106 protein-coding genes and 2 pseudogenes (2 of these 108 only partly in view) are annotated in these 112,493 nt (G+C 67.5%); 51 read left to right on the top strand and 57 right to left on the bottom strand.

Features of this window, described 5'->3' with window-relative positions; all coding sequences use genetic code 11:
* The 4 genes from ACCD11_RS01650 to ACCD11_RS01635 all read right to left on the bottom strand — a co-directional run.
* Positions 1-1,660 carry the 5' portion of a DUF2169 domain-containing protein gene (locus ACCD11_RS01650; protein WP_413311959.1) on the bottom strand. It extends 980 nt beyond the left edge of the window, so only the first 1,660 of its 2,640 coding nucleotides appear in the window; it begins with the start codon at positions 1,658-1,660; its stop codon lies off the left edge, out of view.
* 24 nt (positions 1,661-1,684) lie between these two features.
* Positions 1,685-2,122, bottom strand: a complete 438-nt coding sequence (locus ACCD11_RS01645) for a hypothetical protein (protein ID WP_413311957.1) — start codon at positions 2,120-2,122, stop codon at positions 1,685-1,687.
* 8 nt (positions 2,123-2,130) lie between these two features.
* A complete protein-coding gene (locus tag ACCD11_RS01640) occupies positions 2,131-4,473 on the bottom strand; it encodes a type VI secretion system Vgr family protein (protein WP_413311955.1) in 2,343 nt (780 codons plus the stop codon).
* A gap of 140 nt (positions 4,474-4,613) precedes the next feature.
* Positions 4,614-5,750, bottom strand: a complete 1,137-nt coding sequence (locus ACCD11_RS01635; RefSeq protein ID WP_413311953.1) for an iron-containing alcohol dehydrogenase — start codon at positions 5,748-5,750, stop codon at positions 4,614-4,616.
* Positions 5,751-5,884: 134 nt separating this feature from the next.
* Here ACCD11_RS01635 and ACCD11_RS01630 point away from each other — a divergent pair, with 134 nt between their 5' ends.
* Together ACCD11_RS01630 and ACCD11_RS01625 are read left to right on the top strand one after the other, a co-directional pair.
* Positions 5,885-6,799: an alpha/beta hydrolase gene (locus ACCD11_RS01630; protein ID WP_413312006.1), complete on the top strand. Its 915-nt coding sequence runs from the start codon at positions 5,885-5,887 to the stop codon at positions 6,797-6,799.
* Positions 6,796-7,686 (top strand): YbgC/FadM family acyl-CoA thioesterase, encoded by an 891-nt coding sequence (locus ACCD11_RS01625; RefSeq protein WP_413311952.1) that lies wholly within the window; start codon positions 6,796-6,798, stop codon positions 7,684-7,686. Before ACCD11_RS01630 ends, ACCD11_RS01625 begins: the two co-directional genes overlap by 4 nt.
* Here ACCD11_RS01625 and ACCD11_RS01620 read toward each other — a convergent pair.
* Both ACCD11_RS01620 and ACCD11_RS01615 read right to left on the bottom strand, forming a co-directional pair.
* On the bottom strand, positions 7,680-8,588 hold the full coding sequence (locus ACCD11_RS01620; RefSeq protein WP_413311950.1) for a hypothetical protein: 909 nt from the start codon (positions 8,586-8,588) through the stop codon (positions 7,680-7,682). The genes ACCD11_RS01625 and ACCD11_RS01620 overlap by 7 nt on opposite strands.
* 147 nt (positions 8,589-8,735) lie before the next feature.
* Complete coding sequence (locus tag ACCD11_RS01615; protein ID WP_413311948.1) at positions 8,736-9,662, bottom strand: YgfZ/GcvT domain-containing protein; 927 nt, start codon at positions 9,660-9,662, stop codon at positions 8,736-8,738.
* Between the two features lie 113 nt (positions 9,663-9,775).
* On the opposite strand from ACCD11_RS01615, the gene mltG reads away from it, so the two are divergent.
* The 7 genes from mltG to ACCD11_RS01580 all read left to right on the top strand — a co-directional run bounded on the left by mltG (position 9,776) and on the right by ACCD11_RS01580 (position 14,615).
* Entirely contained in the window at positions 9,776-10,801 is a 1,026-nt protein-coding gene (gene mltG, locus ACCD11_RS01610) for an endolytic transglycosylase MltG (RefSeq protein ID WP_007827703.1), read from the top strand.
* Positions 10,798-11,454: a dTMP kinase gene (tmk, locus tag ACCD11_RS01605; protein WP_413311946.1), complete on the top strand. Its 657-nt coding sequence runs from the start codon at positions 10,798-10,800 to the stop codon at positions 11,452-11,454. Before mltG ends, tmk begins: the two co-directional genes overlap by 4 nt.
* Positions 11,451-12,464, top strand: coding sequence for a DNA polymerase III subunit delta' (locus ACCD11_RS01600; RefSeq protein ID WP_413311944.1), 1,014 nt, complete (start codon positions 11,451-11,453; stop codon positions 12,462-12,464). The genes tmk and ACCD11_RS01600 overlap by 4 nt, the downstream gene beginning before the upstream one ends.
* The gene (locus ACCD11_RS01595; protein WP_007827708.1) at positions 12,461-12,841 is read left to right on the top strand and encodes a PilZ domain-containing protein; all 381 of its coding nucleotides are present in this window, start codon (positions 12,461-12,463) and stop codon (positions 12,839-12,841) included. The genes ACCD11_RS01600 and ACCD11_RS01595 overlap by 4 nt, the downstream gene beginning before the upstream one ends.
* Before the next feature lie 84 nt (positions 12,842-12,925).
* Entirely contained in the window at positions 12,926-13,732 is an 807-nt protein-coding gene (locus tag ACCD11_RS01590; RefSeq protein WP_007827710.1) for a TatD family hydrolase, read from the top strand.
* Positions 13,729-14,409, top strand: a complete 681-nt coding sequence (locus ACCD11_RS01585) for an ankyrin repeat domain-containing protein (protein ID WP_007827713.1) — start codon at positions 13,729-13,731, stop codon at positions 14,407-14,409. The genes ACCD11_RS01590 and ACCD11_RS01585 overlap by 4 nt, the downstream gene beginning before the upstream one ends.
* The gene (locus tag ACCD11_RS01580; protein WP_007827714.1) at positions 14,403-14,615 is read left to right on the top strand and encodes a DUF4124 domain-containing protein; all 213 of its coding nucleotides are present in this window, start codon (positions 14,403-14,405) and stop codon (positions 14,613-14,615) included. The genes ACCD11_RS01585 and ACCD11_RS01580 overlap by 7 nt, the downstream gene beginning before the upstream one ends.
* 243 nt (positions 14,616-14,858) lie before the next feature.
* Here ACCD11_RS01580 and ACCD11_RS01575 read toward each other — a convergent pair whose 3' ends face one another.
* Genes ACCD11_RS01575 through ACCD11_RS01565 form a run of 3 tightly spaced genes read right to left on the bottom strand, consistent with a single transcriptional unit; the run spans position 14,859 to position 17,250 of the window.
* A complete protein-coding gene (locus ACCD11_RS01575) occupies positions 14,859-15,374 on the bottom strand; it encodes an NUDIX hydrolase (RefSeq protein WP_413311943.1) in 516 nt (171 codons plus the stop codon).
* Positions 15,375-15,384: 10 nt separating this feature from the next.
* Entirely contained in the window at positions 15,385-16,827 is a 1,443-nt protein-coding gene (locus ACCD11_RS01570) for a trypsin-like peptidase domain-containing protein (protein WP_413311941.1), read from the bottom strand.
* The gene (locus tag ACCD11_RS01565) at positions 16,828-17,250 is read right to left on the bottom strand and encodes a universal stress protein (protein WP_007827722.1); all 423 of its coding nucleotides are present in this window, start codon (positions 17,248-17,250) and stop codon (positions 16,828-16,830) included.
* A gap of 194 nt (positions 17,251-17,444) precedes the next feature.
* Between ACCD11_RS01565 and ACCD11_RS01560 the strand changes: the two genes are divergently transcribed.
* The 3 genes from ACCD11_RS01560 (at position 17,445) to ACCD11_RS01550 (ending at position 19,917) form a co-directional block, all read left to right on the top strand.
* Complete coding sequence (locus tag ACCD11_RS01560; protein ID WP_007827724.1) at positions 17,445-17,972, top strand: flavodoxin family protein; 528 nt, start codon at positions 17,445-17,447, stop codon at positions 17,970-17,972.
* 229 nt (positions 17,973-18,201) lie between these two features.
* A complete protein-coding gene (locus ACCD11_RS01555) occupies positions 18,202-19,491 on the top strand; it encodes a trypsin-like peptidase domain-containing protein (RefSeq protein WP_413311939.1) in 1,290 nt (429 codons plus the stop codon).
* A gap of 51 nt (positions 19,492-19,542) precedes the next feature.
* Positions 19,543-19,917, top strand: a complete 375-nt coding sequence (locus ACCD11_RS01550) for a TraR/DksA family transcriptional regulator (RefSeq protein ID WP_007827728.1) — start codon at positions 19,543-19,545, stop codon at positions 19,915-19,917.
* Positions 19,918-20,158: 241 nt separating this feature from the next.
* On the opposite strand, the gene ACCD11_RS01545 is transcribed toward ACCD11_RS01550, so the two are convergent.
* Entirely contained in the window at positions 20,159-20,743 is a 585-nt protein-coding gene (locus ACCD11_RS01545) for a hemerythrin domain-containing protein (protein WP_413311937.1), read from the bottom strand.
* A gap of 166 nt (positions 20,744-20,909) precedes the next feature.
* Between ACCD11_RS01545 and ACCD11_RS01540 the strand changes: the two genes are divergently transcribed.
* Complete coding sequence (locus tag ACCD11_RS01540; protein ID WP_413311936.1) at positions 20,910-21,416, top strand: universal stress protein; 507 nt, start codon at positions 20,910-20,912, stop codon at positions 21,414-21,416.
* Positions 21,417-21,420: 4 nt separating this feature from the next.
* Here ACCD11_RS01540 and ACCD11_RS01535 read toward each other — a convergent pair whose 3' ends face one another.
* The 5 genes from ACCD11_RS01535 to ACCD11_RS01515 all read right to left on the bottom strand — a co-directional run bounded on the left by ACCD11_RS01535 (position 21,421) and on the right by ACCD11_RS01515 (position 26,783).
* Positions 21,421-22,959, bottom strand: coding sequence for an AAA family ATPase (locus tag ACCD11_RS01535; protein ID WP_413311934.1), 1,539 nt, complete (start codon positions 22,957-22,959; stop codon positions 21,421-21,423).
* A gap of 64 nt (positions 22,960-23,023) precedes the next feature.
* Complete coding sequence (locus ACCD11_RS01530; RefSeq protein WP_413311933.1) at positions 23,024-23,866, bottom strand: universal stress protein; 843 nt, start codon at positions 23,864-23,866, stop codon at positions 23,024-23,026.
* Positions 23,867-23,976: 110 nt separating this feature from the next.
* Positions 23,977-25,338, bottom strand: coding sequence for an FAD-binding oxidoreductase (locus ACCD11_RS01525; RefSeq protein ID WP_413311931.1), 1,362 nt, complete (start codon positions 25,336-25,338; stop codon positions 23,977-23,979).
* Positions 25,322-26,545, bottom strand: coding sequence for a class I SAM-dependent methyltransferase (locus ACCD11_RS01520; RefSeq protein WP_413311929.1), 1,224 nt, complete (start codon positions 26,543-26,545; stop codon positions 25,322-25,324). The genes ACCD11_RS01525 and ACCD11_RS01520 overlap by 17 nt, the downstream gene beginning before the upstream one ends.
* A gap of 7 nt (positions 26,546-26,552) precedes the next feature.
* Complete coding sequence (locus ACCD11_RS01515) at positions 26,553-26,783, bottom strand: hypothetical protein (RefSeq protein WP_413311927.1); 231 nt, start codon at positions 26,781-26,783, stop codon at positions 26,553-26,555.
* Positions 26,784-26,788: 5 nt separating this feature from the next.
* On the opposite strand from ACCD11_RS01515, the gene ACCD11_RS01510 reads away from it, so the two are divergent.
* The gene (locus ACCD11_RS01510) at positions 26,789-26,956 is read left to right on the top strand and encodes a hypothetical protein (protein WP_413311926.1); all 168 of its coding nucleotides are present in this window, start codon (positions 26,789-26,791) and stop codon (positions 26,954-26,956) included.
* A 60-nt stretch (positions 26,957-27,016) separates the two neighbouring features.
* Here the strand turns inward: ACCD11_RS01510 and ACCD11_RS01505 are convergent, their stop codons facing one another.
* Positions 27,017-28,054 carry a zinc-dependent alcohol dehydrogenase family protein gene (locus tag ACCD11_RS01505; RefSeq protein ID WP_413311924.1) on the bottom strand — a complete coding sequence of 346 codons (1,038 nt, stop codon included), beginning with the start codon at positions 28,052-28,054 and terminating at the stop codon, positions 27,017-27,019.
* Positions 28,055-28,163: 109 nt separating this feature from the next.
* Between ACCD11_RS01505 and ACCD11_RS01500 the strand changes: the two genes are divergently transcribed.
* The gene (locus ACCD11_RS01500) at positions 28,164-29,420 is read left to right on the top strand and encodes an MgtC/SapB family protein (RefSeq protein WP_413311922.1); all 1,257 of its coding nucleotides are present in this window, start codon (positions 28,164-28,166) and stop codon (positions 29,418-29,420) included.
* Between the two features lie 42 nt (positions 29,421-29,462).
* Here ACCD11_RS01500 and ACCD11_RS01495 read toward each other — a convergent pair.
* Positions 29,463-29,645 (bottom strand): annotated as a pseudogene (locus ACCD11_RS01495) (hypothetical protein); the annotation flags it as partial.
* A 90-nt stretch (positions 29,646-29,735) separates the two neighbouring features.
* Between ACCD11_RS01495 and ACCD11_RS01490 the strand changes: the two are divergent.
* Complete coding sequence (locus ACCD11_RS01490; RefSeq protein ID WP_413311920.1) at positions 29,736-30,569, top strand: universal stress protein; 834 nt, start codon at positions 29,736-29,738, stop codon at positions 30,567-30,569.
* Between the two features lie 288 nt (positions 30,570-30,857).
* On the opposite strand, the gene ACCD11_RS01485 is transcribed toward ACCD11_RS01490, so the two are convergent.
* The 3 genes from ACCD11_RS01485 to ACCD11_RS01475 all read right to left on the bottom strand — a co-directional run bounded on the left by ACCD11_RS01485 (position 30,858) and on the right by ACCD11_RS01475 (position 32,941).
* Positions 30,858-31,244: an RT0821/Lpp0805 family surface protein gene (locus ACCD11_RS01485; RefSeq protein ID WP_413311918.1), complete on the bottom strand. Its 387-nt coding sequence runs from the start codon at positions 31,242-31,244 to the stop codon at positions 30,858-30,860.
* Between the two features lie 26 nt (positions 31,245-31,270).
* Positions 31,271-32,455 (bottom strand): fatty acid desaturase, encoded by a 1,185-nt coding sequence (locus tag ACCD11_RS01480; RefSeq protein ID WP_413311916.1) that lies wholly within the window; start codon positions 32,453-32,455, stop codon positions 31,271-31,273.
* A gap of 63 nt (positions 32,456-32,518) precedes the next feature.
* The gene (locus ACCD11_RS01475; RefSeq protein WP_413311914.1) at positions 32,519-32,941 is read right to left on the bottom strand and encodes a hypothetical protein; all 423 of its coding nucleotides are present in this window, start codon (positions 32,939-32,941) and stop codon (positions 32,519-32,521) included.
* Positions 32,942-33,132: 191 nt separating this feature from the next.
* Between ACCD11_RS01475 and ACCD11_RS01470 the strand changes: the two genes are divergently transcribed.
* The 3 genes from ACCD11_RS01470 to ACCD11_RS01460 all read left to right on the top strand — a co-directional run bounded on the left by ACCD11_RS01470 (position 33,133) and on the right by ACCD11_RS01460 (position 38,444).
* Positions 33,133-35,505 (top strand): phosphoketolase, encoded by a 2,373-nt coding sequence (locus tag ACCD11_RS01470; protein WP_413311912.1) that lies wholly within the window; start codon positions 33,133-33,135, stop codon positions 35,503-35,505.
* Positions 35,506-35,608: 103 nt separating this feature from the next.
* On the top strand, positions 35,609-36,337 hold the full coding sequence (locus ACCD11_RS01465; RefSeq protein WP_007831983.1) for a winged helix-turn-helix domain-containing protein: 729 nt from the start codon (positions 35,609-35,611) through the stop codon (positions 36,335-36,337).
* On the top strand, positions 36,330-38,444 hold the full coding sequence (locus tag ACCD11_RS01460) for a PAS domain S-box protein (RefSeq protein ID WP_413311911.1): 2,115 nt from the start codon (positions 36,330-36,332) through the stop codon (positions 38,442-38,444). The genes ACCD11_RS01465 and ACCD11_RS01460 overlap by 8 nt, the downstream gene beginning before the upstream one ends.
* A gap of 33 nt (positions 38,445-38,477) precedes the next feature.
* On the opposite strand, the gene ACCD11_RS01455 is transcribed toward ACCD11_RS01460, so the two are convergent.
* A complete protein-coding gene (locus ACCD11_RS01455) occupies positions 38,478-39,245 on the bottom strand; it encodes a Crp/Fnr family transcriptional regulator (protein ID WP_413311909.1) in 768 nt (255 codons plus the stop codon).
* 236 nt (positions 39,246-39,481) lie between these two features.
* Here ACCD11_RS01455 and ACCD11_RS01450 point away from each other — a divergent pair, with 236 nt between their 5' ends.
* From ACCD11_RS01450 to ACCD11_RS01435, 4 genes are all read left to right on the top strand, one after another.
* Positions 39,482-39,985: an ornithine carbamoyltransferase gene (locus ACCD11_RS01450; protein WP_413311908.1), complete on the top strand. Its 504-nt coding sequence runs from the start codon at positions 39,482-39,484 to the stop codon at positions 39,983-39,985.
* Between the two features lie 137 nt (positions 39,986-40,122).
* Complete coding sequence (locus tag ACCD11_RS01445; RefSeq protein WP_413311906.1) at positions 40,123-40,776, top strand: BON domain-containing protein; 654 nt, start codon at positions 40,123-40,125, stop codon at positions 40,774-40,776.
* 2 nt (positions 40,777-40,778) lie between these two features.
* Complete coding sequence (locus tag ACCD11_RS01440) at positions 40,779-40,952, top strand: hypothetical protein (RefSeq protein WP_413311904.1); 174 nt, start codon at positions 40,779-40,781, stop codon at positions 40,950-40,952.
* Positions 40,953-41,051: 99 nt separating this feature from the next.
* On the top strand, positions 41,052-42,041 hold the full coding sequence (locus ACCD11_RS01435; RefSeq protein WP_413312004.1) for a zinc-dependent alcohol dehydrogenase family protein: 990 nt from the start codon (positions 41,052-41,054) through the stop codon (positions 42,039-42,041).
* Between the two features lie 24 nt (positions 42,042-42,065).
* Here the strand turns inward: ACCD11_RS01435 and ACCD11_RS01430 are convergent, their stop codons facing one another.
* The gene (locus ACCD11_RS01430; RefSeq protein WP_007831997.1) at positions 42,066-43,418 is read right to left on the bottom strand and encodes an MBL fold metallo-hydrolase RNA specificity domain-containing protein; all 1,353 of its coding nucleotides are present in this window, start codon (positions 43,416-43,418) and stop codon (positions 42,066-42,068) included.
* An 8-nt stretch (positions 43,419-43,426) separates the two neighbouring features.
* Positions 43,427-44,251 (bottom strand): universal stress protein, encoded by an 825-nt coding sequence (locus ACCD11_RS01425; protein ID WP_413311903.1) that lies wholly within the window; start codon positions 44,249-44,251, stop codon positions 43,427-43,429.
* A 187-nt stretch (positions 44,252-44,438) separates the two neighbouring features.
* Here ACCD11_RS01425 and ACCD11_RS01420 point away from each other — a divergent pair, with 187 nt between their 5' ends.
* From ACCD11_RS01420 to ACCD11_RS01400, 5 genes and pseudogenes are all read left to right on the top strand, one after another.
* Positions 44,439-44,945, top strand: a complete 507-nt coding sequence (locus tag ACCD11_RS01420; protein ID WP_413311901.1) for a cation-transporting P-type ATPase — start codon at positions 44,439-44,441, stop codon at positions 44,943-44,945.
* The gene (gene mgtA / locus ACCD11_RS01415; protein WP_413311900.1) at positions 44,903-47,044 is read left to right on the top strand and encodes a magnesium-translocating P-type ATPase; all 2,142 of its coding nucleotides are present in this window, start codon (positions 44,903-44,905) and stop codon (positions 47,042-47,044) included. Before ACCD11_RS01420 ends, mgtA begins: the two co-directional genes overlap by 43 nt.
* Positions 47,041-47,142 (top strand): annotated as a pseudogene (locus ACCD11_RS01410) (hypothetical protein); the annotation flags it as partial. The gene mgtA and the pseudogene ACCD11_RS01410, both read left to right, overlap by 4 nt.
* Before the next feature lie 254 nt (positions 47,143-47,396).
* Positions 47,397-47,600, top strand: a complete 204-nt coding sequence (locus tag ACCD11_RS01405) for a DUF2892 domain-containing protein (protein WP_413311898.1) — start codon at positions 47,397-47,399, stop codon at positions 47,598-47,600.
* A gap of 159 nt (positions 47,601-47,759) precedes the next feature.
* Positions 47,760-48,026 carry a hypothetical protein gene (locus ACCD11_RS01400; RefSeq protein ID WP_413311896.1) on the top strand — a complete coding sequence of 89 codons (267 nt, stop codon included), beginning with the start codon at positions 47,760-47,762 and terminating at the stop codon, positions 48,024-48,026.
* A gap of 231 nt (positions 48,027-48,257) precedes the next feature.
* Here the strand turns inward: ACCD11_RS01400 and ACCD11_RS01395 are convergent, their stop codons facing one another.
* Both ACCD11_RS01395 and ACCD11_RS01390 read right to left on the bottom strand, forming a co-directional pair.
* On the bottom strand, positions 48,258-48,566 hold the full coding sequence (locus ACCD11_RS01395; RefSeq protein WP_413311894.1) for a high-potential iron-sulfur protein: 309 nt from the start codon (positions 48,564-48,566) through the stop codon (positions 48,258-48,260).
* The gene (locus ACCD11_RS01390; RefSeq protein ID WP_413311893.1) at positions 48,563-48,718 is read right to left on the bottom strand and encodes a hypothetical protein; all 156 of its coding nucleotides are present in this window, start codon (positions 48,716-48,718) and stop codon (positions 48,563-48,565) included. Before ACCD11_RS01390 ends, ACCD11_RS01395 begins: the two co-directional genes overlap by 4 nt.
* A gap of 14 nt (positions 48,719-48,732) precedes the next feature.
* On the opposite strand from ACCD11_RS01390, the gene ACCD11_RS01385 reads away from it, so the two are divergent.
* Together ACCD11_RS01385 and ACCD11_RS01380 are read left to right on the top strand one after the other, a co-directional pair.
* Positions 48,733-49,269, top strand: coding sequence for a BON domain-containing protein (locus tag ACCD11_RS01385; protein WP_413311891.1), 537 nt, complete (start codon positions 48,733-48,735; stop codon positions 49,267-49,269).
* A gap of 110 nt (positions 49,270-49,379) precedes the next feature.
* Positions 49,380-50,960 carry an oleate hydratase gene (locus ACCD11_RS01380; RefSeq protein WP_413311889.1) on the top strand — a complete coding sequence of 527 codons (1,581 nt, stop codon included), beginning with the start codon at positions 49,380-49,382 and terminating at the stop codon, positions 50,958-50,960.
* Positions 50,961-50,988: 28 nt separating this feature from the next.
* On the opposite strand, the gene ACCD11_RS01375 is transcribed toward ACCD11_RS01380, so the two are convergent.
* From ACCD11_RS01375 to ACCD11_RS01325, 11 genes are all read right to left on the bottom strand, one after another.
* The gene (locus ACCD11_RS01375; protein WP_413311888.1) at positions 50,989-51,675 is read right to left on the bottom strand and encodes a sulfite exporter TauE/SafE family protein; all 687 of its coding nucleotides are present in this window, start codon (positions 51,673-51,675) and stop codon (positions 50,989-50,991) included.
* Positions 51,676-51,677: 2 nt separating this feature from the next.
* A complete protein-coding gene (gene hemN, locus ACCD11_RS01370; protein ID WP_413312002.1) occupies positions 51,678-53,051 on the bottom strand; it encodes an oxygen-independent coproporphyrinogen III oxidase in 1,374 nt (457 codons plus the stop codon).
* A 40-nt stretch (positions 53,052-53,091) separates the two neighbouring features.
* Complete coding sequence (locus tag ACCD11_RS01365; RefSeq protein ID WP_413311886.1) at positions 53,092-53,343, bottom strand: hypothetical protein; 252 nt, start codon at positions 53,341-53,343, stop codon at positions 53,092-53,094.
* The gene (locus ACCD11_RS01360; protein ID WP_413311885.1) at positions 53,340-53,624 is read right to left on the bottom strand and encodes a FixH family protein; all 285 of its coding nucleotides are present in this window, start codon (positions 53,622-53,624) and stop codon (positions 53,340-53,342) included. Before ACCD11_RS01360 ends, ACCD11_RS01365 begins: the two co-directional genes overlap by 4 nt.
* An 11-nt stretch (positions 53,625-53,635) precedes the next feature.
* Positions 53,636-55,075 (bottom strand): cytochrome c oxidase accessory protein CcoG, encoded by a 1,440-nt coding sequence (gene ccoG, locus ACCD11_RS01355; protein ID WP_413311883.1) that lies wholly within the window; start codon positions 55,073-55,075, stop codon positions 53,636-53,638.
* A 22-nt stretch (positions 55,076-55,097) separates the two neighbouring features.
* Positions 55,098-56,012 (bottom strand): cytochrome-c oxidase, cbb3-type subunit III, encoded by a 915-nt coding sequence (ccoP, locus tag ACCD11_RS01350; protein ID WP_413311882.1) that lies wholly within the window; start codon positions 56,010-56,012, stop codon positions 55,098-55,100.
* Positions 56,013-56,025: 13 nt separating this feature from the next.
* Positions 56,026-56,166, bottom strand: coding sequence for a cbb3-type cytochrome oxidase subunit 3 (locus ACCD11_RS01345; RefSeq protein ID WP_007832039.1), 141 nt, complete (start codon positions 56,164-56,166; stop codon positions 56,026-56,028).
* Between the two features lie 14 nt (positions 56,167-56,180).
* Positions 56,181-56,819, bottom strand: coding sequence for a cytochrome-c oxidase, cbb3-type subunit II (gene ccoO, locus ACCD11_RS01340; protein WP_413311881.1), 639 nt, complete (start codon positions 56,817-56,819; stop codon positions 56,181-56,183).
* A gap of 9 nt (positions 56,820-56,828) precedes the next feature.
* On the bottom strand, positions 56,829-58,268 hold the full coding sequence (ccoN, locus tag ACCD11_RS01335; RefSeq protein ID WP_007832041.1) for a cytochrome-c oxidase, cbb3-type subunit I: 1,440 nt from the start codon (positions 58,266-58,268) through the stop codon (positions 56,829-56,831).
* Positions 58,269-58,333: 65 nt separating this feature from the next.
* Positions 58,334-58,471, bottom strand: coding sequence for a cbb3-type cytochrome oxidase assembly protein CcoS (gene ccoS, locus ACCD11_RS01330; protein ID WP_007832042.1), 138 nt, complete (start codon positions 58,469-58,471; stop codon positions 58,334-58,336).
* The gene (locus ACCD11_RS01325) at positions 58,471-60,798 is read right to left on the bottom strand and encodes a heavy metal translocating P-type ATPase (RefSeq protein WP_413311879.1); all 2,328 of its coding nucleotides are present in this window, start codon (positions 60,796-60,798) and stop codon (positions 58,471-58,473) included. The genes ccoS and ACCD11_RS01325 overlap by 1 nt, the downstream gene beginning before the upstream one ends.
* 101 nt (positions 60,799-60,899) lie before the next feature.
* Between ACCD11_RS01325 and ACCD11_RS01320 the strand changes: the two genes are divergently transcribed.
* Positions 60,900-61,343 carry a universal stress protein gene (locus ACCD11_RS01320; protein ID WP_007832046.1) on the top strand — a complete coding sequence of 148 codons (444 nt, stop codon included), beginning with the start codon at positions 60,900-60,902 and terminating at the stop codon, positions 61,341-61,343.
* A gap of 244 nt (positions 61,344-61,587) precedes the next feature.
* On the opposite strand, the gene ACCD11_RS01315 is transcribed toward ACCD11_RS01320, so the two are convergent.
* Positions 61,588-62,280 (bottom strand): GntR family transcriptional regulator, encoded by a 693-nt coding sequence (locus tag ACCD11_RS01315; RefSeq protein WP_413311877.1) that lies wholly within the window; start codon positions 62,278-62,280, stop codon positions 61,588-61,590.
* A 94-nt stretch (positions 62,281-62,374) separates the two neighbouring features.
* On the opposite strand from ACCD11_RS01315, the gene araD reads away from it, so the two are divergent.
* From araD to ACCD11_RS01275, 8 genes are all read left to right on the top strand, one after another.
* Entirely contained in the window at positions 62,375-64,102 is a 1,728-nt protein-coding gene (araD, locus tag ACCD11_RS01310) for an L-arabinonate dehydratase (protein WP_413311875.1), read from the top strand.
* A 45-nt stretch (positions 64,103-64,147) separates the two neighbouring features.
* A complete protein-coding gene (locus ACCD11_RS01305) occupies positions 64,148-64,858 on the top strand; it encodes a ribonuclease activity regulator RraA (protein WP_413311873.1) in 711 nt (236 codons plus the stop codon).
* A 39-nt stretch (positions 64,859-64,897) separates the two neighbouring features.
* Entirely contained in the window at positions 64,898-65,878 is a 981-nt protein-coding gene (locus tag ACCD11_RS01300; RefSeq protein WP_413311871.1) for a Bug family tripartite tricarboxylate transporter substrate binding protein, read from the top strand.
* A 172-nt stretch (positions 65,879-66,050) separates the two neighbouring features.
* Positions 66,051-66,884, top strand: a complete 834-nt coding sequence (locus tag ACCD11_RS01295; protein WP_007832065.1) for a DUF6502 family protein — start codon at positions 66,051-66,053, stop codon at positions 66,882-66,884.
* Complete coding sequence (locus ACCD11_RS01290) at positions 66,881-68,254, top strand: DUF5666 domain-containing protein (protein ID WP_413311869.1); 1,374 nt, start codon at positions 66,881-66,883, stop codon at positions 68,252-68,254. The genes ACCD11_RS01295 and ACCD11_RS01290 overlap by 4 nt, the downstream gene beginning before the upstream one ends.
* A 308-nt stretch (positions 68,255-68,562) precedes the next feature.
* Positions 68,563-69,039 carry a hypothetical protein gene (locus ACCD11_RS01285; protein WP_007832069.1) on the top strand — a complete coding sequence of 159 codons (477 nt, stop codon included), beginning with the start codon at positions 68,563-68,565 and terminating at the stop codon, positions 69,037-69,039.
* A 238-nt stretch (positions 69,040-69,277) separates the two neighbouring features.
* Complete coding sequence (locus tag ACCD11_RS01280; RefSeq protein ID WP_413311867.1) at positions 69,278-70,960, top strand: sensor histidine kinase; 1,683 nt, start codon at positions 69,278-69,280, stop codon at positions 70,958-70,960.
* 25 nt (positions 70,961-70,985) lie between these two features.
* Entirely contained in the window at positions 70,986-71,678 is a 693-nt protein-coding gene (locus ACCD11_RS01275; RefSeq protein WP_413311865.1) for a response regulator, read from the top strand.
* Between the two features lie 29 nt (positions 71,679-71,707).
* On the opposite strand, the gene ACCD11_RS01270 is transcribed toward ACCD11_RS01275, so the two are convergent.
* From ACCD11_RS01270 to ACCD11_RS01175, 20 genes are all read right to left on the bottom strand, one after another.
* Positions 71,708-72,619, bottom strand: a complete 912-nt coding sequence (locus tag ACCD11_RS01270; protein WP_413311864.1) for a type II secretion system F family protein — start codon at positions 72,617-72,619, stop codon at positions 71,708-71,710.
* A gap of 12 nt (positions 72,620-72,631) precedes the next feature.
* Positions 72,632-73,624: a type II secretion system F family protein gene (locus ACCD11_RS01265; RefSeq protein ID WP_413311862.1), complete on the bottom strand. Its 993-nt coding sequence runs from the start codon at positions 73,622-73,624 to the stop codon at positions 72,632-72,634.
* Positions 73,625-73,633: 9 nt separating this feature from the next.
* Positions 73,634-75,004, bottom strand: coding sequence for a CpaF family protein (locus ACCD11_RS01260; protein WP_413311860.1), 1,371 nt, complete (start codon positions 75,002-75,004; stop codon positions 73,634-73,636).
* A gap of 36 nt (positions 75,005-75,040) precedes the next feature.
* Positions 75,041-76,192 carry an AAA family ATPase gene (locus tag ACCD11_RS01255; protein ID WP_413311858.1) on the bottom strand — a complete coding sequence of 384 codons (1,152 nt, stop codon included), beginning with the start codon at positions 76,190-76,192 and terminating at the stop codon, positions 75,041-75,043.
* A 19-nt stretch (positions 76,193-76,211) separates the two neighbouring features.
* Positions 76,212-76,640 (bottom strand): TadE family protein, encoded by a 429-nt coding sequence (locus ACCD11_RS01250; RefSeq protein ID WP_413311857.1) that lies wholly within the window; start codon positions 76,638-76,640, stop codon positions 76,212-76,214.
* Entirely contained in the window at positions 76,637-77,095 is a 459-nt protein-coding gene (locus tag ACCD11_RS01245) for a TadE/TadG family type IV pilus assembly protein (RefSeq protein ID WP_413311856.1), read from the bottom strand. Before ACCD11_RS01245 ends, ACCD11_RS01250 begins: the two co-directional genes overlap by 4 nt.
* 10 nt (positions 77,096-77,105) lie before the next feature.
* Positions 77,106-78,374 (bottom strand): pilus assembly protein TadG-related protein, encoded by a 1,269-nt coding sequence (locus tag ACCD11_RS01240; RefSeq protein WP_413311854.1) that lies wholly within the window; start codon positions 78,372-78,374, stop codon positions 77,106-77,108.
* 42 nt (positions 78,375-78,416) lie between these two features.
* A complete protein-coding gene (locus ACCD11_RS01235) occupies positions 78,417-78,593 on the bottom strand; it encodes a Flp family type IVb pilin (RefSeq protein ID WP_413311853.1) in 177 nt (58 codons plus the stop codon).
* Positions 78,594-78,697: 104 nt separating this feature from the next.
* The gene (locus ACCD11_RS01230) at positions 78,698-78,874 is read right to left on the bottom strand and encodes a Flp family type IVb pilin (protein WP_413311851.1); all 177 of its coding nucleotides are present in this window, start codon (positions 78,872-78,874) and stop codon (positions 78,698-78,700) included.
* A gap of 92 nt (positions 78,875-78,966) precedes the next feature.
* The gene (locus ACCD11_RS01225; protein ID WP_413311850.1) at positions 78,967-79,173 is read right to left on the bottom strand and encodes a Flp family type IVb pilin; all 207 of its coding nucleotides are present in this window, start codon (positions 79,171-79,173) and stop codon (positions 78,967-78,969) included.
* A gap of 137 nt (positions 79,174-79,310) precedes the next feature.
* A complete protein-coding gene (locus tag ACCD11_RS01220) occupies positions 79,311-79,604 on the bottom strand; it encodes a hypothetical protein (RefSeq protein WP_413311848.1) in 294 nt (97 codons plus the stop codon).
* 11 nt (positions 79,605-79,615) lie between these two features.
* Positions 79,616-81,082, bottom strand: a complete 1,467-nt coding sequence (locus tag ACCD11_RS01215; RefSeq protein ID WP_413312000.1) for a type II and III secretion system protein family protein — start codon at positions 81,080-81,082, stop codon at positions 79,616-79,618.
* A 73-nt stretch (positions 81,083-81,155) separates the two neighbouring features.
* Complete coding sequence (gene cpaB, locus ACCD11_RS01210; protein ID WP_413311846.1) at positions 81,156-82,001, bottom strand: Flp pilus assembly protein CpaB; 846 nt, start codon at positions 81,999-82,001, stop codon at positions 81,156-81,158.
* 44 nt (positions 82,002-82,045) lie between these two features.
* Positions 82,046-82,630: a prepilin peptidase gene (locus tag ACCD11_RS01205; protein ID WP_413311844.1), complete on the bottom strand. Its 585-nt coding sequence runs from the start codon at positions 82,628-82,630 to the stop codon at positions 82,046-82,048.
* 16 nt (positions 82,631-82,646) lie between these two features.
* A complete protein-coding gene (locus ACCD11_RS01200; RefSeq protein ID WP_200955468.1) occupies positions 82,647-82,793 on the bottom strand; it encodes a hypothetical protein in 147 nt (48 codons plus the stop codon).
* Between the two features lie 213 nt (positions 82,794-83,006).
* A complete protein-coding gene (locus tag ACCD11_RS01195; protein WP_413311842.1) occupies positions 83,007-85,643 on the bottom strand; it encodes an AAA family ATPase in 2,637 nt (878 codons plus the stop codon).
* Positions 85,640-86,767, bottom strand: a complete 1,128-nt coding sequence (locus ACCD11_RS01190) for a metallophosphoesterase family protein (protein WP_413311840.1) — start codon at positions 86,765-86,767, stop codon at positions 85,640-85,642. The genes ACCD11_RS01195 and ACCD11_RS01190 overlap by 4 nt, the downstream gene beginning before the upstream one ends.
* A 111-nt stretch (positions 86,768-86,878) precedes the next feature.
* Positions 86,879-87,061, bottom strand: coding sequence for a hypothetical protein (locus ACCD11_RS01185; RefSeq protein ID WP_413311839.1), 183 nt, complete (start codon positions 87,059-87,061; stop codon positions 86,879-86,881).
* Between the two features lie 104 nt (positions 87,062-87,165).
* Positions 87,166-87,894 carry a peptidoglycan DD-metalloendopeptidase family protein gene (locus tag ACCD11_RS01180; protein WP_413311837.1) on the bottom strand — a complete coding sequence of 243 codons (729 nt, stop codon included), beginning with the start codon at positions 87,892-87,894 and terminating at the stop codon, positions 87,166-87,168.
* A gap of 99 nt (positions 87,895-87,993) precedes the next feature.
* Positions 87,994-88,791 carry a class I SAM-dependent methyltransferase gene (locus ACCD11_RS01175; RefSeq protein ID WP_413311836.1) on the bottom strand — a complete coding sequence of 266 codons (798 nt, stop codon included), beginning with the start codon at positions 88,789-88,791 and terminating at the stop codon, positions 87,994-87,996.
* A gap of 638 nt (positions 88,792-89,429) precedes the next feature.
* On the opposite strand from ACCD11_RS01175, the gene ACCD11_RS01170 reads away from it, so the two are divergent.
* The 12 genes from ACCD11_RS01170 to ACCD11_RS01115 form a co-directional block, all read left to right on the top strand.
* The gene (locus ACCD11_RS01170) at positions 89,430-96,752 is read left to right on the top strand and encodes an amino acid adenylation domain-containing protein (RefSeq protein WP_413311835.1); all 7,323 of its coding nucleotides are present in this window, start codon (positions 89,430-89,432) and stop codon (positions 96,750-96,752) included.
* Positions 96,749-101,746, top strand: coding sequence for an amino acid adenylation domain-containing protein (locus tag ACCD11_RS01165; RefSeq protein ID WP_413311833.1), 4,998 nt, complete (start codon positions 96,749-96,751; stop codon positions 101,744-101,746). Before ACCD11_RS01170 ends, ACCD11_RS01165 begins: the two co-directional genes overlap by 4 nt.
* 2 nt (positions 101,747-101,748) lie before the next feature.
* Positions 101,749-102,462 (top strand): 4'-phosphopantetheinyl transferase family protein, encoded by a 714-nt coding sequence (locus ACCD11_RS01160; RefSeq protein WP_007832121.1) that lies wholly within the window; start codon positions 101,749-101,751, stop codon positions 102,460-102,462.
* Between the two features lie 55 nt (positions 102,463-102,517).
* Positions 102,518-103,339: a serine aminopeptidase domain-containing protein gene (locus ACCD11_RS01155; protein WP_007832123.1), complete on the top strand. Its 822-nt coding sequence runs from the start codon at positions 102,518-102,520 to the stop codon at positions 103,337-103,339.
* Positions 103,332-104,261, top strand: a complete 930-nt coding sequence (locus tag ACCD11_RS01150; protein WP_007832124.1) for a hypothetical protein — start codon at positions 103,332-103,334, stop codon at positions 104,259-104,261. Before ACCD11_RS01155 ends, ACCD11_RS01150 begins: the two co-directional genes overlap by 8 nt.
* 72 nt (positions 104,262-104,333) lie before the next feature.
* Complete coding sequence (locus tag ACCD11_RS01145) at positions 104,334-105,557, top strand: polysaccharide biosynthesis/export family protein (protein WP_007832127.1); 1,224 nt, start codon at positions 104,334-104,336, stop codon at positions 105,555-105,557.
* A gap of 39 nt (positions 105,558-105,596) precedes the next feature.
* On the top strand, positions 105,597-107,921 hold the full coding sequence (locus tag ACCD11_RS01140) for a polysaccharide biosynthesis tyrosine autokinase (RefSeq protein ID WP_413311830.1): 2,325 nt from the start codon (positions 105,597-105,599) through the stop codon (positions 107,919-107,921).
* Entirely contained in the window at positions 107,918-108,622 is a 705-nt protein-coding gene (locus ACCD11_RS01135; RefSeq protein ID WP_413311828.1) for a sugar transferase, read from the top strand. The genes ACCD11_RS01140 and ACCD11_RS01135 overlap by 4 nt, the downstream gene beginning before the upstream one ends.
* A gap of 54 nt (positions 108,623-108,676) precedes the next feature.
* Complete coding sequence (locus tag ACCD11_RS01130; protein ID WP_042673190.1) at positions 108,677-109,672, top strand: GDP-L-fucose synthase family protein; 996 nt, start codon at positions 108,677-108,679, stop codon at positions 109,670-109,672.
* A gap of 42 nt (positions 109,673-109,714) precedes the next feature.
* Entirely contained in the window at positions 109,715-111,040 is a 1,326-nt protein-coding gene (locus ACCD11_RS01125) for a hypothetical protein (RefSeq protein WP_413311827.1), read from the top strand.
* A gap of 14 nt (positions 111,041-111,054) precedes the next feature.
* Entirely contained in the window at positions 111,055-112,131 is a 1,077-nt protein-coding gene (locus tag ACCD11_RS01120) for a glycosyltransferase (RefSeq protein ID WP_413311826.1), read from the top strand.
* Positions 112,132-112,151: 20 nt separating this feature from the next.
* A protein-coding gene (locus ACCD11_RS01115) for a hypothetical protein (protein ID WP_413311825.1) crosses the window boundary here: on the top strand, positions 112,152-112,493 show its 5' portion. 588 nt of this gene lie beyond the right edge of the window; the window shows 342 of its 930 coding nt (coding positions 1-342); it begins with the start codon at positions 112,152-112,154; the stop codon falls past the right edge of the window.

The raw sequence follows: 112,493 nt of genomic DNA, 5'->3' as shown, positions 1-112,493 counted from the left end.
GCACCGACGCCACATGGGCACGCAGTGCCGCAAGCCGCTCGGGGGGCAAGGGATCGACGCTGGACTGGTGCTGGGCAGTGCCGCGGTACAGCGCGAGCAGGCCGCGCTCGCCGTCCTCTGTCATTTTTCGCATCGATTCCACCTGGTCCGGCGGCATGGGCGTGGTGCCCGTGGCCGCTGCGATGCCCGTGAAGCCGCGCAGCACCGACGCGCCATCCACGCTCGGCGGCCCCTTGATCTCGGCGCGGTCATGCTCGCGCACCAGCTTGCCGGTGTCGAAGCCGACCTTCCTCGACTCGCTGGCGTTGGCGTCAGCTTTGCGCTGGAGGCGTTCGCGCTCGACAGCGCCTTGCGCGCGCTGCGCGCGGGCATAGGCATCTGCCTGCTCGACGAACCCGGGCAACTCGTGCAGGGTGGGTGTGCGCTGGAAGGGCGCGGGAAGAGCGCGCTCCCTGAAATGGCGCGCCTTGTGCCCGGCGTCGAGCGCCATCTGCTTGAGTTCGTCGCGGGCTTGCCGGCCGCGTTCGCGCATGTTGCGCACCAGCGCTGATTCGGTGGTTTCGGGCTGTTCGAGCCATGGACCAATGGCCTCTGGCGGCACCAGTTCATCGTCTCGGAACATGTAGAGCGCGCCCTTTTCCGGGTCGCAGCGCTGGCGCAGCACGGTCTCGTAGTGCGCGAGGCCGCGTGGTGCGTCGATCGTTTCGAGCGCGGGCATCACGTGGGTGACGTCGCTGGCGTCGTCTTCTTCGATGAGGGTCTCGCCATGGAAGACCAGCGCCACGCGCTCCAGGTGCGGGAAGAACCACGCGGTGGTCAGCCGCTGCGCGATGTCCTCGATCTGCCCCGGCGACCGGCGCCGCGCGATGAAGGCGAGGGCGCGCCAGCTGGGCAGTCGGCCCCGCTGGATCGGCACGCCGGGGTGCATGTTCCACACCGCATAGGGGGTGCCCGGAGCGATCTCCAGGGCACCGGCCAGGCGCTGGTCGGGCGGCGCGGCATTGAAGAGCTGCCAGTCCATGTCCTCGGCAAAACCCGGAAACAGGTGGGCGCGCCAGTGCTCGTCGTACTGCCTGCCGATCATGCGCATGCGCCGGGGCCAGGCGATGTCGAGCGGGCCGAAGCCGGCGGGTTCGGGCTGGTCGCCGGGCCGGTGCACGCGGCGGGAGGGGTCTTCGATGTTGGGCAGGCGCTGCACCTCGCGGCCATCGACTTGTTCGAGGCCGTGGCCGCGGCCCAGCGGGTTGTCCGCGAAGGCGGGGCCGCCATAGGCGCGCGTCCAGTCCACGCGCATGGACTCGAAGGGCTGCGGCTGCGTGGCACGGCCGCCAATCCAATAGCGGTCACCAAAGACGGCCAGGTCCTTGGCAAGGCCGCCGAGTTGCAGCCGTGCGGCGCACATCGTCTTTTCCGCCTGGTGCGCGGTGTAGGCGAAACCGGTGGCAAGCACCTCGGCGCGGATCTTCGGCAGGCCCAGGTCGATGGCGGTGGCCGGACCGAGTTCGTCGGACAGCGCTTTCCAGAACTCGGGTTCGGGCGTCAGCACGGGCTGCTCGCCCATCGATGCCATGCACAGCGTGGTCACGGCCAGGCGCTGCTCGCCGCCGCGCAGGAACGGCCGCGTGGTGACGCTCAGCCGCAATGGCTTGACGGTCTTCATCGGCGGCGCATCCGCGGCATCCGCTCAGGACGCACGCGGGATCTCCAGCGGCGTGCGCTCGCGGTCGATCGCGACCGAGGCGACGTTTCGCGGGTCGTAGCGCAGATGAACGATCTTCAGCGGTTCCTGGAACCGGGGCACCAGCGCGTCTTCGACGAATGTGCGGATCGACGCCGTGTGCAGCGTGCCGGCGGTGTCGGCGTAGTCCACGTCGAGCACCACGGCGCAAACGGTCTGCCCGCGCGAGCCGCCGCGGGTCATGTTTCCCGGGTGCATGCGCAGGCTGCGAAGCACGCCGTCGGCCGGCTGGCCCGTTTGCGCGAGCGACAGCCACAGCTTCTGTTCAGCCGAATACAGCCGGCTCTCGCGGCGCACGTAGCCCACTGCGCCGATCGAGAACACGACGACCGCCGTCATGACGACGGCGAAGACAACCCAGAGAAGAATTTCCCAGACAGGCATCGTGTCCTTCACATGACGATGTGCATGGCCTGCGCATAGGTCGCGAGACCGTCCATCAGGAAGCGCAGCGCGGCGTTGCCGACCTGTATGGCTTCCTTGGTGATGTCGGTGCCCTTGTTCGCGATCTTGAAGGTGAGGAAGTCCACCTTGAGCACGGCGTATTGCGAATTGATGCCGTAGAACTGTTGCCGCACGCCCCAGAAGTCCAGCGAGGCGCCCACGGCTCCGACGCGAAAGCCCACGCCGCCCGAACGCGCCAGCCGCCAGTCGCTGCTCTTGGCGTAGTTGTTGGTGTAGCTGACGGAGTTGTTGGTGTAGTTGTTCGTCAGGTTGTTGTAGGTGTTCGACGTCGTGTTGTAGACGCTGGTGTTGATGATGTGCTGCGTCGTGTTGTGGATGTGGTTCGTCGTGTTGAAGGTCACGTCCGGCGAGGTGTGCACCGTGGGGCCGGTGACGGTGGTGGTCGAGGGGCCGTTGACCTGCACCGTGTTCGAGGCGTTGATGGTGTCCTGGCGGCCCGCGCTCACGAAGCGGATTTCCTGTCCGTCGATGGTGCCGTTGAAGCCGCCGCTGATCGCCAGCTTGACGCCGCCCGTGATGGTGTCGTTCAGCCCGCCGCCGATCGAACGCGTCTTGCCGCCGGAGATGGTCTGCGTCACGCCGCCGGTCACTGTTTCGGTGAAGCCACCGGTCACGCTGCGGGTGTCGCCACCGCTGATGGTTTCCTTGGCGCCCGCGGTGATGTCGCGCGTCTCGCCGCTCTGGTAGGTGGCCGACTCGTGGCCCTTGATCAGGGTGGTGCGGGTGCCGCCGGTGGTGTGCGTCTCGTCGGCCTCCACCTCCACGTCGAGGTTGCGCTCGGCGTGCAGCAGGATCTGCTCGGCGCCCGAGCGGTCCTCGAAGCGCAGCATGTTGGCCTGGTTGGCCGCACCGCCCGCACTGGAGCGCGTGAGGATGCCGCTGGCCGTGGCGTTGGCGGGCAGCTCCCATGGCGGCATCTGGTCGCTGTTGTAGACGCGGCCGGTGATGATGGGACGGTCGGGCTCGCCACCGATGAAATCGACGATCACTTCCTGGCCCACGCGCGGCATGTGCATGGTGCCGTAGTTGGCGCCGGCCCAGTTGCTGGACACGCGCACCCAGCACGAGCTGTTCTCGTCCGACTGGCCATATCGGTCCCAGCGGAACTGCAGCTTCACGCGGCCGAAGCGGTCGGTCCAGATCTCCTCGGGACCGACTACAGTGGCGGTCTGCGGGCCGTTGGTGCGCGGGCGCGGCGTGGTGCGGGCGGGGCGGTAGGCCACGGAGGAGGGCAGCACGGTGAAGTCCAACTCGCACACCGATTCGCTGCTGCCGCCGGTGGAGTACTCGGGCTCCTGCAGGTTGTAGCGGGTCTCGGTGACGAGGTATTCGCGGTTGTCCGATTCGCGCGGGCAGTGCGTCATCTCGAACAGATAGCCCGGCGCCATGCCCACGACGTTGGTGTGGCCCGAAGCCAGCTCGTGCGCGCACTGCAGCTCCTGCAGGCGGACCTTGGCGTAGGCATCGCCCTGCTGGTGCTCGCTGTAGCCGCCCAGCCATTCGTAGACCTCGTAGGTCGAATGCTCGTGGGCTTTGGGGTCTTGCTGCACGCTCTGCAGCGAGGCGCGCGACTTCTTGAAGTCGAAGTCGTCGAGCATCACACGGCCCGAGGTGATCTGCTCGGCCACGCGCCACTGGTCGATGCAGGGCTCCAGCGCATTGAGCACGCGGTCGCGCGGGCGATAGGCGATGCTGGCGTGGCCGGGCAGCGGCTTGTAGCTGCCGGTGTCGTCGGCCAGCACCAGCAGGTGCGCGCCGTTGCCGTGCTCGAAGTGATAAGCGATGCCTTCATGCTCCATGAGGCGGCTCACGAAGGCGAAGTCGCTTTCCTGGTACTGCACGCAGTACTCCATGGCGGGGTAGCTGCCCGTGAGGCGCTTGTCGAACTGGAAGCCGTACTTGCCCAGCACTTCGTCGAGCACCTCGGGCACGCTCTTGTTCTGGAAGATGCGGCAGTCGGTGGTGCGCGTGAGGTACCACAGCCACGGCTGCACCAGCGCACGGTAGATGTAGTGGCGGCCGGTTTCGTTGGCGCGGCCTACAAGCTCGAAGCGCACCACCGTGCCGTTGAGAAAGCGCGGCGCGCCTTCGTCGGCCAGCTCCAGCGTGAGCGAGGTGCCGAGCAGTTGCTTCAGGTCGAGGCTGAAGCTGGTGCTGACCATGTCCACCTCGAACTCGAAGAGTTGCGAGAGCCCCTCCCGCCCCCGCATGGCGCGGAACTTGAGCTGCTCGGCGCTCAGGACGGTGTGGACTTGGACGGTACGCGGCATTCGGAATTTCCCTGACCCATGGGGCTTCTGCGGATGCGAAACCTTCGATGGGCAGTCTAGAAATTCCTTATGTCATATACATGACGCGCAGGGGCGGCACGGGCCGCTTTCCCCTCTGAAAACAGGCGTAGAAGAAGCCCTTACATCGAGGCTTCGAGCATGGTCTTGTAGTCGTCGCGTGTGGCCAGGCGCGGGTTGGTCTTGTGGCAGTGGTCGGCCATGGCGCCGTCGATGATCTGCTCGAACATCGCGGGTGTCACGCCCACCTCGGCCAGGCCCTTGGGCAGCCCGAGGCGCGCGTTCATGTCGCGGATGGCGTCGCCGAGATCGCCGGCCGAATCGAGGTGCATGGCCTGCGCCATGCGCTGAAGGCGCTGCTCCTTCTGCACCGATTCGGCGCCCGAGTTGAAGTGGATCACCGCGGGCAAGAAGAGGGCGTTGAGCGTGCCGTGGTGCAGGCGTGGATCGACGCCGCCCAGGCTGTGGCTCAGCGAATGCACGCAGCCCAGGCCCTTCTGGAAGGCCATGGCGCCCTGCATCGATGCGCTCATCAGGTTCAGGCGCGCCTCGCGGTCGCTGCCGTCCTTTGTTGCGCGTTCGATGTGGCCCCAGGCGCGCTCCAGCCCGTCGAGGCCGATGCCATCTGCGGGCGGGTTGAACGCGGCCGACATGAAGGTCTCCATGCAATGCGCGATGGCGTCCATGCCGGTGGCGGCCGTGAGCCTGGGCGGCAGGCCGAGCGTGAGCTCGGGGTCGCAGATGGCGGCCTTGGGCATCAGGAACCAGCTGTGGAAGCCGAGCTTGCGGTGGTCGTCGACAATGACGATGGCGCCGCGTGCCACCTCGCTGCCCGTGCCGCTGGTGGTGGGCACCGCAATCAGCGGCACTGCGCGCTCGGTGATCTTGGGCGAGCCGCCTTCGATGGTGGCGTAGGTCTTGAGCGGTCCTTCGTGCGTAGCCGCGATGGCCACGCCCTTGGCACAGTCGATGGCTGAGCCGCCGCCCACGGCGATGAGCCCGTCGCAGCGGCCGCTGCGGTACAGCTCGACGGCTGCGCGCACCGCGGCTTCGGTGGGGTTGGAGGGCGTCTGGTCGAACACCGAGACCTCGAGGTCGGAAATGGCATCGAGCGCCTTCTGCAACACGCCAGCCGCGCGCACGCCGGCGTCGGTCACGATCAGCGGGCGGTTGATGCCGATGCGCGCGCATTCGCTGGACAGCAGCTTGATTGCGCCGAATTCGAACTGGATCTGGGTGAGGTATTGGATGAGTGCCATGAATGTGGATATGCCCTGGGGCAGTACGATTGCCGACCAGCCAAATCTAACAAGAGCGATCAGTCTTGCACACGAAAGAAACCCTTGCCGTTGTCGCGACCGGAACACCGCCGGCCACGCGGCTTACCCCGAAGATGGCCAGCGTGGTGGAGCGCATGGCCCGTGCCGGCCACCCCCCGCTCGACCGGCTCACGCCCGAGGAGGCCAAGGCCTCCTACGAAAAGGGCGCCGGCGTGCTCGAAGTACCCAAGCCCGAACTGGCGCGGGTCGAAGACTTCAGCATCGAGGCCCGCGACGGGCATGCGATTCCGGCGCGGCTGTATGCGCCGTCCGTCGACGCGCTGCCCGCGCTGATGTACTTTCACGGTGGCGGCTTCACCGTCGGCAACATCCGCACGCACGACACGCTGTGCCGCGTGCTGAGCCTCAGGAGCGGCTGCGCCGTGGTGTCGGTCGACTATCGCCTGGCGCCGGCGTACAAGTTTCCCACCGCGTCCAACGACGCATGGGACGCCTTCGCCTTCCTGGCCCGCGAAGGCGGGCGCGTCGGTGTCGATCCGCGGCGCCTGGCGGTGGGCGGCGACAGTGCCGGTGGCACGCTGGCGGCCGTCTGCGCGATCCTTGCGCGTGACGCGGGCCTGCCGCTTGCGCTGCAGATGCTGATCTACCCCGGAACCACCGCGCACCAGGACACGGCCTCGCATCTGCGTCACGTCGACGGTCCGCTTTTGACCAAGTCGATGATCGATTTCTTCTTCGCGCAATACGTCCGCACGCCGGCCGACCGCGACGACTGGCGCTTTGCGCCGCTGCTGGCCGACGACGTCGAGGGCGTGGCGCCGGCCTGGATCGGCCTGGCCGAATGCGATCCGGTGGTCGATGAAGGTATCGCCTACGCCGACAAGCTGCGCGCCGCGGGCGTGCCGGTCGACCTGGAGATCTACCGCGGCGTGATCCACGAATTCGTCAAGATGGGACGGGCGATTCCCGAGGCGCTGCAGGCGCAGGAGGACGCGGCCCGCGCACTCAAGGAAGCACTGGCACCATGAGCGAAGCAGCCACCCAACGCAGCAATTTCCGCTTCTTCCACCGCCTGCGCGTACGCTGGGCCGAAGTCGACATGCAGAAGATCGTCTTCAACGCGCACTACCTGATGTATTTCGACACCGCCATCTCGGACTACTGGCGCGCCTTGGCGCTGCCGTACGAAGAGGCGATGCATGCGCTGGGCGGCGACCTCTACGTGCGCAAGGCCACCATCGACTTCCGCGCCTCGGCGCGCATGGACGACATGCTTGACATGGGCGTGCGCTGCGCGCGCATCGGCAATTCGTCGATGGTGTTCGAGGGCGGGCTGTTCCGGCAGGACCAGTTCCTGGTCGGCTGCGAGCTGGTCTATGTGTTCGCCGACCCGGCGACGCAGACTTCGAAGCCGGTGCCTGCTGTACTGCGAGAAGTGCTGACCGGCTACGAGGCCGGCGAGACGATGAGCACCGTCGAGACCGGCGACTGGGCCACCCTGGGCGAAGGCGCTGGCGCCCTGCGGCGCGCGGTGTTCATCGAGGAGCAGAACATTCCCGAAGCGATGGAATGGGACGCGCAGGACGCCGTGGTGCTGCACGCGGTGGCGCGCAACCGCATCGGGCAGGTCATCGCCACAGGGCGGTTGCTGGCGGCCGAGAACGGCGTCTCGCACATCGGCCGCATGGCGGTGCACCGCAACCTGCGCAGCGGCGGGCACGGCGCTGCGGTGATGCAGGTGCTCGAAGACGCCGCCAGGGCGCGCGGCGACAGCGTGGTGGCGCTGAATGCGCAGCGCAGCGCCGAGCGTTTCTATGCGCGGCTGGGCTATGTGCCGCACGGCGACGGCTTCGAGGAGGCCGGCATCCCGCACATCGAGATGCGCCGCTCCCTTCTTCCTTCTTCTTCTCAATAGCGCGCGGGCGGGTCCGGCACGTAGCCCGGGTCGGAACCCGGGAATGGCGACGGACCGGCCGGACGCGGCCAGCGCGGCGCGGGCGGCACCGGGATCACGCCCGCGGCAACGAGGTTCTCGCGGCTGTCGTAGCGGATGCGGACCACTTCGTCGGGCGACGGCTGTGCGCGCTCGAAGGTGGTCTTGCCGACATACGAGGTTTCGCGGCGGCCGTGCGCGGTGCCCAGGCTCGGGCTGGGCGCGGGCTGGCGCAGGCTGCCCGCGGGGGACTCCGCTGCTGCAGCGGCACCGTCGGCCGAACCGGCCTTCGCGCGCGCATCGCCCAGGGACGACGAGTCGCTTCGGCGCTCGCGCTCGCCGCGTTCGTCGCGGTACGGAAAAGGCGTGACCGGCGGCGGGGGCGGCTCGGGCATGCGCTCGCGGAACATCGCGACGCCGATCACGCCAACATCTTCCGGGCGGCCCGTGCGGCTCGCATAGGAGTTGCCGGCCGCGGCGAACTCGAAGGCCGCGATCTGCGAATCGCTCTTGCGCCAGCCGGTGATGTCGCTGCGCTCGCTGCCGCTGAACACATAGCCGTTCTGCCCGACGCCGGCCGTTTCGCCGGTGACGATGTTGACGCCGTCCACTGACATCACGGCCATGATGCGTTCGCCCGTCGCGTTGCGCGCCCGGATGGCGTAGCGCGCTCCGGGGCGGCCGGCCACCCAGTATTCGCCGCGGTGGCGGTAGATCGGCAGTTCGGTGCCGGTGCCGCGGTCGACCACGCTGATCTGCATCAGCGAGCCGATGCGGCTGGGCGGCGTGGGCGGGGCGTAAGGCCGCTCCGGGCTCTGCGCGCAGGCCGAGAAGGAGGCCGCGGCGCTCAGGGCCAGGGCGGTGGAAAAGAGTCTGCGCTTCATGGTGTCTTCCTTGCCGGGAGTTGATCGGTGCAGGCTTCTACGGCGCAGCATCGGCGGCAGGGTTAAACGACGCGCAAAAAAATGGCGCCATCTGTTCGATAGCGCCGAACGCCCCTTTTCTTCAAGGGCGTTGGGGGAATGGGAGACTCAGATGTCCTCGAGCAGGGGGTAGGGCAGCGGATCGACCGTGAGTGCCGGGCCGTCGGCCGCGCCCGCGTGCAGGCCACCGGCCTCGAGCGCCGCGATCTGCATCGAGACCAGCGCGGACCAGCCGCCGCCGGGCGCCGGCGCGGCCTGCGCCACGATGCCCACGGGCTGCTCGGGCTCGGCGGCCGCGAACACCTCCTGTCCGGCGGAGACGGGCGCATCGGCCTGAACGAGGTAGGTGCGCCGCTTCAGCGTGCCGCGGAACTGGCTGCGCGCGACCACTTCCTGGCCGGGGTAGCAGCCTTTCTTGAAGTTCACACCGCCGACCGATTCGTAGTTGATCATCTGCGGCACGAAGGCGTCGACGATCGGCGTGGTCAGCGTCACGATGCCGCTGCGCACCTCGCTCCACTGCCACAGGGCGGCATCTAGCGCGGGGCCCGTGGGTGCGGCGTGGCCGGCCGGCGCGATCCAGAGCGCACGCGGCACGCCGTCGGCCGGATACAGCGACACGGCGCTGGCGTCTTCGCCGACGGCCGTGCGCTTGCCGGGCGAAGCGGCGGCGTCGAGGCCGTTGCCGGCCAGGGCGGTGCCAGCCAGGCCATACAGCGCAAACTGCTCGGTGGCGTCGGTCAACTTGGCCTTGGCGCGCAGCACGAACATCGACAGGCGCTTGAGCGTCGCGGCCAGGATGTCGCGGCTGCACACCAGCAGGATCAGCTCCGGTTGCGGCTTGATGCCGATGAAACTCGCGATCACACGGCCCTTGGCGGTGCACAGCGCAGCCAGCCGGGCGTCGGAGGCCCCGAGCAGCGAGAAGTCCTGGGTGAGCTGGCCGTGCAGGAAGCTGGCGGCGTCCGGGCCCTCGGCACGGATCACACCGAGGTGGGAGAGGGCGGTCACGCCATTGAGAACGACTGTGGTCATCGCTGAATTATCATGGCCGGGCCTGTTCCTTCGGGGCGGCAGGGGCTCCTTCCCTGCAGCCTGCGAATCCATCGGTTTTCTCCGGCTTTTTCCGTCTTCCCCATATCGGATCCGTGCGCAGCTTCTTCCTTACGCTTTTCCTGCTCGCTGCCCTGATCGCGCTCGCGCTCGGCGGCGCCGGTCTCTGGTGGGTGCACCAGCCGCTCAAGCTGCCGGCGCCCAGCGTCGACCTGTCTGTCGAGCCCGGCACCACGCCGCGCGGCATCGCACAAGCCGTGGCCGACACGGGCGTCGACGTGCAGCCGCAGCTGCTCTACCTGTGGTTCCGCATCTCGGGACAAGACCGCCAGATGCGCGCCGGCAGCTACGAGCTGGAACGCGGCGTCTCGCCCAAGCTGCTGCTCAACATTCTGGTGCGCGGCGAGGAAGCCACGCGCAGCCTGGTGCTGGTCGAGGGCTGGAACATCCGCCAGGTGCGCGCCGCGCTCGCCAAGGCCGACCAGCTCAAGCCAGACAGCGTGGGACTGAGCGACGAGGCGCTGATGGCCAGGCTGGGCAAGCCGGGCCTGCATCCGGAAGGGCGTTTCTTTCCGGACACCTACACCTACTCGAAAGGCTCGACCGACATCGCCCTGATGCAGCGCGCGATGCGGGCCATGGACAAGAAGCTCGAAGCCGCCTGGGCCGCCCGCGCTTCCGATCTGCCGTTGAAATCGGCCGATGAGGCTCTTATTTTGGCCAGCATTGTCGAAAAGGAGACAGGCAAGGCCAAAGACCGCTCGGAAATCGCGGCTGTCTTCACCAATCGCCTGCGCATCGGCATGCCGCTGCAGACCGACCCGACGGTGATCTACGGCATGGGCACCGCCTTCGACGGCAACCTGCGCAAGAAAGACCTGCTGACCGACACGCCCTGGAACACGTATACGCGCGGCGGGTTGCCGCCGACGCCGATTTCCATGCCCGGCAAGGCAGCGCTGCTGGCTGCGGTGCAGCCGGCGCAGAGCAAGTCGCTGTACTTCGTCTCGCGCGGCGACGGCACAAGCCAATTCAGCAGTTCGCTCGACGACCACAACCGCGCGGTCAACCGCTATCAGCGCGGCGGCGGCAGCGATTCCAAACCGAAGGCGACCCAATGAGTGACAACGGTCTGTTTCTGACGCTCGAAGGCATCGACGGGGCGGGCAAGTCGAGCCACCTCGATGCGCTGGAAGCCCTGTTCAGGGCGCAGGGCCGCGAGGTCGTGCGCACGCGCGAGCCCGGTGGTACGCCGCTGGCCGAGACGCTGCGCGAGTTGATCCTCGATCAGCCGATGGACCCGCTGACCGAATCGCTGCTGGTGTTCGCGGCACGGCGCGACCACATCGCGCAGGTCATCGAGCCGGCGCTGGCGCGCGGCGACGTGGTGCTGTGCGACCGGTTCACCGACGCGACCTTTGCCTACCAGGGCGCGGGGCGGGGCTTCGATGAAGCCGTGCTGTCGACGCTCGAACAATGGGTGCAGGCGGAGGCGGGCAGGGCGGCGCCACTTCAGCCGCACATCACGCTGTGGTTCGACCTGGCGCCCGGGATCGCGGCGCAGCGATTGGCCGGCGCCCGCGTGCCCGACAAGTTCGAAGCCCAGCCCGTCGAATTCTTCAGCCGCGTCGCCCAGGGCTACGCGGCCCGCGCGGCCGCTGATGCGAACCGCTTCGTGCGCATCGATGCCAGCCAGGCCCGCGACCAGGTGTGGCAGCAGGTCGAAACGGCATTGGTGGCGCGTGGCGTGCTGAACCGAGGATCCGCCCGATGAGCGTGCCGGCCCTGTCCCCCTGGCTGCGCCAGCCGCTCACGGAGTTGCTGCGCCAGCGCGGCCATGCCTGGCTGCTTCAAGGTCCCTCCGGCATCGGCCAGTACGAACTGGCGCTGGCGCTCGCGTCCGCATGGCTGTGCGAGCAGCCGACGCCGGGGGGCACGGCCTGCGGCCACTGCGCCAGCTGCCATGCCATCGAGGTTCGCACCCATGCCGACCTGTGCGTGCTGATGCCCGAAATCGCCATGCAGGAACTGAACTGGCCGCTCGACGAGAAGGCGCAGGCCGACATCGACGACAAGAAACGCAAGGCCAGCCGCGAGATCCGCGTCGAGGCAATGCGCGATGCGGTCGGTTTCGCGCAGCGAACCAGCGCGCGCGGCCGTGGCAAGGTGGTGCTGGTGTATCCGGCCGAGCGCATGAACACCATCACCGCCAATGCGCTGCTCAAGACGCTCGAAGAGCCCGTTGGCGACGTGCGCTTCGTGCTCGCCAGCGAGGCCGCGTGGCAACTGCTGCCGACCATCCGCAGCCGCTGCCTGGGCTTCACGCTGCCCTGGCCTGAAACCGCCGAGGCCGAAGCCTGGCTGGCCGCGCAGGACGTGCCCGCCGCCGATGCGGCCGCATTGCTGCGCGCCGCCGGCGGCCGGCCGAGCGACGCCTTGCGGCTCGCGCGCTCGGGTCAGTCGCCCAAGGCCTGGTCCTTGCTTCCCAAGGCCATGACGCGTGGCGACGTGGGTGCGCTGGCCGATCACGCACCGGCGCAGGCCGTCGGTGCGCTGCAGAAGCTTTGCCACGACCTGATGGCTGTCGGCAACGGCGCCGCATCCCGGTTCTTCGATGCTGCCGACCTGCCCGCCGCGCCGTCGCGGTTGGCGCTGGCGCGCTGGTCGAAGTCGTTGGCAAGTGCCGCGAGAACCGCGGAACACCCGTTCAATGCGGGTCTCATGCTGGAAGCGCTTGTGAGCGAAGCGCGAACCACCCTAAACTCTGCCGCTCGTCGCCCATGAACCAACCTGTCGCCTCCGCCGTTCCCAACGCCACGCCCGCCCGGCCGAGCGTCATCCAACTCGCCATCAAGGAAAAGGGCGCGTTGTACGCGGCTTACATCCCTTTGTTCGCAGAAGGCGGCATCTTCATTCCGACCACGCGCGAATACCGGCTCGGCGACGATGTCTATGTGCTGCTGACGCTGCCCGAAGACCCGCAGCGCTATCCGGTGGCAGGCAAGGTCGCCTGGATCACGCCATCGCGTGCGGCAGGCAACCGGGCACCGGGCGTGGGCATCCGGTTTCCGTCCGACGAAAAATCGCGCCAGCTCAAGGCACGCATCGAGGCTGCGCTGGGCGGTTCGATGGCCTCCGACCGTCCCACGCAAACCATCTGAGTTTTCCGCCGTCCCCGTGACGCGGAACTCCGTCGACGGCGCCACCTCCCACCAGGGAGTGCGCCGCGCACTTCACCATTTCCGATGTTCACCGATTCCCACTGCCACCTCACGTTCCCCGAGTTCGCGGACCAGATGCCGCAGATCCGCGCCGCCATGGCCGCCGCGCAGGTCGACCGGGCGCTTTGCATCTGCACCAAGCTTGAAGAGTTCGACGACGTGCAGGCGCTGGCCGCCAGCTACGACAACTTCTGGGCCAGCGTCGGCGTGCACCCCGACAACGAGGACATCGCCGAGCCCAGCGTGGAAGACCTGGTGCGGCTGTCGGCCCGGCCCCGCGTGGTCGCCATCGGCGAGACCGGCCTCGACTACTACCAGATGGAGGAACGCAAGGGCGGACGCAGCATCTCCGACATGGAATGGCAGCGCGACCGCTTTCGGGTGCACATCCGCGCCGCTCAACAGACCCGCAAGCCGCTGATCATCCACACCCGCGAGGCCTCGTCCGACACGCTGGCGATCCTCAAGGAGGAGGGCGAGGACGGCGCCGGCAATGCGGCCGGCGGCGTGTTCCATTGCTTCACCGAAACCGCCGAGGTGGCACGCGCGGCGCTCGATCTGGGTTTCTACATCTCGTTCTCCGGCATCCTGACCTTCAAGAAGGCCCAGGATCTGCGCGACGTAGCCGCTTTCGTGCCGCTGGACCGCATGCTGATCGAGACCGACAGCCCTTACCTCGCGCCCGTGCCGTACCGCGGCAAGACCAACAATCCGTCGTACGTGCCATTCGTGGCACGGCAGATCGCCGAACTGCGAAAAGTGCCCGTGGAGGCCATCGCCAAGGCCACGAGCGACAACTTCGAAACGTTGTTCAGGGACGTTAAATCATGAAGAACTACATCAAAAAATCTCTTTATCTCATTGTTTTTGCTGCATCTTTTTCAGTGCATGCTGGTTCGTTCGAAGACTTCTTCCGGGCCGTGCGTGGCGACAACGCCAGCGGCGTGCGCACGCTGCTGCAGCGCGGTTTTGATCCGAACACGCGCGACGAACACGGCCAGACGGGTTTGCTGATCGCATTGCGTGAGCCTTCGCCGAAAGTCATCCAGGTGCTGATCGAGTCGCCTCAGACCAATGTGGACCTGGCCAACGCCAAGGACGAAACCCCGCTGATGCTGGCCGCGATCAAGGGCCAGCAGGACCTGGTCACGCAACTGCTGAAGCGCGACGCTGCGGTCAACAAGACGGGCTGGACGCCGCTGCATTACGCCGCGACCAGCGGCCAGTTGACCATCATGAAGGTGCTGCTCGACAACTACGCATTCATCGACGCGCAATCGCCCAATGGCACCACGCCGCTGATGATGGCTGCGATGTACGGCTCGAGCGAGGCGGTGAAGCTGCTGCTGGCCGAGGGTGCGGACACCACGATGAAGAACCAGCTGGGCATGACGGCCGTCGACTTTGCCAACAAGGCGAACCGTCCGGAAGCGGCGTCGTTGATCACTGCGGCGGCGGCAGCCAAAGCCAATGCGCCCAAGGCGATTCCGAAGGACGGCAAATGGTGAAGCCGGCGGGCGCCATGTTGCTGGCGTTTGGACTGATGGGTTTCGCGTCCGGCGCGATGGCGCAGCACTCGATCTACAAGTGCGTACATGGCGGCAAGGTCGCCTATTCGAACGAGCCGTGCCCGGACGCGAAGAAGGTCGAGGTCAAGCAGACGAAGGGCGTGAACTACGAGGGCCGGGGTTCGGGGAGCGCGCTGAAGCGTTGATACCGGCTGGGGGCCTCGTTGTGTTCATCTGAAATAAACACAATGTGCATTATGTTAAATCATAACGGCCGATCGCCATGAGTTCGGCGAACCGCAACTGCAGGTCAAGGTAAGCCTCCAACGGACTGATCGTCATGACGCGATTATTGGCTCGACCGTTGGATTGGACTGCGGGGGGACAAAGTAGTTGGCCGGCACCCAACCAGCTTGCGCACCGCTCGTCAACACGGGATTGCTGCTTGCTTACGGGCTCCGTTCAAAGTGATCAATCCCGAGCCCCCCGCGCGGCGCAAGCACTGCATCGACCGGCCTCACTTCGTAGAGCAGTTGCCCATGGATTCCGGCCAAAGAAAGCTCTTGCGTCAGCACTGTGACAAGACTGGGTGCGCAAAACTGGGGCAACTGCTCGAATGCGGCCCAGCGGAACCCGTCCATCTCGGGGCGACGTCGTCCACGGCGGTCCATGTAGAAGCTGGAACACACGCAGGATTTCGCCTCGAAATGCCTCACCAGCACCGCAAAGAGCCGAAGCTCTTTGTCCCGGCGGTAGGGAAAAAGTCCAATCTCCCTCAGCTGAGCAGGCAGCAACCGGAGGCCGCATTCCTCGAACGCCTCACGCACGGCGGTCTGCGCGCCCTGCTCCTGCCCATCGCTTGCTCCCTTGGGGATGTCCCAATACCGGCTGCCGGTCGCATGGCAAAGCAGCAGTTGCCCTGCTGCATCGAACACCAGAACGCCATAGCTGGTCGACTTTTCCATTGCACAAGCCTCACGGCATCCGTACGGTGGCATCGCTCGCGCCTCGCGCCACGGGGGCACGTTGCGGACCGCGCGGAAGAATCGGCACGTAGCTGCGGGCCGAGCCGCGCATGACCAGCAAAGCGACGGTGTCGCTCTCTCTGATGGACTGGATCGCCGCATCGAAATCCGCCAGGCCGGCCACTTGCACATCGTTGACCGCGATCAGCATGTCGCCGTAGCGCAATCCCGCCCGCTGAGCCGAACCCGAGGCCGATTGCACAACGAGACCGGGATCCAGAAGGCTGATGCCCAGCACACCCTTTCGCTCCGAGAGTTCGAGCCCGAAGCGCGTCTCTTGCGGCAAGGCACGTGCGGCCAGCCGAGGCGCGAGGTCCGGTGGGATTTCGGCCACGCCTACCTGCATCGTCAACGGCGTTTTGTGGCGCCAGACTTTCAGTGCGAGCAGGCTGCCCTTGCGGGCTCCGGCTACACGATCCTGTATGTCGGCATAGGGCATTGTGGCAGCGCCATCGACGGCCAGCACCACGTCGCCGCTGCGAAGCCCTGCCAGCTCGGCGGGGCTGTCCGGGTCGACGCGCACCACCAGCGCCCCCAATGCGGTATCGAGCCCGAAGGCCGGCGCGAGTTCGACGGTCAGGGGCTGGATGCGGGCACCGATATGCCCCCGCATCACCCGCCCGGTGATACGAAGCTCGTCCGCAATGTGCATCGCCGTGTCGATCGGCAGGCTGAACGACATGCCGGAGTACCCCCCGCCGGGCGAGTAGGCCATCGAGTTCATGCCGACCACCCTGCCCCGTTCGTCGAACAACGGCCCGCCCGAGTTGCCCGGGTTGAGCGCGACGTCGGTCTGTATCAGCGGCACCCCGCTCCCACCTGACACGTAACGCGGATTGGCGCTCACCACGCCGGCGGTCACGCTGCGCTCGAAGCCGAAGGGGGCGCCCATCGCGGCGACCCATTCGCCCGGGCAGAGCTCGCTGCTGCGGCCCACGGTGACGACCGGCAAGTCGGACGCCGCGACCCGCAGCAGCGCCACGTCGGTGCGGCGGTCGATGCCAACCACCTCGGCATCGAAGCGGCGCTGGTCCTCGGTGACGATGGAGATAGCCTGGGCACCGGTCACCGCGTGCGCACTGGTCAGGATGTAGCCGTCGCGGCGGAAGATGAACCCCGATGCGAAACCGCGCTCCACGCCGCGGCCCCATTGCGTCGGTGCGCGCTGATCGCTGGCGGCAACCCAGTCGTTGCCCGTGCCCGCGACTGTCACGCTCACCACCGCAGGCGACTGACGCGCCGCGGCCGCGACGAAATCAGAGCCTTGCAGTCCCGACGACGTGCGCTCAAGGCACGACGATCGCGTCTGCGACCAGGTGCTCGTTCCGCCCGCCAGCGCGAATGCACCGAAGGCGGCCACGATCACGCCCCGTGCCAGGGTTGCGGCACTCATTCAACGCACCAGCAAGACCGGCACCGTGCACGCAGCCAGCACCTTGGTGGCAACCGACCCCAGCACCAGGTTGGTCAAGGTGCCATGGCCCCGCGAACCCATCATCACGAGATCGAACTGCCCCTTCTGCGCGAACGAAGCTATCTCCTCGGCGGGGTGGCCGATGCGGTGCTCGAAGCGGGCTTCGATGCCGTTCCTGGCCAGCAACGCGCGCACAGGCTCGAGCACCACCCGCGCATCGTCTTCGTAGTACCCGTGCACGATGTCCGGCCCTGCGAAGGCCGCGGCACGGTGCGGCACCGGCAGCACCGCATGGAAGACCGTGAAGGTGTGGCCCGCATTCGCCCAATCCTTGTGCGTGGTCAGGTAGGACAGCATGCGATTCGTGTAGTCGCTGCCATCGACGGCAAGCAGGATTTTCATGATGGTTCCTTCGGCGGAGACGTTCCCCGGTGCAAGGATGGTCCTCGCGCACCCGGCGCCTCGCCTTGCGCCAAATCAAGAAATCCGATGGCTCGCAGCACCTCGGCGCGACACCGCCGGTACTTGATGCAGCGCAAGGTCGCGGCTTCCGACGCTGCCTACATTGACTGTCCATGAACGCAGCAGAGGCAAGCATGAACAACGTCCTGGTGATCGTCTATTCCTACACGGGCACTTCCCGCCGGGTCGCGGAGCTCCTGTGCAGCCAGCAGAACTGGCACATCGCGAACGTCACCGAGGTGCGCCCTCGCAGCGGCGCCCTCGGCAGCTTGCGTTGCGTGCTCGACTCGTTCTTCCGGCGACAGCCCGCCATTCGCTACGACGGTCCGCCGCCCAGCGACTTCGATGCCGTCGTGCTGGTGTCGCCGATCTGGATGCTGCAACTCGCCGGCCCCATGCGCAGTTTCGTCGCGCGCCAACGCCAGCGGCTGCCCGATGTCGCCGTGCTCTCGGTCATGGGTGGACAGGGAGCACCGAACGCTGCAGCCGAGATCGGCAAGCTCCTGGGCCGCGCGCCGATCCTGAGCTCCTCGCTCACGATGCGCGAGGTCGACGACGGCAGTTGTGCGGCCCGCCTGCAGGCCTTCGGCAGCGCTGTGAGCAGTGCCGAAGATTCGCAGGCAGTGGTGCGCCCCGTGACGCTGTCGCCGCAATCGATCTGAAGGCCGAGTCCGGATCGACGTGGCCAACTTTCTCTTTCAGACAGGTGTGATACATCGCACCGCCCACCTCGCGTGGACGCTTGCCGCCGGCACTTCGCTGCTCTGTGCCTGCGCCGCGCCCAGACCTGTGCCTCCTTCGGCCCCTCGCGGACAGATAGCGGCCGCGACCGAGCCTGTTGCGGCGGGCACGAGTGGCTTCTCGTCCCTGGTTGCAAGTCGCAGCAAGTCGGTGGTCGATATCAGCACCCTGCGCATCGGACGCGACGAGACCCCGGAAGACATCGAACTGGAAATCGCCCCGGAGCACGACTTCGCCGACCGGCTGGCCTGGCCCCTGCCGGCGAGCGCGCGGATCAGCCAGATCCGCGACCTCGCCTCGGGCGTGATCATCCGCAGCGACGGCCTGATCCTCACGAGCGCCCACGTGGTCACGAACATCGACGAGGCCCAGGTCCAGCTGGACGACGGGCGCCGCTTCACGGCGCGCGTGGTCGGCGTCGACAAGCGCACCGACGTCGGCCTCCTGAAGATCGATGCGAGCGCCCTGCCCGTGGCCGTCATCGGCGACTCCTCGACGCTCAGCCCCGGCGACTGGGTGGCTGCGATCAGCTCGCCTTTCGGATTTCACGGCAGCGTGACGGCTGGCGTCGTCAGCGCTGTCGGGCGCGTCATGGGCGGCGCGGGCGAAATTCCCTTCATCCAGACCGACGTCGCCATCAATCCGGGCAGCTCGGGCAGCCCGCTGTTCAACAGCCGCGGCGAGGTCGTGGGCGTCAACTCGATGATCTACAGCGGCAGCGGCGGCTACATGGGCCTGTCTTTCGCGGTGCCGATCAACCTGTCGATGCGCATCGCCAACCAGCTGCAGGAACACGGAGCGGTGCTGCGGGCCTACCTGGGCGCCGAATTCCAGGAGATGACGCCTGCGCTGGCCCAGTCCTTCGGCCTGCCTGCTTCAACAACGGCCGGCGCCCTAGTGGTCCGCGTCGAGGCGGGCAGCCCCGCGGAAGCTGCGGGCCTGGCGCAGGGAGACGCGGTGCTGGCCCTCGACGGCAAGCCTCTATTGCACTTCATCGATCTTCCGCAGCAGATTGCGCAACGCGCGCCCGGCAGTCGGCTGCAGCTCGAGGTGTGGCGACGCGGCGCTGCCCGCGTGCTCCAGGTCGCGCTGGTCGTCCAACCCGCCGTCGCCGGCACCTCTTTCGCGGCCGCGGCGCCCGAATGGAACGACGGCCTGGGCTTGAGCGTGGGCGATCTCTCCCCCGCGCAGCGGCTGCAGTTGCGCATCGACAGCGGCCTGATGGTGCGTGAGGCCGGCGGCCTCGCGCGCAGCGAAGGCATCCGTGCCGGAGACGTGGTCGTGGCCATGAACACAACGAAGCTCTATCGCCCGGAGGACTTCAAGCAAAGCCTTGCGCGGGTGCCTCCCGGAGACACGGTCGCGCTGCTGGTGATGCGCGACCGCCGGCTCGCCTATGTGGCGATCCGCCTTCCGGCCTCGCGCCGTGGCCGCCTCTGACCGCGGCGCAACACCTCCATCGCAGCCATCGCATCTCAAGGACGACACACCATGAAACACCTCGACGCAGCCGACCGCCGCTCGCTTCATCTGCAGCTCGACATGCTGAAGCGGCAGGTTCTCGACGAACTCCGCGCCTCGGTGCCCACGGCCCAGCTCCTGGAATCCGGAGGCGGTCGCGAAGTGACGACCCATGCCGACGAAGCCGAAGCGGAGCGCGCAGCCGACGTGCATCTGGCCGAGATCGAGATCGATCGCACCAGGCTCGAAGCGATCGAGCTGGCGCTCGCGCGCCTGGCGGACGGACGCTACGGCGTCTGCGAAGACTGCGGTGCGGAGATTCCGCGTGCGCGGCTGTTCGCGCAGCCCACCGCCGTCCGGTGCGCGGCCTGCCAGACGAGCGTGGAAACAGGCCACAGGCACTGAAGGGGCGAAGATCCATCACTCGCCGTCGTTCTGGCGGCGGGTTCTGGCCTTCATTCCTTCTTTGACTTCTTTGCTTTCGGCCAGGTAACAGCTTTCCTTCCTTGGCCTGCTGGCGGTGTACACCGTGGAGCAGCGACTTCTTGACACCCCCGGTCCCGGCTGGGTGCGCCGCAGCGCGGCATGCCGCCGTTGTGCGACGCGCCGGGCACCTACGTGCTGGTGCGTTGAGCCGGCAACCGGCTCAGAGGGCCGGTCCCAGGCCGATGGGCGCGGGAACGATATTCACGATGCGCGTGAAGAGCGCGTTGTATTCGAGATCGGGCACGTGTCCGGTCATCGGGTCGCGGTTCTGGGCGAAGGCTTCGTCCAGGTCGCGCCAGTCGTTCTCGGTCAGCACGCGCTCGGCCAGCGGCAGGATCTCGCGCTCCTCCAGCGCCATGTGGCTCAGGTAGAAGTCGACATACTCGCCGACCGTTTTCTCGAATTCTTCGCGCCGCGACTCACCCAGCATCTCGAACGCGAGCAGCGCGTGCTCGACGTTGCGGATCCTGCGCTCACCCTTGGCATGGTCGCCGTCGAGCTTGTCGAGCAGATCCCGCGAGATCGGCGTCCTGGCGCGCAGCTTGGGAAACAGCAATTCGGTTTCCTTGCGGTGGTGGCGCTTCTCCGGAAACTCGTCCACGTAGAAGAGCATGGCTCGCAGCGTCGCGAAATCGGGCAAAGTGCCCTGCTTGCGGTGTTGCTCGAGCAGCATGACGATGGAGCGGAGCATGGCGGCGAGCGCGGCGTGCTCCTGGCGAATGATGCGAACGGTGGCGTGGGTCATGAGGGTTGTCCTGTGCATGCCTCAAGGGTGGCGCTTTCGTTCGCGCGCAGGCTTGTTCCAGATCAAGCCCTGGCCGTCGGCAGGCCCCGCGCTTGATCAATGTCAAGCCGCGCGGAGCGCCCGTGCGGATACTGGACCGATCCACACCACAAACCGGAGTCGTGCCATGTACCAGCGAATTCTTGTTCCCATTGACGGCAGTTCCACATCCAGCCATGGCCTGGCCGAAGCCATCAAGCTGGCAAAGCTCACGGGCGGGCGCCTGCGCCTGGCGCACGTCATCGACGAGTTGTCCTTCGCGCTGGCCATGGATGCCTACGCGGGCCATGCCGGCAATTGGCTCGAAGAACTGCGCGGCAACGCCACGAAGCTGCTCGAGGCCGCGCGGGCCAAGGCAGTCGAGGAAGGCGTCGAAGCCGACACCGTATTGCTCGACAGCTTCAAGGGCACCGTGTACGACCAGGTGATCGCCGAGGCGGAAGCATCGAAGGCCGAGCTGATCGTGATCGGCACTCACGGCCGTCGAGGACTCGGCCGCTGGGTCATGGGCAGCAGCGCGGAGCACATCCTGCGCCTGTCGCCAGTGCCGGTGCTGCTGGTGCGTGCGCCCGAAAGCGCGAAGACCGAACACGAGCGTTTCACGCTGCCGAGCGGAACGCTCGCCAGCCAGTGAGGGTTCAGCGGTTCGCGGTCGCGGCGCGCCAGCGCGCTGCGACCCGCGCGATGTCTACGGTGTCTTCGGTGGAGACCTCGATGGCCAGCGCGCGCTCGTCGGCTGCCAGCGGGTCTTGCCATTCGAACTGACGCTCCAGCACTGCAAGGCCGGCTTCCGAGGCGTCCGTGCCTGCCGTGTCGCGCTCGGCCACGCGGCGGCGCAGCGTGGCCGGGCTTGCGCGGCAATCCAGGATCGTGAAAGGCACGCGGAGCTCGGTTGCCAGGGCTTCGAAGCCGCGTCGCTCGGCGCCGCGCAGGAATGCCGCGTCCACGATCACCGGATAGCCCGCAAGCAGTGCATCGCGGGCGCAGGCGCGCAGCCTTTCGAAAGTCTGCCGCGTTGCCTGCGCGCCGTAGATGTCGAGCCCAAGGGCGGCGGAGCGCGCCAGCGGATCGAGGTCATACAGCCGCTTGCGCTCCACGTCCGATCGCACGCGGACAGCGCCCGCGGCGCCCAACAGTTGCAAGGCGACGCTGGATTTTCCTGAGCCCGACAAGCCGTGCGTGATCATCAGGCGGGCGCCCTCCTCCGGCTGCACCGTCATCCGCGTTGCGCAGGCCAGGTAGTCGGGCCGGGCCTCGCCATCCGGGGGCCTTGGACCCAGTCCCGTGGCCATGGCCCGCACCAGCGCCCGATAAACCTCGTAGAAGCGCCACACCTGCAGGCCCGGGTAGTCACCGCTGTGCTGCATCCAGGCGTCCAGGAAGCGGAGTGCGAGATCGTCGCGGCCGTGGGCCTTCAGGTCCATGGTGAGGAATGCAAGGTCGCTCATCACGTCGATCCAGCGCAGCGCCGGGTCGAACTCGATGCAGTCGAAAGGCATGAGCGCACCGTCGACCAGGACCACGTTGGCCATGTGCAGATCGCCGTGGCATTCGCGTATCGAGCCGCCCTGCTGGCGGGCGATCCATGCCATGCGCAGCACCTGGCCCTGCTCCCGAACCCACGTCTCCAGTGCTGCAAGGGGGGCGAGGCGGCTTTCGTCGCCCTGCGTCTGCAACGCGGCCAGCGCATCCGTAGCTGCTCGAACGATCGAGTCGGGACTGCCGAAGCCTGACACCGGCGTCGCTCGCTCCGCTGCCGCGTGCAGGGCCGCCAGCCGCTGCGCGAAGCCGTCGAGCAGCGCGGGCTGCAGCCGGTCTTCCACCAGCAGGTCGCGCAGCAGCGACGCCCCCGGAAATCGCAGCATGCGCACCACGTGGTCGATCACCGTGCCGGCGCCGCCGATGCGCGGCGACTCGCGCGTGCCGCAGACCGGTGCCACGTCGACGTAGAGCGAAGGAGCAAAGCGTCGGTTGAGGCGCAGCTCCTCCTCGCAGAAGTGCTTTCGGGCCTCGACGCTGCCGAAGTCCAGGAACGGCAGGCGTACCGGCTTCTTGAGCTTGAAGGCCTGCGTCTGCGTCAGCAGCACCCAGGAAATGTGCGTCTCGACCAAGGCCACGGGTTGCCCGGTCTCCCGCTGGAGTTGCTCTCGCAGTGCGTTGACCAGTATGGTGTCCATATGGCTTGTTTGCGACTCAGCGACATTCAAAAATGGCGAGAAAGCTCCAAGGCACCCTGACGCCTCAGTGCGCCATCAAGACCGGCACCGTCATCTGCTCGAGTATCTGCCGCGTCACGCCGCCCAGAATGCGCTCGCGCAGGCGCGAATGGCTGTAGCCGCCCATCACCAGCAGGTCGGCGCTCAGGTCCGAAACCCGCGACAGCAACGCGTCTGCGACGTCGATTTCGGTCACCTCGGACTCGGCACGCGCCTGCACGCCGTGCCTCAGCAGGAACTGGATCATGTCCGATACCAGCAGCTGCTGCGTGTTGTCTTCGTCGCGCGGGTGGCGCAGCGACAGGAGCGTGACGCGTGTCCCGCGCCTCATCGCCGGCAATGCCGCCTGAAGGGCCATGGCGGCTTCACGCGAGCCGTCCCAGGCCGCAACGATGTTCTTCGGGATCCCCCCGAACGCACCGGCCGAAGGCACGACCAGCACCGGTCGGCCCACTTCCATCAGCACCTGCTCGGCAAGCCCGCGCACCGTGGTGTCCTTCCTGTTCGAGTCGTCTTCCTGTCCGAGCACCACGAGATCGCTCGCGCGCCCGTACCGCACAACGGCGTTCACCGTAGCGCCATCGACCAGCCGCACCTCGTACGACAAGGGCCCCGATCCGGCGATGCCTTCCCTGAACTCGCGCGCGATAGCCTCGGCTCGCCGATGCAGATAGTCGGCCGACTCGACGATGTAGTCGGTCATGCCGGTGGCGATGGCGTCGGCGGGAATCACGCCGTCGTACAGGCCCGTGGGCACCAGCCCGACCAGGTGGCTCTCGTGCGCCCGGGACCACTGGGCCGCCATCGCGGCGCACACGGAACTGCGGACCGAATGGTCCAGGTGAACGAGGATGGTTTTGAAGTTCATGGATGCCCCGCAAGATGGTGCGCCGCGTCCTGGCGCAGGAAATGGACGTCAGACAGATGTTCGTGCCCCGGGAGCGCGCGGGGGTTGACGGCGATCAAACCAACGCCGGGTCAGTGCTTCAGCACGCACTTGTCGTACAGATGCGGTGCGCGGCCTTCGGGGTCGTAGCGGCGCTTGAGCATGGTGTAGGTGCCCATGCCGTAGGCGCTGTCGAATTCCTCGCGGGTGAAGAAGCTGTCCGAGTAGAGCGACTTGATGCCCCCCAGGCGCAGCACTTCCTGTTCGACCAGGCGGTTGAAGTGCCCCGCTTCATGCGCTTCGCGGCGCTCGACCACGTCCCAGAAGCCGAAATTGACGTGCAGTGTGCCCGCATCGAGCGGGTACAGCGCAAAGCAGGCGCCAGGGTCCGGCACATGCAACGGGCAGATCCAGATCGGCAGGATGCCGATCTCGCGCTGCAGGAAGTCGAGGAAGGCCGGCGCCGAGCGGATCGGGACGTCGACGTCCTGGATCACGGATTCGGTGTGCAGCCCGTGACATGCTGCCAGGCGCCTTGTCACACCCCAGCGGGCATTCAGGCGCATGAGCCGCGTGTAGGTACGGGAGTTGAGGTGCTCACGGCCGAACAGGCGACGCACCAGCGGGTTCTGCGCGCCGAAGTTGCGCGAACACCAGAACCAGTCCGTATCCCAGCGCCACAGGTAGTCGTGCACGCTGAGGTAGTCGACCGGCATCTCCAGCAGCGAGCGGTAGTAGATGCGCTCGAACTCGTAGTTGCTCAGCCAGGGGGCGGTGTTCTCGAAGCGAGCGATGTTCAGCACCATCGACCGGGGGCCGAACACGACGCCGTCGACAAAGTCGGCATCGCCCTCGCAGGCCTCGGCCAGCGCCGCGAAGAATTCCTCGGGATGCTCGTATGCGATGTGCTCCACGCGCACATAGGGCTGCACGGGCAGCGTGCGCAGCACCAGCCGCAGTGCGTAGCCGAGCGAACCGTAGGAATTCGGAAAGCCGAAGAACAGGTCGCGATGCGCGTTGTCGGGGGTGCAGTGGACGATGCGGCCGTCCGGCAGCAGCACGTCGAGTTCCAGCACCGAGTGGTGGACCAGCCCCTGGCGCATCGATGTCGCCTCGATGCCCACGCCCGCTACCGCCCCGCCCACGGTGATGGTCTTGAGCTGGGGCACCACCGCCGGCATCATGCCGTGCCGCAGCGTTGCAGCTACCAGGGCCTCGTAGGTGGCCATGCCTTCGACCTCGACCGTGCTGCATGCGGTATCGATGCCGATGACATGGTTGAAATCGCCGAGGTCGATGAGGCGCCTCGGACCGGCCTGGCGGTCGCGAAACAGGTTCGACGTTCGCTTGGCCAGCGCGATCGGCGGCGCCGGCCCCACGCCGTCTTCGCGCATGGCCGCCATGAGGTGGCTCCTGCGTTCCGCGTGAGCCGGCGCCTCAGTGCTGCGGTTCATACAGGTGCTCCCTGCCCATCGGGTAGCTCTGCGGTGTCACATTGCCCTTGCTGAAGACGATCTGGAACAGGTGCGTGTAGCCCGCCTGCGAGCGGAACATCTCGGCGCAGCCGATCAGGTAGGTGCGCCAGATGCGCCGGAAGCGTTCGTCGAAGCGCTGCGGGTCGAGGATCTGTATGGCTGGCCAATGCTTCTCGAAGCGCTCGGCCCAGGCATCGAGCGTGGGTGCGTAATGCCGGCGCAGGTTCTCGATGTCGAGTACCTCCAGGCCGCTGCGCTCCATTTCCACGATCACGTCGGCCAGACTGGGAATCCAGCCGCCGGGAAATACGTGCTTGCGTATGAAGAGCTCCGTCTCGAAGCGCCCGACGTGGCCGATGAAGTGCAGGATACCGAGCCCGCCGGGCTTGAGGAACTGCGCGTGCGCCCGGATCACCTCGGGCAGCTGGTCGCGGCCCGCGTGCTCCAGCGTGCCGATGGATACGACCTTGTCGTACTGCTCGTCGACGTCGCGGAAGTCGGCTTCACGCACCTGCAGCGAGGCTTCCAGTCCGCGCCGCTCGATCTCGTCGCGCAGCCATTCGACCTGCTCGGTGGTGGTGTTGAGGCCGACGCCGGTGGTGCCGATCTTTTCCCGCGCGCGGAACATGAAACCGCCGAAGCCGCAGCCGATGTCGATGAAGCGGTCTTCGGGCTTCAGCATGATCTTGCGGCACACGTGGTCGATCTTGCGGCGTTGCGCTTCCTCCAGGCTGCGGGTGCCCTCGGGCCAGTAGCCGCAGGTGTACATCATCAGTGGATCGTCGAGCCACGGCCGGTAGAAGCCCGTGCCGAGGCCATAGTGCGCGCGTGCGTTGGCCTTGGCATGGGCCGGGTCCCGGTTGGAGTGGCGCAGCTCGTGCAGGCTGTTCTCGATGCCGTTGAGCGCACCGGCCTGCTGGTCGAAGCCGGCGGCCATGCCGGTCGCCAGGGCGGCGCCGAAATCGCCCTCGACGTCCACTTCCTGGTCGAAGTAGGCGTCCATCAAACCGATGTGGCCGCGCGTCGCCGTGGCCAACAGCGCGGCCTCGGTATGGAAGGTGATGGTGAAGACCGGTGGGCCCTCGCCCACGCCATGGCGACTGCCATCGGGCATCACAACGGCGAAGCGCGTCGCGGCGCGCTGGCCGATGCCGTCGAGCATGTTGCGCAGTGGAAGGGACAGCATCGCGCGCCTAGCCGTCCAGCGGTACGCCGCCGCCGAAGCGGCAGATCCACTGGTCCATGAGTTCGCGCTGCACTGCACTCATCGAGCGCTGCCAGGCCGCCAGCATTTCCCATTGCTCGCGCTGTGCCAGCAACATGCTCTTGCCGACGGCCATCTGCCAATTCATCACGGATTGAAGGTAGCCGGCTCCGAATTCAGTCGGGATCGTCGGGGTTATGGAAAAGGCGTCGTTGGGCATGAGAAATGTCTCCCGTCGAAGAACTCGTGCTCGCTGCGCACGTTGCTGCCATGCTGCCGCGTGCAGTGGAAATGCTCCCTGACCTGCTGCGCAAGAACCTGCGAAGCGCCGAACCGAAGGACTTGCGCTGCGTGGTGATCGACCCAGGCGACGGCATGAAAAAGCGACATTGAAGACCCCGTTGGAAAGAGGAAATGGAAGAGGCGGAAGAAAAGTCCGGCAGGCGCAAGGGCCTACGCTTCGATGATCACTTTGAGCGCATGCGTCTCGGCGGCGCGCCCGAAGGTGTCGTAGGCATCCAGCACCTGGTCCAGCGTGAAGCGGTGCGTGATCAGCCGGGCCGGGTCCACCTTGTGGGACTGCACCGTCTTCAGCAGCATCGGCGTGGACACGGTGTCGACCAGCCGCGTGGTGATCGCGATGTTCTGCGACCACAGCCGCTCCAGGTGAAGCTCGGCCGGGTGCCCGTGAACGCCGATGTTCGCGATGGTGCCGCCGGGCGCCACGATGTCCTGGCACAGCACGAAGGTGGCCGGTATGCCGACCGCCTCGATCGACACGTCGACGCCGCGCCCGCCGGTCAGCGCGAGCACCGCCTCGGCCGCCTTGCCGTCGGTGCTGTTGATCGTGTGCGTCGCGCCGAAGCGGCGCGCAACCTCCAGCCGGCCGTCGTCCAGATCGATCAGGATGATCTGCGACGGCGAATAGAACTGGGCCGTGAGCAGCGTGGCCAGGCCGATCGGCCCGGCGCCCACGATGGCCACCGTGCTGCCGGGCGCGACCTTGCCGTTGAGCACGCCGCACTCGAAACCGGTCGGCAGGATGTCGCTGAGCATCACCAGCGCCTCTTCGTCCGCGCCGGGCGGAACGGGATACAGGCTGGTGTCCGCATGCGGAATGCGCACGTACTCGGCCTGCGTGCCGTCGATGGTGTTGCCGAGAATCCAGCCACCGGTGGCGCAATGCGAATACATGCCGCGGCGGCAGTTCTCGCACTTGCCGCACGAAGAGATGCACGAGATCAGCACATGGTCGCCAGCCCTGAAGGCCGTGACGCCGGCGCCGACGCTCTCGATCACGGCCACACCCTCGTGCCCGAGGATGCGGCCCGGCGTGCAGGTCGGCACATCGCCCTTGAGGATGTGCAGGTCGGTGCCGCAGATGGTCGTCTTGAGTATCTTGACGATGGCGTCGCCCGGCGCCTGGATCTCCGGCTTGGGATGGTCTTCGAGCGATTTGAGGCCGGGGCCCCTGTATACGAGTGCTTTCATGCCACCACGTTATGCCTCCCCGTTCGCGCGCCCTTGAGATAGCGCAAGGAATGCCTGCGTCGCCGTGCAGATGCCTTGACGCGCCGCCACGCCGGAGGACACTGAATGCATGAACACCTTCAGCCCATCGGCTGCGATCGTCGGACTGGCCGTGGCGCTGGGCATCGGCATGATGGTCGGCATCGAACGCGAACGCCGAAAGGGCGACGGCGACCGGCGCGCGGCCGCGGGGCTGCGCACCTTCGCCGTCGTGGCGCTGGCGGGTGCTGTCGCGCAGATTCTTCCCGTCCCGGCGCTCGTTCCCATCGGGGGAGCGCTCGTCGCCACGCTGGCGGCTGTGTCGCACTGGAAGAGCCGCTCGCAAGATCCGGGCATGACCACCGAGATCGCCCTGTTCGCTACTTACCTGGTCGGCGTGCTGTGCATCATCGAGCCATCGCTTGGCGCGGCCTGCGGCACCGGCCTGGCACTGCTGCTGGCGGCGCGCCGCAGGCTGCATCGCTTTGCAACCGAGTTGCTCAGCGAGCAGGAACTGCACGACGGCATCCTGCTGGCAGCGCTCGCCCTCATCGCGCTGCCGCTCATTTCTTCCAGGCCCATCGAGATGCTCGGCGGCATCAATCCCCGGCCGCTGGCCTCCATGGTGCTTCTGATCATGGCGATACAGGCCGCGGGACAGGCGGCGGTGCGATGGCTCGGCGTGCGCGGCGGCCTGCTGGGCGCGGGCTTTGCATCAGGGTTCGTGTCGAGCACGGCCACCGTGGCCTCGTTCGGCAACCGTGCGCGCGAACAGCCACTGCACACCGGCCTGCTGGCCGGCGCTGCGGCCTTGTCTGCGGTGGCCACCTGGGTGCTTGCGCTGGCGATGACCGCCGCCTTGTCGCCGCCGGCCGGGCTCGCGCTGTTGCCGGTGGCACTTGCCGGCGCGGCAGGCGCGGCGGCCGTGGGCCTGCTGCCGCTTCTGTCTTCCCGGCCATCAGCGGCGATCGAGGCGCCCGCCAGCACGCGCACCGCGCTGCGCCCGCGCGAAGCGTTCACCGTCGCGCTCGCACTGGCGCTGGTTGCGCTGCTGGTGGGCACGGCGCAGCGGCACTTCGGCGACACCGGCCTGCAGGTCGGCATCGCGCTCGCGGCGCTGGTCGACGCGCACGCGCCCGTGGCCTCGCTCGCCTCGCTGCACGCGGCCGGCACCTTGTCTGTGGATCAGTTCGTCCGCGGCGTGCTCGTGGCGGTCGGAACCAACACGCTCACACGCTGCATGGTGGCCCTGGCTGCCGGCGGCAGGGCTTATGCGCTGCGCGTGGCGGCGGCACTGGTGGCAAGCCTGGCCTGCGCATGCGCCGTCGCGGTCTGGCTCAAGGGGTGAGCCGCTTCATACGAACGCGAGCCCGGGCGCCGCCTGCGGGCCGCGGTACAGCCTGAGCGCAGGGTCCTCGACCACGTACTCCTCCACCTCGCCCTCCGGCAGTGGCTTGCGTCGCGTGAAAGTCCAGGCGTAGGCCGGCTCGGTGCCGTTGCTCGCGTTGTCCGAAAAGGCAAGGCTGATGGTTCCGGCAGGCGCAATCGACAGCAGGTGCGAGTTGCGTATGCCGGGATGCCCTCGCTGCACCTTGATCCAGCGCAAGACGCCGGGCCCGGCGGACTTCTAGAGTTCTCCTCATTCACCACATCCGTTCTTGAAATGAACACGCTGCGCTCAATCCTCGTCCACCTGGATGGCACCGAACGTGCCGAGGTGCGGCTGCGGCTCGCGCACCGGCTCGCGGCCATGCACGATTCGGCATTGACCGCGCTCTTCGCGGTGTCCCCGTCCGTGCTGGCGGTGCTACCGCTGATGGGTGGAATTCCGTCAATGCCGATGGCCGGAGAGGTCGATCCCGATCACCGCGCCCATGCTGCAGCCGTGTTCGAGCGCCTTCTGCAAGACCACGCCAACCGCAGCGACTGGCGCGAACTGCGCGGCGAACCCGTCGTCGAGAGCTTCATCCAGCGCGCGCTCACCTGCGACCTCATGGTGCTGGGGCAGCGCAACCCGCGGGACGTGGCCGGTTTCGATGTGCCCGGCGACTTCGTCGAGGCAGTCATGCTCGGCAGCGGCAAGCCTGCATTGATCGTTCCTTTTGCCGGCAGGGTGTCCCCGAAGCCGGAGAAGGTGTTGGTCGCCTGGCGTTCGACACGCGAGTCCGCCCACGCACTTACCACTGCCCTGCCCATGCTGCAGGCGGCGAAGGAGGTCCACCTGGAGGCCTGCGCAGACAGCGAAGACCCCGTGCCGCCGATGTCCCGGCTGCGGGATTACCTGCGCCTGCACGGCATTGGGCAGGTGCAGGAGCACCGGGCCCTGGAAGACAGCAGGCACGCCGGTCAAGCGCTGCTGTCGCTGGCGGGGAAGATCGGCGCCGGGCTGATCGTCATGGGCGGCTATGGCCACAGCCGTGCGCGCGAACTCGTGCTCGGAGGCGCCACCCGCACGATGCTGGAGTCGGCCACGGTCCCGGTCTGGATGGCGCACTGAGCGGCGGCGCCCGCCAAAACTTCATCCGGCGGCTTTCCAGAGACGGACAAGGGCTTCAAGCGCTGGTCTCCTCCTTGTGCGCGCGTGCCGCCTTCCGAGCCGCATTGGGCGGCGCGCTGCAGCGCCTCCTCGACGCGGCCGGGCAGCGCGATGTCGCGCTTGAGCCCCGTCACGAGCTCAGCCGGCCCGGGCTCGTGCAACCGCTATTGCACGACTGCGCAGAGGCCGTCGGCGTCGCCGTTGCAGACATCGAATCGCCGGACCAGGCTCGGCCTCTGTCACCGTGCCTCAGCCCGGGATGCGCCAGGCCCCATCGGCCTGCCGGCATGCGCTGCCGCCGATGCTGTCGGACCGCCCGCCGACCGACACTTCCAGCTTGAAGTTGCGGCACCGGGCGCCGCGCTGGTCGAAGCTGCGCGTGGGCGTGAAAACGAAGCTGTCGCCCGTCTCGCGATTGCGCCAGACAGAGGACTCGCCGTTCGCCAGCGTTTCCAATGCACTCGCCGCGCGGCGGCGGTCGTTGTTGTCCATCGCCCTGGCCGCCACACTGCCGGGCGCCGTACCCGCGAGAGATCCGGTCAGCATGCTGCCGGCTGGTGTGCGCCCGGGAAAGCTGCCGCAGCCGGTCAGCGCCAGTGCAACGCACGAAGCGGAAAGAACCGGTGCAAGCTTCATTCGCATCTCCTGGGCGCTCGGCCGTTTCAGGCGTAGGAACGCAGGCGCCGCGAAAAATCGACCAGCGGCGCGATGCCGCTCGCCTCGGCGCGCTGGCACCAGTCCTGCAACTGCCGGGCGAGCTGCTCGCCGGTGGCCGTGGAACGGCTCCATAAGGCGGTCAGTTCCCCGCGCATCGCGTACATCGTAGCCAGCGCCTGCGATGCATTCAATGCCTGCAACACCTGCTGGTAACGCGACGGGCCGAGCAGGCCCTGGTCCTTGCCCAGCAATGGTTTCACCGCCTTGAGGGCGCGTGCGGCTTCCGGCGACATGCGACGCAGCCGGTCGAGTTCCGCGACGCAGGCCTTCTTCAGCGAGCGCGTGTAGTTCGACAGCACGTCGTAGTGGCAGCGGATGACTGCCTGCACCGTGGCGAGATCGACATTCGCCTTGGGCGCAACAAGGCGCGGCGTGGGTGCCACGTGCTTCACCGTCGCCAGCCCCAGGGCTTGCAGTGTGCGGATGTAAAGCCAGCCGATGTCGAACTCGAACCACTTGCTGGAGAGCTTGGCCGAGGCGGGAAAGGCGTGGTGATTGTTGTGCAGCTCTTCCCCGCCGATCAGGATGCCGATCGGCGAGATGTTCGTGCTGGCATCACGGGCCGGCCAGTTTCGGTAACCCCAGTAGTGGCCGATGCCGTTGACCACGCCGGCCGCCCAGAACGGGATCCACGCGATCTGCGTGAGCAGTATCAGGCCGCCAGGCAGCACGCCGAAGAGCACCATGTCCACGATGCCCATCAGCACGATGCCGAGGATCTTGTGCTTCGAATAGAGATTGCGCTCCAGCCAGTCGTCGGGCGTGCCGTGGCCGTAGCGCTCGAGCGTTTCCGCCCGCCCCGCTTCACGCACGTAGAGGAACACGCCGCCCCACAGCACCCGGTTGAGTCCGTACACCTGCGGGCTGTGCGGGTCTTCGGGTGTTTCGCACTTGGCGTGGTGCTTGCGGTGCACCGCGGCCCACTCCTTCGTCACCATGCCGGTGGTCAACCACAGCCAGAAGCGGAAGAAATGGCTCACCGCCGGGTGCAGTTCGAGAGCGCGATGCGCCTGGTGGCGGTGCAGGAAGATGGTGACCGAAGCGATGGTGACGTGCGTGAGCGCCAGCGCGGCCAGCACAGCGCCCCACCAGGGAAGATCGAGAGCGCCGGAATAAAGCAGGGTTTGCATTCGTACCTCGTGAATAGTGCGGACGATTCTGCGGACTGCACTGGCTCCGGGCTTTGATGCAGGTCAACACGCCAGCCTCTCACCGTCCACCTGCGAGATCACTCGCCGGGTCTTGCCGCTGCGCCCGCAATGCGCACTTTCGCCGCCATGGCAATGGGATATGGATGCCTCTGCCGCGGCCAATGCCCCGTGGAGGGTGCGCAAGGCGTCGTTCACCACAGCCCGTCGGGACGGTGAGGCCTCGACGGCTACCGGCGGCGTGTGCGAAATACCGTCCGTGTCCGAACGCCGGAACGCCTGTATCGGCGCCATGGCCAGAGCCGGCCAGTCCTCGGCCCGCATGACGGCATCCGTCTCGGCGCGGGTCAGTGCGATGCCGTCCTGCAGGATGCGCGATCCGATCGTCTCGAACATTTCGAGCGAGTGCAGCCAGATGCCGTACTGCGCCTTGCACAGCGCCAGCGGAAAAGTGAAGCCGGAATTCATGGTGTGTCCTCTTGCCCGACGGGGCGTTCACACGAATGCTGACGCCGCACCGCCCTGCCCGGCTTGCGCGGGATCAAGGCAACACAAAGCCACGCCTCCTGTATCGGTTGTTACCGGTTTGAGCGACATCAACCCTGCGCACGCTCGCATGCCCATACTGGAATGTCCGTCCACCCAGAAAGCAGCTCGACATGGCCTTCTCCCCCGCACCGGCAATTCCGGACGACGACTTCACGCTGCTCGATGCCTGGTGGCGCGCCGCAAACTACCTCTCGGCGGGCCAGATCTACCTGATGGACAACCCCCTGCTGCGCGAGAAGCTCTCGCTCTCGCACATCAAACCGCGCCTGCTGGGGCATTGGGGAACGACGCCGGGCCTGAACTTCATCTATGCGCACATGAACCGCGCCATCAATGCGCGGGACCTCGATGCCATCTTCATCGCGGGCCCGGGCCACGGCGGGCCGGGCGTGGTCGCCAACACTTACCTCGAAGGGACCTACAGCGAGGTGTATCCCGCCATCGGGCAGGATGCCGAGGGCCTGCAGCGCCTGTTCACTCAGTTCTCTTTCCCGGGCGGCATTCCGAGCCACGTCGCGCCCGAGACGCCGGGCTCCATCCACGAGGGCGGCGAGCTGGGCTATTCGCTGCTGCACGCCTACGGCGCAGTGTTCGACAACCCTTCGCTGCTGGCCTGCTGCGTGATCGGCGACGGCGAGGCCGAGACCGGTGCGCTGGCGGCGAGCTGGCACTCCAACAAGTTCCTGAACCCGCAGCGCGACGGAGCGGTACTGCCGATCCTGCATCTGAACGGCTACAAGATCGCCGGCCCCACTGTGCTGGCGCGCATCGGCGAGGAAGAACTGACGCAGTTGCTGCGTGGCTACGGGCACGAGCCGTACTTCGTCGTGGGCGACGAGCCGGCCGGGATGCACAGGCAGATGGCGGCCGTGCTCGATACAGCGCTGGACAGCATTTGCGCCATCCAGGCCAGCGCCCGCAAGGACGGTTTTCACACGAGGCCGCGCTGGCCCATGATCGTGCTGCGATCTCCCAAGGGCTGGACCGGACCGCGCCAGGTTGACGGCCTGCAAGTCGAAGGCACCTTCCGCGCGCACCAGGTTCCGCTCACCGACTTTGCAGCCAAGCCCGGCCACGTCGAACTGCTCGAACAGTGGCTGCGCAGCTACCGGCCCGAGGAGCTGTTCGATGCGCGCGGCGCGCTGCGTCCCGAGATCGCGGCTCTCGCACCCGTGGGCCTTCGCCGCATGAGTGCCAATCCGCACGCCAACGGCGGACTGCTGTTGAAGGATCTGACGATGCCGTCCTTCCGCGCACACGCCGTGCCGGTGGCTGCGCCGGGCGCGGTCGATGCAGAGGCCACGCGCGTCGTGGGCAACTTTCTGCGCGAAGTCATGCGCGCCAATGCGCAAGATCGCAACTTCAGGGTGATGGGGCCTGACGAAACCGCGTCGAACCGGCTCGGCGCCCTGTTCGAGGTGACCGAACGTACAACGACCGCCCGGATATGGCCGGGCGACGACCACCTTTCGCCCGATGGCCGCGTGATGGAAGTGCTGAGCGAACACCTTTGCCAAGGCTGGCTCGAAGGCTACCTGCTGACCGGGCGGCACGGCTTCTTCTCGTGCTACGAGGCCTTCATCCACATCATCGACTCGATGTTCAACCAGCATGCCAAGTGGCTGAAGGTCGCGCGCGGCATCGGCTGGCGGCGGCCGATAGCGTCGCTGAACTACCTGCTCACGAGCCACGTCTGGCGGCAGGACCACAATGGCTTCAGCCACCAGGATCCGGGCTTTCTCGATCACGTGGTCAACAAGAAGGCCGAGGTCGTGCGCGTGTACCTGCCGCCGGACGCCAACACCCTGCTCTCGGTGACCGACCATTGCCTGCGCAGCCGCGACTACGTGAACGTCATCGTGGCCGGCAAGCAGCCCGCGCCGCAGTGGCTGGACATCGATGCCGCGGGGCGCCACTGCGCCACGGGCCTGGGCATCTGGGAATGGGCGAGCAACGACGAGGGCGGCACACCCGACGTGGTGATGGCCTGCGCCGGCGACGTGCCCACGCTGGAGACGATGGCGGCCGTCGACCTGCTGCGCGAAAAGGTGCCGGAGTTGAAGGTGCGGGTCGTGAACGTGGTCGACCTGATGGCGCTGCAGTCGCCTGCCGCGCACCCGCACGGCCTTTCCGATGCCGACTTCGACACCATCTTCACCACCGACAGGCCGGTGATCTTCGCGTTCCACGGCTACCCGGCGCTGATTCACCGGCTGATCTACAAGCGGCAAAACCACCCCGGCTTCCACGTCCACGGCTATTGCGAGGAAGGCACCACCACCACGCCATTCGACATGACGGTGCTCAACCGGCTGGACCGCTTTCATCTCGCCGCCGATGCCATCGCACGCGTGCCGCGCCTGTTCGACAGCACGGGGCATGTGCAGCAGCATCTGCGCGACAGGCTCCTGGAGCACCGGGCCTACATCACCCGCCACGGCCGGGACATGCCGGAGGTAGAGAACTGGCGCTGGACGCGATAGCCGGCGGCAGGGCTGCAAGTGGCGCCGCTGGCCAGGCGTGCGTGCTACGCTCATGCCGATCCAGGATGTTTACAACATTCGCGCCTTATTTCCTTGCCCACGCATGAAACCTGCCTCCCACATCGCGGTGCTCGACGACGAGGTTGACATCACCCTGCTGCTGGCCAACTACCTGCAGGGCCACGGTTTCCGTGTCACCCAGGTCCACAACGGCCGGGCCCTCATGACGCTGATGGACACCGACCCCGCAGACCTCGTGCTGCTTGACCTCGGTCTGCCCGGCGAAGACGGCTTCACCATTGCGCGCCGCGTGCGCGAAAGCTGGCGCTGCGGCCTCGTCATCGTCACGGGCCGGGGCGATGCAGTGGACAAGGTGGTGGGCCTCGAGGTGGGCGCCGACGACTACGTCACCAAGCCTTTCGACCTGCGCGAGCTGGTGGCGCGCGTGAAGGCGGTGCTGCGGCGGCTGACGCCCGAGGCGCCCGCAGCCGCGCCAACCGCAGCGGTTTCTCCCGACAAGCTGCTCTTCGCCGGCTGGCAGCTCGACACCGCCGCGCGCAGCCTCAGGAATCCGCAAGGCGAGCAAGTGCCCCTGACCGGCGGCGAGTTCGACCTGCTGCAGGCCTTTGCCCGCCATCCCGGCCGCGTGCTGTCGCGCGACTTCCTGCTCGGGCAGACACGCGGTCGCGAAGCCGCCCCCTTCGATCGCACGATCGACGTGCAGGTCGGCCGGCTGCGCAAGAAGATCGAGGCGGATGCGGACGATCCGCAGCTCATCAAGTCGGTGCGAGGCGCGGGCTACATCCTGGTGCCGTCGGTTTCCCATGGCTGACGCCGCGGACAACCCGCCCTTCCTGCCCGACGCGCCCATCCAGGGCTTGCCGTCGGGCATCGACGAAGGCAGCGTGTTCCGCCTGCTCTTCATCGCCTACCCCGATTCGCTGCTGCTGGTGGACCAGTCCGGCAGCATCATGCTCGCCAACCCTTCGGCAGCCGCGCTGCTGGGCTATGCGGTGGGCGAGCTGGTGGGCCTGAATGTCGACGTGCTGGTGCCCGACAGCATCCGCCCGCGCCATGCCTCGTACCGCGAGGCCTATGGCCGCGCGCCCCGCCCTCGTCCGATGGGCACGCACATGGAGCTGGTGGCCAAGCGCAAGGACGGCAGCGAGGTCATGGTCGAGATTGCGCTCAGCCCGCTGCAGAGCCACGGGCTGCCCTTCGTCGTGGCCGCCATCCGCGACATCGGCGCCTACCCGCGCGTGAAGCAGGCGCTGCAGCGCGCGCGCTACAGCGAACACCTGGCCCAGCTGGGGCGCCTGGCGGTCGACACGCGCGACCTGCAGGTGGTACTCCAGCACGTGCCGGAAATCATCACCACGGCCTTGCAGGTCGAGGTCGCAATGGTCTGGCTGCTCGACGGCAACCGCCTCGAGTTCCGGGTGGCCAGCGGCGTCGGCCTGGTCGCCGGCGAGGAGATAGGGGCGCGCATCGCCAACCGCCCCGACACCCCGCCGGGCTTCGTGTTCTCCCAGGGCCGGCCGGTCGTGGTGCCGGACTACCGCAAGGAAGACCGGTTTTCCGTGCCCAAGGCCTACCTCGACTCTGGCCTGGTCAGCGCGCTTGCGGTGCCGCTGACCGACCTGGGGCGCGTGATCGGCATGTTGTCGGTGCGCTCGAAGGAATTCAAGCGCTTCGGCGACGAGGAAGTCCGTTTTCTCGAATCGCTGTCCAGCCTGCTTGCCACCAGCCTGCAGCGCGTGCAGACAGAGGAGGCGCTCAACCATGCCCAGCGGCTCGAAAGCGTCGGCCAGCTCACGGGCGGCATCGCGCATGACTTCAACAACCTGCTGACCGTGATCCAGGGCAACCTCCAGGTTCTGGAAGAGTTGCCTGCCCTCGCGCAAAACGGCTACGTGCAACAGTTGCTGGGCGCTGCCAACCGGGCTTCGCGACGCGGGGCCGAACTCACCGGCAAGCTGCTGGCGTTTTCCCGGCGGCAGGTGCTGCAGCCGGTCGCCATCGATTCGCACGCGCTGCTGCACTCGCTGGCGGACATGCTGCGCCGCACGCTGGACCAGCGCATCCGCATCGAGATCGACACCGCCCCCGGTTGCCCGCCCGTGATGGCGGACCCGGGCCAGCTGGAATCGGCGCTGCTCAACATCGCGATCAATGCACGCGACGCCATGCCTGAAGGAGGCACGCTGCGCTTTTGCACCGAACTGTGCGGCGCCTTGCCGATGGCGCTGCGCAGCCAGCGCAACGACCCTCGCGGCGATGCATCGGCGCGTTTCGTCGCGATCTCCATCGCCGACAGCGGCACGGGCATGTCCGAGGAGGTGAAGGAGCACGCCTTCGAGCCCTTCTTCACCACCAAGGAGGTCGGCCGCGGCACGGGCCTGGGCCTGAGCACGGTGTACGGCTTCGTCCACCAGTCCCGGGGCGCGGTCGCGATCGACAGCAAGATCGGCCACGGCACCACGGTCACGCTCTATCTGCCGCAACAGGAGGAAGTCCGCCCGCCCGCCGCGATGGAAGAACCCGCCGGCGAGGCCATTCCATCCGGCCTGCGCGTGATGCTGGTCGAGGACGATGTGGAAGTGCGCAAGGTCGCGAACACCTTCCTGACCACGCTAGGCTGCAAGGTCTTCACCGCCGCCACGGCCGAGCAGGCGTTGTCGGCGCTGGACGCGGGCGCCGGGCCCTTCGACCTGCTGCTGAGCGACATCGCGCTGGGCGCCGGCATGCGCGGCACGCGCCTGGCCTCGGAGATTCAGCAGCGCTTTCCGCAAATGGCCGTGCTGCTGATGTCGGGCTTTTCGTCGGAACTGCTCGATGCTGACCGTGAGGTGCCGCAAAGCTGGGAATTGCTGCCCAAGCCTTACACGCGCTCTGAACTGGCGCAAGCCATGGCGAAGGTGCTTGCCGGCGGCGCTTGAACGGGGGGCGGCCGGCCCGGCTTGCTGGATTGATTACTGGAGCATCGCGGGCGCGGGCGACAGGCAGCGCTGCACGAAGGCGGACAGCGCGCGCACGTCGGGAATCTGCACGTCGCGGCGCCCCTTGGTGGCAAAGCCGATGACGTTGTCGCGCGCCAGCCGCGAGAGCGCCCGGCTCACGCTCTCGAGCGTCATGCCCAGGTAGTTGCCGATCTCGGCGCGCGTCATGCGCAGCGTGATCTCGTCGGTGCGCATGCCGCGCTCGGCCAGCGTCTCCGCCCAATAGCGCAGGAAGTCGGCCACGCGGGCATCGGCCGGCAGCGTGCAGACGGACATCAGCGAATCCCGGTCGTGCGCGATCTCGCGGCTCATGGCGGCGTGCAGCACCTGCAGCAGTGTCGGGTGGCTGGCGCAGGCGGCCAGCAGGGCCTCGTACGACACGACCCAGATCTCGCCCGTGTCCATGGCCACGGCATCGCACGAATAGCGCCCGCCGGCGATGCCGTCGAAGCCGAGCCAGTCGCCACGGAACTTCAGGCCCACCACCTGCTCGCGCCCGTCGGCCGAGAGATTCACGATCTTGAAGAAGCCCGAATTCAGGATGTAGAGATTGCCGAAGCGCTCGCCCGCCTGGTAGATCGTGTCGCCCGTGTGCACCACGCGGCGCTGGGGGGTGAGTTGCTCGCACAGCAGCTTCAGCGTGTCGGCGGTGTTCCGACCCTCGCACTCCCGGCCGATGCTCGGCAATGCCAGGCCGGCCGGGACCGGTGCGGTCTTCGAGGGGGTGACGGTATTGAGCATCTGGATTCCTTGGTGTTCTGTCGCGTGTCGATGGATGGATGCTAGGAAGCCTTCGGCAACGCAATGACAACGGCTGGAGTCGGTGGGTAACGCTCGGAGAATGCAATGTGTCCGGCGTGTATCAACGGCATGGGACGTGCCGCAAATCACATATGTGCACCCCCGTGCTTTGACTTGTATCAAGCCCGGGCCCATCGGGGTCCTTAGCCTTGGCAGGCCACATATCGACCATTTCCATGCCCCTCTCCCACAAGACTTGTGCCCCCGAGGCCGCACCGCAGCTCTCGCCGCTGGAGGTGACGAGCCTGCTGTGCCGCGCGCAGCTGCTCCAGCGCGCCGCACTGGACGGGAGCACCCCGAGGCTGCTGCGCGGCAAGAATCTGGGGCTTCTGTGCGAAATGCCGTCCGACGAGGCACAGGCGCTTTTTCGCAGCGCTGCCGAGGAAATGGGCGCGCACGTGGCGGTCATGCGCCCGGGCCTGTCGCTCGCGAGCGCACAGCAGGAAGTGCAGAACACAGCCCGCATGCTCGGCCGTCTCTACGAAGCCGTGGAATGCCAGGGCCTGGACCCCGAGCTCGTGCAGCGCATCGGCCAGTACGCCGGGATCCCCGTCTTCGACGGCGCTGCCACGAAAACCCATCCAACCGGGCACCTTGCCGAGTTGCTCGGCGACAGGACCCCGCTGGCCGACAACCGGCGCTTCGTGCTCCAGGCCCTGCTGCTGGACGCCATCGCCTGAGCCGCCTGGCGCCCGCCGCGCGCACTTGATCCAGCGCAATGCGGCCGGGCCTCCCGGTTCCTATAGTGAACTCCACGGTCGCAAACGGTTTTCACGCGACGACCGCTCCTCCATTCACTCACCGCAAGGAATCTCCCATGAAGACCGATACCCAATTGCGCAACGACATCCAGGCCGAGTTGAACTGGGCACCCGACGTCAAGACCTCCGACATCGGGGTGATCGTCAAGGACGGCGTGGTCACCCTCACCGGCCACCTGGCCAGCTACGCCGAGAAATACGCCGTCGAGCGCGCCGTGCAGCGCGTGCATGGCGTCAGGGCGCTGGCCATCGAACTGAGCGTGAAGCTGCCTTTCGACAACCAGCGCACCGATGCCGACATCGCCATGGCGGCCGAACGCGCGCTCGAGTGGAACGTGCTCGTGCCCGACGACAAGATCCACCCCATGGTGGAAAAAGGCTGGCTCACGCTCAACGGCGAAGTCGAGTGGGACTATCAGCGCAGCGCCGCCGAAAGCGCGGTATGCAACCTGATGGGCGTGACCGGCGTGTCGAACCTCGTGAAAGTCAAGCCGAAGGTGAGTCCCGCCGATATCGAGAAGAAGATTCACGACGCGCTTTCGCGCCAGGCCGACCGCGAAGCCCGCCAGCTTGCCATCACGGTCAGCGGCTCGCAGGTCACGCTGCGCGGCACGGTCCATTCCTGGACCGAGCGCGACGCGGTGCAGGGCGCCGCATGGGCCACCCCGGGCGTTACGGTGGTGGTGAACGACCTGCTCGTGGACGCCTGAGCATGCGCGTCGCGCTCGTCACCGGCGGCAGCAGCGGCATCCTGTCGGCCATTCCGGCCGGCCGCCTGGCCACGCCGGGGGAGATCGCGCGCGGCGCGGCGTCCCTCGGCGCCGACGAGTCCGCGTTCGTCAACGGCATCACACTGTCGATCAACGGCGGCAAGTACATGGCCTGAGGCGGCAACGCCCGGGCGTTTTTTTCAGCGAGACCTGCCATGCATGCCATCTCCGGGACACAAGCCACTCTCGATCCCTGTGTACGGAGCGAGCCGACCATGTGCGCCATGGTGCTGAACGCAGCGCTGCTGCCGCTCGAACTGGAGCAACGCAACATCCCAAAGCCTGGGCCCGGCGAGCTTCGCCTTCGCGTTCTGGCCTGCGCGGTCTGCCGTACTGACCTGCACATCGTCGATGGCGAGTTGCCGCTGCCCGTGCTGCCGATCGTGCCGGGTCACGAGATCGTGGGCGTGGTGGAAGAGACCGGCTCCGGGGGAACAGACTATCGCGTGGGTGACCTCGTCGGCGTGCCCTGGTTGGGCCACACCTGCGACTGCTGTGCCTTCTGCGCGGAGGGCCGCGAGAACCTCTGCGACACGCCGCGCTTCACCGGCTACCACCGCGATGGCGGCTTCGCGAGCCATGTGATTGCCGAGGCCGCGTTCTGCCTTCCACTGGCCATGCCCAAAGCCGATGCCGCCCGCATTGCCCCCCTGCTCTGTGCGGGCCTGATCGGCTGGCGCAGCCTGAAGGCAGCCGGCGAAGGCGTGCGCCGGCTGGGCATCTTCGGTTTCGGCGCCGCGGCGCACCTGGTAGCGCAAGCGGCCATTGCGCAGGGTCGCGAGGTCTTCGCATTCACCCGGCCCGCGGACCTTGCGACGCAGGCCTTCGCCCGCAGCCTCGGCGCCGTGTGGGCTGGCGGCTCGAACGAGCGGCCGCCCGAGCCGCTGGACGCGGCCATCATCTTCGCGCCCGTCGGCGAGCTGGTGCCGGCCGCGCTGCGTGTCGTGCGCAAGGGCGGCCGGGTTGTGTGCGGCGGCATCCACATGAGCGACATCCCGGCCTTCCCGTACCGGCTGCTGTGGGAGGAACGCAGCGTTGTCTCGGTGGCGAACCTCACGCGCGCCGATGCGAAGGAGTTCCTGGCATTCGCGCAGGCGCATCCGCTGCAGGTGCACATCAGGACCTATCCGCTCGCGCAGGCCAACGAAGCGCTGGCCGATCTGCGCGCGGGCCGCATCGAGGGCGCCGCGGTGCTGGTGCCCTGAACGGGAGCCCGCGCGCCGGGCGCTTCAGAGCTCCCGCGATTCGCGGTAGTCGGGCACCGTGCACGGCCAGCCGTGGCGCTCCTCGATGGCCAGCCGCAATGCATCGGCAGCCACCGGCTCTCCGTGGGTCACGAACACCCGGCGCGGCGCGCGCTGTGCATCGAGCCAGGCGAGCAGCTCGTCGCGGTCGGCATGGGCCGACAGGGTCTCCAGGTTCGCGACCTCCGCGCGTACCGGCACGTAGGCGCCGTGGATCTTGATCGCGTCGGCGCCGGCCACCATGGCCGCGCCGCGCGTGCCGGCGGCCTGGAAGCCTGCGAAAAGGATGGTGTTTCTGGCGTCGGGTGCGTAGGCCTTCAGGTGGTGCAGCACGCGCCCGCCGGTGGCCATGCCGCTGGCCGACACGATGATCGAAGGAAAGCCCAGGGTGTTCAACCGCCGGGATTCCTCGATCGTGTTGACGATAGTGGTTTTCCCCTGCATGGCGGCGCATTGTTCGGCGCTCAAGCGGTGTTCGTCCAGGTGCTTGCCATAGATGCGCGTGGCATCCGCCGCCATCGGGCTGTTGAGGTATACCGGCATGTCGGGAATGCGCCGCGCCTGCTTGAGCAGCTGGATGCAATGCAGCAGCGTTTGCGCGCGTCCGACGGCAAAGGCCGGAATCACCACGATGCCTCCGCGCGCGGCCGTGCGGTTGATCACGCCCGCCAGTTCGGCCAGCGTGTCCGACGCCGGATGCCTGCGATTGCCATAGGTCGACTCCACCACCACGTAGTCTGCCGGTTCGGCGACTTCGGGCGGGCGCATCAGCAGGTCCTGGCTGCGTCCCAGGTCGCCCGAGAACAGGATGCTCGAGCCTTCCCAGCCGACGCGCAGGCTGCCGGCGCCCAGGATGTGGCCCGCCCTGTGCAGTTGCCAGGTCCAGCCGGGCCAAGGGGAGCACTCCTGGCCGAACGGGACGACCTCGAAGCGCTTGAGGGCCGCGCGCGCGTCCTGCTCGGTGTAAAGCGGCAAGGCGGGCTTGTGCTTCGAATGGCCGTGACGGTTGGCGAAGTCGGCGTCTTCCTCCTGCAGGCGGCCCGAGTCGGGCAGCAGCAGTTCGCAAAGCTCACGGGTGGCCGAGGTGCAATACACCCGGCCCTTGAAGCCGAGCTGCACCAGCCGCGGCACGAAGCCGCTGTGGTCCATGTGCGCGTGCGTCAGCAGCACGGCATCGATCGCGGCTGCGTCGACCGGCAGCGCTTCCCAGTTGCGAAGGCGCAGCTGCTTCAGCCCCTGGAAGAGGCCGCAATCGACGAGCAGCCGCCGGCCTTCGTGCGTCAGCAGGTACTTCGAGCCGGTGACGGTGCCCGTGCCGCCGAGAAAGTCGATGCGCATGGTGTGCCTCAGTGCGACATGAGCACGGGCAAGGTCATCCACTGGAGCATGGACAGCGTGGCGCCGCCCATCACCCATTCGCGCGCCCGGCTGTGGCCATAGCAGCCCATTACCAGCATGTCCGAACTCAGATCCGCGGCAAAGGACAGCAGCTTGTTGCCGACGTCGTCGTCGTTGTCGCCGCCGGGATGCAGCGTGATGTTCTGGACGCCTTGCGTCCGCAGGTAGTCCCCCAGGCGCTGCAGCGAAGCCTCGGCGTCTTCGCCGTAGGCCACGACGTGCACCCGTGCCGCCTTGCGGAGCCAGGGCAGCGATGCTGTGACGGCCCGCGCGGACTCCCGTGTTTCCTTCCATGCCACCAGCACATTGCGGCCGATGGCTCCGACCGCACCCGCATAAGGCAGCACCAGTGCCGGCCGGCCGCTCTGCACCAGCACGCTGGGCAGGAAATCGCCGGGCAGCTCGCCGTCCATCGGGTCGCTCCGGTCGCGCTGACCGAGGATCATCAGGTCGGTATAGAGCGCGTGCCGCGCGAAGCCCCAGGGTCCATCGCTCTCCGGCTCGGCCCAGTGCAGGCGCTGCGAACCTGCGCTGTGCTCGATGAAGGTGGCGTGCATCCTGTCGCGCGCGTCCTTGTCGATCTCCTGCATGATCGCGACTGCTTCCGCCGCGGCCTCGATGGCGTACGGGTAGCGCATGAGTGCGGAAAGGGTGCATGGCCGGGCGGTCACTTCGGCATCGAAAGTCTCCGCGAGCTGGCGCGCCAGCTTGATGCGCTCCACCGCACGGGCCGAGCCGTCGAGGTGAAGCAGGATGGATTTGGGGGTCTGCATGAGGGCTCCTTGGACTGACGGGCTTTGGATGGGACGACCTTAGGCCTGCTCGAATCGCAAAGCCTTGCGCTGAATCAATCGCCCGCGAACTAACTTCCACGCGACAGCGCCGATGCTTGATCGAGCGCAAGGCCGGACCGGCACGCATGCCTAGCCTTGGGCTTCGCATCAACAACATCCAGCTGCGGTGACCCATCCTTCACAAACCGGCACCTCCGCCCCAGAAGCCTGGTGGCTCGGTGCGGACACCGTCGAGGCGGCCGGTCTGTCGCAGTTGCAGGCCGATGAAGCGCTGGCGCGCTGGGGACCCAACAGCTTCGAGCCACAGGAAAAGCATTCGCTGGCGTTTCAGTTCCTCGCGCGGCTGCGCAATCCACTGATCCTGATACTGCTCACGGCCAGCGCGATCTCGGCGGCGACCGGCGACGTCACCAACGCCGTCATCATCGTGCTGATGGTGCTGCTGAGCGTGACGCTCGACTTCGTGCAGGAGCACCGCGCCAGCAACGCCGCCGAGAAGCTGCGCGCTTCGGTGGCGCTGCGTGCCCGAGTGCTTCGCGACGGCACGACGCTGGAGATTCCCGTGACCGAGGTCATGCCGGGCGACCTGGTGCTGCTGTCCGCCGGCGCGCGGGGCCGGCGGACGGACTGGTGCTGCATGCGCGCGACTTCTTCGTCAACCAGAGCCTGCTGACCGGCGAGTCCTACCCCGTCGAGAAACACCCCGGCGTGGTGGCCCGCACAGCCGCGGAGCTCCAGGACGCCCTCAACGCGGTGTTCATGGGCAGCACCGTGGTCAGCGGCAGCGCCCGGGTCCGCGTCATGGCCATCGGCAGGCACACAGCCCTTGGCGAGGTGGCGCACAGCATCCAGGCCGAACCGCCCCCCACCGCATTCGAGCTGGGCATGCATCGCTTCGGCATGATGATCCTGCGGGTCACGCTGCTGCTGGTGTTGTTCGTGCTGCTGGTCAACGTGCTGCTGCAGCGTCCGCTGCTCGAATCCTTCCTGTTCGCGGTGGCGCTGGCTGTGGGCCTCACCCCCGAGTTGCTGCCGATGGTGGTGTCGGTAACGCTCTCGCGCGGCGCGATCCGGCTTGCAGCGCACCGCGTGATCGTCAAGCGCCTGGCTTCGATCCAGAACCTTGGCGCAATGGACGTTCTGTGCACCGACAAAACAGGCACCCTGACCGAGGCCCGCATCAGCCTGACGCAATGCGCAGATGCCGACGGCCGCGACAGCCCCCGGGTGCTGATGCTGGCGCACCTCAACAGCAGCTTCGAGAGTGGCTTGAAGAGTCCGCTGGACGAGGCGGTGCTGGCGCATCCGATGGACACCGCCGCCTGGACGAAGATCGACGAGGTGCCCTTCGACTTCGAGCGTCGGCGCGTCTCGGTGTTGCTCGACCGGGGCGACGTGCGCTGGTTGGTGGTGAAGGGTGCTCCGGACGATGTGCTCGCGCTGTGCGACCGCTTCGAGCGCGACGAAGGCCGCACGGTCGCGCCGCTCGACGCTGCCGCCCTGATCGAGCTGCATGATCGTTGCCACGCGCTGGAGCGCCAGGGCCTTCGTGTGCTGGGCGTGGCCTGGCGCGACGTGCCCGCGGATCATCCGCATGCCGACGTGCGCGATGAGAGCTCGCTGGTCTTCGCCGGTTTCGCCGCCTTCATCGATCCACCGAAGGCCGGTGCCGGCGAGGCGCTGGCCGCGCTGGCGAAGAGCGGTGTGAGCGTGAAGATCGTGAGCGGCGACAGCGAACTCGTGACCCAGCACCTGTGCACGCTGCTGCACATTCCCGTGACCGGCGTGCTGACAGGCCAGGAGATCGCGGCCATGGACGAGACCGCGCTGCGTGCCCGGGTGGGCCGCACTACGCTCTTTTGCCGCGTCAATCCGGCCCAGAAAAACCGCATCATCCTTGCGCTGCGGGCGCGGGGCCACGTGGTGGGCTACCTGGGCGACGGCATCAACGACGCGCCGGCACTGCGTTCGGCCGACGTGGGACTGACCGTCGACAGCGCGGTCGACGTGGCGCGCGAGGTGGCGGACATCGTCATGCTTGACCACGATCTCGCGGTGCTGCACGAAGGCGTGCTGGAAGGACGACGCACCTTCGGCAACGTCATGAAGTACATCATGATGGGAACGAGCTCGAACTTCGGGAACATGCTGAGCATGGCGGGCGCCTCGCTGTTCCTGCCCTTCCTGCCGATGCTGCCCGTGCAGATTCTGCTCAACAACGTGCTCTACGACCTGTCGCAGGCCGCGATTCCGCTGGATCGCGTCGACGCCGGCGACCTGCGCCGACCGCGCACGCTCGACATGACGTTCATCCGACGCTACATGTGGCTGTTCGGTGCCATCAGCTCGGCTTTCGACGTGCTGACCTTCTGGCTGCTGATCCAGGTGCTGCATGCGGACGCGACACTGTTTCGCACCGCGTGGTTCGTCGAGTCGCTGGCCACGCAGGTGCTGGTGATCTTCGTGATCCGCACGCGCGGAAAGCCCTGGGCCAGCAGGCCCGGCGCCGCGCTCACCGCCGCTTGCCTGGTGGTTGTGGTCACTGCCCTGCTGCTGCCGTTCACACCGCCTGGCCGCTTCTTCCATTTCGAGCCGCCGCCCGCAATCTTCTTCGTGTGGCTGGCCGGCATGCTGACTGCCTACCTGGCGCTCGCCGAGGTGGCCAAGCGCTTCTTCTATGCCCGCCTGACGGGCGCCACGCACCACGACTGGTCGAAGAAGAAACCGCGGCGTCCGTCGTCTCTCCCGCTCACCAAAGGCACCACTCCATGACCTCCTTCCAACAGGCCTGCATCATCGGTAGCGCATCGAACCGCCCGCCCGTCATACCGGCCGGCGCGAAGAACTTCGCCCTGCTGGGCCAGTACGTGGAGATTCCAGAGGAAGTGGTCTTCACCACGGTCGCGTACTCGGTGCGCGGCGCGCGGCGCGATGCACGGGGTGTACGGACTCATGGGCCTGGACCTCGAGGTGCCGCCCATCTACCACGGCATCGCCGATCCGAAGGTGGCGCTCGCGAGCCTGCGCACGCTGACGGGTTGACGTGCGAAGCTTGATCCATCTCAACACCCACCGCCGGTCGGGCACGCAAGATTCTTCTCCAACCACCCAAGGAGAAAGTCACATGCCTTTCCTTTCGAAGAATATCGGAATCCTCGACCGCGCGCTGCGCATCGGCGCGGGCTTGCTGCTGGTCGTACTGGCGGTCAAGGGAATCATCGGGTTCTGGGGCTACATCGGCGTGGTGCCGCTGCTGACGGGCATGGTCGGCAGTTGCCCGGCCTACACCCTCTTCGGCTTCAACACCTGCTCGCACAGCGAGCGCTGAGCTACGGACGCCGCATTGCGAGGCACCGAATGTCCGTCTATCTGATGCTGTTCATCGGGCTGTGCGCGGCACTGGGCATCACTGCCCTGTGGGGGGTGATGCAGCTCTTCATCACGTGGATCACCCTCGATTGAGGATCATGGAGGCGCTGCGATGTGCATGGCCCTGCTCAGGAAACTCGCCACGGCGAAGCTGCCTTGCACCGAGGCCGCCCTGGCGACGATCGACAGGCTGCGCGTGCTCGAAGCCGCCGGGCACGTCAAGGTGCGGATTCCTCCTGCCCACGTGGACTGCGACGACTGTCTGCGCCAGGACGCAGCCACGGTATTCGAGATCACGTCCCGGGGATGGAAGACCCTTGCCGCGGATGCGCCCGAAGAGGAAGCACCACGGTTCAGCGGCACCAGGCGTCGATCTGGCGAATGAGGTCCGACCACAGGGTCTGTAACGCCACGGCCGGCAGCAGACCAGCCACCCGCACACCCCAGTCTGGCGTGCCCGCCGCCGCCCCACCGCAACCGCTACCAGAGCCACGGCCCGATCAGTAATCAAGCGGCTGCTGCTTGGCGGCGAGACGCTGCGATGCATCATGCGATTGTGGTCGCCGCAGCTCAACGCGTCTGAAGGAGCTCTCCGATCCCTTGGCGACAAGAGGCGCTAGGCCTTTTTTGCCCAGGCGCTGCACCAGCCCTTTGCGCTCACGGGCTTCCCCGGAAACAATGCGCAATTGCCAGTGGTATCCGTCGGCTTGGACTGCCAGAGGGCGCAGCCGTTGCACAGCTGGGCGTTGTCGTGCTTCGGAAACCTCTTCGCGTCGGCCTTCGCTGAATCGGCGACATATCCCAGGGCCGCGGCCTGTGGGTCTTTTTCGTCGAGTCGGGCTTCTGCGAACGCGCCGGTGGCAGAGACGGCTGCCCCCGTTGCGGCCAGCGTGAGCATGAAAGTTCGGCGGCTGGAGGATTTCATCGTGAGTCTTTCGTGGTGTGTGAAGTGGGTGTCGAGCCGTCCTGCGCGGGAATGCGCTCGTTCAACCCCGCGAGCACGAGAACGCTTGTGGCCAGAAGCGTGGCGACGCAGAACCCCAGAAATTGCAGGGTTCCGTTCAATGTAATGTTCATGGGACGACCTCGTGATGGGCGAATGGGATTGCCTGCGGTCATTCTTGAGCGAGCGGCTGCAAGCGGCCTTGCGCAGGATCAATCCCGGAGCGGTTACCCAGCATGTTCATCAGTCCTTGTTCGCGATGCGCGGATCAGGAACGCGCGCATTGCATCGAAGCTTGCGCTGGCGCAAGGTGTTCTTCTTCTCGATCGGCAAGATCGCGTCATCCCCAAGAAGGACACAAGACATGAACGCACCCGATGTGCCGTTGCGCCTTCCGACCTATGCACCGCCGGAAACTCTCGCCTCCCTCCGTTTTCAAGAAAGGATTGCCATGAACCCGGACATTCAGCTCAGACACGATGTCTTCGCCCAGCTCAACTGGGATCCGGCCGTCAACGCCTGCGATGTCGACGTGCGCGTGACCAATGGCGTGGTGACCCTGGTTGGCAGGGTGGCCGACGAGGCCCAGCGGGCAGCCGCGGAACGCGCCGCACGCCGCACTGAGGGCCTGACGACACTGCTGAACGGACTTACCGTCCGGCCTGCAGCGGTGATCGCGCGGTGATCACGGCCACCGGCCGGGGGCTGCTGCGCTGCATCAAGCCGCGGCCCCGCCAGTGGCCTTAGCCTTGTGCCGCCCCCACGGTGCTTCATCGCTTTCCCGAGGAATATTCCATGCCCCCTTTCAACCAGGCCTACATCGTCGGCAGCGGTATCGGCGCGCTGAGTGCGGCCGTGCTGCTGATACGCGACGCAGGCATGCACGGTTCACGCATCCGCATCCTCGAGGAATCGCCGTTGCCCGGCGGCGCACTCGACGGCGCGGGCAACGCGAGCCAAGGCTACGTGACGCGCGGCGGCCGCATGTTCACGGACGAGACTTACACCTGCCTGTGGAACGTGCTGGACAGCATCCCATCGCTGGACACGCCTTCGCGCACGGTGCACGAGGAGGTCCGCGCCTTCAACCAGCAACTGCTTTCGCATGCGCGTGCGCGGCTGATCGACCGACACCACCGCATCATCGATGCCAGCGACCTCGGCTTCGACCTGCAGGACCGGCTGGAGTTGATGCGCCTGCTGGCCACGCCGGAACGCGCGCTGGGTGCAAAGCCCATCGAGGAATACTTCTCGCCGCACTTTCTCGACACCAACTTCTGGGCCATGTGGCGCACCACCTTCGCATTCCAGAACTGGCACAGCGCGGTCGAACTCAGGCGCTACATGCTGCGCTTCCTGCAGGAGCTGCCGCGCATCCACACCCTGGGTGGCGTTCGCCGCACCACGCTCAACCAGTACGACACCATCGTGCGACCCATGGTGAAGTGGCTGCTGGCGCACGGTGTGCTTTTCGAGTTCGGCACGCGCGTGGTCGACGTGGGCTTCGCCGACGCCAGCAGCGGCCTGCGGCTTCAGACGCTGCACGCCCTGCGCGACGGCCGCCCGCTGTCCTACCACCTGGGGCCGGACGACTGCGCCCTTCTCACGCTCGGCTCCATGACAGCCGATTCGCGCAACGGCAACGACCACCAAGCGCCCGAACTCGTGCGCGACCAGCGCGATGGCGCCTGGACGCTCTGGAAGAACATGGCCCGCAAGGCACCCGGCTTCGGCCGGCCCGAAACCTTTTGCGGCCACGTCGACGAGAGCAAGTGGGCATCGTTCACGCTGACCATGAACAGCCCGCTTCTGCTGCAGCGCATCCAGGCCTTCTCGGGCAACGAGCCCGGCACCGGCGGCCTCATGACCTTCAAGGACTCCAGCTGGCTGATGTCGATCGTGGTTCCACATTCGCCGCACTTCGACGAACAGCCAGACGGGGTGTACACGCTCTGGGGCTACGGCCTGCTGCAGGAAACTCAGGGCAACTTCATCGACCGGACGATGGCACAGGCGACCGGACAGGACATACTGACCGAGCTCATGCATCACCTGGGCTTCGAGGACATCCTCGAAGAGGTGCGGCAAACCACCACCGTGGTGCCCGTGATGATGCCGTACATCACCAGCGAATTCGAATGCCGGTCCCTGTCGGACCGACCGCCCGTCCGTCCGCCCGGCGCCAGCAACTTCGCCCTGCTCGGCCAGTACGTGGAAATCCCGGAGGATGTGGTCTTCACGGTCGAGTATTCGGTGCGTGGCGCCATGCATGGCGTCTACGGGCTCATGGACGTGAAGAAGGAGGTGCCGCCCATCTACCACGGCATCGCCGATGCGAAGGTCGCGCTGGCCAGTCTGCGCACGCTGATGGGCTGAGCGCGCAGCAGGCTCGCCTCGACCTTGCTCAGCCGCACCAGGCCGCTACCTGCCGTGTGATGTCCGACCACAGCGCCTGCAGCGCCACCGCCGAAAGCAGCACCCCGGCCAGGCGCGCACCCCAGGTGCCACGGCCATTCCAGCGCAACCGCCGCCACAGCCAGGGCGCCAGCAGCAACGACAAGCCACTACCGGCCGCGAACGATGCCATCGTGCCGGCGCCCTGCAACGGGTTGCTGCCAAGGCTGGCCAGCATCAACGCCGAATACAACAGCCCGCACGGCATGGCGAACCACAGTGCGCCCGTCGCCAGCACGCCCAGCGGGGTGCTGGCGGCCAGTGGCCGCAGCCGCGCCTCGAGCAGGCGGCCCGTGCGTTGCGCCCACAGTGGCTGTCGTCCCGTGGCCGCCAACATCGCACCCCAGGCGAACACGAACACATGCAACAACACCCACAGCGGTTTCAACGCCGCGATATGGGTGCCCGCCAGGGCCAGGCTGTCGACGCTCGCCGCGGCGACCGCGCCCGCAGCGGCATAGCCGGCAATGCGCCCCAAATGAAACGCGGCAGGTGCCGACGATGCCAATGCGCCGCCGCCGGCCCTGGCCGGCACGATGCGGATCACAGCCGCAGACGCCGCACCGCACATGGCCACGCAGTGTGGGCCTCCGGCCAGGCCCATCAGCAGCGCAGCGCCGGCGAGTGCGGTCTGCATGGTCAGACCACGCGCGAAAAGCGCTCGCGATGGGCGCCGCAGTACTTGTCGAACACCATGGCGACGGCGCGCACGAGGAACCAGCCCCGCGGCGTCACCTTGATGTCGTGGTCGGTCAGGCGCACCAGCCCCTGTGCGACCAGCGGCCCGAGCGCGGCGAATTCGGCCGCGAAGCAATGGCGGAAATCGACCGTGTGTGCCTCGCCCATGGCGTCGAAGTCGACATGGCCGCGGCACATCAGCGCCATGATCACGTCGCGCCGAAGCAAGTCGTCGCGCGACAATGCCAGCCCCCGCACCACCGGCAGGCGGTGTTGATCAAGCAGGTCGTAGTAGTTCTCCAGCGTCTTGGCGTTCTGGCTGTAGGTGGCGCCCATGCGGCCGATGGCGGATACGCCCAGTGCGACCAGATCGCCATCCGGCTGGGTGCTGTAGCCCTGGAAATCTCGGTGCAGCCGGCCGTTGCGCTTGGCCACGGCCAGCGGGTCGCCGGGCAACGCGAAGTGGTCCATGCCGATGTACACATAGCCCGCATCCCTCAGCACCTCAATGGCGCGCGCCAGCATCCGCACCCGGATGGGAGCGTCGGGCAGGTCTTCGGCCAGGATGCGTCGTTGCGGCTTGAAGCGCTCCGGCAGGTGCGCGTAGGCATATAGCGCGATGCGGTCCGGCCGCAACATGCACAGCTGCGCCAGCGTGCGCTCGAACGACGCGTCGTTCTGACGCGGCAGCCCGTAGATCAGGTCCACGTTGACCGACTCGAAACCCAACGCCCGCGCGCCGGCCATCAGCGCGAACACTCGCTCGGCAGGCTGGACGCGGTGCACCGCACGCTGCACGTCGGGGTCGAAATCCTGCACACCGAAGCTCAGGCGGTTGAATCCGAGCGACGCCAGGTGCGCCAGGCGGCCGGTGTCGACCGTGCGCGGATCGATTTCGATGGACTGCTCGCCGTCGGGCGCGAAGTCGAAGACGCCGCGCAGCATGGCCATGAGCCCGGTCAGCTCTGCGTCGTCGAGGAAGGTGGGCGAGCCACCGCCGAGGTGCAGCTGGCTCACGACCGTGCCCGGCCCGAGCTGCGCGGCCTGCAGCGCTGCCTCGCACGCGAGGTAGTCCAGGTAATGCCGCGCCTTCTCGTGATGCCGCGTGATGACCTTGTTGCAGGCGCAGTAGTAGCACAGCGATTCGCAAAACGGGATGTGCACGTACATCGACAGCGGTGCAGCCTGCGCGCCATCCGCGCGCCGCCGGCGCACGGCGCGCGCGTGGTCTTCGGCGCCGAAGGCCTCGACGAAGCGGTCGGCCGTGGGATAGGAGGTATAGCGCGGTCCGGGCACGTCGAACTGACCCAGCAGCTCGGCCGGCAACGAGGGCATGATGGGGTCGACGGTGGTGAAAATCATCTTGAACGCCAAGTCACAGGTCATGCCGGAGGGGGGCGCCACCGGTGGGCGGAGCCAGCAATGCGGTGCATGCACTCGATGCCGCCGCCATCAGCCAGAACACGAAGAACGAGGCCGTATAGATGCCCTGGCGCGACATGTGCAGCACATCGGCACCGCAATACACGCTGAGCGGATCGACCATCGCGAAGACCAGGACCTCCATGCCGCAGGCAACGAGGAAGGACGGCCACAGCACGGCCATGACCCGGCGCTGTGCGTTCATGGCGCCCTCTTTCTCGCTGGCGACGGCAGGTCGCTTGCCGGCGTCGCCGCATGGTTGCGCGCGGCGAGCGCGGGCATCGAGTCCTTGCCGGCCAGTGTCCGGTTGATCTCGATGCCCTCGCGGTAGTAGTCCTCGGACACAAGGGCGTCGGGCCGGTGCCACGCGACCCAGAAGGTCGCGACGCTCGCGACCACCACCAGCGCCGGTCCGCCGATCACCATCCACACCAGCGGGTACCGCCACCACGCGGCGGCGACCGGTTCGTTCGTTGTTGCAATCATGTCGATACCTTTCAGCGCGGCACCAGGAAGACCGCTTTTTCGGAGACCTGCGCGCCGCCACCTTCTTCTCGTACGTCGAAGTACACGGTGTGCGAGCCCGAGGGCGTCACGCCGTAGGGCAACTGCAGGCGCACCGCCACCCAGCGCGACTGGGCGGCGTCCACCGTCACCGCCGGCTCGGACGCCACGGCCACTCCATCGAGACCGCGCGCGGAAATCGCATAGCGGCGCTGTTGCTCGGTGGCATTCATGATCTGCAGCCGATAGACGTTTTCCAGCCGACCTCCCTCGATGATGCGCGCCAGCGAAGCGCGGTCGCGCACCACGTCGACCTTGAACGGCGTGCGTGCGACCAGGCTGGCCAGAAGGCCGGACACCAGCACCGCGAGGATGGCCGTGTAGGCCAGCACGCGCGCCCGCAGCACGCGGCGCAGCAGCTGCGGGCGCGTCCAGCGGCCCTCCATGCCGTTCTGCGTGTCGTAGCGGATGAGGCGCGGCGGATACGCCATCTTTTGCATCACCGTATCGCAGGCATCCACGCACAGGCCGCAGCCGATGCACTCGTACTGCAGCCCCTGGCGGATGTCGATGCCGGTCGGGCAGACCTGCACGCACAGGCCGCAGTCGATGCAGTCGCCCAGCGCCAGCGTGCGCGGGTCGGGCCCCTTGCGGCGAGGCGCGCGCGGCCCCCCGCGCTGCGGGTCATAGGTGACGATGAGCGTGTCGCGGTCGAACATGGCGCTCTGGAAGCGCGCATAGGGGCACATGTACTTGCACACCTGCTCGCGCATGAAGCCGGCGTTGCCATAGGTCGCGAAGCCGTAGAAAAACACCCAGAACACCTCCCACGAACCCATCTGCGTCTGCAGGAAGGCCATGCCAAGTTCGCGAATGGGCGTGAAGTAGCCCACGAAGGTGAAGCCGGTCCACATCGCGATGCCGATCCACACGATGTGCTTGAACCATTTCTTCACGAGCTTCTCGAGCGACATCGGCTCGGCGTCCAGCCGCATGCGTGCGGTGCGGTTTCCCTCTATCCGGTGTTCCACCCACATGAATATCTCGGTGTAGACGGTTTGCGGACAGGCATAGCCGCACCACAGCCGCCCCGCCACGGCGGTGAACAGGAAGAGCGAGAGCGCGCTGATGACCAGCAGGCCCGAGAGGTAGATCAGGTCCTGCGGGTACAGCACCAGCCCGAAGACGTAGAAGCGCCGCGCGGCCAGGTCGAAGAGCACCATCTGGCGCTCGCCCCACTGCACCCATGGCAGGCCGTAGAAGACAAGCTGCGTGAGGAAGACCACGGCCCAGCGCCAGCGCGCGAACATGCCGTGCACGCTGCGGGGGTAGATTTTCTTCGAGGCCTCGTAGAGACCGACGCCTTCGCCGGGCCCTCCGGACTCGCCGGCTTCGCTGGCCACGGCGACGATGGGAATGATCTTGCGAGACATGGGGCAGCGGCTGCGGTGCCAGTCAGGGCGTGGCCGCCGGTGGGTTCGAGAAAGCCCACACGTACGAGGCGAGCAGCTTGATCTGCGCCTCGGTCAGGCGCCCTTCCTGCGCGGGCATCACGTTGTGCTTTCCCTCGTTGATCATCTGCACGATGGCCGCCTCGCCGTAGCCATGCAGCCAGATCTTGTCGTTCAGGCGGGGCGCGCCCAGGGCCTCGTTGCCCACGCCGCCGATGCCGTGGCAGGCCGCACAAGCGGTGAATTTCGGCTTGCCCAGCCCAGCCCGCAGCGAGTCGTGCGGCTCGCCCGACAGGCTCAGCACGTAGTTGGCGACGTTCTTCACGTCGTCCGGCGTGCCCACCGCCGCCGCCATGGGCGGCATCGTGCCGACCCGGCCCTTGGTGATGGTCTCGACAATCTTGTCGGGCGCACCGCCGTGCAGCCAGTCCTTGTCCGTGAGGTTCGGAAAGCCCTTGCTGCCGCGCGCGTCGGAGCCATGGCACTGCGCGCAGTTGTTCATGAACAGCCGCTCGCCGATGGCCCTGGCCTGCGGGTCTCGCGCAACCTCTTCCGCCGGCAGGGTCGCATACCTGTCGTACACCGGCGCCAGTTCGCGCGTGGCCCGGGCGACCTCGGCGTCGTACTCGGCGCGCGAGGTCCAGTCGGACTGCCCCTTGAAGCTGCCGAGTCCCGGAAAGATCGCCAGGTACGCCAGGCCGAACGCGATGGTCAGCACGAAGAGGCCCACCCACCACAGCGGCAGCGGGTTGTTGGCCTCGCGCAGATCCTCGTCCCACACATGGCCCGTGGTGTTGTCCGCGTCGGCCGCTACGCGCTTGCGTGCCGTGAGCCACAGCAGCAGCACGCAGCCGGCGATGCTCAGCAGCGAGAGCACCGCGACGTAGTCGGACCAGAAATGACTGATGAAGTCGCTCATCTCGGTTCTCCGTTCAGTCCTGCTCGAAAGGCAGGCGTGCGGCTTCCTCGAAGCCCTTCGCGTTGCGCCGTGCGCAGGCCCACGCGACGATGCCGATGAAGACGATGAAGCAGGCGACGGTGGCGCCGACGCGCAGGGTGGTGATGTCGATCATGTGTTCAGTCCTCGCTACTTGAGCGCCAGGCCCAGCGATTGCAGGTAGGCCACGGTGGCCTCCATCTCGGTCTTGCCCTTCACCTCGTCTGAGGCCTTGGCGATCTCCTCGTCGGTGTAGGGCACGCCCACGCTGCGCAGCGCGCGCATGTGGCTGGGCGGTGCATCGGCGTCGATTGCACTCTTCTCCAGCCATGAATAGGCCGGCATGTTCGACTCGGGCACCAGGTCGCGCGGATTGTTCAGGTGGATGCGGTGCCACTCGTCGCTGTACTTTCCGCCCACGCGCTGCAGGTCGGGGCCGGTGCGCTTGCTGCCCCACTGGAACGGATGGTCGTAGACGAATTCGCCGGCCACCGAATAGTGGCCGTAGCGCAGCGTCTCCGAGCGGAAGGGCCGGATCATCTGCGAGTGGCAGTTGTAGCAGCCCTCGCGCAGGTAGACGTCGCGCCCGGCCAGCTGCAGCGGCGTGAGCGGCTTCACGCCCTGCACCGCCTCGGTGGTCGACTTCTGGAAGAAGAGCGGCACGATCTCCACCAGGCCGCCCACGGCCACGACGAAGAGGATCAGCACAATCATCAGCAGGTTGTTGGTTTCGACCTTCTCGTGCGTGAAGCCCGTGGTCTTCGGTGTGTTCGGAGTGTTCGGATTCATCGTGCGTCCTCAGGCGTGGGCCATGGCGGCGGGCGGGATCTCGGCGCGCACCGAGCGGCCCGAGATGACAGTCATCCAGACGTTCCAGGCCATCACCAGCATCCCCGAGAGGTACAGCAGCCCGCCCAGCGCCCGCACCACGTAGAACGGGAAGGTCGCCTTCACGCTCTCCACGAAGGTGTAGGTGAGCGTGCCGTCGGGATTGATGGCGCGCCACATCAGGCCCTGCATCACGCCGGCGATCCACATGGCGGCGATGTACAGCACGATGCCGACGGTGGCGATCCAGAAGTGCGCCTCGATGGCCTTCACGCTGTACATGGTGGTGCGGCCGTACATGCGCGGGATCAGGTAGTACAGCGAGCCCATGGTGATGAAGCCCACCCAGCCCAGCGCCCCGGAGTGCACGTGGCCGATGGTCCAGTCGGTGTAGTGGCTCAGGGCGTTGACGGTCTTGATGGACATCATCGGCCCCTCGAAGGTCGACATGCCGTAGAACGACAGCGAGACGATCAGGAAACGCAGGATCGGGTCGGTGCGCAGCTTGTGCCAGGCGCCCGAGAGCGTCATCAGGCCGTTGATCATGCCGCCCCAGCTCGGCGCCAGCAGGATCAGCGAGAACACCATGCCCAGCGACTGCGTCCAGTCGGGCAGCGCGGTGTAGTGCAGGTGGTGCGGACCGGCCCACATGTAGGTGAAGATCAGCGCCCAGAAGTGCACGATCGAGAGCCGGTACGAGTACACCGGCCGGCCCGCCTGCTTGGGGATGTAGTAGTACATCATTCCCAGGAAGCCGGCCGTGAGGAAGAAGCCCACCGCGTTGTGGCCGTACCACCACTGCACCATCGCGTCCTGCACGCCCGCGTAGGCCGAGTAGCTCTTCATCCAGCCGGCGGGCACCTCGGCGCTGTTGACGATGTGCAGCAGCGCCACCGCGATGATGAAGGCTCCGAAGAACCAGTTGGCCACGTAGATGTGGCGCACCTTGCGCATGCCGATGGTGCCGAAGAACACGATGGCGTAGGCCACCCAGACCACGGCGATCAGCAGGTCGATGGGCCATTCGAGTTCGGCGTATTCCTTGCCGCTGGTGTAGCCCATGGGCAGGCTGATGGCGGCCGCCACGATGACCAGTTGCCAGCCCCAGAACACGAAGGACGCGAGCGCCGGCGCGAACAGCCGGACCTGGCAGGTGCGCTGCACCACGTGAAAGCTGGTGGCCATCAGGGCGCAGCCGCCGAACGCGAAGATCACCGCATTGGTGTGCAGCGGGCGAAGCCGGCCGTAGCTCAGCCAGGGAATGCCGAGGTTGAGCTCGGGCCAGGCCAGCTGCGACGCGATGACCACGCCGACCAGCATGCCGACCACTCCCCAGACCACCGACATGAGCGCGAACTGCCGCACGACGGTGTCGTCGTAGCTGGCCGCGGGTGGGTTCGTTGTTTGCATCGTGATGCCCTCGAATGATTTGCGGGCAGTGTCCCTGCGGGCCCGCCCGGTCGGGTTGATGCAGATCAATCGTTTCGCAGGATGCGGTCGCCTTCGACCTCGATGTCCTCGAACTGGCCGCGCTCGACGGCCCACCACAGCCCGCCGAGGATGGCGAGCACGAGCACCACGGACAGCGGCACGAGGAGGAAGAGAATGTCCATCAGCCCACCGCCCTCTTCACGTCGGCACCCGGTGCGGCCAGCCGCGCCGCGTTCAGCACGACCACCAGCGAGCTCGCGGCCATACCCAGGCCGGCGAGCCACGCGGGCAGCCAGCCCGCCACCGCCAGCGGTACGCACAGCGCGTTGTAGGCCGCGGCCCAGAACAGGTTCTGCCGCACTACGCGCAGCGTGCGGCGAGCCTGCGCGATGGCCCTTGGCACAGCCGACAGCGCGCCGCCAGGCACCACGAAGTCGGCACGCGAGCGCGACAGCGGAACCGCATCGCCAAAGGCGAACGAGGCGTTGGCGCGCGCCAGGCTCGGGCCATCGTTGAGCCCGTCGCCGACCATGGCCACCTCGCGGCCCGCGGCTTGCAACTGCCAAAGCACTTCGAGCTTGTCTTCGGGCGTGCAGTCGCCCTGCGCCGCGGCAATGCCGGCATGCGCCGCAACGGCGCGCACCGCCGCGTCGCGGTCGCCCGACAGCAGGCGCACCGCGATGCCCTGTTCCTTGAGCGCAGCCACGGCTTCGGCTGCATCGGGGCGCAGTTCCTCCGCCAGGACGAAGCTCGCGAGCCAGCCCTGGTCGTCGCTCATGTGGATCTGCGGCGCATCGACCTGCAATGCGGGCACGTCGCAGAAGGCCGCGGCGCCGAGGCGCAGCGGATGCGCAGTGCGGTCGCTTCCGCTGCTGCGGACAACGTGGGCTTCGATGCCCTGCCCTGCCGTCTCCGCCAGGTGCAGCACCTTCCAGTCGGGCAGCGCGCGGAATTGGGCTTGCCATGCGCTGGCGAGCGCGCGCGCGGCCGGATGCAGCGACTGCGCCCCGAGCGCCGCGCCGATCTCCAGCGCATCGCCGGGCATCAGCCCGCGCCGGCAGTACACGCGCTCCAGCCGCGGCGTGCCGCCGGTGAGCGTGCCGGTCTTGTCGAACACCACCGTGTCGACGGAAGCCAGTGCTTCGAGCGCCTGCAGGTTCGAGGCCAGCACGCCGCCGCGCGCCAGCGCGCCCGCGCTCGCCAGCATGGCGGCCGGCGTGGCCAGCGACAGCGCGCAGGGGCAGGTAACGATCAGCACGGCCACGGCCACCATCAGCGCCCGTCCCGGGTCGATGTGCCACCACACCAGCGCGGCGGCCGCCGCAGCGGCCAGCACAGCCCAGAGGAAGGGCCGCGCCACGCGGTCGGCCAGTTGCGCGAGCCGCGGCTTGCCCAGGGCGGCTCCGTCCATCAGCCGCACGATCTGCGCGAAGCGCGTGCCCTCGCCCACCGACTCGATGCGCACCTGCACCAGGACCCCGAGGTTGTGGCTGCCCGCCAGCACGCGGCTGCCGCACGGACGAGGCACGGGACGAGACTCGCCTGTGAGCAGGGCCTCGTCGGCGCAGGTGTCGCCCTCGGTCACCACGCCGTCGGCCGGAAAGGCCTCACCCGGTCGTACGCGCACCACGTCTCCCACGGCAAGGCGCCGCACCGTCACGCGCACCCATCCGCCATTGGCCTCCAGGCGCTCCACGCTGTCGGGCAGCCGGTGCATCAGCGCTTCGAGCGCGCCCGCCGTTCGGTTGCGCAGCCGCGCCTCGAGCCAGCGGCCGGTGAGCAGGAAGAAGACGAACATCGTCAGCGAATCGAAATAGACCTCGTGCCCCAGCGGCCCCGCGCGATCGAAGGTTGCCGCGCTGCTGACGGCGAAGGTGATCAGCACGCCGAAGGCCACGGGCAGGTCCATGCCGATGCGGCCGATGCGCAGGTCGCGCCATGCGCTTCGGAAGAAGGGTCCGCAGGAGAAGAGAACCACCGGCAGCGTCAGCACCCAGGAGGCCCAGCGCAGGAGTTGCGCCGCATCGGCGCTCATGTCGCCGGGGCGCGCGATGTAGGCCGGGTAGGCGTACATCATCACCTGCATCATGCACAGGCCCGAGACCAGCCAGCGCCACAGGGCCAGCCGCGATTCGCGCTCGCGCAGGGCACTCGCGGACCGGTCGCCGCCCGGCAGCAGCGCGTAGCCTGCCTTCGCGCAGGCCTCGAACCAGCGCGACGGCCGGGTCACGGCCGGCGACCACACGATGCGCGCGCGCCGGCTCGCCGCGTTGACCTGCACGTCGCTCACGCCGGGCACCTGGCGCAGCGCGGCCTCGACGGTGAAGGCGCAGGCCGCGCAGTGCATGCCCTCGACCACCACCTGTGATTCCCAGCAGCCGTCGGCCGCGTCCAGTGGGCGGCCGAAGCCGGGCCATTCGCCGGGGTCGTCCAGCACCTGCCATGCCTCGTCGACAGGGGAAGGAAGCGATGGGATCGGGGCGTACTGGGGGGCGAGCGCGGCATTCATCGGGCGAGGCTAAGGGCGGTGCCTCGCAAGCCGTTTGATCTGCGTCAAGCCCGCCGGCCCGGGTGTGCCTAACCTCGGCAGCACGCCTCCCGGAGATTCCCATGTTCAAACGCATCCTCGTCGCCACCGACGGGTCCGCTCTTTCCAGGAAGGCCGTCAAGAGCGCGATCGCGCTGGCGGCCCAGAACGACGCGGACCTGGTCGCGCTGACCGTCGTTCCCCGCTATCCGAAGAGTTTCTTCGAGGGGTCGATGTCGTTCTCGGCCGAAGACATTGGCCGCATCGAGAAGCAGTGGGCGGACAAGGCGCAGGCGACGCTCGACGCCGTTCGCGACCGGGCGCTGGCACAGGGCGTGCGCATCAGGACGGCCCAGGCCAGCTCCGACCTCGTCGCCGAATCGATCATTGCGGCCGCGAAGAAGAACAGGAGCGATCTCATCGTGATGGCGTCGCACGGGCGCAAGGGCATCAAGCGCCTCTTGCTGGGAAGTGAAACCCAGCAGGTCCTGACGCGCTCGCTGCTGCCGGTGCTGGTGTTGCGGTAGCAGGCCCCGTGCCGATCGGCGAGGAGCCGAAAAAAGCCCGGCATGCCGGGCTTTTTCTCGATCGATGCTGCCGCTAGGTGGCCCGCCGAATCCGCTGATGCGCAGGGGCGATGCTCGCGCTGCGCTGCGGCGAGAAGGTCCAGTTCTTGTTCTTCCGGACCACGGAAGCGACTTCGGCTTCGTCCGCGTCCACGAGGATCGTGCCCGGCAGCCGGTCCACCACCTTGGCGGCCTTGAGCGCGGATCAGGACGTGGCCACGTAGTCCGGATATTGCCGGCAGATCTCGTCCACCGCGCTGAGCGTGCCCGACAGGTGCCGGCGCAATGCCGCTTGCGCCGCCGCCGGGTCCCTTGCCTCGATGCCGCGCACGATGGCGCGGTGGTCGCGCAGGATCGCCTCGGTCTTGCCGGCGGTGGGCAGGTGCAGGCGGCGCAGCCTGTCGACGTGGCCCGAGACACGCCCTACCAGTTCCCACAGGCTGGCGACGCCGCCAGCCTCGTACATCAGGTGATGGAAGGCGCGGTCGGCGCCGACGAAATCGCCGTAGCGCCGTGCCGTCGACAACGCCGCCTGCTGCGCGATGACGGCCTTCATCTGCTCGACCAGCCCCGCCGGCGGCTCCAGCGCGAGCTGGTGCACCAGCTCCAGCTCGATCGAGCGGCGCAGGAAATGCGCCTCCCGGGCCGCCGCGATGTCGATGCGGCTGACCAGCGTGGCGTGCTGCGGGAACACGTCCACCAGCCCTTCCTCGTTGAGCCGCAGCAGCGCTTCGCGCACCGGGGTCTGGCTCACGCCGAAGCGGTCGGCCAGTTCCTGCCGCGCCAGCACGGTACCCGGCACCAGGTCCAGCGAGAGGATGGCGTCGCGCAGCTTCTCCGTCACCTGCGGCGCGGCGAGGCGGGTGCGGTCGAGTCGAAATTTGGGAAGTGCACTCATCGGGCCGGATTGTGGCATTGACGTACTAATATATTAGTGTTTTAATCCCGCCGACATTGCCCCGCCGCGCCTTGCGCCCACAGAGACAACCCCCATGAAACGCCACTACGAATCCCTGCGCAGCGCACGCTGGTTCGCACCCGACGACTTCCGTTCCTTCGGCCACCGCTCGCGCGTGCTGCAGATGGGCTACAGCCACGCCGACTGGATGGGCAAGCCGCTCATTGCCATCCTCAACACCTGGAGCGATGCCAACCAGTGCCACTCGCACTTCAAGCAGCGGGTGGAGGACGTCAAGCGCGGCATCCTGCAGGCCGGTGGCTTCCCGCTCGAGCTGCCGGCTATCTCGCTGTCGGAAAGCATGGTCAAGCCCACCACCATGCTCTATCGCAACTTCCTGGCCATGGAAACGGAAGAGCTGCTGCGCAGCCACCCGGTGGACGGCGCGGTGCTGATGGGCGGCTGCGACAAGACCACGCCCGGCCTCACGATGGGCGCGATCAGCATGGGCATTCCCTTCATCTACCTGCCCGCCGGCCCCATGCTGCGCGGCAACTGGAAGGGCAAGGTGCTGGGCTCGGGCTCCGACGCCTTCAAGTACTGGGACGAGCGCCGCGCCGGCCGGCTGAGCGACCAGGCCTGGGCGGAGATGGAAGCAGGCATCGCGCGCAGCCACGGCACCTGCATGACCATGGGCACCGCGGCCACCATGATGGGCATCGCCGAGGCCGTCGGACTGACCCTGCCGGGCGCCTCCAGCATTCCCGCGGCCGACGCCAACCACATCCGCATGAGCGCCGACTGCGGCCGCCGCATCGTCGACATGGTGTGGGAAGACTGGACGCCCGCGAAGATGCTCACGCGCGCCAGCTTCGAGAACGGCATCGCCTGCGCGATGGCCATGGGCTGCAGCACCAACGCCATCGTCCACCTGATCGCGATGTCACGCCGCGCCGGCCATGCAGTGAGCCTGGACGCCTTCGACGACTTCAGCCGCCGCGTGCCCGTCATCGCCAACATCCGCCCCAGCGGCGACGCCTACCTGATGGAAGACTTCTTCTACGCCGGCGGCCTGCCGGCGATGCTGGAGCGCATCCGCGGCCACCTGAAGACCGAAGCGCTGACGGTCAACGGCCGCACCCTCGGCGAGAACATCGCGGGCGCCGAGGTCTACAACGACGACGTCATCCGGCCGCTCGCCAACCCCATCTACGCCGAAGGCGCGCTGGCCGTGCTGCGCGGCAACCTCGCGCCCGACGGCGTCGTGATCAAGCCCAGCGCCTGCGCGCCGCACCTGCTGCGGCACACCGGCCGCGCACTGGTGTTCGACGACTATCCATCGCTCAAGAAGGCGGTCGACGACCCCGAACTCGACGTGACGGCCGACGACATCCTGGTGCTGCGCAACGCCGGCCCGCGTGGCGCCGGCATGCCCGAGTGGGGCATGCTGCCGATTCCCACCAAGCTGCTCAGGCAGGGCGTGACAGACATGCTGCGCCTGTCCGACGCACGCATGAGCGGCACCAGCTACGGCGGCTGCCTGCTGCACTGCTCGCCCGAGGCGGCCATCGGCGGCCCGCTGGCACTGGTGAAGACCGGCGACCGCATCACCGTGGATGTGCCCGCACGGCGCCTCCACCTCGACGTCGACGACGCGGAACTGGCTCGCCGCAGGGCCGCATGGACGCCGCCGCCGCCGCGCTACGAGCGCGGCTACGGCTGGATGTTCGGCCGCCACATCAAGCAGGCCAACGAAGGCTGCGACTTCGACTTCCTCGAAACCGGCTTCGGCAAGCCGGTGCCCGAGCCCGACATCTTCTGATCCGACTGCCCTCCCCTTTTTTAATTTCGAGAACGGAGACAACACGTGAATCCCGCCACCCGCGACCTGCTCATGAAGGTGAGCACCGCCACCCTGTGCACCGCCCTGTTCAAGCGCGGCCTGCGCAACCAGTTCATCCAGGAGGTGCGACCGCTCGACGCCGACTTGCCGAACATGGTGGGCGAAGCCTTCACGCTGCGCTACATGCCGGCGCGCGAAGACCTGAACCAGATCAGCGTTTTTCTCGACCGCGACCATCCGCAGCGCAAGGCGGTGGAGCAATGCCCCGAAGGCGCCGTGCTGGTGATCGACAGCCGAAAAGATGCGCGTGCCGCATCGGCCGGCGGCATTCTGGTCACGCGGCTGATGAAGCGTGGCGTGGCCGGCGTGGTCACGGACGGGGGCTTCCGCGACAGCCCCGACATTGCCAAGCTGGGTTTCCCGGCCTACCACCGCCGCCCGAGCGCGCCGACCAACCTCACGCTGCACCAGGCCATCGACATCAACGTGCCCATCGGCTGCGGCGACGCGCCGGTGTTCCCCGGCGACGTGATCGTGGGCGACGCGGAGGGCGTGATCGTCATTCCGGCCCACATGGCCGACGAGATCGCCGCCGAAGCGACCGAGATGACCGCCTTCGAGGACTTCGTGCAGGAAAAGGTGCTCGAAGGCCGCTCCATCCTCGGCCTGTATCCGCCCACCGAGGAACAAAGCCGCACCGACTTCGTGTCCTGGCGCAGCGCCCGCGGCCGCTGAAGCCCTTTCTCTTTCCCCAATTCCCGAGGAGACAAATCCATGAAATTCATCCGTGGCGCCGCGGCGCTGTTCCTGGCTGCGCTCGTCCCCGTGGCCACCTGGGCCCAGGCCTCCGATTGGCCGGCCGCCAAGCCGATCGTCTACGTCGTGCCCTTCACCGCCGGCGGATCCACCGATATCGTGGCGCGCACGCTGGCCCAGAAGCTGGGCGACAGCCTCAAGCAGTCGGTGGTGGTCGACAACAAGCCCGGCCAGGCCGGCGGCATCGGCGCGGCCTATGTCGCCAAGGCCAAGCCCGATGGCTACACGCTGCTTGGCGGCACCATCAGCACGCACGCCATCAACGCGAGCCTGTACAAGAACCTGCCCTACGACCCAATGAAGGACTTCGAGCCCGTCTCGCTGGTCGCGCGCCTGCCCAACGTGCTGATCGTCAACAGCCAGCTCGGCGTGAACTCGGTGGCCGAACTGGTGGCACTGCTGAAGAAAGACGAGAGCAAGCGCACCTTTGCCTCTTCCGGCGCCGGCACCTCCACCCACCTGGCCGGCGAGATGTTCGGCGACCTCATCGGCGTGAAGCTCACCCACGTGCCGTACAAGGGCACGCCGCCGGCCATGACCGACGTGGCCGCTGGGCTGGTGCCCTTCATGTTCGACCAGGTGACGGCCGCACTGCCGCTGGTGAAGAGCGGCAAGCTCAAGCTGCTGGCCGTGACCACGGGCAAGCGCATCGCCCTGACGCCCGAGCTGCCGACCATGATCGAATCGGGCATTCCCGGCTTCGAGATGTCGTCGTGGCAGGCCGTGTACGCACCCAAGGGCACGCCCAAGCCGATCGTCCAGCGCCTGAATGCCGAAATCGTCAAGGCGCTCAAGCAGCCCGACGTGCAGGCCCGGCTCTCGGACCAGTTGGCGATGGAGATCGTGGGAAGTACGCCGGAAGAACTGCGTGATCACATGGCCAGGGAGATTCCGCGCTGGGCCGCACTGGTGAAGAAATCGGGCGCCGTGGCCGACTGACCACCTTCTGCCTTCGGCCCGCCATTCAGCAAAACGATCCAGATCGGCAAAAAGTGGTCCAAAGCTTTCACATGGGTGCAGTTGCACAGGACAATAGCGTAATACCCGTGGTCGGCGGCCAGCGCCGCTGCCCCTTTTCGAACCGCACCTTCAGGAATAATCGCTCGCCTCCATGGAACACCGGCTGGACTGGGCCCTTGCCGCCTGCGCTCGCATTCTTCGTCCGGTGGTCCGGCTGGCCCTCGCCATGGGGGTCAAGCATCCGCACCTCGAGGAACTGCTGCGCGACCTGCTGATCGAGGAAGCACAGCGAACCTGGCGCAGCCAGGGCGTGCCCAAGCCCAACCTGAGCCAGCTTTCGGTGACCACCGGCCTGAACCGCAAGGCAGTGACCGCCAAGGTACGGGCCACCGTCGATCCCCTGCCCCACACCGAGCTGTCGGCAGCGGCCAAGACTTTCACGTTGTGGCTGCAGATGCTGACCCAGGACGACTCCTTCCGGCGCCTGCCCATCACCACCGGCAATGCCGCCCCCTCCTTCGAGACCGTGGCGCGCATGAGCAGCCGCGGCAACGTGCACCACCGCACCATCCTCGACGAACTGGTGCGCCTGAACATGGTGACCGAGGACGAAGGCGTGGTCGAACTCACGACCGACGGCTTCGTGCCCGTGCAGAACCTCCAGTCCATGCTCGCCTTCCTCGGTGACAACGGCCGCGACCATCTGCTGGCGGCTGTCTCCAACACACTGGGCGAGGAGCCCAGGATGCTCGAGCGCGCGGTGTACGCGCGCGGGCTGACGCTGCAGGAATGCGAGCAGATCCAGCGCCTCGCGCGGGAGCGCTGGGCGACCCTGCACCACGAACTGGCGCAGGAAATGACGCGGGCGGTCGACAGCGCCCCCGCCGGTGCCAAGGCGCGCATCCGCGTCGGCATCTACACCTATTACGAAGACGAGAGCGCGCCTGCGCCGCCCCGTCCCCCTGAAAGCGAGCCCCCGCGATGAACAACATCAAGAAACCCCACCGGCTCATGCTCGGTCTTTTGTACGTCGCCCTCGTGGCCCTGCTGCTGTCCTGCGGCGGGGGTGGAGACGGTGCCAGCGGCGGCTCGGTGGCGGGCGTTAGCAGCAGTGCGGCCGGCACGGCGACCGCGGGCGCAGGCGCAGACGCCGCGGCCGGAACGAGCACCGGAACCGGCACAGGTGCCACCGGCGACGCATCCGGAACGGGCAGCGGCACCGGCGGCGACACGAGCACCGCCAGCAACGGCAGCACCGACGGCTCCGGCGTGGGTTCGGGCGGCACCGGCGTGACTGCCGACGCCGCCGGCATCGGCGCGGCGGACGGCCTGGGCAGCATCATCCTCAACGGGCTGCGCTACAACACCGACAGCGCCGCCATCACCATCGAGGACGCCACCGAACTGCAGATCGGCATCAGTGCACGCGTTGCCGGCAAGGTCGACGCGGACTTCACCAGCGGCGTCGCCACCCAGGTCGTGTCGGCCGCGGAACTGCGCGGTGCGGTCTCGGCCATCGACATCCCCGCCGGCAGCTTCGTCGTGATGGGCACCATCGTGAGCATCGACTCGGCCACCGTCTGGGCCGGCGCGAGCGGGCTGGCCGACGTCGTCTCGGGCAGCATCGTGCAGGTGTGGGGCCTGCCCGGTGCGCCGGGCACCCTGCGCGCCACCCGGATTCAGGTCGCTCCAACCCTGAGCGCCCCTCTGGTCACAGGCACCGTGGAGAACATCGATAGCGCGCGCAAGACCTTCATGCTCGGGCAGCTGACGATCGATTTCGGCGCGGCTGCGTTCACGGGCCTGGACGCATCGTCGCTCGCCAACGGGACCATCGTGCGCGTCCGGGGCACCGCCGCGCCGTTCGCGAACCTGTTCGTGGCCACGAAGGTGGAGGGCTGGTATGCCGTTCCGGTGAGCAACGGCATCGCTGTCCAGCTGGCGGGCGTCATCACCGACTTCGCTTCGCGCGGCTCGTTCAAGGTTCTGGGCACGCCGGTCGATGCGACCAACGCGCTGATCACGGGCGGACCCGTGGGCTCGCTCGGCAATGGCGTGAAGGTCGAAGTCGACGGCTTCATGTCCGGCGGCGTGCTTGTGGTGAAGAAACTGCGCATCCGCAACATTCCGGGCACCGGCGGCCCGGCCTCGTTCACGCTGATCGGCGCCATCGGCGTATATCACTCTTCGGCCGACTTCAAGGTCAACGGCCAACTGGTGGATGCTAGCGGTAGCGGCGTCGTGTTCGAGTACGGCACCGCCACGAACCTGGCCACCGGCCGGCGCGTGACCGTGGTGGGAGACCGGGTGGTCAACGATGTGCTCATCGCGCAACGGGTGACGTTCACGCCTTGACCCATCGAGCGCCCGCGACGATGGACGCCCTCTCGATTCACGCCCCAGCCTTCCCGCCTATCGACAAGGCCGGTCGGTTGCTGTACAACAAAACGCCTAAAGTGAAAAAATCACATTTAAGGCGCCAATGCCCTATCTCCGTCGTGACGAACGGCATACATGCAGCCACGGCTTTCCGTCCGTGGTTTCGTCACGCGTCCTGAAGGGGTTTGCGGGAGGCGGCGCAGTCCAGGTGCTTCGACGGGGAAACCCGCTCGCATCCCCTCCCCATGTCTCGATGCGCACATCCAGTGCGGACAGGAGCATGTATGCCGCTCACCCTCCTCCTTCGGCTTCTTCACGAGAGATTTCCGGTGACGCTTACAGCCGAGCCGGACATCAGGCACGCCGCGGTTCTGCTTGCGACCGGACTTGTCGAAGCCGAATTCCATCTGGATGACCTTGGCTACCAAAAGTACGAGAGTGCCGTGGTGTTCACCATCACGGACGAAGGGCACGCGGAGATCGCTGGCCTTCGCTCCAGCCGCGCTGCAGCGGCCGACGGTCCGAAGTGGCCCCTCATGCCGCTCGACTACCTGCGCAAGATCGGAAACTCGGTCTTCCCCCTGCGCACCGACGATCCGGCAGAAATCAACTCGGTGGCCGTACTGAATGCTGCTGGCATGGTGGAAGCCACGCTTCCCCCGCCCTGCCGCGCCAGGCAAACCCAGCAGAAGTTCAGGCAGGCGGTCATCCTGCGGGTGACTCCCCTGGGGCAGACTGCGCTGGTCGCGCGGCGGACCTGAATCCGCGCGCTCGACAGCGGCTTCGCTGTTTCGCACGGGAAAGGTACCTGCAATCAGCGCGCTTTTTTGCTGATCGGCGGAGCCGCTCCCCCGGCAGCGGTCTGAAAAACCCTTCAGACCCACAATTGAAACCATACGTAACAAACGTCACGATGTGACGAAAGGTTTCAATTTGCATTGTCTTCGACTACGAAAGTAGTAATGTGAAACCTTCACACACATCGCTCGCCCTCTTTCCATGCTCACACGCACCACTGCCCCCGACGTCGACGCGAGCATTGCTGCGGATGCGCTCATGGTGGCCCGCATGCGCCTCGTGCTGTCTTTTGCGGCGCTGCTCGCCGTCGCCGTCGACGCGGGTGACCACCGGCAGCAGGTTTCGGGGGCGGTCTGGTTGGCCTTTTCCGGTTACATCCTGCATAGCCTGCTGGTGTACGGGTGCACCCGCATCGGCCGCCCGTATTTCCAGGGCAAGGCCATCCACTGGTCCGACGTGCTGTGGTTCACGCTGATCGTGTTCGTGACCGACGGCGTCCAGAGCCTTTTCTTCCTGTTCTACTTTTTCGCGATCCTGACCTCCTCGTTCCGCTGGGGCTTCGAGGAAGGCGCCCGTGTAACTATTGCATCGGTCGCCTCTTTTGCAGCCTGCGGCCTCGCCACCAGCACTGGCGACGACACGCCGCAGCTGCTGATGCGCGCGACGTTCCTGCTGGCCCTGGGGCACATGATCGTGCACTGGGGCGGCTCCAAGCTGGCCCTGCAGCGGCGCCTGGCACTCCTGGGCGATGTCAGCCAGCTGTCCAACCCGCGGTTCGGCGCAGGCCGCACCATCGCCCGCACGATGGAAAAGACGCTGGCCTTCTTCCGGGCGAGCCACTGCATCCTCCTGACGCGCGACACCTCCACCGGCGACTGGATCCTGCGCACGCTGCGCAAGGACGACGCCTGCGAACACGTCAGCGTCGAGACGATCGGGCGCATCGCCGAGTCGCCGCTCATGGCGCTGGCACCGGAGCTCACCGTGGTCAGCAGCCGCATGCCCTGGCCCCTGAGCCGCCTGTGGCCACAAAGCCATGCCCTCGAAGCCGGCGCGAGCGGCTGGCGCGTCGAGGACGAGGAAGGCGCGCAGCGCTGCGCCGCCGTGGCCGCCATGCTGGAGGCCCGCAGCTTCATCAGCGCTCCGCTGCCGATGCGGCTGGGCGAGGGCCGGGTCTTCGTGTCATCCGGCGACGGGCTGTTCAACAAGTCCGACGCCCTGTTCCTGGCACACCTCATGGAGCAGATCTTCCCGGTCATCGAGACCATCGAAGTGCTCGACCGGATGGCCTCCGAAGCCGCCTCCGCGGAGCGCCTGAAGATCGCGCTGGACCTGCACGACACGGCCGTGCAGCCCTACATCGGCCTGCGGATGGGCCTGTGCGCACTGCTCAAGAAGGCCACCACCGACAACCCGCTGCGCGAGGATCTCGACAAGCTCGCAAGCGTGGCCGACGGCGTGATCGCGGACCTGCGCCGCTATGCCGGCGCGGTCAAGCACGGCGCGAACAGCCCCTGCGGGCTCGTGCTGCCCCACCTGCATCGCCAGGCCGAGCGCATCAAGGGGCTCTACGGCATAGAGATCGCCGTCGCCGTGGATGGCCAGGTCCTGCTGGACGACCGTATGACTGCGGAAGTCCTGCAAATGGTCGGCGAAGGGCTGAACAACATTTGCAAGCACACTCACGCGCACCACGGCAGCATCCGCCTCGGCTGCAAGAACGGGCGGCTGCACCTGCGCATCGAGAACGAAGCCTGCGAAGAGGGTTTCACGAAATTCCGCCCCCGTTCCATCACCGAACGCGCCGCCGCCCTCGGCGGGCGGGCGCAGGTCCGCCAGTGCATCAGCGGCGGCACCGCGGTGGTGGTGGAAATTCCCATCTGAAAAAAGACAAGACCAGGAGCCTGTCATGCAACCCGCTGCCCATTCCATCGGCGTTCTGCTCGTTGACGACCACCAGACGATGCTGTGGGGCCTGTCCAGGCTGATCGACGGGGAGCAACCGCGCATGAAGGTGGTCGGCACCGCCAGCAGCTGCGAAGACGCCGTGGCGACGGCGGCAAGCCTCGCGCCCGACGTCGTCGTGCTCGACCTGGACCTGGACGGCCATTGCGCCATCGACATCCTGCCCAGCCTACTGTCGAACGAGGTGTCGCGCGTCTTCGTGCTCACCGCAGAGCGCGAACAGCGCATGCTCGACCTTGCCGTGCTGCACGGCGCCCGCGGCGTCATGCGCAAGGACGCTTCGGCACAGCAAGTCCTCGAGACCATCGAACGCGTCTACAACGGCGAGCTTTGCGTCGATCCGCAGACCATGGGCCGCGTCTTCTCCCAGCTGACCTCGGCGAAGAAGCCGCCGAAGGCCGACCCCGAAGCCGCCAAGCTGGCCAGCCTGACGCAGAAGGAGCGCGAGATCATCCGCGTCGTGGTTGCGGGCAGCGGTGCCTCGAACAAGGCGCTGGCCGCAAAGCTCTTCGTCACCGAGCACACGCTGCGCAACCATCTCACCTCGATCTACCAGAAGCTCGGCGTGACGAACCGCCTCGAGCTGTACATCCACGCGGTGAAGCATCAGCTCGACGCGGCGGCTGTCGCGCACTGAGCCGCCGCCGCGCCGGGTTGCCCCGGCACTCAAGACCCGCTCAACATCGGCCCGATCATCCGGATGATGCGGATGACCGCCGGCGTGAGGATGACCATCGAAATGCAGGGAAAGATGCACAGCACCAGCGGCAGCAGCATCTTGGTCGGCACCTTGGCCGCCTGTTCTTCCGCGCGAACCTGCCGCTTGTGGCGCAGGTCCTCGGAGAACACGCGCAGCGATTCTCCGATGCTGGTGCCGAAGCGGTCCGACTGCGTCAGCATGGTCGCGAAGGTGCCGATCTCCTCCACGCCCGTGCGCAGCGCCAGGTTGCGCAGCGACTTCTCGCGCGTGCTGCCGGCACGCATTTCCAGGTTGGTCCAGTGCAGTTCCTGTGCGAGGGCCGCGCTCTTGACCTGAATTTCCTCCGTGACCTTGGCCAGGCCGGCGTCCAGGCCGAGCCCGGCCTCGACGCACACGAGCATCAGATCGGCGGCGTCGGGAAAGTTCTCGAATATCTCGCGGCGGCGCGCGCGGATGAGCAGGCGCAGCACCAGATTGGGCAGGTAGCAGCCGGTCAGCGCCGCCACCGCGAGCCACAACATCATCACCGTGCCCTCCGCCGCACCCGTCGCCCGCATTCCCACAAACGTAAGCGCGGCAAAACCCAGAGGCAGCAGCGTCTTCATGCCGAAGTAGACGAGATAGGCGTCCGGGTAGCGGATACCGGCGTTCAGGAACCGCACGCGCAGCGGCGACAGGTCGGCGTCACTGGTGGGCGACGACAACTGCGCGAAGGGGCCGACCAGCCGGACGGCGGTTTCGGTCCATGCCGACTTGCCGGCCGACGGCGCCACCGCCTGCAGGCGCTGCTCTGTGCGCGTTGGAGACAACCAGGCCGCCAAGCCGACGATGGCCAGCGACACGGCGAGGAAGACGAGGATGGGAAACAGCATGGTCATGGCTCTTCTCCTTCAAACGCGAATCTTCACGATCTTGCGCAGGATCACGATGCCCACGAGCATCAGTGCCAGCATGTACTTGACGACCGTCTGCCCGATCGGGTCCGTCCACAACGGGGACATGAATTCGGGGTTGAACACGTTCATGAGAGCCCCCAGCGCGAAGGGCATCAGGCCCAGGATCCAGGCCGACAGGCGCCCTTCTGACGACAGCACACGCACTCGCGCGAGCAGCTTGAGCCGTTCGCGGATGAGCCGGCTCAGATTACCCAGCACCTCTGTCAGGTTGCCGCCGGAGTCGCGCTGGATGAGCACCGCCACCACGAAGTAGCGCAGGTCGGTGAGCGGCACACGCTCGCTGAGATTGGTCAGCGCCTGCTGCAGCGAAACGCCGAAGTTGACCTCGTCGGCGACCATGCGGAACTCGCTGGCGATCGGGTCGGCCATTTCCTCGCCGATCATCTGCAGGCCGCTCGCGAACGAGTGCCCGGCGCGTAAGGCGCGCGTCACCAGGTCCAGCGCTTCTGGAAGCTGCTTCTCCATGCGAGCCAGCCTGCGACTGCGCTGGCGCTGCAGGTACATCACCGGAAGCATCGCCGCACCGATCCCGACAGCGATCGCCAGCAGCACCGGTTGGCGTGCCATCCACACTGTTGCGAAGAACGCGAACACGCCCAGTGCTCCGCACGCCAGCAGGAAACTGGAAACCGTCCAGTCCAGCCCCGCCTGCAGGATGAAGCGGTCCAGCCGGTGCGCCCGCGGCAGCGTCAGCAGCATGCGCTGCAGCCATGGCACTTCGCTGAGCATGCGCTCCTTGGCCAGGTGGGCCTGCGGCGTGCGGTCGCTCGCTGCAGAAAACGCCTGCAGCCGCTTCTCGATCTTGCGCGCCTCGGGCCCCTTGTAGGAGCGCCACAGCAGGTACAGGCCCTCGATCATCAGCAGCACGGTCACGAAGACCAGCACGGCCGCAGTGATGAGCGCATTGCCGCCCAGGTTGTTGAACATGATCGCCTCCTATTCGTAGTGCTTGCCCGGCTCGAACATGGTGTCGGGCAGATCCACGCCGTAGGCATGCAGCCGCTCCGCGAACTTCGGCCTGACGCCCGTCGCCTGGAAATGGCCGCGCACCAGGCCGTCGGGACCCATGCCGGTCTGGTGGAAGGTAAAGATCTCCTGCATGGTGACCACCTCCCCTTCCATGCCGGTGATCTCCTGGATGCTGGTGACCTTGCGCCGCCCGTCGACCAGCCGCAGGACCTGGACGACCACCGTGATGGCCGAGGCGATCTGCTGGCGCACGGTGCGGTGCGGCAGGTTCAGGTTCGCCATGCCGATCATGTTCTCCAGCCGCGCCAGCGCATCGCGCGGCGTGTTGGCGTGGATGGTGGTGAGCGAGCCTTCGTGGCCGGTGTTCATCGCCTGCAGCATGTCGACCGCTTCAGCGCCGCGCACTTCGCCGATCACGATACGGTCGGGCCGCATACGCAGCGCATTGCGCACCAGCGCACGCTGTGTGATCTCTCCCTTGCCCTCGATGTTCATCGGCCGCGTCTCCATGCGCGCCACGTGCGGCTGCTGCAGCTGGAGCTCCGCGGCGTCCTCGATGGTGATGATGCGCTCGGTCGGCGGAATGAACCCCGAGAGGATGTTCAGCAACGTGGTCTTGCCTGCGCCCGTGCCGCCGGAGATGAGCATGTTCACCTTCGCCTGGGCCAGCCCCTCGAGCATCTGCGCCATTGGCGGCGTCAGCGTCTTGAGCTCGTTCACGAGGTTCTCCATGCGCAGCGGAATCTTCGCGAAGCGCCGGATCGACATCATCGGCCCGTCGAGCGCCACCGGCGCAATGACCGCGTTGACGCGCGAACCGTCGGGCAGCCGCGCATCGACCATGGGGCTGGACTCGTCGATGCGCCGCCCCACCAGCGAGACGATCTTGTCGATGATGCGCAGCAGGTGCTTCTCGTCGGTGAAGCTCACGTTGGTCAGCTCCAGCCGGCCCCGCCGCTCGACATAGATCTGCTCGTGCGAGTTGATCAGGATGTCCGAGACCGACGGGTCCGCCATCAGCAGCTCGATCGGCCCGAAACCGAGCATCTCGTGTTGGATGTCGCGGATCAGCGTGCGGCGCTCGATGTCGTTGAGCGCCTCGGGTTCTTCCTGCAGCAGCCGCCCGACCATGGTCGAGATTTCCTGGCGCAGTACGTCGGGCTTCAGGGTTTCGAGCGCCGCGAGGTCGAAGCGATCGAGCAGCTTCAGGTGCATGCGCTCCTTCAGCAGCTTGTAGGCGTCCGACGCAAAGGGCGAGGCGGTCAGGTCGGCGGCGTGGGCCGCATGCCCGTGGTCGGGGTCGGTCTCGACCGCATTGAGCTGTTCTCTGAATGACATGGGAACCTGCCTTGCTGTTGAAGAATGAATCGGAACTCAGGCGCGGCGGAAGAGTCGCCCGATGAAACCGGGCGCCGCTTCCTGCCGTGGGCTGAGCGTGTGAGCGATTTCGGCGAGCCGCTTGGCGAGTGCGCTGCCGCGCGACATCTCCACCAGTGGCACGCCCTGATTGATGGACGCATCCACGTCCTTGCCACCGTCCGGAACGATCGTGAGCGTCGCTCCGACCAGCGACCGGCGGATGTCCGACAGCCCGATCTCCCCGCCCCCGGCGCTGCGGTTCACGAGCAGCTCGACCTTGCCGGGCGCATAGCCCAGCGACTTGAACACCTTCATCAAGCGCGTCACGTTGCGCACGTGCGGCAGGCTCGGCTGCAGTACCGGAAAGATGCGGTCCGCCCGGTCCAGCACGCGGATTGCGAGCGTGTCGATGCGCGGTCCGAGGTCGAACAGCACGAAGTCGTACATCGTCAGTGCGACCTGCAGGATCGCATCGACGTGCTCGGCCTTGACGTCCATCGCTCGCGAAAGATCGTCGGGCGCCGGCAGGATGCTGAAGCCCGGGGCCACGCGCACCACGCTGGCCGCGAGCAGGGAGGCGTCGAGGCGACCGATGTCGCGTGCGACGTCTGCCATCGTTGAACTCGGGCGTATGTCGCTCACGTACGACAGCGCGTCGCCGAACTGCAGGTTCAGGTCGATCAGCAGTACCGAGCGCTCCCGCGAGAGTTGGTACGCAATGTTGGTCGCGAGAAAGGTCGATCCGCTGCCGCCCTTGCAGGGCATGAATGCCACCACCTGGCCGGGGCTGCGCGCCTGCGTGCTGGCCATCTTGAGCGCAATGCGTTCGACGGCGGCTTCGAGTGCGGCGGTGTCGGAGGGAGACGGGAGCACCTCACGCACCCCCGCGCGCATCGCGTGGATCAGGAACTCCGGGGTCTGCATGGCACACAGCAGCACCACCGCAATCGCCGGGTACTGCAGCGTGAGCTTCTCCACCAGCGCCAGTTCCTGAAGGTCGCAGCACATGCCGTCGACCAGCAGAAGCTCCGGAGCCGCCTTCTCGACGACCCCCTGCATGCGGCTCTTGCCGCCCTCGAACAGCGACACCTGATGGGAGCGCGCCTCGAGGACCTTGCGCATGTCCTGGAGGTGGTTCGGATTGGGGGAGATGATGGCGATCTTCATGGTCGTGTCCAGTAGGTTGCTAGGAACAGATGGCTGCGCTGTTCGGGTCCTTGCGCATGACCTCGCGCGGCAGGTAGGTGGAGAAGCCCGGCATCGGGATCAGTGGCGCGACGGCGCCCACGATGGGAGATATCCATTGATAGTTCAGGCCGGTGATGCTCACGGTGACGCCCTCGCAGGTCGATGCCGTGCAGCCCGACGGCGCCCACGCCACCGACACGGTGCTGATCTGTGGCAGCAGTGCCTGCATGCGGGCAAGCACGAGTGCCTGCTGGCCCGTGTCGTCGCACACCACCGCATATCTGGCGCCCGCGCGCGTTGCCTCCTGGGCCGCGTTCCAGGTGAACAGCATGCGAGAAAAGTCGACAACGCCCAGAACGAGCATGAGGAAGATGAGAAGGCCCAACGCGAACTCGACGGTGGTCGCGCCGTTGACGTGGTGTCTCATGACGGAGCCCTCATGGTGGCGGTTATGTCGTTGAAGACGATGTTGCCGTTCGCGTCCGCGAAGGCAACGCCCATCACCGAAGGAAACAGCGATTGGAAGGAGTAGCTGCTGACGCGCACCGTGACCGTGGTGATGATCGGGTTCGCCCCGGCCGACTGCCAGGTGCAGCAACTGCCGATCGGCACGTTCGACAGGCTCAGCCCGCGCGCCAGCGGCGAACCGGTGCCGCCAGTGTTGCCGTATACGATCAGGTTGCGCGCCTCGGTAACGTGCGTGCCGGGCGTCTGCACCGACAGGTAGCGCACCGCGTCGCGGGTCGACTTGACGACCGCGTTGTACTCGTACATCGCGCGGCCGAACTCGGTGGTGATGAAGGTCAGCAGCAGCAGCAGCGGCATGACGAGTGCCAGCTCGATCAGAGCGACGCCGTATTGGGTGCGATGGGACTTTTTCATGATGCTCACCTCATCTCACCAGGACCGGAACCAGCGGGCCTGCCGCTCCGCCGGCCAGCCCGCTGGTGGTGCAGGGGCTGCTGGCAGAACCCGCGTTGCCGCGGAACTCCAGCCATGTGTCGCTCATCGGGATCTGCAGCGGCTGCAGCATCAGCATGCACGCATAGTCGATCACGTGGTTGCCGCCGTCGATGACCGGCACCGTAACGATGCGGCGGTCCAGGCCGTACTGCTTGTGACCACCCGCAACGTTTCCGGGCGCTGCCAGTTTCTGAAAGCTATTGAGGGACAGTCCCGTGATCGATTCGCAGCTGTTTGCGCCGTTCACTTTCGTGCCGGTGTCGGCGCAGGATGCGAAGGCGGCCCGCTTGGTCACGAAATTCTGGGCGGTTGCGGGTGATCCGGGCGCGGGGCCATCGTAGGCATTGAACTGCGCGGGCCAGGTGAGCGAGGTATAGGCATAGCCGGTGTAATCAGGCCGCCCAACGCTCGGATCACCGGTGTTCTTGTAGATGCCGAAGCGCTGGTTCCAGACATCGGCCACCGAGGTCTGCACGCCGGGGGTGCCGAGCGTGTCGCCCACTTTGGTGCCGCAGTGGTTGTTGAGCTCGGATTCGGTTTCCGAGGCGCTGTTGCTGCCGTCGAGATTGGCCCAGCCGATCTCGCCGCCCGCAGCTGCGTTTTGTGCCTGGATAAGCTTCACCCATTCACCGACAACGAAGCCGTAGTTCGGCGCCGTGCCTCCGGCCTTGGGTTTCATCGCGACCGGAACGGGGCATGTGGACTGTGCGCTGGCGCGGGTGGCGACCGCGCTCGCCGTGACGCTGCGTGTCGATGGATTGCCGGCGGTATCGCCCGAGAAGGCGCCCAGTGCCTTCATGAGCCAGATGTTGACGTTGGGCTGGGTATGCGCGCACTGCGCATAGCGCGCGGCAATGGGCGCGGTAGTCACCGCATAGGCCGAGTCGCGGAATGTGATGTCGCTCGCGACGATCTGGCCCTGCCCGCTCCAGGTGGCCGATTGCATGTTCACCTGGTTAGAGTTGCCCGCCGCCTGCCCCGCGCTCACGGCGCGGGTGAGAGCCGTGCCCTGTCCGTCGAGTTCGCGCGCGGCGGCCAGGGCGCAGCTATCCACCGCCGTCTGCAGTTCCGTCCTGACGATGAACAGATGGCCGAAGTCAAGCGCTATGCCCATAAAGCCCAACAGGAACAGCAGGAACAGAGCGGCTGTAATGATCATCGCGCCGCGCTGGCGGCGATGGGAGTGGTGGGCTTTCATGATCGGTCTTCCTGCTCGACTGTGGAAAAGACGCCGCTTGCTTCACGCGCAGCCATTGCCGCCCAGGCAGTCGGTGACTCGCGTTATGAGGGATCCGAAACTGGTCGCGATCGACAGCGGTTGCAACGCGAGGACCAGCACAATGGAGATGATGGCGATGATCAAGGCGTATTCGATGACCTGGGCCCCGCTCTCGTCTGCTCGGAATGACTTGAACATGATGGTGGTCCCGTTTCGTGTAGAGAAAGATCGGGCGAAAGCAACAAAAAATGCGGAGAGAAGCAACACCGGAAGCAACAGCCCGCCTCCCTCCGCAAAGTTGCTTAGGCGCAAGTGGTCGTCGTGAGGCACTTATTGACGCGGTCGATGAAGCTCGTGAAGCTGCCCCCAGTGGTGAGCACCTGCAGTGCAACGACCAGCGCAATCGACACAACCGCGATGATCAGCGCGTACTCGATGACCTGGGAGCCGTTCTCGTCTTTCAGTAATGACTTGAACATGGGACTACTCCTTTTTCATGTTGGGAAGAATGCAGACGCGTTAGGGTGTAGGGCGGTAGGCGGGGCCTGACCCAAATCGCCCGCCCCAGCCTTTACGCACAGGTCGTTGTCGTCAGGCACTTGTTGACGCGGTCGATGAAGCTCGTGAAGCTGCCCCCAGTGGTAAGCACCTTCAGTGCAACGACCAGCGCAATCGATACGACAGCGATGATCAGCGCGTACTCGATGACCTGTGCACCCTCTTCCTCGAGCATGAAACCGCGGGTCGATTGGCCAATGGCCTGGAGAAAGTTTTTCATGGTTCTTTCCTTTCAAGGTTTAAACAGTTGGAAATCAAATTCAAAAAAAAGTGATGAGGGAAAAGTTCGTTGCGATTCGTGGCGTTCTCCTTTCCATTTGAAGACCCGTTTGGAATGAATCCGCGAAACGCGGCCTGTCACTTCGCCGAGCCACCGCCCTGACCACCGATCTGGCCGCCGATGTTGATAACGTTCACCGCCGGCGGCGGCGTCTTGTACGACTCGTGGTACTGATTCATCGACTCGCGCGCCGCGCGGCCATCCATCCCCACGACCGGGTCGCCGTTCTTTCCAGCGTCCGGATTCAGCGTCATCTTTCTCTTTGCGTCACGCACCGCATCGCCGAAGCGCGCGTCGTAGTTGGGCGTGACATGCGAGCAGCCGGTCGCCAGAAGGCATACGAGCGCAAGGGTGGTCGATCTGATGAACATGGAGGTGCTCCTCACTGGATGTCGCTGGCCGGGGCGGCCGGTGCCGGGGTGGCGCTTTCGAGGGCGCCGTTAAGGTAGACCTCGGCGCGGCTGGGAACGACGTGGTTGTCCGTTGGAACCCGCGGCGACTCGGCCAGCGGACGGACCAGGCGCGGGGTGATGACGAACATCAACTCGGTCTGCTCGTTCTGAAATTCGGTACTGCGGAACAGCGCGCCCATCACCGGCACTTCGCCCAGGCCGGGGTAGCGCTTGACGCTCTCGGTCACGTTGCTCTTGATGAGCCCGGCGATGACGAAGCTCTGCCCGTCGTTGAGTTGCACGGTGGTATCCGCGCGGCGCACCGTCAGCGAGGGCAGCACCGCGGTGACGCCCGAGACCGTGGTGAAGGGTGAGCCCGTCTGCGTCAGATCCGACACCTCGGACACCATCTTCAGGTTGACCCGGTCGCCGTTGAGCACGGTCGGGGTGAACTTGACCCCGATGCCGAACTCCTTCTCTTCCAGCGTGATGTTGGTCCCGCCGCCTCCGGCGGCGTTCTGCGCCACCGGAATGAAGATCTTTCCGCCCGACAGGAAGCTGGCCTGCTGGCCGCTGATGGCCATGATGTTGGGCTCCGCGAGGATGCGTACCAGCCCGTCGTCCTTCTGGCCGTCAATGGTCAGCGAGGTACGGCCGATGCGCAGCGCTTGGGCCAGGCCGCCGCCGCTGCTCAGGAAATTGGAGATCAGCGAGTAGTTGTTGAGTCCGCCGTTGCCGGTGCGGGCGATGCCCACGCGCGAGCCCAGCCGGTCGAGCAGAGTCTTGCTGACTTCGGCGATCTTCACCTCGAGCATCACCTGCTGCGGCGTCGCAACGCGCAGAAGGTTCACAACCTTCTTGCCGTCGGCGCCGTAAGCCGAGGCCAGGCTCATCACGTCGTCGAGCTTGAGCGCATCGCTGATCTCGCCGGTGAGCACGATGGATTTTTCCGCGCTGCGCACGCGGATGCGGCTCTCTTCCGGCATCAGCTCTGCCAGCTTGGACTGCAGCGCTCCCGGATCGATGGTGACGATCACATCCTTGATGTAGCAAGTGCCGTCCGCACTCTGCAGCACGACGTTCATCGAGCCCGCCTGCCGGCCGCGGAAGAACAGGTCGGTCGGGCTCAGCAGCGTCACGTCGACATCGGCAATGCCGTCGCCGGCATTCGCAGCCGCGGCCGGTGCAGGCGGCGCCATGCCCGCCGGCACGGCAGCCGCCGCGGGCGCCCGGCTCGGCGGCTGCCCGCTGACCACGATGCGGACGACGCGGGCCTTCAGCGGGATGACCACCGACTTGCCCAGCACGGCCTGCGTTGGCTGGTCGTCCGGAATGATGGCGGTGCAGCGCCGGGTGGCTGGCGCCGCCGGTGCCGCGGGCGCCGCGGCGGCGGCGGTGGCGGCCGCAGCCGCAGCAGGCACCGCGAGTTCGGCGGAGATGGCGGGGGCCGCCATCATCGTGAGTGCCGCCAGCAACCAGGCGGGGGTGGGAGAGAGATAGTGCACTTGGTGTTCCTCCTGGAGGTTTGGATCAGAAGCAGGCGAGAGAGCGAGCGGCGTTCTGGATCACTTCCACGCACTGGGATGCAGTCGCCGTGACGGGGCCGGTGCGCGCCACACGCGGCCGGGCCGGTGGCGGCGCCGCCACCGTGGTGGCGATCGGCAGGATTTCCTTCTCGCCGAACAGCTGGCCCTTGGTGATGCCGCCCGTTGCGACGGTGGTCTTGTCCATCTGGTTGCGCAGCACGAGCGACAGGGTTCCCACGCTGCGTGCCAGGTCGAGCTTCTCGGAGTCCTCGAGCGAGAGCTCCAGCGTCACGGCGCTCACCACCTTCGGCTTGGTGTCGTCGCGATTGGCCTCTTGTGCAACCGCCAGCACCAGGACCTTCTCCAGCACGGTCTTGCTGATCTGGCTGGTCTGCTCGCCCTTGGCCTTGTCCTGCTGGGCGTTGACCATCACGTCGACGTAGTTGCCCGGCAGTGCGAAGCCGGCAACGCCGACCACGTCGTTGACGCGCACCGTCATGGCCCGCTTGCCGCTGGCGATCACCGCCGACAGCCCGCCCTGGGTGCCCACCGGCGCCAGCTTGCCTTCCATGATCGCTTCGCCGCGCAGCACGCCGACCTTCACCACGCGGTCGTTCAGCGCCTTGATGTCGCTGAACGAACCGCTCGGTATGGAGCCGCTGGGCCAGTCGACCGTGGAGAGCATCTGCGCGTTGACGCGGCTGCCCAGTTCGATGTCGACGGCGGCCACGACCACCTTGTTGGAGGCGATTCCGCCTTGCCGCGATATCCACCCGGTCGCGTAGACCGCGGCGGCCAGCCCTGTGAGCAAGGCCAGAAAGATCAGCCCGAGCGCCTTGATGTTCTTCATGTGAACCTCGCGTTGGATGAGAAATTGGTGAATGAATGAAAGGACTAGACGTAGCCCAGCTGGTGCGCAAGCACGTTGATCACCGTGCCCGCCGCAATGCAGATTCCGTAGGGCAGCTTCCCGACGGACTGCTCCGCCGGAACGTGCCCGCTGGGACGAATTCCCACGATGCTGGAGACCGCCATGCCCTGTGCCACAGCCTTGACATTGGCCAGCATGTGCCCGAGGCGGCGCCGATGGATCGCGAAGGCCAGGGCCACCACGCCGCCGACGATGAAGGTGCAGAGCACTGCCATCAGCGTCTGCTGGGGCCCGAGGAAGGCACCTGCCATCGCCATCAGCTTGACGTCGCCGGCACCCATGATCCCGATCACATAGAACGTCAGCATTGCGCCGAAGCCGACGGCCAGTCCGCCGAATGCGCTCAATGCGCCCACGGTGGGCGTGCGGGCCGCAAGTGTTCCGGCGATGAGCGCGAAGAGCGCGCCACCGAAGGTCAGCCAGTTGGGAATGCGGTAGAAGCGCCAGTCGCTGACGGCGGCCACGCCGAGCAGCGCGAAGAGCGCGAGCATGCGAATGTCGGAAACCAGCATTCCCAGCAGTTCGAGAACGGCGATGAATTCCTGCATGGTGGGCTCCGCGGGTTCAGGCGCTGCGCCGGATGGCGAGCCACAGGAGCAGGCACACGACCACCACGAGCGCACCGATCAGCGCGAACTCCATGAATGACATGCCTGCGTCTTCGCGCAGCAGGTTCATGAAGAGTCTCGGCGGCAGTGCGAGCGTTTGCATGTGTGTTCCCCGGTTGTCGTTGCCGGCCTGAACCGCCTGTTTGCCCGGTATGGGCAGAAGCGTTCGGCCTGGGGATGACTTTAGGAATCACGCCGCCTTCGCACATGAGCGAAGCGCCCCTTTGCGGGGGAGCCAAGCGCCCTGCCCGCGCGGGGTCGGGGCCATGACAAAGCGCCTATGCGCAGCGCATCGAACCGCGCCGCGGGTTGTGGGCTACGGGATGTTTCGCGCCACGACCCCGAGATCCCGCCAGACGTCGGGGTGGCAGCTGAAGATAAGGATCTGGTGCCGCGCCGCCGCGTCGTACAGCACCCGCTTCATCTGCCGCAGACGCTCTTCGTCGGTGTTGACCAGGGCATCGTCGAGGATGAGCAGGGTCGGCTTGCTCGCTTCCTTCAGCAGGTCCGCATAGGCCAGCCGGGCGACGACGCCCATCTGCTCCCGTGCGCCCACGCTGAGTTCCGCGAAGTCCCCGCTCTGGGCGCCGCGCAGGCCCTGCCGCGTGATGCGGCCCGGCGAGAGGTCGTCGCCGACCTCGACCTGTGCACCGGGAAAAAGAATCTGCAGGTAGTGGTCGAGGTGCTTCTGCAGCGGCGCGCGCAGGCGCCGCGCCAGGGCCGAGCGCTTCTCGCGCAACAGCTTCAGCAGGTGGTCCAGCGCCTTCGCACGGCGTTCGAGTTCGGTGCAGCGCCGCGCGGCATGCTCGAGTTCGCGCTGCTTCTCCGACGCTGCTTCTTCCTGGCCCAGCGCGCCCCTGGTTTCCAGTTCGACCTCGAGCCGGGTGATCTCGTTGGCCCGCTGGCTGTGCGTGGCTTCGGCTTGCCTTGCGCTGCGCTCCAGCCGTTCCACGTCCTGCGCGAGCACGGGCAGGTTGACGGCCTGCAACTGCTGTGCGAGTTCGGCGACCTTGTACTGCAGGGCCGATTGCTGTGCCAGCGCATCCGTCAGGGCTGCGCCGGCCTCCGCCTTGCGGGAGGCGCGCATCGGGTCGTCCAGCGTGGCTTTCACCGCCGCGAGTTCATCCCCAGCCGCCCTGACCTGCTCCCGCGCATTGCCGGCAGCGATCTTGGCGTCGTTGAGCGCTGCGGATGCGGCCTCCAGCGCGGCACGCGCGACGCTCTCTTCCGACTCCGCCTGCGCACTCGACGGCACCGCCGCGCCGGCCGCAGGTGCCGGCGGCATGTTCTGCAGAACCTGCCGCGCTTGCGCGAGCCGGGCTTCGCGCATGGCGATGTCGGCAGCGAGCGCGCTCAATCCCTTGGGGGCGAGCGCAGCCAGCACGGCCTCTGCCGCGCCGGCTTCGCCCTTGCGCAGCGCTTGCAGCCGCACGCGCTCCTCCACGGCCGCCACGCTCTCGGCGCGCAGGCTTTGGAGCAGCGCGGCAATTTCGTCGCGCGCACGGTCCCGCTCGATGGCGAGGCTCTCCAGGTCGGCCCCGCCCGGCAGCACCGTGATGCGGCCGATGCCTTCGATCTCGATGTCGGTCCGCGCGATGACGGTCTGGCGCTTCGAGCCGGAAAGCTCGATGCCGGCGACCCGCACCCTCGCCGCGGGCTGCAGTTCGAACTCCAGGGCCGTTGCGACCGCATCGAGCCTGGCCTGTGCGGTGCGAAGCGCATCGGCGCAACGCTGAAGCTGCTTGAGCTCGCCTTCGGGCACCGCGAGCGCCTGGGCTTCGGCCTGCAGGCGCGAGACCTTGTCCTGCTCGCTCCTTGCCTTCTCGTGGCTCTGTACGAGCGCTGCAAGCTGCTCGGCCAGGCTTTCGACGGCCCTTTCCTGCGCAATGCGCGAAGCTGCCTGCCGCGCCGCGCGCAGGTTTTCGCGTGCGGCGGCATCGGCCTGCGCCGCTGCCGCGTGGCGAGGCTCCCACGCCTGCAGTTCGCCCAACGCCTTGGCCAGGCCCTCGTGAACCGCCTGCAGGTTCCTTTGCCGCAGGACGACCGTGGCTTCCTCGCGCTCCATCGCCTGCAGCTGGGTCCGCCAGGAATTCACCTGGGCGGCGACCTGCTTGAGCACGGCGTCCTGCGCGTTCTTCCGGTCGTTCAACCCCTTGGCTTCGTCCAGCCGCTGCTGTGCAACGACGAGCTGCTCGCGCAATGCCGCCCAGGGCCGCGCGGCTTCGTCGCGCTGGTGGTCGCGGCGCAGGCCGGACAGGCGGTCCACGCCGGACCGATAGGCCTCGATGTCGGCGTGCAGCCGTTCGAGTTCGGCCTCGAGATCCGTGCGCAGCCTGATGGCATCGGCGAAGGCGCCACGCGGCGTCCCGGCCGAGGGGGTGAGCAGTTCGTTGCGTTCGCCTTCCACCGCCTTCAGCACCGCATCGCCATGGCTGGAAGCCAGTTCGCCCAGCGATTCGCCGAGCGCGTTGCGCAGGTGGTCACTGGCGAAGCCCACGGCGCCGGCAATGTCGTGCGAGGTGCCCTGCTTGATCCACAGCAGCCCCGGAATGCCCATGTGCTCCGGCGTGCTGGCGCCCTTGCCCGGAAAGCGAAAGCCCAGCAGCGCCGCCAGGTGGTCTTCCGCCACAGCGCCGTCCATGGCCTTGCCGTCGATGACGAGCTCGCAGCGTTTCTTGCCGAGGAAGGCCTTGGTGAGCCGGCACGGCTTGCCGTCGAGTTCGAAGTCGAGCTCGACCGTGGGCGTCACCGAACTTTCTCCCCACGGCCGCAGGTGCTCGACCGCGCTCGAGCGATGCCGCTCGAAGAAGGCGGCGCGAATGGCCTCGGCGACGGTGGACTTGCCCGACTCGTTGGGCGCCGCGAAAAGGTTCAGCCCGTCCGTGAAGCCGTCGATTTCCAGTGGCGCGCGGAACAGCTTGAAGTTCTCGATGCGAAGTCGCTGCAGCTTCATGCGCCGGCTCCGGTGCGCGCAGAACCTTGCAGGTCGAGGATGCGGGCCAGCGTGAGCAGTGCATCGCGCGCCAGTTCCGCATCGGCATCGCCCTGCTGCGCGCGCAGTTCCTGCAAGGCCTCGCCGACGAAGCCGTCGGCATGCAGCGCCTGGATGTCTTCTTCCGTCGGCTCCAGCCGCAGAGCCTCGCCGTCCCACACCAGCGCACGCGCGCGGGCACGGGCAGCATCGAGCGCGGCGCCCAGCCTGTTGTGGCCGCCGAGGTCGCAGGCGCCTTGCGCGCGCAGCTGCAGCACGTCGCCGCTGCCGACGCGCTCCAGCTTCTCCACCAGTTCGTCGATGTCGGAAGGCACCGCGAGCCGAGGCTCCAGTTGCTGCCAGGCGAACTGGCCGGTGCGAATCGGCTCCACCGCCGGCACGGCGCCGGCCTCCGCGATGGTCACGAGCAGCGCCTGCCCCGAATCGTTGGCCCTGAAGCGGTCGGTCTCGGGCGTGCCCGCATACCAGGTGCGCTCGTCGATCTGCCGGGTGCCGTGCCAGTCGCCGAGCGCGAGATAGTCGAGCCGGGCCTGCGCGGCGCGCCCTGCCGCGATGGGATTGGCCGAGTCGATGTCCTCCGACAGGATGCCCTGCACGCAGCCGTGCGCCAGCCCGATGCGCGGCAGCCCTTCCTCGCCCTGCGCGGTGGCAAACCAGTCGGTGAGGTCGCCGTAGGTGTGGCGCTGCGTGAGCGGCGCCGGCAGCAGCGTGAACTTGCCGGCCACCGTGCGAGCCGTGGGCTCCAGGCAGCAGACGACGTTCGGCGCGATGGCGCCCAGCCGCTGCGCGCGGCCCCAGACCGATTCGCTCAGCGCGGAATCGTGGTTGCCCGGAATCAGCAGCCAGGGGCCGGCAAAGCCCTGCATGGCGTTGAACATCCGGCGGACGGTCTTGTCGGACACGGTCTGCAGGTCGAACACGTCGCCCGCGACCAGCACGGCGTCGACCTGGCGTTCGGCGGCGATGCCGGCCAGCAGCTCGACCACCTTGAAGCGCGCCTCGAACAGCGCCGCGGCGTCGTCGGGTTCGAACTGCGAGAACACGCGGCCGATCTGCCAGTCCGCGGTGTGAAGCAAAGAAATCATGCGCGGCCCTCCCTTGCCTCTCGCGTCTTCAGGTCATCTAAAAAACAGCGAGCATCTTAGAGGGCCGGGGACGTGTCGAGCTTCGCCCGGCCCTGGAAGGCAGGCGGGCGGCTAGGGCCGGGAGTCGATCCCCGACGCGCACTCTTCCAGCAGCGCGGCCGATTGAGTGACCTGTTCGGCGATCCGGGCACGCAGCAGCGGCCAGTCGAGACTGAAGGGGGCAAGCAGGAACCATTGCGTGGTCAGCGCCAGCGCGGTGCCAAGAATGAGGAACATCCACTGCAAGAGTTCCATTGCCGCTCCAGTTCAGAGTGAGGGCGAGAGTCTGCGCATTCCACCGGCGGCGCGATATCACCAATTCGGGGGATGCCTTTCGCCAGAGGGCCGCCCCGCCGCGGTCACCTCGCAGGCAGGTACTGCCGCGGATCGACCGCGTTGCCGCGGTGGCGGATCTCGAAGTGGAGCTTGGCGCGCCCGCCGTCGGCGCCGCCGATCTCCGCGATCTTCTGGCCCTTTTGCACCTGCTGGCCCTGCTTCACCAGCATCGAGCGCACATTGGTATAGACCGACATGTAGGAGCCGCCGTGATCGACCATGAGCACGCTGCCGTAGCCGCGCAGCGTTTCGGTCACGGCCACCTTGCCCGCGCCGATGGACATCACCGGCTCGCCGAGGCTGCCGCCGATGTCGATGCCCTTGTTGCTGCTGCCGTTGAAGCCCGCGATCACCTGGCCCTGCGCGGGCCAGGTCCAGTCGCTTCGCCGCGATGCGGGTGGTGCGGCCGGTTCCGGCTCCGGCACCGCGACCCGGGGCGGCCTCGAACGCTCCGGGCGCTCGGCGCCTGCGCTCCTTGCAGCGGGCGGCTCCGACGACGCGCTGCCCGGCGGAACCACGCGCAGCACCTGCCCCGCCTCGAGCCGATCGGGGTCCTGCAGGTTGTTCCAGCGCGCAACTTCGCCCGGCGAACGCCCCGCCTTTGACGCAATGCGATAGAGCGTGTCGCCCGGCTGGACGACGTACTCGCCCGGTCCCGCCACCGGCGCCTTGGGTGAGGTGGAGCACGCCGCCACCATCAATGCCGCGGTCAGCGCAATGCCCGCGCGCCAGTTCCTTCCTGTCACAACCACTAGCGGATTCCTTCCTTGATGACCTGAATCTCGCGCTCCCCGGTGCTCCGGGGACCGCGTTCGAAGAATCCTGGAAGGCTACCAGCAGCCGCGGGGTGTTCAACCCGCCTCCGGTTCTTCTCCTGCCGTGCGCCTTGCAATGCACATCAACGACAGCGCGCTCGCTGGGGAAGCCGGGTCGCGGCCGGACAGCACATGGCCCATGCGGTATTTCCATTGGGCCCGCCCGAGCTCGCCGGCGAGCGCCTCGGCGCCTATCCGGTGGTTGTGCGGATGCACGCGGACATCGAAGCCCAGCGGCTGCAGCGTGGATTCGAAGAACTCCTTCGTCACGCCGTCGCCGGGCCGGTGATGCACCTCGGTCTTCAGCCCCCACGACTGCTGGCTGCCGGTCTTGTGGAAACCGCGCCCTGTCATGCGGTAGACCCACAGCCGCGCGTCCCACAACAGCCTGGCCAGACCCTTGTAGTCCCATGCCGTCAGCTGGGGATCGTGATCGGTGATCAGGATGCCGTCAGGCTTCACCAGGCGGGCGCCTTCCCGCAGCACCGCTGTCATGTCGTCGCAGTGGTGCAGGGTGGCATTGATGGCCACGATGTCCGCCACGTGCGAGCGGAACGGCGTATGCGCCGCATCCGCCAGCACCGTGGTGTAGCCGAGGCCCGCAGCCAGCTTCAGCGAGCCCGGGGCCACGTCCACGCCGATGAGCAGCCGGGGCTTTCCGCCCAGCGTGGCGAAGACATTGCCAGGCCCGCAACCCAGGTCGATGACGACCTTGTCCGTCCATTCGCCCCCGGCGGCGAGCCAGCGGCTGCGGAAGTGGGCATCGCGGTGACAGAAGTCCAGATATTCCTGCGCCCAGGCCGCATTGCCGAAATATGTGGCATTGGCGGTCAATGCGTCTGAATTGTTCGGGAGAATTGATTTCCAATAGTGTTCGCAAGGCGTCAGGGCAGCATCTGGCAATAGGATTTCGTAAAGCATTTTCGACCTTGGAAAGAATTGATTCGCGCGGAAGCGGGCGCTTCTTTCAGTCTTTTCATATCCAAGGTTTTGTACAGTTATTTTTTATCCGGTTACAGACGGGGTGAATTGATAACAGCCGCCGCCGGGAGGATGTTTCATTTTTCGACAGCAAAGATGCCCCGTTTTTCGCATGACTACAGAGAGCGGACGCGAGACCAACGCGCTCACGCCAGGCCGCCCCATGCAAGGCGCTTTGCTCCGGAAATTCGGCATTTCTCCCCAGGAGTACCCCGCTTCGGCCCCGACTTTTGGCCTTCGAAAGTGGCTCGCGCACAGGCTTGCGCCCCCTAAATCCCGCATCAGTTACCTCAAACTGGATGATTCGGGTAGTACGTTTTAGAAATAACCATATCCGTTTGTAACCTAACCATAAAGTACCCACATCGGCCGGTAGAAAGCTCCTAGTATGAAGTCACGAAAAGAACACAACAAATGCTCCCTCATTAATTGGGCAAATGGAAATTCCATTTGCCCAATTGCTTCCATTGTATTGCTTCCGGGATATTCAAATGGAAATTCGAAGTATTTCGCAGCCACAGGAAAGCTCTCCGGGTCTCGCCCTGGAAGACCTGTTCGTGCCGCGATGCAAGCCGGAAGGACCGGCCGGAGGCTGCACCGGTTCGCTGGCGCTCGAGCCCGGCTTTGCCCGGCGCTGGAGCCAATGGCTCGCCGCCACCGGCCAGCTGCCGGATGCCCTCTTCGCGGGCGCATGGCTGCTGCTGCAGTCGCGCTGGCTCGGAAGCCTCTGGCCCGTGCTGCACGAGGCGGGCGTTGCCCCGGCGCGCTGCACGACCACCGTCGCGTTCGATGCCACCAAGGCCGCGGGTACCTGGCTGGCTGAACTGGACCTCGCCCGCCGCGCAGCGTCGCAATCACCGCAGCCCATTGCGCCACCGGACTCGCTCTGGCTGCGCGAAGAGGTCCACGCCGACGCTCCCGTGCGGCTGCGCTTCGACGCCGCTTCGGCATTGCTTCATATAGATGCAGCCGCGGGCTCGATGGACGCCGCCGCAATCGAACAGTTGCTCGCTGCCCTTGCCGACACCGCCCAGGACCTGCTGGAGCATCCCGATGCTGCCCTCGACGACATCCACACGCTGCCGAGCACCGACCGCGCCGATCAGCTCGCAGCCTGGAACACCGCCCTCGCCCCGGTGGACCCTGTCACCACGGTAACCGGCGTGTTCAGCCGCCAGGCCGCGGCCGCCCCCGATGCCATTGCCATCGCACAAGGCGATGCGCAAATGAGCTATGGCGAACTCGACCGGCGATCCGACGAACTCGCGCGGCGCCTCCAGTGCCTGGGCGTTCGCAGCGGCGACAGCGTAGGCCTGCTGCTCGACCGCTCGATGGCCGCCATCGTGGCCCAGCTCGGCATCCTCAAGGCTGGCGGCGCCTACGTGCCGGTGCCCACCGATTTCCCGCCCGATCGGATCGCCTACATGCTCGGCGAGGCGCGTGCGCAGCACGTGCTCACCATGCAGGCGCACCACCACCTGGTCCCCCCCCACCAGGGCGTTTTGCTGCTCGACGAGTACGAAGACAAGGCAAATCGAAGTGCATGGAACCCGCCGGCCCTGGACGCCGAATCGGTGGCCTACGTCATGTACACCTCGGGCTCGACGGGCACGCCCAAGGGCATCGAGATCTGCCACCGGTCGATCCTGCGGCTGGTGGTGGGCGTGGACTACGTCGCGCTCGCTCCGGGCCGCGCCATGCTGCACGCGGCGCCGCTGGGCTTCGACGCGGCCACGCTCGAAATATGGGGTCCGCTGCTCAACGGTGGCTGCTGCGTGGTCCACGAAGAGCGCGTGCCCACCGGTGCCGGCCTCGCGCGCACCATCGCGCGCCACGACGTGCACACGGCATGGCTCACCGCCGCGCTGTTCAACGCCGTGATCGACGACGACCCGGCCCATCTCTCGGGCCTGCGGCACCTGTTCACCGGCGGCGAAGCGCTGTCGGTGCCGCACGTGCGGCGCGCGCTGGCGGCCCTGCCCGGCCTCACGCTGAGCAACGGCTACGGCCCCACCGAGTGCACGACCTTCGCGGCCACGCACCGCATCGCGTCGCCGCTGCCGGAAGACCTGCGTTCGATTCCGCTCGGGCGTCCCATCAAGGACACCGTGCTGCGCGTGCTGAGCCCCTCGATGGCACTGCTGCCGACGGGCTTCGTGGGAGAACTGTGCATCGGCGGCCACGGCCTGGCCCGCGGCTACCTGCGGCAGCCCGCGCTCAATGCCGAACGCTTCGTGCCCGACCCCTTCGGCGGTGCGGACGAGCGGCTCTACCGCACCGGCGACCTCGCGCGCTGGCTGCCCGACGGCACCGTGGAGTTCATCGGACGCCGCGACGGCCAGGTGAAGATCCACGGCCACCGCATCGAGACCGGCGAGGTCGAAGCCGCGATCCTCGCCCACCCGGACATCCAGTCCTGCGCCGTGGTCGCGCGGCCCGACGAGAGCGGCCAGCTACGCCTTGTGGCCTATCTCGTCGCGCGCTCGCAGAAGGTTTCGTGGGACGCCCTGCGTGCGCACCTCGCGGCCCGCCTGCCCGCGGCGTTGATTCCCGCCGCCCAGGTATGGCTCGCGCAGTTGCCCGTCACGCCGAACGGCAAGCTCGACCGCAGGGCGCTGCCCGAGCCGGCCGGCGAACGCCCCGAACTCGCCCAGCCCTTCGAGGAAGCGCGCGACACCGTCGAACAGCAGGTGTGCGAGGCCTTCGCCCGCGCACTGCACATCTCGAAGGTCGGGCGCAACGACAACTTCTTCGACCTCGGCGGCGATTCGCTGCTGGTGCTGCAGGTGCTCGCCGACCTGCAGCGCGGCACCGGCCTGCCGTTGTCGACCAACCTTTTCTTCCGCAATCCCACGCCAAAAGCGATAGGTGCGCGGATGCAGCAGGCGGGTGATCTGCCCGCCTCGGCCGCTGTGGTCGTCTCGGAGGATCGACCGACCACAGCGGCCACCCTTGCAGCGCGGCCGGACGCCGGCATTCACGACGCCATCGCCCTGGTTGCCACCGCCGGACGCTTTCCCGGCGCGGCCGACGTCGAGCAATTCTGGGACAACCTCGTTGCCGGGCGCGACACCATCAGCTTCTTCGACGACGCCACGCTCGACGCCGGCGTGAGCGAGGCCCTGCGCAGCGACCCGTCCTACGTTCGCGCACGCGGTGTGATCGACGGCATCGAGGACTTCGACGCTGCCTTCTTCGGCATCAGCCCGAAGGAAGCGCAGCTGATGGACCCGCAGCAGCGCGTGTTCCTCGAGATCTGCTGGGAATGCCTGGAGCGCGCCGGCTACGTGCCCGATGCCGCGCCGGGCCCGGTCGGCGTGTATGCCGGCATGTACAACGCGACCTACTTCCAGCGCCACGTGAGCACCCGGCCCGACCTCGTGGAGCCGGTCGGCGAATTCCAGGTGATGCTGGCCAACGAGAAGGACTACATCACCACGCGGGTGGCGAACCGGCTCAACCTCACCGGCCCGGCCGTCAGCGTGCATACCGCCTGCTCGACCTCGCTCGTGGCCGTGGCCCACGCCTTCCATGCGCTGCGCACGGGCCAGTGCTATATGGCGCTCGCCGGCGGCGCATCGGTCAACTGCCCGCCGCGCAGCGGCTATCTCTACAACGAGGGCTCGATGCTCTCGCCCGACGGCCGCACGCGCAGCTTCGACGCACAGGCCCGTGGCACGGTCTTCAGCGACGGCGCGGCCGTGGTGCTGCTCAAGCGGCTGGCCGACGCGCAGGCCGATGGCGACACCATCTACGCCGTGCTGCGCAGCGCCTGCGTGAACAACGATGGCGGCTCCAAGGCCAGCTTCACGGCGCCCAGCGTCGACGGGCAGGCGGCGGTGATCCGCGCTGCGCTCGCGGCGGCCGACGTCGATGCACGCAGCATCTCTTACGTGGAGGCTCACGGCACCGCCACGCCGATGGGCGACCCGATCGAGGTCGAGGCGCTGGCCTGTGCCTATGCCGAGCACACCGACGCGCTCGGCTACTGCACGCTCGGCTCGCTCAAGAGCAACGTCGGCCACATGGTCACGGCGGCCGGCGCTGCCGGTCTCATCAAGACGGCACTTGCGCTGCACCACGAACAGATTCCGCCGACCGTGCATTTCAGCGCGCCGAACCCGGCGATCGACTTCGCGCGCACACCCTTCCACGTCACGGCGAGCCTGCAGCCGTGGCCGCGCGCCGACCAGCCGCGCCGCGCAGGCGTCAGTTCCTTCGGCGTCGGCGGCACCAACGCGCACGTGATCGTCGAAGAAGCGCCACCGCGGCAGGCCTCGCCGGCGGCGGCGGGCGACCACGTGCTGCCGCTGTCGGCGCGCTCCGAGGCCGCGCTCGACACAGCCACCGAGCAGCTCGCGGCGCACCTCGAGGCGCACCCCGAACTGCCGCTGGCCGACGTGGCCCACACCCTCGCGGTCGGCCGCAAGGCCCACACCTTCCGCCGCGCGGTGGTGGCCAGCGGAACGGCCGAAGCCATCGCGGCCCTGCGCAGCGCCGACTCGCCCAGCCGCGCCAGCGGCCGCACCGCCTCGCGTGCACCGCAGCTCGTGCTGATGTTCCCCGGGCAGGGCGCGCAGTACGCAGGCATGGGCAAGAACCTCCGCGCGAACGACCCAGTGTTCGCCGCCGCGTTCGACGACTGCATGGCCGCCTTCGACGGGGCGACCGATTTCGACCTGCGCGAGCGCATGTTCTCCGGCGACGCGCAGTCGCTGGTGCCCACGGCCGTCACGCAGCCCGCGATCTTCACGCTCGAATACGCGCTCGCGCGGCGGCTGCTGGCGCTGGGTGCGCGGCCGCATGCGCTGATCGGCCACAGCGTCGGCGAATTCGTCGCGGCCGTGCTCGCGGGCGTGATGCGGCTCGAAGACGCCGCCCGGCTCGTGGCCCGCCGCGGTGCGCTCATGCAGGTCCAGCCAGCGGGCGCGATGCTGTCGGTGCGCCTGGGCGCGGCCGAACTGGCCGGCCGGCTCGGCCCGCAGCTGTCGCTCGCCGCCGAGAACGGCCCGGCGGCCTGCGTCGCCGCCGGACCCTTCGATGCCATCGCGGCGCTGCAGGCGGCGCTGGAAGCGGATGGCATTCCGGCCCGTCCGCTGCAGACCTCGCATGCCTTCCACTCCGCCATGATGGACGCGGCCGTCGAGCCCTTCGAGGCACTGGTCGGCAAGGTGGCGCTGCGTGCGCCGCAGACGCCGATCTACTCGACGCTGACCGGCCAACCGCTCGAAGACACCGAAGCCACCAGCCCGGCCTACTGGGCCCGGCACCTGCGCGAAACCGTGCGCTTCTCGCCAGCCGTACGCTGCGCGATGGCGCAGACGGCAAACCCGCTGTTCGTGGAAGCCGGCCCGCGCAACATGCTTTCCACGCTGGTGCGCCAGCACGGCGCGGGCAGCGTCGTGCCGCTGCTGCACGGCGAGCCGGCCGAAGAGGCTCGGACCCTGCGGCTGGCGTTGGGCCGCCTGTGGACCTGCGGCGCCGAGGTCGAGCTGTCGCGCCTCGCTGCACGCAACGGCGCCCAGCGCGTGTGCCTGCCCACCACGCCGTTCGAGCGCAAGCGCTTCTGGGTCGACATCGCCGCACCCACCCTTCTCCCCCTTTCCACCGCGGCCGCGTCCATCAGCGCCGCCGTCGCGGCCCCTGCCTCTTTCATTCCATCCATTCCCCTGGAGCCGATCGTGACCGCAGCAGCAACGCCCTCGCCTCTTCCCCCTCCCGCCTCGTCCATGGACGCACGCCTGCGCACCCTGTTCGAGGACATCTCCGGCCTCGACATGGCACAGGCGGAGGGACACGCGCCCTTCGGCGAGCTGGGCCTGGATTCGCTCACGCTGACCCAGGCGGCCACGCAGATCAAGAAGCACTTCAAGGTCAACCTCAGCTTCCGTCAGCTGATGGAGAAATACCGCTGCTTCGACTCGCTCTCGGCCTTCCTGCGCGAGAGCCTGCCGCCTGAGGCAGCGCCTGCGCCGGCCGTTGCACCCGCCGTCGTGGCAGCGCCGGTGGAAAGTGCCGTCGCCGTGCCGCAGGCCGCGCCGCGCCAGCCGATGCCCGTGTACATGCCGATGCAAGGCGGTGCCGCGGGCGACGCGCAGTTGTCCCAGCTGATTGCGCAGCAGATGGAACTGATGCGCCAGCAGCTCGCACTGCTGTCGGGTGCGGCGCCGGCCGCGCCGCTGATGACGCTGCAGGCCGTGCCGGTCCGGCCGGTGGCTGCAGTTCCGTCCGAGGAGCCCGCGCAGAAGGAGCCAGTGCGCTACGACGTGTCCAAGGCCTTCGGCGCCATCGCGCGCATCCACACCCAGCGCATGGCCGAACCCAGCGGCCGCCAGAAGGCACGCCTCGCCGCCTTCATCCGGCGCTATGTCGAGCGCACGCGCAAGAGCAAGGACTTCACCGACGCCAACCGCCCCCACATGGCCGACCCGCGCGTGGTCAACGGCTTCCGCCCGATCACGAAGGAGATCACCTACCAGATCGTCATCGAGCGCTCCAAGGGTTCGAAGATGTGGGATCTCGACGGCAACGAATACGTCGACGCGCTCAACGGCTTCGGCATGAACATGTTCGGCTGGCAGCCCGACTTCGTGCAGGAGGCCGTGCGCAGGCAGCTCGACCAGGGCTACGAGATCGGCCCGCAGCACCCGCTGGCGGCCGAGGTCACGGCGCTCATCTGCGAGCTCACGGGCAGCGACCGCGCCGGCCTGTGCAACACCGGCTCCGAAGCCGTGATGGCCGCGCTGCGCATCGCGCGCACCGTCACCGGCCGCAGCACTGTGGTGGTGTTCACCGGCTCCTACCACGGCACCTTCGACGAGGTGCTGGTGCGCGCCGGCAAGGGCGGCAAGGGCCTGTCGGCAGCGCCGGGCGTGATGAGCGGCATGTTCGGCGACATCCGCGTGCTCGACTACGGCACGCCCGAGGCGCTGGCGTTCATCCGCGAGAACGCCGACGACCTGGCCGCCGTGCTGGCCGAGCCGGTGCAGAGCCGCCGCCCCGACTTCCAGCCGCGCGAGTTCCTGCACGAGGTGCGCGACATCACCGCGAAGAGCGGCTGCTGCCTGATCTTCGACGAGGTCATCACCGGTTTTCGCACCGCGCTGGGCGGCGCCCAGGAACTGTTCGGCGTGCGCGCCGACCTTGCCACCTACGGCAAGGTGATCGGCGGGGGCTTCCCGGTCGGTGTGATCGCCGGCAAGCGCGAGTTCATGGACGCGCTCGACGGTGGCGCCTGGCAGTACGGCGACGACTCGATCCCCGGCGTGGGCGTGACCTACTTCGCCGGCACCTTCGTGCGCCATCCGCTCGCGCTCGCCGCGGCCAAGGCCTCGCTCACCCACCTGAAGGAAGCCGGGCCCGCGCTGCAGGCCGGCCTCAATGGCAGCACCGCCGCCATGGCCGCCGAGCTCTCGGGCTGGTGCAGGGAAGTCGGCGCGCCTGTCGAGATCCGCCACTTCGCGTCGCTGTGGCGCGTGAGCTGGCTCGAGGACCACCCGCTGCAGGACCTGTTGTTCGCAATGATGCGCAGCCGCGGCGTGCACATCCTGGACAACTTCCCGTGCTTCCTCACGAGCGCGCACAGCGCCGAGGACATCGCATTCATCCAGAGCGCATTCAAGGAATCGGTCGCCGAGATGCAGGAATCCGGGTTCCTGCCGCGCCGCGCCGTGGCCATCGCCGGCTTCGACGCGCACAAGCCGACCGAGGAAGGCTCGGTGCTGGCCCGCGACATCGACGGCCAGCCCTTCTGGTACGTGCCCGGCGCGCCCACCCCCAGCCAGCACATCTTCAATGGAAAGGCCGCAGCATGAACGCCGTTTTCAAGCCCACCGTCAGCGACGGTGCCATCGAATGCATCATTCCCACGACGGAATCGCAACGCGAAGTCTGGCTCGGCGCAACCCTGAGCACCGAGGCCTCGATGGCCTACAACGAATCGGTCCTGCTGCGCCTGCGCGGCGCGCTGGACGAGGAGGCCCTGGCGCGTGCCATGGACCGGCTGCTCGAACGCCACCAGGCCTTGCGCGCCACGATCTCGCCGGACGGCACATGCATGCTGGTCAGCCATCCGGGTGAGAACGTCCTGACCCGGCAAGACCTGAGCGGGCTCGAGCCTGAAGCCCGTGCGCAGGCACTGCGTTCGGCCCATGGCCAAGCGGTGTGCACGCCCTTTTCGCTCGAACATGGCCCGCTGTTCCGCGCCGTGCTGTACCGCCTCGGCAACGCCGAGCACGAACTCGTGATGTCGGCGCACCACGTGGTCTGCGACGGCTGGTCCTGGGGCGTCATCACCGAGCAGCTGGGCCACCTGTATGCCGAGCAGAGCGGCACCGGGCTGAAGCTCAAGGCGGCACCGCTCTTCTCCGACTTCGCCGCCGAGGAAGCTGCCGCGGCCGCGCATCCCGACATGCAGGCGCACGTGGACTACTGGCTCGGGCGCTTCCCCGGCAACACGCAGCCGGTGCTCGACCTGCCGCTGGACCGCCCGCGCCCGGCCGCGCGCACCTTCAATTCGCGCCGCACCGAGCGCCTGCTCGACAAGCGCCTCGTCGGCACCCTGCGCGTGACGAGCACCAAGGCCGGCGCCAGCCTGTTCACCGGACTGCTCAGCGGCTTCGTCGCGACGCTGCACCGCCTCACGGGCCAGGAAGACATCGTCGTGGGCGTGCCGGCGTCGGGCCAGCTCGCGCATGACGTGCCCGGACTGGTCGGCCATTGCGTGAACCTGCTGCCGCTGCGCATCGCCACGCATGCCGGCATGCGCTTCGACGCGCTGATGGACGAATGCAACACCGCCGTGCTCGACGCCTTCGACCACCAGGCGCTCACCTATGGCGCGCTGCTGGGCCAGTTGTCGCTCGAGCGCGACCCGAGCCGGCTGCCGCTGGTGAGCGTGGCGTTCAACGTCGACCCCGACGTGGCGAGCAGCGCCGAGGCGTTCACGAGCCTCGACGTGGCACAGGACACCATCCCCCGCCGCTACGAGAACTTCGAACTGTTCCTGAACCTGCGCCCGCTCGATGGTGGCCTGATGGTGGAGGCGCAGTACAACACCGACCTGTTCGATGACGTCAGCGTACAGCGCTGGCTGGACATGTTCGAGTGCGTGCTGCAGTCGGGCTCGCACAAGCCGGACGAGACGGTCGGCCGGCTCGAAGTGCTGTCCGTCGACGCCGCGCGTTCGCTGATCGCGCTGCAGCCCGCGCGCGTTCCGCTGGTCGGCATGCCGCTGGCGCATGCCGGCTTTGTCGCGCGCGTGCCTCGGCAGCCCGATCGCCCGGCGGTGCGCGACGGCGCGCGAAGCTGCAGTTACGGCGAACTCGATGCGCTGTCGAACCGCATGGCGCGTGCATTGCACGCGCGCGGCGTAGGCCGCGGCCAGCGCGTGGGGCTGTGCCTGGAGCGAAGCATGGAAATGGTCGTGGCGATGCTGGGCATCCTGAAGGCGGGCGCGTCCTACGTGCCGCTCGATCCGGCTTTTCCGCAGGCGCGGCTCGACCACTACGCCAGCGACGCACGGCTCAGCCTGATGCTGACCTCGTCGGACGTCGCCGTGGCGCCGCGCCACTGGTGCGCCGACGCGGGCCAGCGGATCTTCGAGATCGACCGCGACACCTCATGGCGGCAGCTTGCCGGCGAGACCCTGCCGCCGAGCACGGACGACCCGGGGCCCGAAGACGCCTGCTATGTGATCTACACCTCCGGCTCGACCGGCTTGCCCAAGGGCGTCATCGTCCATCATCGGGGCGTGGCGCACCTGCTGCAGTGGATGCAGCGCGAATCGGACGTCGGCCCGGCCGACCGGATCGCCGCCGTCACCACCCTGTCGTTCGACATGGCCATACCCGACCTGCTGCTGCCGCTGGCGGCTGGCGCCGAACTCGTGATGGTGCAGCGCGAGGTCGCGATGGACGGCAATCGCCTGGGACAGGCGCTCGACCAGGAGCAGATCACGCTCCTGCAGGCCACGCCCGGCATGTGGCAGCTCCTGCTCGATGCCCAGTGGGCCGGCGGCGCCCCCGGCTTTCGCGGCTGGACCGGTGGCGAGGCGCTGCGTCCGAGCATGGCGCTGGCGCTGTGCGAACGCATGGAGGGCCTGTGGAACGGCTATGGACCGACCGAGACCACGGTGTACTCCACGGCCTGGCACGTTCGCCCCGAAGAGGTCGCGTCGCGCGGCGTGTCGATCGGCCGGCCGGTCGACAACACCGAGATCTGGATCCTCGATGCCGAACTGCAGCCCTGCCCCATCGGCGTGCCGGGCGAGATCTGCATCGCCGGCGAAGGTGTCTCCCTGGGCTACCTCGATCGTCCAGAGCTGACCGCCGAGCGCTTCGTCACGGTGCGCATCTTCGGCACCGCGAAGAGGGTGTACCGCTCGGGCGACCGCGGCCGCTGGCGCAACGACGGGCTGCTCGATCACCTCGGCCGGCTCGACTTCCAGGTCAAGGTGCGCGGCTACCGCATCGAGCCCGGCGAGATCGAGGTGCGCTGCTGCGAGGTTGCGGGCGTCTCCCGCAGCGTGGTCGTGGCGCGCGAGGACAACCCCGGCGACGTGCGCCTGGTGGCCTACCTTGCCCTGGTGCCGGACGCCGGCTTCGACCTCGATGCGCTGATGGTGCACCTGCGCAAGCACCTGCCGGCCTTCATGCTGCCGCAGCACGTGGTGACGCTCGATGCCCTGCCCACGCTGCCGAACGGCAAGGTCGACCGCGTCTCGCTGCCACCGCCGCAGGCGGCCGCGCGCGAGGAGGTGCGGCGCGGCGCCGGCCCGTGCAACGACCACGAGCGCAAGGTGCTTGCGATCATGGAGAAGGTGCTGAGCCTGCCGGGCCTCGACATGGACGACAACTTCTTCACCGTGGGCGGCCATTCGCTGCTGGCCGCGCGGCTCACCACGCTGTTGAGCCGCGAGTTCCAGGTCACGCTGCCGCTGCGCTCGCTGTTCGAGTCGCCCACTGCCGGGAAGCTGGCCGCGGCGATCCAGGGCCTGCAGGGCGCGGGCGTCGGGCTGCAGGCTCCCATTGCATGCCGCCCGGAGCGCCGCAGCGCGCCGCTGACGCTTTCGCAGGAGCGCATCCGCTTCATGGAGCAGTTGCACCCGGGCCGCTCGGTCTACAACGCGCCTTCGGCGCAGCGGCTGATCGGGCAGCTCGATGCAGCGCGCTTCGAAGGCGTGCTGCGCGAAGTGATCCGGCGCCAACCCTCGCTGCGCACCCGCATGGACATCGACCAGCAAAGCGGCAAGCCGGTGCAGCTGATCGCGGAGTCCGTGGAATTCGCCCTGCCGCTGGTCGACCTGCGCGGCCTGCCGGCCGACCAGCGCGAGGCCGAGCTGGCCGAGCGCATGCAGGAGCTGGCGGACCGGCCGATCGACATCCACAGCGCGCCGATGATGCACGCGACCCTGTTCCAGGTCGACGACAACGAGCACGTCTTCATGTTCGTGCCGCACCACCTGATCTGGGACGGCTGGTCCTTCGACCTGATGCAGCGCGAACTGGCCGCGCTCTACGACGCCGCCGAGCGCGGCCGTCCGCACAACCTGCCCGCACTCGCCACCACCCACGGGGACTATGCCGAGTGGCTGGAGAAGTGGATGACCGAGCCCGCCTGCGAGGAACAGCTCGCGTTCTGGCGCGGCCGGCTCGAAGGCGCGAAGGCCGTGCGGCCGCCCGTGACCGACATGCCGCGCCGCGCGGGCAAGAGCGGCCAGGGCGGCGCGCACTGGATCAGCATCGACCTGCAAAGCACACAGCGGCTGCGCGAGATCGCGCGCGACATGGACGTGACGCTCAGCATGCTGACCTTCGGCGTCTACGCGCTGACCATGGCCCAGGTGACCGGCAACGACGCCATCGTCATCGCCAACCCGGTGCGCGGTCGCCAGCAGGCCGAGACGGAAGACGTCATGGGCTACTTCAACAACGTGCTGCCGGTCTCGCTCGCGGTGGACATGGCGCTGCCGCTGCCCAGCTTCATGCACTACGTGAAGCAGGAGCTGCTGTCGATGATGAACAACCAGCAAGTGCCGTTCGAGCGCCTGATGGCCGAGCCGGGCTATGCGGGGCAGATCAAGACCTCGGGTCCCTACCAGTCGATGTTCTCGTTCCAGGACGCGCGCGAACGCTCGCGCTCCATCGGCAGCCTGCAGACCCGCCAGATGCACGTGATGCAGCATGGCGCCACCGACGACATCGGCGTGTGGCTGATGGACAAGCCGCACGGCCTGGAAGGCGCGCTGATCTACAACGCCGACGTGTACCTGCGCGAGACCGGCGCCCAGATGCGCGAGCGCTACCTCGAGGTGCTGCGCCGCGTCGCGGACCACCCGGGCGCCACGCTCGCGGAGATCGCCAGCACCGAAGGCTCGGCCAGCGCGCTCTACCTGCGCAAGCTGGCCACCGGCGACACGGACAAGGGCGCGCCGGCCGGCGCCGGCCACGGCGACGAGCGCAAGGCCAGGCAAGGCCTGCTCAGCCCCGAGCACGCGCAGCTCGCCCAGATCTGGGCCGGCGTGATCGGCATCGACGTGAGCGAGATCCGCGCCAGCGACAACTTCTTCGACCTCGGCGGCGACTCGCTGCTGGTGCTGCGCGCCGTGCAGCAGGCGGCACAGACGCTGGGGCACCGCGTGGAGCCGCGGCGCTATCTGTTCGAAAACCTCGGGCAGATCGCCTCGTCGGCGCAGGCCGCGCCGCAAGGCGTGCCGTCCGACCTCGCGGAACTGGCCGCCGACACGGCCGCACACGCGCAGCGCGGCGGCCTTTTGGGCGCCCTCGGCAGCTGGCTGCGCAAGGGGTGATCATGGACAACTCCGACTACGCACTTTCCATCGACGCGCCGATCTGCCGGTATGTCGACCTGGACAGCTTCCCTGCGCTTCCTCCCGCGCAGATCCTGTCGGAGGAAGAGTGCGCGCGCGCCGCCAGCTTGCGGTTTCCCATCGACCGCCAGCGTTTCGTGGCCGCGCACGTCGCCCTGCGGCAAGCGCTCTGCGAGTACACCGGCCTGCATCACGCTGCACTGCACCTGGCCACCGGCTCATTCGGCAAGCCCTCGCTGTCGGGCCATACGCGCACCCAGTTCTCGCTGAGCCACAGCCAGGGCCTGGCGCTGGTGGCCATCGGCGGGCGCGGCCCTCTGGGCGCGGACGTCGAACTGCTGCGCGCGGTGCCCGACGCGGCGGTGCTTGCGGCGGAATATTTCACGCAGCGCGAACAGGAAGCGCTGGCCGCCCTGCCCGCGCACGAGCGCGACAAGGCCTTCCTGACCTGCTGGACCCGCAAGGAAGCCTGCCTGAAGGCCATCGGCGTCGGCCTGCTGGTGTCGTCGCAGAGCTTCGAGGTGGGCATTGAACCGGACTGCCGCAGCGTCGAGCTGCTGGTGGCCGGCCGCATCCTGTGGCTGGTTCTGGGGCCGGCGCCCACGCGGCTCGACTGCGTGGGCTCGCTCGCCGAATGGCGCCAGACCGAAGCCCGCGCCAGCCGTTCGGGGCGGTTGCTGGAGGCGCACGCATGAGCCGCCGAGCCGTTCTCAAGGCGAATACCGCAGCGCGTAGCGCGGAGGTTATCCAATGACTCGGTTCACGCCACTCATGTTCGGGCCGGCCTCGCGCCAGATCTTCGGCGTGTTCCATCCGGCCGAGGAAGACCGGGCCGAGAACACCGCCGTGCTCCTGTGTCCACCGTTCGGGCAGGAGGGCCTGCGCACCCATCGCTTCTTCAAGGTGCTGGCCGAGCGTCTCTCGCGGAACGGCATCGCCACGCTGCGCTTCGACTTCTATGGCTCGGGCGATTCGCCGGGCGACGAGAACGAGGGCGAACTCGACGGCTGGCGCCGAGACCTGTGCTCGGCGCACGAGGAACTGCGACGCCGCGCGCCGGGCGCTGCCATCGTGTGGGTCGGCGCCCGGCTCGGCGCCACCCTGGCCGTGCTGGCCGCGCGCGGCGGACGCTGCGACCCGGTGCGGCTGGTGCTGTGGGAGCCGGTGATCGACGGGCGCCGCTATGCGCGGCTGCTGCGCGAACAGCACGTGGCCGCCATCGACACCACCTTCTGCATCCCCGACCGGGCCTGGCACCGCAGCCTGGCGCAGGAGCCCGATGCCGTGCCCGAGGAAGCCCTCGGCACGGTGCTCTCGCCCGCGCTGCGCGCGCAGCTGGCGGCGCTGGTTCCCGAATCGCTGCCGCTCACGGCGCTGCACGACACGCTGGTACTGGCCGAGCCGGACGACGAACGCACCGCGCAATGGGCCGCCGACCAGCAGTCGCGCCACATGCCGGTTCGCCTTGCGTACTTCCGGCACCAGCTCGACTGGACCTCCGACCCCTACCCCAACAGCGCGATGGTTCCGGCCGACGCGCTCAACCGCCTCCAGGGGGCTCTCCATGAATGACGCGACACAGACACCGGTGTGCTTCGGCCCGGGCGACGCGCTGATGGGCATGCTCACCGCGCCCGCGCAGCAGGCGCCGGGCGACGTCGCCTGCCTCATGTTCAACATGGGCGCCAACCACCGCGTCGGGCCGCGCCGCATCAACGTGAAGCTGGCGCATGTGCTGGCCGCGCGCGGCGTGAGCAGCCTGCGCTTCGACCTTGGCGGCATCGGCGACAGCGATGCGCTCGACACTTCGCCCGATCTGCAGGCCCGTGCCGTGCACAGCCTGCGGGCCGCCATGGACGCCAGCGAACGCATGCTGGGCGCCCGGCAGTTCGTGATCGTCGGCATGTGCTCGGGTGTCGAGCATGCGATGCTGGCAGCCGCGGCCGACCCGCGCGTGGTGGCGCTTTCGCTGTTCGACGGCTTCGCCTTCCCGGAGCGGCGCGCCCGCTGGGAGCGCAACGTGCGCCGCGCGCTGGCCGCGCCCGCGCACCCGTCCTTCCCAGGCAAGGCCAAACGCTGGCTCCAGCGCCACCTCCTGCCCAGCCATTCGACGACGCCGCTGCCGGGCTTCTTCGCGGAGAAGCGCACACCCGAGGTCAATGCGGCCTGGTTCGGCGCCACCCTGCGGCGCCTCGTCGAACGCCAGGTGGCGGTGCAGTTGCTGTATTCGGGGTCGCTGCACGTCTGCGACCACGGCCGCGACCAGCTCGGCGCCTTCGCCCGCCAGCCCTTCACGCAGGCGCTGCAGTACGAATTCATCGCCGAAGCCGACCACACCGTCTGCACGGAACAGGGACAGCGGCTGTTCCTCCAGTCCGTCGGCGACTGGGTCGCCGACCGCTGCTTCGGCGCAAGCACCGAGCGCCGCAGCCAGAACCGTCCGATGGCGGCTGGCGCCGACCGGGCCATGCCCGCCACCCTGGCCGCGCCCTGACGCACGGCTCAGCCCCTTTCACCCAGTCGTTCCCCGTCCACCCACCGTCAACCGGCCGTCAAGGAGATCACCATGCAACGCCCCGATCCAGCGACGCAGACATGCGGCGCACGCGCCCTTCCAGCCAGAGCCCGCGCTCTGGCACCGGCACAGGTCGATGGCCGGCTGCGATGGCTGGGCCTGTGCCTGCTGCTGTCGCTGGGACTGGTCCTGCTCTCCGGCTGCGCGCCGGGCTTCGGCGGCGTGGGACCGCTCGGCTTCACCAGCACCACGGGCGACAGCACCGCCTCGGCCGACAGCGGCAAGGTCATTCCGATCACGCCCGACCTGATCCGCTCGCAGATGGCGCAAAGGCCCAAGACCACGCCCGACGGCATGAAGCGCCTGCTGGCCGCGCCACCGGTCTACACCATCGGGCCCGGAGACGTGGTCGGCATCATCGTCTACAACCACCCGGAACTGCTGCCCAACGCCGGAGCGGTGATCGCGCAGCAGACCGACCCGACCGGCGTTGCCGTGGCGCCCGGCTTCATCGTCGACGCCAAGGGTGAGATCAGCTTTCCGTTCATTGGGCGTGTCAAGCTGCAGGGCCTGACCGAAAGCGGCGCGTCCGAGCTGGTCGCGCGGCGCATCGGGACCTACATCAAGGAGCCGCAGGTCTCGGTGCGCATCCAGTCGTTCCGCAGCCAGCGCGCCTACGTGCAGGGCGAGGTGCGCACGCCCGGGCTGCAGATCTTCACCGACGTGCCGATGACGCTGTCCGAAGCCATCGGCCGCGCCGGCAGCTTCACGCAGAGCGGCGACCGCTCGCGGGTCACGCTGACGCGCGGCGGCGTCTCGACGGTGATCGACCTGCCGATGCTCCAGTCCATGGGCCTGGACGGCAACAGCATCGCGCTGCGCAACGGCGATGTGGTGAATGTCGGCTCCCGTGACGACAGCCGGGTCTTCGTGATGGGCGAGGTGCGCGGCCCCGGCGCGCTGCTGATGCGCAACAACGGCCGCCTGAGCCTCAACGAGGCGCTGGGCGATGCCGGCGGCCCCGACTTGCTGTCGGCCAGCACGGGGCAGATCTACGTGGTGCGCAACGCGCCCGACAACCTCGACACGCAGCAGATCTTCAACCTCAACGCGAGGAACCCGGCAGCGCTGGCGCTGGCCGACCGCTTCGAGCTGCAGCCGCGCGACGTGGTGTACGTCGACCACGTGCCGCTGGTCACCTGGAACCGCGTCATCAGCCTGATCCTGCCGTCCGCCCAGGTCGTCAACCTCGGCCGCGACACCGCTCGCCGGTAAGCACGCAGCCTCGCCCCGCAACACGAAAAGGTGAACCCCATGAACGCGCGCTGGCAACCTTCGCTTCCCGCACCTGCGGCTTCCCCCATGACGGTGATCGAGACCACGGCCTGGCCCCGGGAGTCCCGGTTCCACGAGTACCTCGACATCCTGATCGACAGCCGCTGGCTGATTGCCTCCATCGCCGCGCTGGCGCTGCTGGTGGGAGTGGGCTACGCGCTGTTCGGCCCGCGCATGTACGAGGCCAACATCCTGATCCAGGTGGAAGACCCCGACCGCTCCGGCGGCAATTTTCCCGGTGACGCCAACGGCGGCGGGGGCATCAGCGTGAAGACACCGACCGCCGGCGAGACCGAGATCCTGAGGTCGCGCATGGTGCTGGGACAGGCGATGGAGAACACGCGGCTGTACATCAGCGCGAAGCCGCGCTACATACCGGTGGTGGGCGAGTTCATCGCTCGGCATTCGAGCCAGCTCTCCAGCCCCGGCGTGTTCGGATATGGCAATTTCGTCTCGGGCACCGAGCGGATCGCCGTCGCGCAGATGGATGTGCCGAGCGCTTTCGAGGGCAAGAAGTTCACGCTGATCGCGGGCAGCGAAGGCAACTACACGCTGACCAACCCGGACCTGGAAACGCCGCTGAAGGGCACGGCCGGCGTGCCGCTTGAGGCCTCCGTGCCCGGCGGCACCCTGCACCTGCTGGTGGGCTCCTTCGAAGCCCGGCCCGGCGGCGCCTTCGAGCTGGTGCGCTACTCGAAGCAGCTCACCCTGCTGGGCCTTCAGAAAGACCTGCGCGTGGTCGAGAAAGGCAAGCAGTCCGGCGTGATTGACGTCAGCCTGCAGGCCCCGAACCGCGCCCAGCTGGCCGACGTGCTCAACGAGATCTCGCGCCTCTACCTGCGCCAGAACATCGACCAGAAGACGGTGCAGGCCGAGCGCGCGCTGGCCTTCCTGGGCACCGAGCTGCCCAAGTTCAAGCAGCAGCTGGAGCAGTCGGAAGACGCCTACAACCAGTACCGCAACCAGAACGGCACCATCAGCCTGGACGACGAGGCCCGCAATGCCCTGTCGCAGAACGTGGACCTGCAGGCCAAGCTGCTCGATGCGAAGCAGAAGCGGCTGGACCTGGCAAGCCGCTTCACCGCCGCGCACCCCGACTTGAAGACGCTGGACGCGCAGATCGCATCGCTCAAGAAGGAGCTCGGCTCGGTTGACGGCCGCATCCGCCGCATGCCCATGCTGCAGCAGAACTCGCTGCGCATGCAGCGCGACATCAAGGTCAACACCGACCTCTACGCCACGCTGCTGAACAGCTCGCTGCAGATGCGGCTGGCCAAGGAAGGCAAGGTTGCCAACGTGCGCGTGCTCGACCTGGCGCTGCTGGCCGAGAAGCCGGTACGGCCGAAGCCGCTGATCGTCGTCGCGCTGGCGCTGGCGGGCGGCCTGTTCCTCGGCGGCGCCGCGGCGATGGCCCGCAAGAACCTGAAGCGCTCCATCGGCAACCCCGGCGACATCGAGGCCGTTACCGGCCTGCAGGTGTACACCTCGATCCCGATGAGCACCCAGCAGCGCGTGCTCGACCGCGCCGTTCGCAAAGGCAAGCCCGGCATCAAGGTGCTGGCGGCGCTGCACGTGGAAGACCCTGCGCTCGAGGGCCTGCGCCGGCTGCGCACTGCGCTGAAGTTCGTGACGATGGGAGCGCCCAACAACCGGGTGCTGATCTCGAGCGCCACGGCCGGCGCGGGCAAGACCTTCGTGTCGTCGAACTTCGCCACGCTGCTGGCCGCGGCGGGCCAGCGCGTGCTGCTGATCGACGCCGACCTGCGCCGCGGCAAGCTGAGCCAGGAGTTCGGCCTGCAGGGCAAGGAGGGCCTGGCCGACGTCATCGCCGGTGGCGTGCCGCTCGAGGACGCCATTCACCAACATGTGCTGCCGCATCTGGACGTGATGGCCGCGGGCACCCTGCGTCCGGACCCCGCCTCCATGATGACCAGCGACACCTTCGCGCACACGCTGTCGACGCTGTCCGCGCGCTACGACATCGTGATCGTCGATGGTCCTCCCGTCCTGCTCGCGTCCGAGACCGCCGCGATGGCGCCGAGCATGGGCACGGTGCTGCTCGTGGCCCGCGCCGACGAGAGCGAGCTCGGCGAGCTGGTGGAAAGCGCCAAGCGGCTGGCTCACGTGGGCGCGGCCTTCCACGGCGCGGTGTTCAACGCGGTCGACGCCTCGAAGCGCCACTCCCGCAGCTACAGCTACGGCTACTACGCCTATGCCCCGACCCGCCGCGAACCCACCTACGCGCTGGACACGGCCGACACCGTCATGCCCAAGCGCATCCAGCCGGAGCACGCAGAATCATGAACACGCTGCGATCGACATCCTCCACCGGGCGAAGCGCCGGTGGCACGGCGGCCAACACGGCCGCGTACGGGCCGCTGGGCGGAACGCCCTCGCTGCGCCGCGCCAAGCGTGCGGCCGACATCCTGATGGCCGGCTCGTTCTTCCTGTTCTTCGGCTGGGCCTACGCGCTCATCTGGCTGGGCGTGCTCTACACCTCGGGCGGCCCGGCCATCTACATGCAGCCGCGCTACGGCAAGGACGGCCGCGTCTTCAAGTTCTACAAGTTCCGCTCGATGGTGGCCAATGCCGACGCGGTGCTGGCACGCCACCTGCGCGACAACGAGGCCGCGCGGCGCGAATGGGCCATGTACCAGAAGCTGCAGAACGACCCGCGCATCACCCGCTTCGGTGCCTTCCTTCGCAAGTACAGCATCGACGAGTTCCCGCAGTTCTGGAACGTGCTCAAGGGCGACATGAGCATGGTGGGCCCGCGCCCCTGCATGTTCGCGCAGAAGGACCTGTATGGCGAGTACTGGGACCACTACCGCGCCGTGCGCCCGGGCATCACGGGCCTGTGGCAGATCAGCGGGCGCAACGAGATCAGCTACCGCCGGCGCGCGGCGATGGACGCGGAATACGTGGCCCATCTGTCGCTGTGGCGCGACTTCGTGATCCTGCTGAAGACCTTCGGCGTGGTCGCCGGCGCACGCGGGTCCCGGTAGCCGGCTTCGATTCCGTCTCCCTCGAACTTCATCAACCCCTTCACGAAAGCTCATATGCGAATCTTTGTTGCAGGTCATCGCGGCTTGGTGGGTCAGGCGACGGCAAGGCGGCTGCGCGAACTGGGCCACGACGTGGTGACACGAACCCACAGCGAACTCGACCTCCTCGACCAGGCGGCAGTGGCCCGTTTCTTCGCGACGGAGCAGATCGACCAGGTCTACCTGGCAGCCGCCAAGGTCGGCGGCATCCACGCCAACATGACCTATCCCGCGCAGTTCATCTACGAGAACCTGACGATCGCCACCAACGTCACGCACCAGGCCTTCGTGTCGGGCGTGAAGCGGCTGCTGTTCCTCGGCTCCAGCTGCATCTACCCGCGCATGGCCGAGCAGCCGATCCGCGAGGAGTACCTGCTCAACGGCAAGCTCGAACCCACCAACGAGCCCTATGCGATCGCCAAGATCGCGGGCCTCAAGCTGTGCGAGAGCTACAACCGCCAGTACGGGGCCAGCCACGGCATCGACTACCGCAGCGTGATGCCGACCAACCTGTACGGCCCCGGCGACAACTACCACCTGGAGAACAGCCACGTGGTGCCGGCGCTGATCCAGCGCTTCCACCTGGCCAAGATCAGCAACGCGCCCAGCGTGCTGATCTGGGGCAGCGGGCGCGCACGGCGCGAGTTCCTGTACGTCGACGACATGGTCGAAGGCTGCCTCGAGGTGATGAACCTGTCGCGCGCCGACTACGACCGGCAGACCGACGCGATGCGCGGGCACATCAACCTCGGCACCGGCGAAGACGTGTCGATCGCCGAGCTCACCGAGCTGATCAGCGAAGTCGTGGGCTACACCGGCAGCATCCGCTACGACCTCGCGCAGCCCGACGGCGCGCCGAGAAAGCTGCTGGACGTGTCGCGCGCCGCCAGCCTCGGCTGGCACGCGACCGTGCCGCTGGCAGAGGGACTTCGCCGCACCTACGCCGACTACCAGAAGGCGCCCCGGCCGCTCGAGGAAAGCAACCCGGTCCAGGCGCACGTGCACGCCTGAACCGTTCCAACCCATCCATCGACCCACCCACGGCAGCCCGCCATGCGAACCCTCTCCTTCTGGTCCGGCATCGTCTGCGCCATGCTGTGCGGCCTGGTCGATCCGGTGTGGGGCTATGCGGCGGTGTTCGCGCTGTCGCTGATCCAGCTCTCGATGTTGGGCTCCTCCGGCGGCAGCGTGTTCCTGCTGATCCACTACGCGACGATCCTCACCTACTTCTCGATCGCGCCGGCGATGCAGATCTCGCAGGACGTCGAGTTCTGGGAGGCCGGCGTCATGCGCACGGACGCGTACACCCAGGCGCTGATGCTCCTGTTGCTGTACATGGCCGGCGTGGAGGCCGCGCGGCTGGGCGTGCCCGACGCGCCCGAGCACCTGCCGGGAGCCCACGACCGGCGGCTGGTCGGCGTGGCCCACCCCCTTCTTCTGTTGCTGAGCTGCTCGCTGGCCGCCTTCGCCTCGCTGTTCATCAGGCCCGAACTCAACTTCGTGGCGCGCGGCGTCGTGGGCGGTGCCAGCGGTGAAGACAACGTGCCGATCGACTACATCTTCTATTCCACGCTGCCCAAGCTGGTGGTTCTGCTGTGCTTCGTGGCGCTGGCCATCCACGCGGTGCGCCGCCGCACGCTGTGGTCGTGGTGCGCGGCGGGCCTGGCGTTCGGCCTGGCGCTGGCCGCGGCCAACCCGGTGAACACGGCGCGGCAGGTCCTGCTGATCGGGCTGCTGCCGCTGCTCATCCATGGGCTGGGGCGCGGCCGGCGCTGGCTGCTCGCAGGGGTGATCTTCGGTTCCATCGCCGGCCTGGGCCCGGTGCTGAACCTGATCTCGCGCGGCAGCATGTGGGGCGAGGAGCTCACGACCTTCCCGTTCAGCCAGGACTTCGACGCCATGTTCGTTGTCGCGGGCATCCTGGAGCGCGCGCCCATTCCGGACCTCGGCTGGGGCCGCTACCTGCTCTCGGCGTTCTCTTTCTTCCTGCCGCGCGACCTGAAGATGTTTCCCGACTTCGACCCGCTCGGCTGGTCGGCCATCCTCGGCAACTTCTCCCAGAGCAACCTGTCGCTGCCGCCCTTCACCACGGCGTACTTCGACTTCGGCCTGGCGGGGCCGGCGCTGTTCGGCTTTGCGATCTCGGCGGGCTTTCGCATGGTCGACCGCGCCATCGATCCGAACCGGCCGCTGTCGGGCGCCTACCTGTCGGCGCTGGTGCTGCTCGCGGCCTACGTGCCGTTCATGCGCGGCCCGATCCTGGGCTGGGGTCCGTTCGCGGCTTCGGGCCTGATCGCCGCGCTCATTGCCGGCGCCCTGAGTTCCCGCGCCCGCCGCCCGCTCCCGCGCGCCGTGCGGCATGGCCTTCCGAGTGCATGAAGAGGGGCATCGCCATGGCCACCTACCTCTACTACGACACCGTGCGGCTCAACAAGGCGGCCGGCGGCGTGCTCAATGTGTCCGAGGTGCTGCTTCGCCACATGCGGCTGTCGCAGGACGACCGGGTCGAACCGGTGAGCGAGCGGCATCCGCGCCTGTTCGCCCTGGCGCAGCGCCTGAAGATCAGCCGCTTCATCCTCGACACGCTGCTCTACAACTTCCACTGCCTGCGCACGCTGTTGACGGGGGAGCGGCTGTACTCACTCTTTCCCAACTACTTCCTGCCGGTCACGCTTTTCGGGCGGCACCGCAATTCGATCGTCATCGTCCACGACCTGCAGTACAAGGCCTACCCGCAGTACTTCAAGCGCAGCAAGCGCCTCTTCCTGGACTGGAGCCTGTGGCGCGCGGCACGCAGCGCGGCGGACGTGGTCTTCATCAGCCGCAGCAGCCAGCGCGACTTCGAGCGCCACTTCGGCCGCTGCGAGCATTCGACAGTCATCTTCAACCCGGTGGACGCGCCCCGGGTCGCCGCGACGCCCGCCGCGACGCCGAACGAGCGCTACCTCATCGCCGCCTACCACTACTACCCGCACAAGAACTTCGGCGGCATCCTCACGCTGTTCGAGCGCATGCGGCGCGCCGGCCTCGTCGACTACCTCGACATCACCGGCAACGGCGCGGCCGAGGTCGAGCGCATGGTGGCCGCGCTGGCGCCCGAGGTGCGCGGCTTCGTGCGGCACCGGGGGCTGGTGTCGCGCGACGAACTGCTGCGGCTCTACCAGGGCGCCACCGCTTTCATCTCGCTGTCCACCTTCGAGGGCTTCAACCTCTCGGCGGCCGAAGCGGCGACGCTGGGCGTGCCGCTGCTGCTGTCGGACATTCCGGTGCACCGCGAGTTGTTCGAGGGCTACGGCTTCTTCGTGGGGAGCGCTTCCAGCGACCCCTTCCGGCTCGCCAAGCACCTTGCCCACCACGAACGCACGCATCCGGTATGGGCGCATGCCGCCGCCTGCGCGCCCGCCACCATCGCGGGCCGCTACCTGATGCTCAAGCGCGGCACGCTGTCGCTCGCCAGGGCCATGCCATGACGAAGCGGCCGCTCCGCGCCATGCGATTTCTCGCGGCGCTGCTGTCGTTCCAGCTGGCGGCACTGCCGCTGGCCGGCCGTGCGCAGCCTGCGGGCGGCCCGGTGCCGGGCTTCGGCGTGATGGTGCATTACCTGCCCGACAAGCAGTCGATCAGCGAGATCGGGCGCTTCGACGTCGAAGCCTTCGCGTCGGCACTGGCGGACATGCGCGCCTCGCACCTGATCCTGACGCTCGGGCAGAACAACGGCCAGTACATCGCGCCCAATGCCGCGCTCGAAGCGCTCTGCCCGGCCAGCGCAGGCAACCGTTCGCCGCGCGACCTGCCGATGGAAATCGGCCAGGCGCTTCGCAGCCGCGGCATT

The organism is Variovorax sp. Varisp36 (assembly GCF_047304235.1).
Taxonomy (GTDB): domain Bacteria; phylum Pseudomonadota; class Gammaproteobacteria; order Burkholderiales; family Burkholderiaceae_C; genus Variovorax.
The sequence above is the reverse complement of the archived record's forward strand: the minus strand, read 5'-3'. Positions and strand labels throughout refer to the sequence as shown.

Bases quoted from the DNA above. Each gene is read 5' to 3' on its own strand.
- ACCD11_RS01645 (WP_413311957.1), bottom strand. From the start codon at position 2,122: ATGCCTGTCTGGGAAATTCTTCTCTGGGTTGTCTTCGCCGTCGTCATG.
- ACCD11_RS01640 (WP_413311955.1), bottom strand. From the start codon at position 4,473: ATGCCGCGTACCGTCCAAGTCCACACCGTCCTGAGCGCCGAGCAGCTC.
- ACCD11_RS01635 (WP_413311953.1), bottom strand. From the start codon at position 5,750: ATGGCACTCATCCAATACCTCACCCAGATCCAGTTCGAATTCGGCGCA.
- ACCD11_RS01630 (WP_413312006.1), top strand. From the start codon at position 5,885: ATGGCCAGCGTGGTGGAGCGCATGGCCCGTGCCGGCCACCCCCCGCTC.
- ACCD11_RS01625 (WP_413311952.1), top strand. From the start codon at position 6,796: ATGAGCGAAGCAGCCACCCAACGCAGCAATTTCCGCTTCTTCCACCGC.
- ACCD11_RS01620 (WP_413311950.1), bottom strand. From the start codon at position 8,588: ATGAAGCGCAGACTCTTTTCCACCGCCCTGGCCCTGAGCGCCGCGGCC.
- ACCD11_RS01615 (WP_413311948.1), bottom strand. From the start codon at position 9,662: ATGACCACAGTCGTTCTCAATGGCGTGACCGCCCTCTCCCACCTCGGT.
- tmk (WP_413311946.1), top strand. From the start codon at position 10,798: ATGAGTGACAACGGTCTGTTTCTGACGCTCGAAGGCATCGACGGGGCG.
- ACCD11_RS01600 (WP_413311944.1), top strand. From the start codon at position 11,451: ATGAGCGTGCCGGCCCTGTCCCCCTGGCTGCGCCAGCCGCTCACGGAG.
- ACCD11_RS01595 (WP_007827708.1), top strand. From the start codon at position 12,461: ATGAACCAACCTGTCGCCTCCGCCGTTCCCAACGCCACGCCCGCCCGG.
- ACCD11_RS01590 (WP_007827710.1), top strand. From the start codon at position 12,926: ATGTTCACCGATTCCCACTGCCACCTCACGTTCCCCGAGTTCGCGGAC.
- ACCD11_RS01585 (WP_007827713.1), top strand. From the start codon at position 13,729: ATGAAGAACTACATCAAAAAATCTCTTTATCTCATTGTTTTTGCTGCA.
- ACCD11_RS01580 (WP_007827714.1), top strand. From the start codon at position 14,403: ATGGTGAAGCCGGCGGGCGCCATGTTGCTGGCGTTTGGACTGATGGGT.
- ACCD11_RS01575 (WP_413311943.1), bottom strand. From the start codon at position 15,374: ATGGAAAAGTCGACCAGCTATGGCGTTCTGGTGTTCGATGCAGCAGGG.
- ACCD11_RS01570 (WP_413311941.1), bottom strand. From the start codon at position 16,827: ATGAGTGCCGCAACCCTGGCACGGGGCGTGATCGTGGCCGCCTTCGGT.
- ACCD11_RS01565 (WP_007827722.1), bottom strand. From the start codon at position 17,250: ATGAAAATCCTGCTTGCCGTCGATGGCAGCGACTACACGAATCGCATG.
- ACCD11_RS01560 (WP_007827724.1), top strand. From the start codon at position 17,445: ATGAACAACGTCCTGGTGATCGTCTATTCCTACACGGGCACTTCCCGC.
- ACCD11_RS01550 (WP_007827728.1), top strand. From the start codon at position 19,543: ATGAAACACCTCGACGCAGCCGACCGCCGCTCGCTTCATCTGCAGCTC.
- ACCD11_RS01545 (WP_413311937.1), bottom strand. From the start codon at position 20,743: ATGACCCACGCCACCGTTCGCATCATTCGCCAGGAGCACGCCGCGCTC.
- ACCD11_RS01540 (WP_413311936.1), top strand. From the start codon at position 20,910: ATGTACCAGCGAATTCTTGTTCCCATTGACGGCAGTTCCACATCCAGC.
- ACCD11_RS01535 (WP_413311934.1), bottom strand. From the start codon at position 22,959: ATGGACACCATACTGGTCAACGCACTGCGAGAGCAACTCCAGCGGGAG.
- ACCD11_RS01530 (WP_413311933.1), bottom strand. From the start codon at position 23,866: ATGAACTTCAAAACCATCCTCGTTCACCTGGACCATTCGGTCCGCAGT.
- ACCD11_RS01525 (WP_413311931.1), bottom strand. From the start codon at position 25,338: ATGAACCGCAGCACTGAGGCGCCGGCTCACGCGGAACGCAGGAGCCAC.
- ACCD11_RS01520 (WP_413311929.1), bottom strand. From the start codon at position 26,545: ATGCTGTCCCTTCCACTGCGCAACATGCTCGACGGCATCGGCCAGCGC.
- ACCD11_RS01515 (WP_413311927.1), bottom strand. From the start codon at position 26,783: ATGCCCAACGACGCCTTTTCCATAACCCCGACGATCCCGACTGAATTC.
- ACCD11_RS01510 (WP_413311926.1), top strand. From the start codon at position 26,789: ATGTCTCCCGTCGAAGAACTCGTGCTCGCTGCGCACGTTGCTGCCATG.
- ACCD11_RS01505 (WP_413311924.1), bottom strand. From the start codon at position 28,054: ATGAAAGCACTCGTATACAGGGGCCCCGGCCTCAAATCGCTCGAAGAC.
- ACCD11_RS01500 (WP_413311922.1), top strand. From the start codon at position 28,164: ATGAACACCTTCAGCCCATCGGCTGCGATCGTCGGACTGGCCGTGGCG.
- ACCD11_RS01490 (WP_413311920.1), top strand. From the start codon at position 29,736: ATGAACACGCTGCGCTCAATCCTCGTCCACCTGGATGGCACCGAACGT.
- ACCD11_RS01485 (WP_413311918.1), bottom strand. From the start codon at position 31,244: ATGAAGCTTGCACCGGTTCTTTCCGCTTCGTGCGTTGCACTGGCGCTG.
- ACCD11_RS01480 (WP_413311916.1), bottom strand. From the start codon at position 32,455: ATGCAAACCCTGCTTTATTCCGGCGCTCTCGATCTTCCCTGGTGGGGC.
- ACCD11_RS01475 (WP_413311914.1), bottom strand. From the start codon at position 32,941: ATGAATTCCGGCTTCACTTTTCCGCTGGCGCTGTGCAAGGCGCAGTAC.
- ACCD11_RS01470 (WP_413311912.1), top strand. From the start codon at position 33,133: ATGGCCTTCTCCCCCGCACCGGCAATTCCGGACGACGACTTCACGCTG.
- ACCD11_RS01465 (WP_007831983.1), top strand. From the start codon at position 35,609: ATGAAACCTGCCTCCCACATCGCGGTGCTCGACGACGAGGTTGACATC.
- ACCD11_RS01460 (WP_413311911.1), top strand. From the start codon at position 36,330: ATGGCTGACGCCGCGGACAACCCGCCCTTCCTGCCCGACGCGCCCATC.
- ACCD11_RS01455 (WP_413311909.1), bottom strand. From the start codon at position 39,245: ATGCTCAATACCGTCACCCCCTCGAAGACCGCACCGGTCCCGGCCGGC.
- ACCD11_RS01450 (WP_413311908.1), top strand. From the start codon at position 39,482: ATGCCCCTCTCCCACAAGACTTGTGCCCCCGAGGCCGCACCGCAGCTC.
- ACCD11_RS01445 (WP_413311906.1), top strand. From the start codon at position 40,123: ATGAAGACCGATACCCAATTGCGCAACGACATCCAGGCCGAGTTGAAC.
- ACCD11_RS01440 (WP_413311904.1), top strand. From the start codon at position 40,779: ATGCGCGTCGCGCTCGTCACCGGCGGCAGCAGCGGCATCCTGTCGGCC.
- ACCD11_RS01435 (WP_413312004.1), top strand. From the start codon at position 41,052: ATGTGCGCCATGGTGCTGAACGCAGCGCTGCTGCCGCTCGAACTGGAG.
- ACCD11_RS01430 (WP_007831997.1), bottom strand. From the start codon at position 43,418: ATGCGCATCGACTTTCTCGGCGGCACGGGCACCGTCACCGGCTCGAAG.
- ACCD11_RS01425 (WP_413311903.1), bottom strand. From the start codon at position 44,251: ATGCAGACCCCCAAATCCATCCTGCTTCACCTCGACGGCTCGGCCCGT.
- ACCD11_RS01405 (WP_413311898.1), top strand. From the start codon at position 47,397: ATGCCTTTCCTTTCGAAGAATATCGGAATCCTCGACCGCGCGCTGCGC.
- ACCD11_RS01400 (WP_413311896.1), top strand. From the start codon at position 47,760: ATGGCCCTGCTCAGGAAACTCGCCACGGCGAAGCTGCCTTGCACCGAG.
- ACCD11_RS01395 (WP_413311894.1), bottom strand. From the start codon at position 48,566: ATGAAATCCTCCAGCCGCCGAACTTTCATGCTCACGCTGGCCGCAACG.
- ACCD11_RS01390 (WP_413311893.1), bottom strand. From the start codon at position 48,718: ATGAACATTACATTGAACGGAACCCTGCAATTTCTGGGGTTCTGCGTC.
- ACCD11_RS01385 (WP_413311891.1), top strand. From the start codon at position 48,733: ATGGGCGAATGGGATTGCCTGCGGTCATTCTTGAGCGAGCGGCTGCAA.
- ACCD11_RS01380 (WP_413311889.1), top strand. From the start codon at position 49,380: ATGCCCCCTTTCAACCAGGCCTACATCGTCGGCAGCGGTATCGGCGCG.
- ACCD11_RS01375 (WP_413311888.1), bottom strand. From the start codon at position 51,675: ATGCAGACCGCACTCGCCGGCGCTGCGCTGCTGATGGGCCTGGCCGGA.
- hemN (WP_413312002.1), bottom strand. From the start codon at position 53,051: ATGCCCTCGTTGCCGGCCGAGCTGCTGGGTCAGTTCGACGTGCCCGGA.
- ACCD11_RS01365 (WP_413311886.1), bottom strand. From the start codon at position 53,343: ATGAACGCACAGCGCCGGGTCATGGCCGTGCTGTGGCCGTCCTTCCTC.
- ACCD11_RS01360 (WP_413311885.1), bottom strand. From the start codon at position 53,624: ATGATTGCAACAACGAACGAACCGGTCGCCGCCGCGTGGTGGCGGTAC.
- ccoG (WP_413311883.1), bottom strand. From the start codon at position 55,075: ATGTCTCGCAAGATCATTCCCATCGTCGCCGTGGCCAGCGAAGCCGGC.
- ccoP (WP_413311882.1), bottom strand. From the start codon at position 56,012: ATGAGCGACTTCATCAGTCATTTCTGGTCCGACTACGTCGCGGTGCTC.
- ACCD11_RS01345 (WP_007832039.1), bottom strand. From the start codon at position 56,166: ATGATCGACATCACCACCCTGCGCGTCGGCGCCACCGTCGCCTGCTTC.
- ccoO (WP_413311881.1), bottom strand. From the start codon at position 56,819: ATGAATCCGAACACTCCGAACACACCGAAGACCACGGGCTTCACGCAC.
- ccoN (WP_007832041.1), bottom strand. From the start codon at position 58,268: ATGCAAACAACGAACCCACCCGCGGCCAGCTACGACGACACCGTCGTG.
- ccoS (WP_007832042.1), bottom strand. From the start codon at position 58,471: ATGGACATTCTCTTCCTCCTCGTGCCGCTGTCCGTGGTGCTCGTGCTC.
- ACCD11_RS01325 (WP_413311879.1), bottom strand. From the start codon at position 60,798: ATGAATGCCGCGCTCGCCCCCCAGTACGCCCCGATCCCATCGCTTCCT.
- ACCD11_RS01320 (WP_007832046.1), top strand. From the start codon at position 60,900: ATGTTCAAACGCATCCTCGTCGCCACCGACGGGTCCGCTCTTTCCAGG.
- ACCD11_RS01315 (WP_413311877.1), bottom strand. From the start codon at position 62,280: ATGAGTGCACTTCCCAAATTTCGACTCGACCGCACCCGCCTCGCCGCG.
- araD (WP_413311875.1), top strand. From the start codon at position 62,375: ATGAAACGCCACTACGAATCCCTGCGCAGCGCACGCTGGTTCGCACCC.
- ACCD11_RS01300 (WP_413311871.1), top strand. From the start codon at position 64,898: ATGAAATTCATCCGTGGCGCCGCGGCGCTGTTCCTGGCTGCGCTCGTC.
- ACCD11_RS01295 (WP_007832065.1), top strand. From the start codon at position 66,051: ATGGAACACCGGCTGGACTGGGCCCTTGCCGCCTGCGCTCGCATTCTT.
- ACCD11_RS01290 (WP_413311869.1), top strand. From the start codon at position 66,881: ATGAACAACATCAAGAAACCCCACCGGCTCATGCTCGGTCTTTTGTAC.
- ACCD11_RS01285 (WP_007832069.1), top strand. From the start codon at position 68,563: ATGCCGCTCACCCTCCTCCTTCGGCTTCTTCACGAGAGATTTCCGGTG.
- ACCD11_RS01280 (WP_413311867.1), top strand. From the start codon at position 69,278: ATGCTCACACGCACCACTGCCCCCGACGTCGACGCGAGCATTGCTGCG.
- ACCD11_RS01275 (WP_413311865.1), top strand. From the start codon at position 70,986: ATGCAACCCGCTGCCCATTCCATCGGCGTTCTGCTCGTTGACGACCAC.
- ACCD11_RS01270 (WP_413311864.1), bottom strand. From the start codon at position 72,619: ATGACCATGCTGTTTCCCATCCTCGTCTTCCTCGCCGTGTCGCTGGCC.
- ACCD11_RS01265 (WP_413311862.1), bottom strand. From the start codon at position 73,624: ATGTTCAACAACCTGGGCGGCAATGCGCTCATCACTGCGGCCGTGCTG.
- ACCD11_RS01260 (WP_413311860.1), bottom strand. From the start codon at position 75,004: ATGTCATTCAGAGAACAGCTCAATGCGGTCGAGACCGACCCCGACCAC.
- ACCD11_RS01255 (WP_413311858.1), bottom strand. From the start codon at position 76,192: ATGAAGATCGCCATCATCTCCCCCAATCCGAACCACCTCCAGGACATG.
- ACCD11_RS01250 (WP_413311857.1), bottom strand. From the start codon at position 76,640: ATGAGACACCACGTCAACGGCGCGACCACCGTCGAGTTCGCGTTGGGC.
- ACCD11_RS01245 (WP_413311856.1), bottom strand. From the start codon at position 77,095: ATGAAAAAGTCCCATCGCACCCAATACGGCGTCGCTCTGATCGAGCTG.
- ACCD11_RS01240 (WP_413311854.1), bottom strand. From the start codon at position 78,374: ATGAAAGCCCACCACTCCCATCGCCGCCAGCGCGGCGCGATGATCATT.
- ACCD11_RS01235 (WP_413311853.1), bottom strand. From the start codon at position 78,593: ATGTTCAAGTCATTCCGAGCAGACGAGAGCGGGGCCCAGGTCATCGAA.
- ACCD11_RS01230 (WP_413311851.1), bottom strand. From the start codon at position 78,874: ATGTTCAAGTCATTACTGAAAGACGAGAACGGCTCCCAGGTCATCGAG.
- ACCD11_RS01225 (WP_413311850.1), bottom strand. From the start codon at position 79,173: ATGAAAAACTTTCTCCAGGCCATTGGCCAATCGACCCGCGGTTTCATG.
- ACCD11_RS01220 (WP_413311848.1), bottom strand. From the start codon at position 79,604: ATGTTCATCAGATCGACCACCCTTGCGCTCGTATGCCTTCTGGCGACC.
- ACCD11_RS01215 (WP_413312000.1), bottom strand. From the start codon at position 81,082: ATGATGGCGGCCCCCGCCATCTCCGCCGAACTCGCGGTGCCTGCTGCG.
- cpaB (WP_413311846.1), bottom strand. From the start codon at position 82,001: ATGAAGAACATCAAGGCGCTCGGGCTGATCTTTCTGGCCTTGCTCACA.
- ACCD11_RS01205 (WP_413311844.1), bottom strand. From the start codon at position 82,630: ATGCAGGAATTCATCGCCGTTCTCGAACTGCTGGGAATGCTGGTTTCC.
- ACCD11_RS01200 (WP_200955468.1), bottom strand. From the start codon at position 82,793: ATGCAAACGCTCGCACTGCCGCCGAGACTCTTCATGAACCTGCTGCGC.
- ACCD11_RS01195 (WP_413311842.1), bottom strand. From the start codon at position 85,643: ATGAAGCTGCAGCGACTTCGCATCGAGAACTTCAAGCTGTTCCGCGCG.
- ACCD11_RS01190 (WP_413311840.1), bottom strand. From the start codon at position 86,767: ATGATTTCTTTGCTTCACACCGCGGACTGGCAGATCGGCCGCGTGTTC.
- ACCD11_RS01185 (WP_413311839.1), bottom strand. From the start codon at position 87,061: ATGGAACTCTTGCAGTGGATGTTCCTCATTCTTGGCACCGCGCTGGCG.
- ACCD11_RS01170 (WP_413311835.1), top strand. From the start codon at position 89,430: ATGGAAATTCGAAGTATTTCGCAGCCACAGGAAAGCTCTCCGGGTCTC.
- ACCD11_RS01165 (WP_413311833.1), top strand. From the start codon at position 96,749: ATGAACGCCGTTTTCAAGCCCACCGTCAGCGACGGTGCCATCGAATGC.
- ACCD11_RS01160 (WP_007832121.1), top strand. From the start codon at position 101,749: ATGGACAACTCCGACTACGCACTTTCCATCGACGCGCCGATCTGCCGG.
- ACCD11_RS01155 (WP_007832123.1), top strand. From the start codon at position 102,518: ATGACTCGGTTCACGCCACTCATGTTCGGGCCGGCCTCGCGCCAGATC.
- ACCD11_RS01150 (WP_007832124.1), top strand. From the start codon at position 103,332: ATGAATGACGCGACACAGACACCGGTGTGCTTCGGCCCGGGCGACGCG.
- ACCD11_RS01145 (WP_007832127.1), top strand. From the start codon at position 104,334: ATGCAACGCCCCGATCCAGCGACGCAGACATGCGGCGCACGCGCCCTT.
- ACCD11_RS01140 (WP_413311830.1), top strand. From the start codon at position 105,597: ATGAACGCGCGCTGGCAACCTTCGCTTCCCGCACCTGCGGCTTCCCCC.
- ACCD11_RS01135 (WP_413311828.1), top strand. From the start codon at position 107,918: ATGAACACGCTGCGATCGACATCCTCCACCGGGCGAAGCGCCGGTGGC.
- ACCD11_RS01130 (WP_042673190.1), top strand. From the start codon at position 108,677: ATGCGAATCTTTGTTGCAGGTCATCGCGGCTTGGTGGGTCAGGCGACG.
- ACCD11_RS01125 (WP_413311827.1), top strand. From the start codon at position 109,715: ATGCGAACCCTCTCCTTCTGGTCCGGCATCGTCTGCGCCATGCTGTGC.
- ACCD11_RS01120 (WP_413311826.1), top strand. From the start codon at position 111,055: ATGGCCACCTACCTCTACTACGACACCGTGCGGCTCAACAAGGCGGCC.